This is a genomic window from Vibrio sp. 1180_3, assembly GCF_029478545.1.
GTDB lineage: Bacteria > Pseudomonadota > Gammaproteobacteria > Enterobacterales > Vibrionaceae > Vibrio > Vibrio aestuarianus.
Genome location: NZ_SJFM01000013.1, coordinates 1 through 115,343, shown reverse-complemented (window position 1 = coordinate 115,343; position 115,343 = coordinate 1). Strand labels below are relative to the sequence as shown.

109 protein-coding genes and 2 pseudogenes (1 of these 111 running past the window's edge) are annotated in these 115,343 nt (G+C 41.6%); 60 read left to right on the top strand and 51 right to left on the bottom strand.

Annotated elements, in window-relative coordinates; all coding sequences use genetic code 11:
• Together EYW48_RS10315 and EYW48_RS10310 are read left to right on the top strand one after the other, a co-directional pair.
• Positions 1 to 116: the 3' end of a tyrosine-type recombinase/integrase gene (locus tag EYW48_RS10315; protein ID WP_274683814.1), read on the top strand. 904 nt of this gene lie to the left of the window's left edge; the window shows 116 of its 1,020 coding nt (coding positions 905–1,020); its start codon lies beyond the left edge, outside the window; its stop codon occupies positions 114 to 116.
• A 130-nt stretch (positions 117 to 246) separates the two neighbouring features.
• Positions 247 to 432: pseudogene (locus EYW48_RS10310) on the top strand (transposase domain-containing protein); the annotation flags it as partial.
• Between the two features lie 132 nt (positions 433 to 564).
• Here EYW48_RS10310 and EYW48_RS10305 read toward each other — a convergent pair.
• Together EYW48_RS10305 and EYW48_RS10300 are read right to left on the bottom strand one after the other, a co-directional pair.
• Entirely contained in the window at positions 565 to 1,947 is a 1,383-nt protein-coding gene (locus EYW48_RS10305; protein WP_277432374.1) for a DEAD/DEAH box helicase family protein, read from the bottom strand.
• Positions 1,941 to 2,471 carry a hypothetical protein gene (locus tag EYW48_RS10300; protein WP_277432373.1) on the bottom strand — a complete coding sequence of 177 codons (531 nt, stop codon included), beginning with the start codon at positions 2,469 to 2,471 and terminating at the stop codon, positions 1,941 to 1,943. The genes EYW48_RS10305 and EYW48_RS10300 overlap by 7 nt, the downstream gene beginning before the upstream one ends.
• A 102-nt stretch (positions 2,472 to 2,573) precedes the next feature.
• On the opposite strand from EYW48_RS10300, the gene EYW48_RS10295 reads away from it, so the two are divergent.
• Positions 2,574 to 2,894 (top strand): helix-turn-helix transcriptional regulator, encoded by a 321-nt coding sequence (locus tag EYW48_RS10295; RefSeq protein WP_277432372.1) that lies wholly within the window; start codon positions 2,574 to 2,576, stop codon positions 2,892 to 2,894.
• A gap of 20 nt (positions 2,895 to 2,914) precedes the next feature.
• Here the strand turns inward: EYW48_RS10295 and EYW48_RS10290 are convergent, their stop codons facing one another.
• The 6 genes from EYW48_RS10290 to EYW48_RS10265 form a co-directional block, all read right to left on the bottom strand.
• The gene (locus EYW48_RS10290; protein ID WP_277432371.1) at positions 2,915 to 3,373 is read right to left on the bottom strand and encodes a hypothetical protein; all 459 of its coding nucleotides are present in this window, start codon (positions 3,371 to 3,373) and stop codon (positions 2,915 to 2,917) included.
• On the bottom strand, positions 3,370 to 5,415 hold the full coding sequence (locus EYW48_RS10285) for a hypothetical protein (protein WP_277432370.1): 2,046 nt from the start codon (positions 5,413 to 5,415) through the stop codon (positions 3,370 to 3,372). Before EYW48_RS10285 ends, EYW48_RS10290 begins: the two co-directional genes overlap by 4 nt.
• 1 nt (position 5,416) lies before the next feature.
• Positions 5,417 to 7,159: a hypothetical protein gene (locus tag EYW48_RS10280; protein WP_277432369.1), complete on the bottom strand. Its 1,743-nt coding sequence runs from the start codon at positions 7,157 to 7,159 to the stop codon at positions 5,417 to 5,419.
• Positions 7,152 to 8,471: a tyrosine-type recombinase/integrase gene (locus EYW48_RS10275; protein ID WP_277432368.1), complete on the bottom strand. Its 1,320-nt coding sequence runs from the start codon at positions 8,469 to 8,471 to the stop codon at positions 7,152 to 7,154. Before EYW48_RS10275 ends, EYW48_RS10280 begins: the two co-directional genes overlap by 8 nt.
• 95 nt (positions 8,472 to 8,566) lie before the next feature.
• Positions 8,567 to 9,925, bottom strand: a complete 1,359-nt coding sequence (gorA, locus tag EYW48_RS10270; RefSeq protein WP_274681990.1) for a glutathione-disulfide reductase — start codon at positions 9,923 to 9,925, stop codon at positions 8,567 to 8,569.
• A 50-nt stretch (positions 9,926 to 9,975) separates the two neighbouring features.
• Entirely contained in the window at positions 9,976 to 10,815 is an 840-nt protein-coding gene (locus tag EYW48_RS10265; protein WP_168524754.1) for a 23S rRNA (adenine(2030)-N(6))-methyltransferase RlmJ, read from the bottom strand.
• A 182-nt stretch (positions 10,816 to 10,997) separates the two neighbouring features.
• On the opposite strand from EYW48_RS10265, the gene prlC reads away from it, so the two are divergent.
• The gene (gene prlC, locus EYW48_RS10260) at positions 10,998 to 13,040 is read left to right on the top strand and encodes an oligopeptidase A (protein WP_277432367.1); all 2,043 of its coding nucleotides are present in this window, start codon (positions 10,998 to 11,000) and stop codon (positions 13,038 to 13,040) included.
• Between the two features lie 64 nt (positions 13,041 to 13,104).
• Here the strand turns inward: prlC and EYW48_RS10255 are convergent, their stop codons facing one another.
• The 4 genes from EYW48_RS10255 to EYW48_RS10240 form a co-directional block, all read right to left on the bottom strand.
• Positions 13,105 to 13,560 carry a DoxX family protein gene (locus tag EYW48_RS10255; protein WP_053309740.1) on the bottom strand — a complete coding sequence of 152 codons (456 nt, stop codon included), beginning with the start codon at positions 13,558 to 13,560 and terminating at the stop codon, positions 13,105 to 13,107.
• Positions 13,557 to 14,330 (bottom strand): DNA-binding domain-containing protein, encoded by a 774-nt coding sequence (locus tag EYW48_RS10250; protein WP_277432366.1) that lies wholly within the window; start codon positions 14,328 to 14,330, stop codon positions 13,557 to 13,559. The genes EYW48_RS10255 and EYW48_RS10250 overlap by 4 nt, the downstream gene beginning before the upstream one ends.
• Positions 14,327 to 15,229, bottom strand: coding sequence for a DUF692 domain-containing protein (locus EYW48_RS10245; RefSeq protein WP_277432365.1), 903 nt, complete (start codon positions 15,227 to 15,229; stop codon positions 14,327 to 14,329). Before EYW48_RS10245 ends, EYW48_RS10250 begins: the two co-directional genes overlap by 4 nt.
• 103 nt (positions 15,230 to 15,332) lie before the next feature.
• A complete protein-coding gene (locus tag EYW48_RS10240; RefSeq protein ID WP_053309737.1) occupies positions 15,333 to 15,590 on the bottom strand; it encodes a DUF2282 domain-containing protein in 258 nt (85 codons plus the stop codon).
• A 311-nt stretch (positions 15,591 to 15,901) separates the two neighbouring features.
• Between EYW48_RS10240 and uvrD the strand changes: the two genes are divergently transcribed.
• Positions 15,902 to 18,076 carry a DNA helicase II gene (uvrD, locus tag EYW48_RS10235; protein WP_176246347.1) on the top strand — a complete coding sequence of 725 codons (2,175 nt, stop codon included), beginning with the start codon at positions 15,902 to 15,904 and terminating at the stop codon, positions 18,074 to 18,076.
• Between the two features lie 782 nt (positions 18,077 to 18,858).
• On the opposite strand, the gene EYW48_RS10230 is transcribed toward uvrD, so the two are convergent.
• Complete coding sequence (locus EYW48_RS10230; RefSeq protein WP_053309735.1) at positions 18,859 to 19,518, bottom strand: LysE family translocator; 660 nt, start codon at positions 19,516 to 19,518, stop codon at positions 18,859 to 18,861.
• 14 nt (positions 19,519 to 19,532) lie between these two features.
• The gene (rarD, locus tag EYW48_RS10225; RefSeq protein WP_261916379.1) at positions 19,533 to 20,462 is read right to left on the bottom strand and encodes an EamA family transporter RarD; all 930 of its coding nucleotides are present in this window, start codon (positions 20,460 to 20,462) and stop codon (positions 19,533 to 19,535) included.
• A 268-nt stretch (positions 20,463 to 20,730) separates the two neighbouring features.
• Between rarD and recQ the strand changes: the two genes are divergently transcribed.
• A complete protein-coding gene (gene recQ / locus EYW48_RS10220; RefSeq protein WP_176246349.1) occupies positions 20,731 to 22,569 on the top strand; it encodes an ATP-dependent DNA helicase RecQ in 1,839 nt (612 codons plus the stop codon).
• Complete coding sequence (locus tag EYW48_RS10215) at positions 22,562 to 22,864, top strand: DUF3630 family protein (RefSeq protein WP_053309732.1); 303 nt, start codon at positions 22,562 to 22,564, stop codon at positions 22,862 to 22,864. The genes recQ and EYW48_RS10215 overlap by 8 nt, the downstream gene beginning before the upstream one ends.
• Positions 22,865 to 22,940: 76 nt before the next feature.
• Here the strand turns inward: EYW48_RS10215 and EYW48_RS10210 are convergent, their stop codons facing one another.
• Positions 22,941 to 23,789, bottom strand: a complete 849-nt coding sequence (locus tag EYW48_RS10210) for an SIS domain-containing protein (protein ID WP_277432381.1) — start codon at positions 23,787 to 23,789, stop codon at positions 22,941 to 22,943.
• Between the two features lie 241 nt (positions 23,790 to 24,030).
• Here EYW48_RS10210 and murQ point away from each other — a divergent pair, with 241 nt between their 5' ends.
• Positions 24,031 to 24,933 carry an N-acetylmuramic acid 6-phosphate etherase gene (murQ, locus tag EYW48_RS10205; protein ID WP_274671361.1) on the top strand — a complete coding sequence of 301 codons (903 nt, stop codon included), beginning with the start codon at positions 24,031 to 24,033 and terminating at the stop codon, positions 24,931 to 24,933.
• 35 nt (positions 24,934 to 24,968) lie between these two features.
• Positions 24,969 to 26,420, top strand: coding sequence for a PTS N-acetylmuramic acid transporter subunit IIBC (gene murP, locus EYW48_RS10200; RefSeq protein WP_277432364.1), 1,452 nt, complete (start codon positions 24,969 to 24,971; stop codon positions 26,418 to 26,420).
• 116 nt (positions 26,421 to 26,536) lie between these two features.
• On the opposite strand, the gene EYW48_RS10195 is transcribed toward murP, so the two are convergent.
• The 6 genes from EYW48_RS10195 to EYW48_RS10170 all read right to left on the bottom strand — a co-directional run bounded on the left by EYW48_RS10195 (position 26,537) and on the right by EYW48_RS10170 (position 32,456).
• Complete coding sequence (locus tag EYW48_RS10195) at positions 26,537 to 27,424, bottom strand: hypothetical protein (RefSeq protein ID WP_171980568.1); 888 nt, start codon at positions 27,422 to 27,424, stop codon at positions 26,537 to 26,539.
• Positions 27,414 to 29,882 carry a fimbria/pilus outer membrane usher protein gene (locus EYW48_RS10190; protein ID WP_274681994.1) on the bottom strand — a complete coding sequence of 823 codons (2,469 nt, stop codon included), beginning with the start codon at positions 29,880 to 29,882 and terminating at the stop codon, positions 27,414 to 27,416. Before EYW48_RS10190 ends, EYW48_RS10195 begins: the two co-directional genes overlap by 11 nt.
• Entirely contained in the window at positions 29,879 to 30,586 is a 708-nt protein-coding gene (locus EYW48_RS10185; protein WP_274673468.1) for a molecular chaperone, read from the bottom strand. The genes EYW48_RS10190 and EYW48_RS10185 overlap by 4 nt, the downstream gene beginning before the upstream one ends.
• An 11-nt stretch (positions 30,587 to 30,597) precedes the next feature.
• Complete coding sequence (locus EYW48_RS10180; RefSeq protein ID WP_277432380.1) at positions 30,598 to 31,305, bottom strand: molecular chaperone; 708 nt, start codon at positions 31,303 to 31,305, stop codon at positions 30,598 to 30,600.
• Positions 31,306 to 31,371: 66 nt separating this feature from the next.
• Positions 31,372 to 31,866 carry a hypothetical protein gene (locus EYW48_RS10175; RefSeq protein ID WP_171980566.1) on the bottom strand — a complete coding sequence of 165 codons (495 nt, stop codon included), beginning with the start codon at positions 31,864 to 31,866 and terminating at the stop codon, positions 31,372 to 31,374.
• Positions 31,867 to 31,952: 86 nt separating this feature from the next.
• The gene (locus EYW48_RS10170; RefSeq protein WP_053309726.1) at positions 31,953 to 32,456 is read right to left on the bottom strand and encodes a hypothetical protein; all 504 of its coding nucleotides are present in this window, start codon (positions 32,454 to 32,456) and stop codon (positions 31,953 to 31,955) included.
• 298 nt (positions 32,457 to 32,754) lie between these two features.
• On the opposite strand from EYW48_RS10170, the gene EYW48_RS10165 reads away from it, so the two are divergent.
• From EYW48_RS10165 to EYW48_RS10155, 3 genes are all read left to right on the top strand, one after another.
• Positions 32,755 to 33,423: a response regulator transcription factor gene (locus EYW48_RS10165; protein WP_277432363.1), complete on the top strand. Its 669-nt coding sequence runs from the start codon at positions 32,755 to 32,757 to the stop codon at positions 33,421 to 33,423.
• 147 nt (positions 33,424 to 33,570) lie between these two features.
• Positions 33,571 to 34,575: an SEC-C domain-containing protein gene (locus tag EYW48_RS10160; protein ID WP_171981779.1), complete on the top strand. Its 1,005-nt coding sequence runs from the start codon at positions 33,571 to 33,573 to the stop codon at positions 34,573 to 34,575.
• A 10-nt stretch (positions 34,576 to 34,585) separates the two neighbouring features.
• Entirely contained in the window at positions 34,586 to 35,704 is a 1,119-nt protein-coding gene (locus EYW48_RS10155) for a hypothetical protein (protein ID WP_277432362.1), read from the top strand.
• A 145-nt stretch (positions 35,705 to 35,849) separates the two neighbouring features.
• Here EYW48_RS10155 and EYW48_RS10150 read toward each other — a convergent pair whose 3' ends face one another.
• Positions 35,850 to 37,163: an AAA family ATPase gene (locus tag EYW48_RS10150; protein ID WP_277432361.1), complete on the bottom strand. Its 1,314-nt coding sequence runs from the start codon at positions 37,161 to 37,163 to the stop codon at positions 35,850 to 35,852.
• Between the two features lie 314 nt (positions 37,164 to 37,477).
• On the opposite strand from EYW48_RS10150, the gene EYW48_RS10145 reads away from it, so the two are divergent.
• A complete protein-coding gene (locus tag EYW48_RS10145) occupies positions 37,478 to 38,167 on the top strand; it encodes an IS6 family transposase (protein ID WP_277432360.1) in 690 nt (229 codons plus the stop codon).
• Positions 38,168 to 38,218: 51 nt separating this feature from the next.
• On the opposite strand, the gene EYW48_RS10140 is transcribed toward EYW48_RS10145, so the two are convergent.
• Together EYW48_RS10140 and EYW48_RS10135 are read right to left on the bottom strand one after the other, a co-directional pair.
• Positions 38,219 to 39,568, bottom strand: coding sequence for an adenylosuccinate lyase family protein (locus EYW48_RS10140; protein ID WP_277432359.1), 1,350 nt, complete (start codon positions 39,566 to 39,568; stop codon positions 38,219 to 38,221).
• An 8-nt stretch (positions 39,569 to 39,576) separates the two neighbouring features.
• The gene (locus EYW48_RS10135; RefSeq protein WP_277432358.1) at positions 39,577 to 41,154 is read right to left on the bottom strand and encodes a PTS transporter subunit EIIC; all 1,578 of its coding nucleotides are present in this window, start codon (positions 41,152 to 41,154) and stop codon (positions 39,577 to 39,579) included.
• Positions 41,155 to 41,310: 156 nt separating this feature from the next.
• Here EYW48_RS10135 and EYW48_RS10130 point away from each other — a divergent pair, with 156 nt between their 5' ends.
• On the top strand, positions 41,311 to 42,882 hold the full coding sequence (locus tag EYW48_RS10130) for a helix-turn-helix domain-containing protein (RefSeq protein ID WP_277432357.1): 1,572 nt from the start codon (positions 41,311 to 41,313) through the stop codon (positions 42,880 to 42,882).
• A gap of 77 nt (positions 42,883 to 42,959) precedes the next feature.
• On the opposite strand, the gene EYW48_RS10125 is transcribed toward EYW48_RS10130, so the two are convergent.
• Positions 42,960 to 43,649 carry an IS6 family transposase gene (locus EYW48_RS10125; RefSeq protein WP_277432356.1) on the bottom strand — a complete coding sequence of 230 codons (690 nt, stop codon included), beginning with the start codon at positions 43,647 to 43,649 and terminating at the stop codon, positions 42,960 to 42,962.
• A 108-nt stretch (positions 43,650 to 43,757) separates the two neighbouring features.
• On the opposite strand from EYW48_RS10125, the gene EYW48_RS10120 reads away from it, so the two are divergent.
• On the top strand, positions 43,758 to 44,315 hold the full coding sequence (locus EYW48_RS10120) for a hypothetical protein (protein WP_277432355.1): 558 nt from the start codon (positions 43,758 to 43,760) through the stop codon (positions 44,313 to 44,315).
• A gap of 4 nt (positions 44,316 to 44,319) precedes the next feature.
• Here the strand turns inward: EYW48_RS10120 and EYW48_RS10115 are convergent.
• The 3 genes and pseudogenes from EYW48_RS10115 to EYW48_RS10105 all read right to left on the bottom strand — a co-directional run.
• Positions 44,320 to 44,600, bottom strand: a pseudogene (locus EYW48_RS10115) (integrase); the annotation flags it as partial.
• 49 nt (positions 44,601 to 44,649) lie between these two features.
• Positions 44,650 to 45,870 carry a site-specific integrase gene (locus EYW48_RS10110; RefSeq protein WP_277432354.1) on the bottom strand — a complete coding sequence of 407 codons (1,221 nt, stop codon included), beginning with the start codon at positions 45,868 to 45,870 and terminating at the stop codon, positions 44,650 to 44,652.
• A 234-nt stretch (positions 45,871 to 46,104) separates the two neighbouring features.
• Positions 46,105 to 46,971: a YicC/YloC family endoribonuclease gene (locus tag EYW48_RS10105; protein WP_171980917.1), complete on the bottom strand. Its 867-nt coding sequence runs from the start codon at positions 46,969 to 46,971 to the stop codon at positions 46,105 to 46,107.
• A 179-nt stretch (positions 46,972 to 47,150) separates the two neighbouring features.
• Between EYW48_RS10105 and rph the strand changes: the two genes are divergently transcribed.
• Both rph and pyrE read left to right on the top strand, forming a co-directional pair.
• Positions 47,151 to 47,867, top strand: coding sequence for a ribonuclease PH (gene rph / locus EYW48_RS10100; protein WP_053309718.1), 717 nt, complete (start codon positions 47,151 to 47,153; stop codon positions 47,865 to 47,867).
• Between the two features lie 227 nt (positions 47,868 to 48,094).
• Positions 48,095 to 48,736, top strand: coding sequence for an orotate phosphoribosyltransferase (gene pyrE, locus EYW48_RS10095; protein WP_277432353.1), 642 nt, complete (start codon positions 48,095 to 48,097; stop codon positions 48,734 to 48,736).
• Positions 48,737 to 48,837: 101 nt separating this feature from the next.
• Here pyrE and lpxM read toward each other — a convergent pair whose 3' ends face one another.
• The 4 genes from lpxM to coaBC form a co-directional block, all read right to left on the bottom strand.
• Positions 48,838 to 49,815: a lauroyl-Kdo(2)-lipid IV(A) myristoyltransferase gene (lpxM, locus tag EYW48_RS10090; protein ID WP_053309716.1), complete on the bottom strand. Its 978-nt coding sequence runs from the start codon at positions 49,813 to 49,815 to the stop codon at positions 48,838 to 48,840.
• A gap of 21 nt (positions 49,816 to 49,836) precedes the next feature.
• Positions 49,837 to 50,784: a Kdo(2)-lipid IV(A) acyltransferase gene (locus tag EYW48_RS10085; protein ID WP_171980915.1), complete on the bottom strand. Its 948-nt coding sequence runs from the start codon at positions 50,782 to 50,784 to the stop codon at positions 49,837 to 49,839.
• Positions 50,785 to 50,807: 23 nt separating this feature from the next.
• Positions 50,808 to 51,398, bottom strand: a complete 591-nt coding sequence (slmA, locus tag EYW48_RS10080) for a nucleoid occlusion factor SlmA (RefSeq protein WP_277432352.1) — start codon at positions 51,396 to 51,398, stop codon at positions 50,808 to 50,810.
• 187 nt (positions 51,399 to 51,585) lie between these two features.
• Entirely contained in the window at positions 51,586 to 52,800 is a 1,215-nt protein-coding gene (coaBC, locus tag EYW48_RS10075) for a bifunctional phosphopantothenoylcysteine decarboxylase/phosphopantothenate--cysteine ligase CoaBC (protein WP_277432351.1), read from the bottom strand.
• A gap of 315 nt (positions 52,801 to 53,115) precedes the next feature.
• Between coaBC and radC the strand changes: the two genes are divergently transcribed.
• The 5 genes from radC (at position 53,116) to mutM (ending at position 56,191) form a co-directional block, all read left to right on the top strand.
• Positions 53,116 to 53,790 carry a DNA repair protein RadC gene (gene radC, locus EYW48_RS10070; protein ID WP_274684021.1) on the top strand — a complete coding sequence of 225 codons (675 nt, stop codon included), beginning with the start codon at positions 53,116 to 53,118 and terminating at the stop codon, positions 53,788 to 53,790.
• 277 nt (positions 53,791 to 54,067) lie between these two features.
• Positions 54,068 to 54,304: a 50S ribosomal protein L28 gene (rpmB, locus tag EYW48_RS10065; RefSeq protein WP_004728407.1), complete on the top strand. Its 237-nt coding sequence runs from the start codon at positions 54,068 to 54,070 to the stop codon at positions 54,302 to 54,304.
• A gap of 13 nt (positions 54,305 to 54,317) precedes the next feature.
• Complete coding sequence (gene rpmG / locus EYW48_RS10060; RefSeq protein ID WP_010318992.1) at positions 54,318 to 54,485, top strand: 50S ribosomal protein L33; 168 nt, start codon at positions 54,318 to 54,320, stop codon at positions 54,483 to 54,485.
• 253 nt (positions 54,486 to 54,738) lie between these two features.
• Complete coding sequence (locus tag EYW48_RS10055) at positions 54,739 to 55,206, top strand: hypothetical protein (protein ID WP_277432350.1); 468 nt, start codon at positions 54,739 to 54,741, stop codon at positions 55,204 to 55,206.
• Positions 55,207 to 55,381: 175 nt separating this feature from the next.
• Positions 55,382 to 56,191 (top strand): bifunctional DNA-formamidopyrimidine glycosylase/DNA-(apurinic or apyrimidinic site) lyase, encoded by an 810-nt coding sequence (gene mutM, locus EYW48_RS10050; RefSeq protein ID WP_261916364.1) that lies wholly within the window; start codon positions 55,382 to 55,384, stop codon positions 56,189 to 56,191.
• A 16-nt stretch (positions 56,192 to 56,207) separates the two neighbouring features.
• On the opposite strand, the gene coaD is transcribed toward mutM, so the two are convergent.
• Positions 56,208 to 56,699, bottom strand: a complete 492-nt coding sequence (gene coaD / locus EYW48_RS10045; RefSeq protein ID WP_053309709.1) for a pantetheine-phosphate adenylyltransferase — start codon at positions 56,697 to 56,699, stop codon at positions 56,208 to 56,210.
• Between the two features lie 119 nt (positions 56,700 to 56,818).
• Between coaD and EYW48_RS10040 the strand changes: the two genes are divergently transcribed.
• Positions 56,819 to 57,853 carry a glycosyltransferase family 9 protein gene (locus EYW48_RS10040; RefSeq protein WP_277432349.1) on the top strand — a complete coding sequence of 345 codons (1,035 nt, stop codon included), beginning with the start codon at positions 56,819 to 56,821 and terminating at the stop codon, positions 57,851 to 57,853.
• On the opposite strand, the gene EYW48_RS10035 is transcribed toward EYW48_RS10040, so the two are convergent.
• Together EYW48_RS10035 and EYW48_RS10030 are read right to left on the bottom strand one after the other, a co-directional pair.
• Complete coding sequence (locus EYW48_RS10035; RefSeq protein WP_277432379.1) at positions 57,822 to 58,607, bottom strand: glycosyltransferase family 2 protein; 786 nt, start codon at positions 58,605 to 58,607, stop codon at positions 57,822 to 57,824. The two genes, EYW48_RS10040 and EYW48_RS10035, sit on opposite strands and share 32 nt — an antisense overlap.
• Positions 58,598 to 59,674: a glycosyltransferase family 9 protein gene (locus EYW48_RS10030; protein WP_274684023.1), complete on the bottom strand. Its 1,077-nt coding sequence runs from the start codon at positions 59,672 to 59,674 to the stop codon at positions 58,598 to 58,600. The genes EYW48_RS10035 and EYW48_RS10030 overlap by 10 nt, the downstream gene beginning before the upstream one ends.
• 115 nt (positions 59,675 to 59,789) lie before the next feature.
• On the opposite strand from EYW48_RS10030, the gene EYW48_RS10025 reads away from it, so the two are divergent.
• Complete coding sequence (locus EYW48_RS10025; RefSeq protein ID WP_277432348.1) at positions 59,790 to 60,494, top strand: 3-deoxy-D-manno-octulosonic acid kinase; 705 nt, start codon at positions 59,790 to 59,792, stop codon at positions 60,492 to 60,494.
• Between the two features lie 140 nt (positions 60,495 to 60,634).
• Here EYW48_RS10025 and EYW48_RS10020 read toward each other — a convergent pair whose 3' ends face one another.
• The 8 genes from EYW48_RS10020 to waaF are packed head-to-tail and all read right to left on the bottom strand — an operon-like array spanning position 60,635 to position 68,411.
• Positions 60,635 to 61,564: a WavE lipopolysaccharide synthesis family protein gene (locus EYW48_RS10020; protein ID WP_277432347.1), complete on the bottom strand. Its 930-nt coding sequence runs from the start codon at positions 61,562 to 61,564 to the stop codon at positions 60,635 to 60,637.
• Positions 61,561 to 62,298, bottom strand: coding sequence for a glycosyltransferase family 2 protein (locus tag EYW48_RS10015; RefSeq protein ID WP_261916484.1), 738 nt, complete (start codon positions 62,296 to 62,298; stop codon positions 61,561 to 61,563). Before EYW48_RS10015 ends, EYW48_RS10020 begins: the two co-directional genes overlap by 4 nt.
• Positions 62,295 to 63,878 (bottom strand): capsular biosynthesis protein, encoded by a 1,584-nt coding sequence (locus tag EYW48_RS10010; protein ID WP_277432346.1) that lies wholly within the window; start codon positions 63,876 to 63,878, stop codon positions 62,295 to 62,297. Before EYW48_RS10010 ends, EYW48_RS10015 begins: the two co-directional genes overlap by 4 nt.
• Positions 63,869 to 64,249, bottom strand: coding sequence for an HAD-IIIC family phosphatase (locus EYW48_RS10005; protein ID WP_274677784.1), 381 nt, complete (start codon positions 64,247 to 64,249; stop codon positions 63,869 to 63,871). The genes EYW48_RS10010 and EYW48_RS10005 overlap by 10 nt, the downstream gene beginning before the upstream one ends.
• A 14-nt stretch (positions 64,250 to 64,263) precedes the next feature.
• Positions 64,264 to 65,529: a lipid IV(A) 3-deoxy-D-manno-octulosonic acid transferase gene (waaA, locus tag EYW48_RS10000; protein ID WP_277432345.1), complete on the bottom strand. Its 1,266-nt coding sequence runs from the start codon at positions 65,527 to 65,529 to the stop codon at positions 64,264 to 64,266.
• 1 nt (position 65,530) lies between these two features.
• Positions 65,531 to 66,325 (bottom strand): glycosyltransferase, encoded by a 795-nt coding sequence (locus EYW48_RS09995; RefSeq protein ID WP_274677786.1) that lies wholly within the window; start codon positions 66,323 to 66,325, stop codon positions 65,531 to 65,533.
• A gap of 2 nt (positions 66,326 to 66,327) precedes the next feature.
• Entirely contained in the window at positions 66,328 to 67,377 is a 1,050-nt protein-coding gene (locus tag EYW48_RS09990; RefSeq protein ID WP_261916541.1) for a glycosyltransferase family 9 protein, read from the bottom strand.
• Complete coding sequence (gene waaF / locus EYW48_RS09985; protein WP_277432344.1) at positions 67,377 to 68,411, bottom strand: lipopolysaccharide heptosyltransferase II; 1,035 nt, start codon at positions 68,409 to 68,411, stop codon at positions 67,377 to 67,379. Before waaF ends, EYW48_RS09990 begins: the two co-directional genes overlap by 1 nt.
• 178 nt (positions 68,412 to 68,589) lie before the next feature.
• Here waaF and EYW48_RS09980 point away from each other — a divergent pair, with 178 nt between their 5' ends.
• Together EYW48_RS09980 and EYW48_RS09975 are read left to right on the top strand one after the other, a co-directional pair.
• Positions 68,590 to 69,327 (top strand): glycosyltransferase family 25 protein, encoded by a 738-nt coding sequence (locus tag EYW48_RS09980; protein WP_261917106.1) that lies wholly within the window; start codon positions 68,590 to 68,592, stop codon positions 69,325 to 69,327.
• Entirely contained in the window at positions 69,302 to 70,507 is a 1,206-nt protein-coding gene (locus EYW48_RS09975; protein ID WP_277432343.1) for an O-antigen ligase family protein, read from the top strand. Before EYW48_RS09980 ends, EYW48_RS09975 begins: the two co-directional genes overlap by 26 nt.
• 98 nt (positions 70,508 to 70,605) lie before the next feature.
• Here the strand turns inward: EYW48_RS09975 and EYW48_RS09970 are convergent, their stop codons facing one another.
• From EYW48_RS09970 to rfaD, 3 genes are all read right to left on the bottom strand, one after another.
• Positions 70,606 to 71,166: an acyltransferase gene (locus EYW48_RS09970; protein ID WP_277432342.1), complete on the bottom strand. Its 561-nt coding sequence runs from the start codon at positions 71,164 to 71,166 to the stop codon at positions 70,606 to 70,608.
• Positions 71,167 to 72,945: a polysaccharide deacetylase family protein gene (locus EYW48_RS09965; RefSeq protein ID WP_277432341.1), complete on the bottom strand. Its 1,779-nt coding sequence runs from the start codon at positions 72,943 to 72,945 to the stop codon at positions 71,167 to 71,169.
• A gap of 114 nt (positions 72,946 to 73,059) precedes the next feature.
• Positions 73,060 to 74,001, bottom strand: coding sequence for an ADP-glyceromanno-heptose 6-epimerase (gene rfaD / locus EYW48_RS09960; RefSeq protein WP_261915017.1), 942 nt, complete (start codon positions 73,999 to 74,001; stop codon positions 73,060 to 73,062).
• Positions 74,002 to 74,344: 343 nt separating this feature from the next.
• On the opposite strand from rfaD, the gene EYW48_RS09955 reads away from it, so the two are divergent.
• From EYW48_RS09955 to EYW48_RS09810, 30 genes are all read left to right on the top strand, one after another.
• The gene (locus tag EYW48_RS09955; RefSeq protein WP_346780434.1) at positions 74,345 to 75,499 is read left to right on the top strand and encodes a Wzz/FepE/Etk N-terminal domain-containing protein; all 1,155 of its coding nucleotides are present in this window, start codon (positions 74,345 to 74,347) and stop codon (positions 75,497 to 75,499) included.
• A gap of 166 nt (positions 75,500 to 75,665) precedes the next feature.
• Positions 75,666 to 76,856, top strand: coding sequence for a UDP-N-acetylglucosamine 4,6-dehydratase (locus EYW48_RS09950; protein ID WP_261916472.1), 1,191 nt, complete (start codon positions 75,666 to 75,668; stop codon positions 76,854 to 76,856).
• Between the two features lie 12 nt (positions 76,857 to 76,868).
• Entirely contained in the window at positions 76,869 to 78,017 is a 1,149-nt protein-coding gene (locus EYW48_RS09945) for a LegC family aminotransferase (RefSeq protein WP_277432339.1), read from the top strand.
• A 34-nt stretch (positions 78,018 to 78,051) separates the two neighbouring features.
• A complete protein-coding gene (locus tag EYW48_RS09940; protein ID WP_261916470.1) occupies positions 78,052 to 78,675 on the top strand; it encodes a NeuD/PglB/VioB family sugar acetyltransferase in 624 nt (207 codons plus the stop codon).
• Positions 78,676 to 79,749 carry a 3-oxoacyl-[acyl-carrier-protein] synthase III C-terminal domain-containing protein gene (locus EYW48_RS09935; RefSeq protein ID WP_261916469.1) on the top strand — a complete coding sequence of 358 codons (1,074 nt, stop codon included), beginning with the start codon at positions 78,676 to 78,678 and terminating at the stop codon, positions 79,747 to 79,749.
• Between the two features lie 6 nt (positions 79,750 to 79,755).
• Entirely contained in the window at positions 79,756 to 79,977 is a 222-nt protein-coding gene (locus tag EYW48_RS09930) for a phosphopantetheine-binding protein (RefSeq protein ID WP_261934010.1), read from the top strand.
• 6 nt (positions 79,978 to 79,983) lie between these two features.
• Positions 79,984 to 80,733, top strand: a complete 750-nt coding sequence (locus tag EYW48_RS09925) for an SDR family oxidoreductase (protein WP_261916467.1) — start codon at positions 79,984 to 79,986, stop codon at positions 80,731 to 80,733.
• 17 nt (positions 80,734 to 80,750) lie between these two features.
• On the top strand, positions 80,751 to 81,038 hold the full coding sequence (locus EYW48_RS09920) for a hypothetical protein (protein ID WP_261916466.1): 288 nt from the start codon (positions 80,751 to 80,753) through the stop codon (positions 81,036 to 81,038).
• 6 nt (positions 81,039 to 81,044) lie between these two features.
• Positions 81,045 to 81,746 carry an SDR family oxidoreductase gene (locus tag EYW48_RS09915; protein ID WP_261916465.1) on the top strand — a complete coding sequence of 234 codons (702 nt, stop codon included), beginning with the start codon at positions 81,045 to 81,047 and terminating at the stop codon, positions 81,744 to 81,746.
• A complete protein-coding gene (locus EYW48_RS09910) occupies positions 81,743 to 83,095 on the top strand; it encodes a fatty acid--CoA ligase family protein (protein ID WP_261916464.1) in 1,353 nt (450 codons plus the stop codon). Before EYW48_RS09915 ends, EYW48_RS09910 begins: the two co-directional genes overlap by 4 nt.
• A gap of 117 nt (positions 83,096 to 83,212) precedes the next feature.
• Positions 83,213 to 84,058 carry a glycosyltransferase gene (locus EYW48_RS09905; protein ID WP_261916463.1) on the top strand — a complete coding sequence of 282 codons (846 nt, stop codon included), beginning with the start codon at positions 83,213 to 83,215 and terminating at the stop codon, positions 84,056 to 84,058.
• Positions 84,059 to 84,060: 2 nt separating this feature from the next.
• Positions 84,061 to 85,116 carry an N-acetylneuraminate synthase family protein gene (locus EYW48_RS09900; protein ID WP_261916462.1) on the top strand — a complete coding sequence of 352 codons (1,056 nt, stop codon included), beginning with the start codon at positions 84,061 to 84,063 and terminating at the stop codon, positions 85,114 to 85,116.
• Entirely contained in the window at positions 85,116 to 85,814 is a 699-nt protein-coding gene (locus EYW48_RS09895) for an acylneuraminate cytidylyltransferase family protein (RefSeq protein WP_277432338.1), read from the top strand. The genes EYW48_RS09900 and EYW48_RS09895 overlap by 1 nt, the downstream gene beginning before the upstream one ends.
• Entirely contained in the window at positions 85,792 to 86,823 is a 1,032-nt protein-coding gene (locus EYW48_RS09890) for a nucleotidyltransferase family protein (protein WP_261916460.1), read from the top strand. The genes EYW48_RS09895 and EYW48_RS09890 overlap by 23 nt, the downstream gene beginning before the upstream one ends.
• 40 nt (positions 86,824 to 86,863) lie before the next feature.
• Complete coding sequence (locus EYW48_RS09885; protein ID WP_277432337.1) at positions 86,864 to 88,252, top strand: hypothetical protein; 1,389 nt, start codon at positions 86,864 to 86,866, stop codon at positions 88,250 to 88,252.
• A gap of 2 nt (positions 88,253 to 88,254) precedes the next feature.
• Complete coding sequence (locus EYW48_RS09880) at positions 88,255 to 89,496, top strand: hypothetical protein (protein ID WP_277432336.1); 1,242 nt, start codon at positions 88,255 to 88,257, stop codon at positions 89,494 to 89,496.
• An 8-nt stretch (positions 89,497 to 89,504) separates the two neighbouring features.
• Positions 89,505 to 90,770 carry an O-antigen polymerase gene (locus tag EYW48_RS09875; protein WP_261916457.1) on the top strand — a complete coding sequence of 422 codons (1,266 nt, stop codon included), beginning with the start codon at positions 89,505 to 89,507 and terminating at the stop codon, positions 90,768 to 90,770.
• A 3-nt stretch (positions 90,771 to 90,773) separates the two neighbouring features.
• Entirely contained in the window at positions 90,774 to 91,907 is a 1,134-nt protein-coding gene (locus EYW48_RS09870) for an N-acetyl sugar amidotransferase (protein WP_261916456.1), read from the top strand.
• Positions 91,907 to 92,521 carry an imidazole glycerol phosphate synthase subunit HisH gene (gene hisH, locus EYW48_RS09865; protein WP_261916455.1) on the top strand — a complete coding sequence of 205 codons (615 nt, stop codon included), beginning with the start codon at positions 91,907 to 91,909 and terminating at the stop codon, positions 92,519 to 92,521. Before EYW48_RS09870 ends, hisH begins: the two co-directional genes overlap by 1 nt.
• Before the next feature lie 4 nt (positions 92,522 to 92,525).
• On the top strand, positions 92,526 to 93,308 hold the full coding sequence (locus tag EYW48_RS09860) for an AglZ/HisF2 family acetamidino modification protein (RefSeq protein WP_261916454.1): 783 nt from the start codon (positions 92,526 to 92,528) through the stop codon (positions 93,306 to 93,308).
• 19 nt (positions 93,309 to 93,327) lie between these two features.
• Positions 93,328 to 94,365 (top strand): polysaccharide biosynthesis protein, encoded by a 1,038-nt coding sequence (locus EYW48_RS09855; protein WP_261916453.1) that lies wholly within the window; start codon positions 93,328 to 93,330, stop codon positions 94,363 to 94,365.
• The gene (locus tag EYW48_RS09850) at positions 94,366 to 95,475 is read left to right on the top strand and encodes a capsular polysaccharide biosynthesis protein CapF (protein ID WP_261916452.1); all 1,110 of its coding nucleotides are present in this window, start codon (positions 94,366 to 94,368) and stop codon (positions 95,473 to 95,475) included. It abuts the gene before it with no gap.
• Between the two features lie 14 nt (positions 95,476 to 95,489).
• Positions 95,490 to 96,620 (top strand): UDP-N-acetylglucosamine 2-epimerase (non-hydrolyzing), encoded by a 1,131-nt coding sequence (wecB, locus tag EYW48_RS09845; RefSeq protein WP_261916451.1) that lies wholly within the window; start codon positions 95,490 to 95,492, stop codon positions 96,618 to 96,620.
• 3 nt (positions 96,621 to 96,623) lie between these two features.
• The gene (locus EYW48_RS09840) at positions 96,624 to 97,835 is read left to right on the top strand and encodes a glycosyltransferase family 4 protein (protein ID WP_261916450.1); all 1,212 of its coding nucleotides are present in this window, start codon (positions 96,624 to 96,626) and stop codon (positions 97,833 to 97,835) included.
• Positions 97,832 to 98,794: an SDR family oxidoreductase gene (locus EYW48_RS09835; RefSeq protein WP_274681238.1), complete on the top strand. Its 963-nt coding sequence runs from the start codon at positions 97,832 to 97,834 to the stop codon at positions 98,792 to 98,794. Before EYW48_RS09840 ends, EYW48_RS09835 begins: the two co-directional genes overlap by 4 nt.
• Positions 98,791 to 99,339 (top strand): sugar transferase, encoded by a 549-nt coding sequence (locus tag EYW48_RS09830; RefSeq protein WP_277432335.1) that lies wholly within the window; start codon positions 98,791 to 98,793, stop codon positions 99,337 to 99,339. The genes EYW48_RS09835 and EYW48_RS09830 overlap by 4 nt, the downstream gene beginning before the upstream one ends.
• 81 nt (positions 99,340 to 99,420) lie before the next feature.
• Positions 99,421 to 101,358 (top strand): nucleoside-diphosphate sugar epimerase/dehydratase, encoded by a 1,938-nt coding sequence (locus EYW48_RS09825; RefSeq protein ID WP_277432334.1) that lies wholly within the window; start codon positions 99,421 to 99,423, stop codon positions 101,356 to 101,358.
• Positions 101,359 to 101,539: 181 nt separating this feature from the next.
• Complete coding sequence (locus EYW48_RS09820; RefSeq protein ID WP_277432333.1) at positions 101,540 to 102,856, top strand: MBL fold metallo-hydrolase; 1,317 nt, start codon at positions 101,540 to 101,542, stop codon at positions 102,854 to 102,856.
• A gap of 100 nt (positions 102,857 to 102,956) precedes the next feature.
• Complete coding sequence (locus EYW48_RS09815) at positions 102,957 to 103,382, top strand: HI0074 family nucleotidyltransferase substrate-binding subunit (protein WP_168520693.1); 426 nt, start codon at positions 102,957 to 102,959, stop codon at positions 103,380 to 103,382.
• Positions 103,372 to 103,692: a nucleotidyltransferase domain-containing protein gene (locus tag EYW48_RS09810; protein WP_274677810.1), complete on the top strand. Its 321-nt coding sequence runs from the start codon at positions 103,372 to 103,374 to the stop codon at positions 103,690 to 103,692. The genes EYW48_RS09815 and EYW48_RS09810 overlap by 11 nt, the downstream gene beginning before the upstream one ends.
• A gap of 13 nt (positions 103,693 to 103,705) precedes the next feature.
• On the opposite strand, the gene EYW48_RS09805 is transcribed toward EYW48_RS09810, so the two are convergent.
• Complete coding sequence (locus tag EYW48_RS09805) at positions 103,706 to 104,632, bottom strand: D-2-hydroxyacid dehydrogenase (RefSeq protein ID WP_171980197.1); 927 nt, start codon at positions 104,630 to 104,632, stop codon at positions 103,706 to 103,708.
• A 71-nt stretch (positions 104,633 to 104,703) separates the two neighbouring features.
• Between EYW48_RS09805 and EYW48_RS09800 the strand changes: the two genes are divergently transcribed.
• Positions 104,704 to 105,291 carry a DUF416 family protein gene (locus EYW48_RS09800; protein ID WP_176247133.1) on the top strand — a complete coding sequence of 196 codons (588 nt, stop codon included), beginning with the start codon at positions 104,704 to 104,706 and terminating at the stop codon, positions 105,289 to 105,291.
• Positions 105,292 to 105,756: 465 nt separating this feature from the next.
• Here EYW48_RS09800 and EYW48_RS09790 read toward each other — a convergent pair whose 3' ends face one another.
• The 4 genes from EYW48_RS09790 to EYW48_RS09775 form a co-directional block, all read right to left on the bottom strand.
• Positions 105,757 to 107,982, bottom strand: a complete 2,226-nt coding sequence (locus tag EYW48_RS09790) for a YjbH domain-containing protein (RefSeq protein WP_171980195.1) — start codon at positions 107,980 to 107,982, stop codon at positions 105,757 to 105,759.
• Positions 107,979 to 108,758, bottom strand: a complete 780-nt coding sequence (locus tag EYW48_RS09785; RefSeq protein ID WP_277432332.1) for a capsule biosynthesis GfcC family protein — start codon at positions 108,756 to 108,758, stop codon at positions 107,979 to 107,981. Before EYW48_RS09785 ends, EYW48_RS09790 begins: the two co-directional genes overlap by 4 nt.
• Before the next feature lie 16 nt (positions 108,759 to 108,774).
• Entirely contained in the window at positions 108,775 to 109,455 is a 681-nt protein-coding gene (locus tag EYW48_RS09780; protein WP_168520704.1) for a YjbF family lipoprotein, read from the bottom strand.
• A gap of 93 nt (positions 109,456 to 109,548) precedes the next feature.
• Positions 109,549 to 109,773, bottom strand: a complete 225-nt coding sequence (locus tag EYW48_RS09775) for a hypothetical protein (protein WP_261915028.1) — start codon at positions 109,771 to 109,773, stop codon at positions 109,549 to 109,551.
• Between the two features lie 257 nt (positions 109,774 to 110,030).
• Between EYW48_RS09775 and EYW48_RS09770 the strand changes: the two genes are divergently transcribed.
• The 3 genes from EYW48_RS09770 to EYW48_RS09760 all read left to right on the top strand — a co-directional run bounded on the left by EYW48_RS09770 (position 110,031) and on the right by EYW48_RS09760 (position 115,000).
• Positions 110,031 to 111,290, top strand: coding sequence for a capsule assembly Wzi family protein (locus EYW48_RS09770; protein ID WP_261915029.1), 1,260 nt, complete (start codon positions 110,031 to 110,033; stop codon positions 111,288 to 111,290).
• A gap of 52 nt (positions 111,291 to 111,342) precedes the next feature.
• The gene (locus EYW48_RS09765) at positions 111,343 to 113,979 is read left to right on the top strand and encodes an SLBB domain-containing protein (protein ID WP_277432331.1); all 2,637 of its coding nucleotides are present in this window, start codon (positions 111,343 to 111,345) and stop codon (positions 113,977 to 113,979) included.
• Positions 113,980 to 114,040: 61 nt separating this feature from the next.
• Positions 114,041 to 115,000: a Wzz/FepE/Etk N-terminal domain-containing protein gene (locus EYW48_RS09760; RefSeq protein ID WP_253910121.1), complete on the top strand. Its 960-nt coding sequence runs from the start codon at positions 114,041 to 114,043 to the stop codon at positions 114,998 to 115,000.
• Positions 115,001 to 115,343 lie beyond the last annotated feature (343 nt).

Sequence of the window (115,343 nt, the reverse complement as noted above, 5' to 3'; positions counted from 1 at the left end):
CGAACTTGGAGATGAAAAAAACAGCATTAGCATCACTCGAACCTGTGAGCATAAAAAATGCTGGTAAACCGAAGGCTCTACCTGAGTCAGTCTTAGCGTACCTAGAGAGTCTGTGATTATGTAAACAACAAAGTTTCTGCTTCTGACATAATCCTTTGTTGGAAGCAGCATTACTCTGAATAAACAAAATATGTTTACATAATACCGGAATGAACATAATTGCGCTTATGTGGATGTCCACATAACAGAAAAAATTGGTTATTCTCGACGAATCCGCTTGGTGCTGAAGCGAGTGCTTTGCTGTATAGCATCATCGAGACGGCGAAAGCGAACGGACTGATACTCTACGATTACATGGTCAAATGTATGAAAGAACTGGCAAAGTCAGAGCCTGATATCAACTCACTGCTTCCTTGGAACTTCTCACACTAAAACGCCCCGTGGGATCATGGGGCGCATACAGTGTAGTTACGTTTATATGTTCATTGTGGTTTTGATAAATTAGATGTATCACATCCATGTGAACCAGCAGTGGAGAGTTTCTTCTTTAAAGCCTCGTCATGATTAGTTTTTTGTCAAAAATGCGGAAATAACACGTTGCTTAAAAACTCCTAGTAGCAATTCATCGAAGGTGCTGAGTGAGTAAGCAGGATCGGTACTACTTCTAGTTTTGTTACTCCATAATATTTTTGTACTGAGCTCCTCCTGTTCGTTCAGTATGCTTCCTTCATTTGAATTATGACCTAAATAATCTGATTTCAATTCAACGTGTTTCATCATCTTTGCAAACATACATGAATCAGGAATGTCTCGTTCAACCCGCTCTGCAAACGTTATTAGGCTTTGCTCTGCAAAAGTGAACAACCACGCTTGCTGATTCATAGAATCATTAACTCGAAGAATCCGTCCGAGTACCTGCCTAAAGTACAGCTCTGTTTTAACTGAACTCATGTGGCAACAAACTTGAAGGCGCGGAATATCAGTACCTTCACTGATCATTCCGACACTAACAATCCATTGAGTACTATTTTTGCGATAACGCTCAATTTCATCTAAAGGGTCTTCATGTCGGTAAGTCACGATTGAGACGGTTTGTGAGTACTTTTCAGAGAGTATCTTTTTAATGGTTTGAGCGTGGTAAACAGACGAAGCAACAACTAACCCACCGGCATTAGGGGAGTGGTGGCGTATCTCCGCGAGCTTTTTACAACCAAGATCAATCAAGTATTCCATTGCCTCTTGATTATGAATGATACTTTGGTACGAGGTTTTAGTCCGCTTAATCATCTCAAGTATTGATGAGAAAGATTCAACTTTCTCATCGCTAGTTACTGACAAATGTTCGTTATCAACCAATACGATTTTTGGGTTTCGACAGACATTATCAGCTATTGCCTGCTTTAACGTGTATTGGTAGTCAACCAACAGCTGCCCATCAGGGGTGTTATATTCCGCCATCACGATAGGTAAGGAGTCCGAACGCCAAGGAGTGCCTGACATCGCCAGAGTATAGGTAGCTAACTCTTGAACTTTGGTTAGCACTTGCTGGCCCCAAACATTCGCATTTTCAATCTCTGAACCTGAGCAATGGTGTATCTCATCAAAGACTAGGAACACTCGGTGGTTACGAAGTGTTTTCCAAAATTCATCATTAAGAAATTGAATTGATTGATATGTGAGTGACTGCCCAATAGAGCCTAGCCCACCATTGAACGTACAATTAAGGGCTTGTGAAAAGGTTCTTTTAATGCCATCAGAAACTGTTAATGATGGAGAGAAACACAATACAAGATCGACCAAGCCGTCTTCTAGCAAACTAGATGCAATAGTTGCGGCAAGTACCGTTTTTCCTGCTCCTGGGGTTGCTTGGCAGAAAAAGTGTTTTTGTCTTTCTTGATATTTGCGTAATGCTTTTTCCGAGCACTCTACTTGCCATTGCCTTAACATGGCTGGCAATCTTCTGAGAGTGTTTTGATAACATTCGTTAATCCATTCACCTTTCCAAGTAGGAGCGCTGAACGCTCTTTTGCTTGCTGTAACAATGGGGTTAACCTGCACTCAAGCTCTGGGAAGCGATACCTTAATGACTGGTATTCTTCAATTTCACCAAGCACGATCTCCAATTCACCTTTGTATTCATTACTTTCTCGAAGTAACACGGAATAATCCGGCGTGAGCTCTTTTATTGAAGTCTCACGTGTAGCTTTCTTCCTAGGCGCTACTTGAAGAGCTCTAAATTGTTCGGTTTGAAAGTATCTTTTGTTTCTTCCTTCACCTTCACTTCGCAACCATCCCCTTTGTTGATATTGCCATATTTGGCGATAAACCTTCTTCCGAGCTTCATCAAGGTTTTGCGTGCCACCTTTAATGTTTAATGAAGCGTCCCTCGCTTCCACAACAGAAAAACCATCCATTCTTTTTTCAATCAACAGCTTGTGCATTTCTGCACTGATTTTCGTAGAACGTTTCATGTACTGACTATATCACTCGAATGCTAAGGATTGCTTAGTATACAGAAATCAGTAAAACTAAGAAAATCTTAGTTATATAGAGCTTAGAGATATGAAGTATCAGTGTCGTTCAATAATCCGTTACCAACACGCCTCAAAGAAGCGCGTAAAAAAGCAAACCTCTCCCAGAAGGCTTTGGGAGTGCGTATAGGTATGGATGAAGGTTCTGCTAGTCCAAGAATGAATCAGTATGAGAAAGGGAAGCATACACCGGATGCTCAAACCTTGAAGTTAATTGCTGATGAGCTTGGAGTGCCATTGAGCTACTTTTTTTGTGAGGATGCTGACTCCGCAGAGCTTGCCTGTTTGATAGATAAGTTGAATGAGGTCGACAAGAAAAACCTTATCGACCATATTAAGAAAAAGCTTGATGGTATTGAGTAAGCTTTAGTATTCCTCAACGATTACTTAATCGAAACAACCTTGCTTCGCTTTAGTTGAGCTAACTCTTCACGTAATTGGGAGTTTTCAAACTCCAAATCTTCAATATGAGCCAACGCTTGAACCAGTTTGTCGTTAAGGTGGTGCTGTGCAGCTGCAAACAGTGCCAATTTCTCTCTCTCAGCCTCATATTTGGCCTTAAAGTTCTCCTTGATACGTTTCTGCTCATTCAACTTTGCACGTACTGTCTGGACCTCTGGCTGGATGATTTCGCCTTTGCCTGCTGCAATCTCGGCTTTAGTTTGCTTAACTTTCTCGACAAACTCAGGGTAGTAATAGCCGCTGCCATTACCTAAATTGGCTTCTTCCTCGACAGCCCTTACACTGAGTTTTCGGTGAGTAGGAATACGCTTGGACTTGCCTTGTTTAATACGTTCTAGGGCAGCCTCTAATGCTAGTCGTGTATTTTCGCTCTTACTCATGAGTTCGCTACCTTCAAATCAGCTTCAAAAGAAGTAAAGGGCATATCAAAGTCAGTCATAACATTTTCGGCAGCTCGCACTTGGGTGATGTAATGGCTGCGCTCACTCACCGAAATTTCTTCGCCTGACTCCATGTAAGCAACCAAACTGCTGTGTTTTTTCTGCCACCACTTAGCCTGTTGTTCGTCAATAATGCTGCTGCCAGAGCTGCAATCAACACAAAATTGGGGAGCAACGACACCATCCATATCGCAATCATACCCGCTCTTACAATAACTGTGCAGTGAGCCATGAAGCGTGAGCTTACCATCCTTAACGGCCTTGTATATCACATCCCATGAACTATAGATGGTCGGTACATCACCTCGCATTTTCATGATCGCTTTACCATGGGAACCTGATAGCGTTTCATCTGAGTGCCATTGACTAAAAATCTTATTAGCGGTAGTTTCTGCGTTAACTTCATCAAGTGCTTGCTGGATTTTATTATCAACGACTAAATCACGGAAGCTTGCCAACTTACCACCATTTGTGTACCACTCAGTCATTGCAAGGTAGAGATGTTTAAATTGTTGCTTGAGAGCGACAAGCGTACCTAAGCGATTTTTAATACAATAAAATGCTAAAGTTCTTCTGAATTGGTGGGAGGACATGTGCCAAGGTTGTCCAACGATAACAGTGGTTTTAACACGCTCTAGTGAACGAGGGTTGGACTCTAAACATTCTTGGTAGTCGGCCTCGGAAACTATGATATTAAAATGTCGACAAAATCGACTTAACCTATCTGGCCAATCTTTGATTAATTTAGGTGCTTGAGATCGCCATGTTCGATTTACCCAAAGTGAATCTGCGTATTTTTTATCTGGGTAAATTACTTCTTGCCGCCATTGCTTCGTAAGCGTAGTCATTAACTCTATAGCTTGCTTGGAGGCAGATGCAGTAACCCATGTCTCTCTTTTTTCACCGAGTTTAAAGGTGTGAGATTGCAACATGTGATATTCACGCCCTTCGAAGATATCAATGTAGTAACTGTTAGGAGTGAGTTTATCTAGTTCGGAATCTCTCATTCCACTGAACCCGCCACAAATGATGTAGCAAGAGGAAATCAATTGACCTAAATATCGCTTAAACTCAGTGCTTGTTGTTAATGGAATTGTTGGAAGTGTGTTTGCGAGTGGAGTGATAATGTCTTTGGCCTCATTGGGCTGATTATCTAGTATCGCTAGTGCATGCTTGTGATTATCAACTCGACCATTCTCCTTTTTAAACGTATAGGTATGGCCCTGTTCAAGTTTTTCATTCAGGATTCGCTTACCTTCAAGATAATTGTCCTGAAGAGCTCTTTCTGTATCTGCAATTAGTTGTTTGTGGGGAATAGCATTGTGAACTAATTCAATAGCTTTACCATAAAGATCATCACATAAATGTTCTGGTATAACAAGGAGTTGTTGTTTTTCTTTACCACTAAGTTTTCGTGATAATATGTGTGATTCAAATATGTTTAAGCCTAGATCAAGCTTGTGCCAAGCCCCCAACCTTATAGCTGCATTAATTGATACAAAGGTGAGAGTGATAGTAGTCTCGGCGAGATTTTTATTTTGTAAATATGATTCAAATCTTATGTAGAATCTTGAACTAGCAAGTTCTTTTAAAGATTTTAGATTATTTTTTGCCAGAAAACGATACGTGCGTTTCATGCACTTTAGCTGAGATTCAGCACCAGTGAAACGAAGGGCCCTTCTTCCTTGTGGACTTTTATTAAATAGCCAACCATAGGCAATTAGCTTAAGTTCTCGCTGTAGTTCGGGATGATTATTAAATTCCTCAAAGTTGAATGAGTGCTTTTCTTTACTTCGAGCAAATGGCATCAAGTACCAGTTGTTTTGACCAAATGTAGCAGTGACGTTCCCATCGGTGTCTTTGCACACAACTACTGAATTTAATTCATCAAATAGTCTTTCATGGAATAGCGATACGATATCGACATCTATGATCTTATGTTCTTGAGGGAAGTCAGTTAAATACAATTTTGACGTATCCATACTATTGTTCCTTTTTTGCTATTCGTGGAATTAAACCAATAATTAACTCGCTGTCGTTCCATGAAGGGTGGCTACCATCATTGTTTAATTTGGACTCGGCTTGTCTTAGAATGGTGCTGCTGATATTTGGAAGGATCTTTTTATCGATAAATGATAGAACCGTTTCAAAGTTGTTTCGGTAGTGATGTGCATCTAAGTGAAAATATAAAGATTCTTCGATGCAAGCCTTGAATGATAGTAAGCACCAGATATCACTTATTGATTGGACAATAACTTGTTCTTGGCAACCAAAACACTTGAGTAAATCAGCGCAAGCTAGTTTCTCACCATCTTTCAGCAACCGTTGTTTTTGAGCTTTTCTGGTGTATTTCTTTGATTGCTCACCAAATGGGTGTGCGCAGCTACTACCGTTTGCAGTCCGACTTAATTCGGGAAAGTTCACTTTGTTTTCTGCTTCAATAACCAAAACATCTATACCTAAGTTTCTCTGGGCTTGTTTAGTGTCTGTATTGTTTTGAATTTGCTCTTGTCGTATCGACATCGCATCTTGCAACATCCCATTGTTAGTGTGTTTGTTTCCCTTACTGTAATGTTTGTGACGGGTTCTAGGTGTATTGTTCAGCATTAAGCTAGTAACCATTTCACCTTGGTGGAAAGCGGTTAATTGAGATCCTGTTTCACGGAACCGGCTGATTACAGGGCGTAAACGTCTGCCAGTTTGATCTATGAAAGTAAAGTGTTGCTCTGTCCATTTAAATAGATGGCTCACTACTCCAATATTTAAAGGTTTAGCCTCTTTGTTTACAACTGTTTGAAGTAGCGTTGCACTTTCGCTCTTATTTATGATCCTTGAGGCATTTAGTAACTTGTCAAAAAAAACCATCGCATATTTCGGGACATCAAGCTCATGCTCACCCATTTCAACGTGAATAGTTTTAAACGCTCGACGCTTAAAAGCAGGCATGGTGTACCAAACTTCACCGACCGAGGTAGATGCGTTTTGAGGTTGCTTTAGCTGGAATAAATCGCTTGTATTAGCGTAAGTGTAATAAGCGAGTAGGTAGGTAGCTGCACTCATCATTTTAGATATGCCAGCATATAATGGGTGGCTTTTATCCTTCCATTCAAAAACCATCGTTGGTGCTAGCTTATGAGCATTTAGATGCTTATCTGTATCTGCGATAAACTGCGAATAAGTTTGGTTAAACAAACGTCTCAAGAATGGAAGTAACTTGTTTAGGTCACTTCGAGTATAGGCTTCAAATGGTTCTGCGTCTTTTTTATCCATTACAGTAATGTTGTCAAAGTGTTGGCTTGACATATCAAGGTAATCCTGAAAAATAATCACCATACGTGAGCGAATTAGTCCATAGGTCGTTTGTTTGAGTGCACCGAGTAATACTCGAGTTTGTTGGTGGGTCATATAGCTTTCTAATGATGCTTTAGTAAATGCAATAGCTCTGGATTTATCGCACCACCTTAGATAGCTCGACATATCATTAAAGTATGAATAGAGCGTACTATGGCTGAAGCCTTCTTTAATTTTTTCTTCAAAGCGAGATTTTATTTGCAGGATAAAACTTTCTCGCTGGGCATCTTGAAATGAAATACCGTGCTGAAGCTGCTTAGAGGAAGGTGTACCTTTAAAAAGTAAACGGTTGAAATCTGCACGACAGTTGCCGTTCGCAACCAATTGAATGCATAGCTCTGGCTTCCAATGACTTACAGATATACCGTTACTCATCGTTACCACCTAGCGCTTCGTGCATGATGCTATCTAGAATGCCAAATTTCACTTTAAATGCTTCTTTGCGTTGAAGATAATGTACATACTTCCAAGTAGTGTAGTCGCTTCTATGTCCCATCCAACCCATGAGGAGTCCGATACATTCTGAAGCAGACAGTCCAGCTTCAAGTAAGTCACTTAATCGGTACGTTGCATACGTTGAGCGCAAATCATGGAAGCGATGGGTAAAGGAAGGGCAGGTTTTCTTAATGGACGTTCTAAATTCCGTCCATCTTGCTTCTATAGATTTAGCGGTCACAGGATTACCTTGCTCACTCACAAAAAGAGGTTCATGACGCTCACATAGCCCAAGCCTTTCGACGACCTCTTTCTTGGTAGAGGGCTTATTTTCGGGCAATGATTCAAATTTGGCATTGAGCTTGTTTGCCCGTTTGATTCTACGTTCAGAAGATCGGTATTCATTCAGTGTGCTTAATAGCTCTGATGAGATTTCTACTCGCCTTTGTTTCGCGAATTTAGTCTGAACACCTGTTGATTGAGGTGACAATACTATTTCGTAACGATGTTCACTTTCAGCCAATGGTGTTGCTGTATCAAGGGCATTCAAGGATAGTGTTGCAACTTCTTGAATTCTCATCCCAGTATCAATAGAAATTAACACCTGCAATAGTAATTCTACGGATGCGTTAGGCAAGTGCAGTGTCAGAATGTTTAGCGATTCTCGCGAGAGCGGTGATAAAGGTCGAATGTTTTTACTGCTTGCATCCTTAGGTACTTTTATTCGCAAGTCACTCGTTTCAACGGTAAATGTTGGTGATATGTGAGCCAGCATGCCAGAGCTTTGAACTGAAACAAACTCCATTTTAAAGGGGGCTTCTTTCTCGTTCTTGATTTTTAAGTAACCATCATGCATTAACCACTTGTAGTAGTTAACAATCTGACTCATTCGCACGCTTGCTGTGCTGTGTGCTAATTCACCGCTATTGATTTTCTTTAACAGGTGAGAGCGAAAAAGATAAGTTGGTTTTAGTCTTTTGATAGGAGGGAATGAATCCCATACCAATCCTTTATCTTCAAGGAACTGGTAGTAAGCCTGTAATGCTTGAGCGCAGGGTGAAAGGTCTTTAGCTGCTTTGATGGCTTTCTGATAGAAGAGGTAGCTGTTCGCTTCGTGGTTAAATGAACCATCTTGATTGAATAGTGTAGGCAGTGAGCCAATATTTCCCTTAAGGGGAGAGCATTGGCAGGTGCTATCACTGACTAATAATTCTGTCTGTTTATAGACATTGCTTGATTGTATGAGGTACATAAATTCACCTAGAAAATCACTGACTATACATACAGCGTAGTCAGTGAATGATTATTTTCCAGATTTATTTATATGTGTAAGATGCTTTTCCTACACTAACCTGTCATGGTAACGAATTCTTCACTGCCGGTCGGGTGTATGGCAACCACTGAATCGAAATCCGCTTTAGTTGCGCCCATTTTCATGGCTACACCAAAACCTTGAATCATTTCATCAACGGCAAAGCCAATGCCGTGTAGTCCAACAACAGTCTCTTCTTCACCAGCACATACCAGCTTCATTTTACATGGCTGACGGTGCGAGGTCACAGCGGTGTACATAGCGGTAAAGCCAGAAGTATATACTTTCACATTGTCTTTGCCGTATTGCGCTTGTGCTTCTTCAGTCGTTAGACCGATAGTGCCGATAGGTGGATGGCTGAAGACAACGGTAGGGACCAGCTTGTAGTCCATTTTTGCGTTGGTTTTACCATTGAATAGACGTTCTGAAAGTTGACGACCTGCTTTGACTGCGACAGGTGTCAGCTCGATACCACCTTCCATGATATCGCCCACGCAGTAAATGCCAGGTACGTTGGTTGCTTGGAACTCATCCACTTTAATGTAGCCTTGCGCATTGGTTTCAACACCAGTTGCTGCAAGGTTGATAGCATCCGTTGCTGGATGGCGACCAATTGCCCAAATCAGCGTATCGACATTTTGGCTTTGACCATTTTCAAGGTGCAGAGTCAGGCTACCATCGGCTTCTTTTACCACTTCTTTTGGCACTGAATGAGTGTGTAGTGCTGGGCCTTCTGCCGCCATTACTTCGGTGAGTGTTTCGATGATCATCGGATCAAAGCTGCGCAGTGGGGACTCTTTACGTACATAAAGGTGCGTTTCTGTACCAAGCGCATTCAGTACGCCAGCAATTTCTACTGCTATGTAACCTGCACCAACCACAGCAACGCGTTTTGGTTGCTCTGCTAGGTCAAAGAAACCATTTGAATCAATGCCATGCTCCGCACCTGGAATGTTTGGAATCGATGGGCGGCCACCGACAGCAATCAAGATATGATCTGCAGTGTAATGTTGACCATTAACTTCAACGGTTTTCGCATCAACAAATTTAGCAAATCCACGAATGACTTCGACTTTATTGTTGCCTAACACGCGGTCATAAGATTGGTGAATGCGGCCAATATAAGCTTGGCGGCTTTCAACTAATTTGCTCCAGTTGAAGCCTTTTACATCGACATCAAAGCCGTAATCAGCGGCGTATAAATTCATCGCTTCCGCAACTTGAGCACCATGCCACATCACTTTCTTTGGTACACAACCTACGTTGACACAAGTACCGCCAAGGTCTTTGGCTTCTATCAGTGCGACTTTTGCGCCATACATAGCTGCACGGTTGGCCGAAGCGATACCGCCAGAACCACCACCGATACAGATATAATCAAAATGCGTTGCCATTACTTTCTCCGTTATTCTTTTAGAATTATTGTTTGATACATTGGGTCAGTTTATTCAGGTACAACCCATTCAACTTTAAAATGACCGGTTGCTGGCGCAATTGCTTGCTTAAGGAAAGGTAAAATTTCCTGCATCTGGCTTTCTAATTTCCATGGCGGGTTGATGACTATCATGCCAGAGGCCGTCATGCCACGCTCGTTGGTGTCGGGTGAAACGCCTAATTCAATTTGTAAGATTTTACGAATGCCGAGGCTTTCTAACCCTTCTAGCATGTCGTCGATGGTGTCGCGGTTAACAACTGGGTACCAAATCGCGTACACACCCGTCGCCCAGCGCTTATAACTTTTTGCAATCGCTTTAACCACATCACGGTACTCTGATGCTAATTCGTAAGGTGGGTCTATCAACACTAAGCCACGGCGCTCTTTCGGTGGCAAACTGCCCACGAGGCGTTGAAAGCCATCTTCTTTATAGATTGAAACCTGACGATCACGATGAAACTCTTGCTCAAGCAAAGGGTAGTCGCTTGGGTGTAATTCAGTCAGTACCATGCGATCGTTTACGCGTAAATGGGCTCGCGCTACACGCGGAGATCCTGGGTAATAACGTAGCTCATCACCCTCATTCAGTGCTTTAACAGCATCAAGATAGCTTTGAATATCTTGTGGAATGTCGTTTTGCGCCCATACTCGAGCGATACCTTGTTTGTATTCGCCGGTTTTTTCTGACCATTCGTGGGTTAAATCGTAGCGACCTACACCAGAGTGAGTATCATGGTAGACAAACGGTTTGTCTTTTTGCTGCAAAGCATTGAGGATAAGGCTTTGCACGATATGCTTTAACACATCAGCGTGGTTGCCAGCGTGAAAGCTGTGACGATAACTTAGCAAAATAGGCTCTCAAAACACTCAGCGTCGAGTGTGTTTAGTGGATCAGATTTATTGACTGATTATACGTCACTATTGAAAATTGCTGAACCTACCTATATTTACTATTTTAGACCAATGAAAAACAAAGAAGATGATAACCCCAATTCAGGCGGTTATCGTTTTTAAGCCAAAAGGAATGTTCTATGTCTAATCCACTTCTTACCTTTACGGATCTGCCTCCGTTTTCTGCCATTAAGCCGGAGCACGTAAAGCCAGCGGTTGAGAAAGCGATCAACGATTGTCGAGCAAAAATAGATCAACTGCTTGACGGCAATACTCACCCAACATGGGATAACCTCGTTGCACCAATTGAAGAAGTGGATGATTACTTAAGTCGTATTTGGTCGCCCGTGAGCCATCTCAATTCAGTGATGAACAGCGACGAGCTGCGTGATGCTTACGAAAGTTGCTTGCCACTTTTATCTGAATACGGCACATGGGTAGGGCAACACAAAGGGTTGTTTGAAGCGTATAAAAGCATTAAAGCCAGTGAGGAGTTTGCTTCGCTTTCTCAAGCACAGAAAAAGACCATTAGCGATGCGCTGCGTGACTTTGAACTGTCAGGCATTGGTTTGCCACTTGTCGAGCAAAAGCGCTATGGTGAAATCAGCAAACGTCAGTCTGAATTAGGGTCTAAGTTTTCCAACAACGTACTTGATGCCACCATGGGTTGGACTAAACACGTTACTGACGTCAACGAGTTGGCGGGCATGCCAGAATCTGCATTAGCAGCGGCGCAGGCGGCGGCTGAAGCGAAAGAGCTAGAAGGCTATCTTTTAACACTCGATATCCCGTCTTATCTACCTGTAATGACCTACTGTGATAACCAGGCGCTGCGTAAAGAACTTTACGAAGCCTACGTGACACGAGCTTCAGACCGCGGTCCAAATGCTGGCAAATGGGACAACAGTGAACTGATTGCCGAGAAGCTAAAGCTGCGCCACGAAATTGCCCGTATGCTCGGTTTTAGTACCTATAGCGAAAAATCGTTAGCCACTAAAATGGCGGAAACACCAGCGCAAGTGCTGGGCTTTTTGAATGACCTTGCCAGCAAAGTAAAACCACAAGGCGAGCGTGAAGTCGAAGAGCTGCGTCAGTTTGCGCACAGTGAATTTGGCGTGAGTGAGCTTGAGCTGTGGGATATCGCTTACTACAGCGAAAAACAGAAACAGCATTTGTTCCAAATTTCAGACGAAGAACTGCGCCCTTATTTTCCTGAATCGAAAGTGGTGAGTGGTCTATTTGAAGTGCTGAACCGAGTATTTGGCATGACGGTCAAAGAGCGTGAAGGTGTTGATACCTGGCACAAATCGGTGCGTTTTTTCGATATTTTTGATGCTGAAGGTGCGTTGCGTGGCAGTTTCTATCTCGACCTGTATGCGCGTGAACACAAACGTGGCGGTGCATGGATGGACGACTGTCGTGGCCGCCGTATTACCTTAAGTGGTGAGCTTCAAACGCCAGTCGCTTACCTAACGTGTAACTTTAATCGCCCAGTTGGTGATAAACCGGCACTCTTTACTCATGATGAAGTGGTGACGTTATTCCACGAATTTGGTCACGGCATCCACCACATGTTAACGCAAGTGACGGTTGGCGCTGTATCGGGGATTAATGGTGTGCCTTGGGATGCGGTCGAGCTACCAAGTCAGTTCCTAGAAAACTGGTGTTGGGAAGAAGAGGCGCTGGCGTTTATTTCCGGTCACTACGAAACGGGGGAACCGTTACCCAAAGAGATGCTCGATAAAATGCTCGCGGCGAAAAACTTCCAGTCGGCGATGTTTATTTTGCGTCAGCTTGAATTTGGATTGTTCGATTTCACGTTGCACACCGAGTACGACCCGGAAGTAGGACCACGGATTTTGGAAACGTTAGCGCAAGTGAAAGCAAAAGTGGCGGTGTTACCAAGCCTAGAATGGAATCGTTTCTCGCACAGCTTTAGCCATATTTTTGCTGGTGGTTACAGTGCTGGTTACTACAGCTATTTATGGGCAGAAGTGTTGTCGGCTGACGCATTCTCTCGCTTTGAAGAGGAAGGTATTTTCAATAAAGAGACGGGTAATAGCTTTCTAAAGAATATCTTGGAGATGGGCGGTAGTGAAGAGCCAATGGAGCTATTCAAACGCTTCCGTGGTCGTGAACCTCAAATCGATGCTTTACTGCGTCATGCTGGTATTGCTGCTTAATTAAGCCTAAGTCCGTTGATGGTATGGATGCAGAGTACTGCTATCCATACCATTCATCTTTTATCTACTTTGAGACCTGCTGTCTTAACACTTTATCCAAAGAAATTGGCCCTGCGCCCCATACCACCACAAGCAATAGCATCAGTCCCCATAATTGGTGGTCATAAAAACCTTGTTCCCATAACACGGGGTACGAAATCACTGCCACAATGTTGAAAATGAACAACGCCAGCGCCATCGGTCTGCTCAACAAACCTAATGCCACGAATATGGGTAATGTCAGCTCTGCGGCCGTTCCCAAATAGGCGGCCAGTTCCCAAGGTAGAATCGGTACTTGGTACTCCAATTCGAACAGATACAAGGTGCTGTCCCACGAGGCAATTTTCACCAAGCCTGAATTGAAAAAAGCCCATGCGACCCACAGCCGACAAAACAACAACAGCAAGGGAACGATAGTGTGTTGAATATTTTCAACGCTGTAGTCATAGCGCGTTAGCCAAGTTTTTAATGTCATGTTCATGAGTTTTCCTTTGTGCCAGACAGTGTGAAACCAGCGATAAGATTCAAAGCCAATAGCGTATTGAGATGAGCAAGCAAAGGTGCTTCAATCAAGCCGAGTGGCTGATTTTGTTGCACAAGTAACAGCAACTGATAAGCGCCTAGATCCAGGGTTTGGCACCAGGGTGAGCCATCCTCATTACAAGCGATAACACCGCTTTGTTGACGATGAATATCTAGCCCTGAAAATTGTTCAGTTTGAATGGCCTTTTGCAGCGCAAAAAGTGCGTAAGGGGAATCAAAGGCAATAACGTCTGCCTTGACATGCAAGATGATCTGGCCGTGTTTTTCTTCCTCTATAGCGGCCAGTTGCGTTAAAGGTTGGTAAGTATGGGCAGGGGCGTTTGCGTAACGTTGCTGTACGAGATCATTTGCCCATTCAAAACGTGCGACTTCGCTGGCATAAGGTGCAGCCTCAACGACGGCAGGAAACTGATTAACGGTTTGGTCAAACCCTTGACCATAGTGAGTGACATTTCCTTCCAGTAAAGGGTGAGTCAGTACATGTTGGCGAGCCAAACCGGCAAAGCACTCTTCTCCCACTAAGGCTTCCAGCATTGGATAGGTGGCTTGAAGCACCTCACTTAAACTGATGATGAAATTATTGCGATACACCTGCATCCGTTGTTCGGCAGAAAAATGGTCGCTAACAATATGGCAGTCATCTGCGCTGGCTTGGTAGTGCAATGCTTGCGCAAATTGTGTTTGTACATAGGCAAGAGAAGGGTTCATGAGGCTCTCCTTGCAGCGCTGAGTTCGGTGGCGACTATTCTTTCACTCGCTTTACTCGCTTCAGCTAACAGCACTTGCGGTGGAGGAATATCGAGATCCCATTCAATAAGGGTATGACAAGTACCGTGTTGTGCTATCCACGACTCAAACAGTTGCCATACTTCAGCGCTCACTGGTTGGCTATGGGTGTCTATCCACAGCTCGCCCTGTTCGAAGTGTTTGATGGTAAAACCCGCCAAATGAATTTCATCGACAGCTTGCGCTGGAATATTGGCCAGATATGTTTCGCTGCTAAAACCGTGATTGAAGGCGGAGACATGTACATTATTGAGGTCGAGTAATAAGCGGCAATCGGTGCGTTGATGCACTTCACTTAAAAAATCCCACTCGCTGATGGTTGAGTGTTGGAATTTCAAATAGCTCGACGGGTTTTCAATCAACAATGGACGACCAAGATACTCTTGAACCTCTAGCACATTGCGGCAAAACACTTGTAGGGCTTCTTCTGTGTAGGGAAGCGGTAGCAAATCATTGAAGTAGTGGCCGCCATTTTGGCTCCAACTTAAATGATCTGAAATAAAAATAGGCTCGATTTCACGCACCAATGCATTTAACTGCTGCAAATGTTTGCGGCTTACTCGTTCTACCGAACCGAGAGATAAACCAATACCGTGGCAACTAATAGGGTAGCGCTGAGCTAAGTTTTGCAATTGTTGGCGAGCATTCGAATGTGGTTGGAAATAATTTTCACTGTGGATCTCAAGCCAGCCAGTTAGATTGGGTTGCTCAGTGAAAAAATCGAGATGTGGATGGCGTAAACCAACGCCGACTTTACGGTGTTGTTCTGTGTGAGATTGTGCTGGTGGGCATTGCGTAGTGTGCTGTTGTGTATTGGTCACAATTCACTCTCCAAAACGGATGTGCTGAATATCTGAAAGGTTGTTAACCCTAAAAAGAAGGTGCGCTGGTTGAGCCGTAGCACACCTCTTATAAAGCTGAGGTTTAACCTTCAGTCATGCCGCCAGCCAGTTTGCCGCACAAGCCTTTTGGTAGCACAACAAACGCGTCTTTTTGGTGATCTTCTTTTGCTGTACCAGCGCAAGAGCTTGTTTTAGTTGCGCAATCATTTTTGCCTGCTTTAGCCACGCCATAGCATTTTTCTTTCTCAGCAGCGAAAGCAGGAGCCGCTGTTAACATTGTGCCACCTAGAGCAAGTAGACCAGTAACCGCAGCAGTAACAGCAAGATTAGATTTTTTCATAATAATTTCCTCGAGACTTTGTCCATGTAGTTGAGTTCGCAAGTTAATAATTTGTTAACGTTCAACTTGCTTACTAAAGAAGATGGAAAAAGCACGCAAAAACTTTCACACTCTGAATGAAAAAGCCGAAATGCATTCTCAATTTTTATTGAAGTGGCTGATTTTTAAGTGATTAAATTTTGATAAATATGGAAATAAAATCATGAAGTGGCGGTTTATCCATAACAATAAATTGCGATAGAAACGAGCATCTTTGCGCCATTTGGGGTTATAATCATCGCAATTATGTATAAATAACCAGTAGCTTAGTTATGATGGATCCCTCTCTTTTACTCGATGGTTTGAACGATAAACAGCGTGAAGCTGTTGCTGCACCTTTAGAAAACCTATTAGTACTTGCCGGTGCGGGGAGTGGTAAAACACGCGTATTGGTGCACCGCATTGCGTGGTTGATGTCGGTTGAACAAGCTTCACCGTTTTCTATCATGTCGGTGACCTTTACCAATAAAGCTGCCGCAGAAATGCGCGGTCGAATTGAAGAGTTAATGATGGGCAGCGCATCTGGCATGTGGAACGGGACATTCCACGGAATTTGTCACCGCATTCTGCGTGCACATTATCTTGATGCTAAGTTGCCAGAAGATTTCCAAATTCTAGATTCAGAAGATCAACAGCGTTTGCTACGACGTTTGATTAAAGCGCAGAACCTCGACGAGAAGCAGTGGCCGGCACGACAAGTTTGCTGGTGGATTAACGGCAAGAAAGACGAGGGGTTACGTCCGCAGCATATCGACGCGTATCGCGATCCAGTTACGCAAACCTACTTGCAACTGTATACCGCGTATCAAGACGCGTGTGACCGCGCAGGGTTAGTCGATTTTGCCGAAATATTACTGCGCACGCATGAACTGCTACGCGATAAAAAGCATATTCGCGAGCATTATCAGGCACGCTTCAAACATATTTTGGTGGATGAGTTTCAAGACACCAACAACATCCAATACGCTTGGCTGCGCATGATGGCTGGTCGTGATTGCCACGTGATGATTGTTGGGGATGACGACCAATCTATCTATGGTTGGCGTGGTGCTAAAATTGAGAATATCGAGAAGTTCACGCTAGAATTCCCAAGTGTGAATACGATTCGTCTGGAACAAAACTACCGTTCGACCAAAACCATTTTGGATGCATCTAATGCGCTGATCGCTAACAACACCGAGCGTATGGGTAAAGAATTGTGGACTGACGGCATTGAAGGCGAACCTATTTCCGTTTATTCAGCATATAACGACCTTGATGAAGCGCGTTTTACGGTCAATAAAATCAAAGAGTGGCAAGATAAAGGCGGCTCACTTAACGACTGTGCAATGTTGTATCGCAATAACGCCCAATCACGTGTACTTGAAGAAGCATTAATTCAAGCGGGTTTACCGTACCGAATTTATGGCGGTATGCGCTTCTTCGAACGCCAGGAAATCAAAGACGCGCTAAGCTACCTACGTTTGATGGCAAACCGCAATGATGACTCCGCTTTTGAACGTGTGGTGAATACTCCGACGCGTGGTTTGGGTGATAAAACGCTAGAAACTATTCGTTTTGCAGCGCGCGATCGCGGCTGCACCATGTGGGATGCAAGCTTAGTTCTACTTGATGAGAAAGTACTGACTGGCCGCGCAGCGGGTGCGTTGAGCCGCTTTATTGAACTAGTGAATGCACTGGAAGATGATAGTGCAGAGATGCCATTGCATACCCAGACTGACCATGTGATCAAAACATCAGGCTTATACACCATGTATGAGCAAGAAAAAGGCGAGAAATCAAAGGCACGCATTGAGAACTTAGAAGAACTTGTGACTGCTACACGTCAGTTTGAAAAGCCAGAAGAAGCGGATGAAATGAGCATGCTGACGGCGTTTTTGACGCATGCGGCACTTGAAGCTGGTGATGGCCAAGCCGACGAGTTTGATGATGCGGTACAATTAATGACCCTGCACAGTGCTAAAGGGTTGGAATTCCCACTGGTATTTATGGTCGGTGTTGAAGAGGGCATGTTCCCTAGCCAAATGTCGGCCGAAGAAGCCGGGCGTTTGGAAGAAGAGCGCCGCCTTTGCTACGTTGGCATGACGCGAGCCATGCAAAAACTGTACATCACTTATGCTGAAATTCGCCGTTTGTATGGGCAAGATAAATACCATAAGCCTTCGCGTTTCATTCGTGAACTGCCAGAAGCTTGCTTAGATGAAGTACGCATGAAAGCGCAGGTAAGCCGACCAACCAGTGCCGGACGCTTTAGTCAAAGCGCGGTTAAAGAGACCTTTAACGAAACTGGCTTTAGTTTGGGTGCACGTGTCAAACACCCGATTTTTGGTGAAGGCACCATTATCAACTTTGAAGGTAGTGGACCACAAAGTCGTGTTCAAGTGGCTTTTAACGGGGAAGGCATTAAATGGCTAGTGACGGCTTACGCTAAGTTAGAAAGGCTATGATCACTAAGTCACTGATGAACAATAAGTCACTGATGATCACTAATAGCAGAAATGCTTGCTGTTCGGGCATTAACTCCCTTAAGCATCGGTTATTCATGCTTAAGGTAATGCATTGAATGAAGCAAGAGTCTTTGTAAGACGAGATATTTGCATTTTAGCCCAATAAAGAAAAACCCCGAGGGCAAAAGCCCTGCGGGGTTATAGTCTTACTCGCAGCAATCCAGCTACAAAAGTGCTCCATGCATCAAATCCATGATAGTGTGCTGTATTCCGTCAGCTTATTCCTTACGTCGCCTTCCTAGCGGTGTCCTTTTTTGACCTTCCTGGCCTGCCAACAATCCACGTTAGCGTTCATCACTTGTTCCCTGAGCGGTGTCCTTTACATCATCCTGATGTTCAGTCCTTGCCTCATCCAGAGGTGTCCATTGTCTTTCCTTAGTAGCAACCATCCTAGTTACTATTGCGTCCATTCAATGTCCAATTCGCTTTCCATGCCGACCATTCATCCTGAGTAGTCGTCTCTTCATCCTGAAGATGACCAAATCCTTGGTGCTTTCCTGTTCCGTGTCAGAATCCTTCCGACGAGGTACATATTACCCATCTCTAATTTATCGGCAATGCTAGGAAAACGATTTCGTAATGTTTTTTTTGGGCTTACAGCACTCTATTTGTTATAAATCAAATAGTTATCTTATTTTGTGGGTGTTTTTTCTATGGAAAAAGCGATATTTGCTCACTTGTTTGTAAGAGATCTCGCACAAGAAGGAACGTTGATCACTGCATTAGGCTGCAAAGACCGTGAATGCTTGCAGTACAATAAGCCCGCCAATAGCAGTGAAAATAACCCCACACAGGCCATCAATGTAGGAGCTAAGTGATTGTAAACGCTTTTGTAATCGCTTAGTTGACAGCATCCAAGCAAGGCTGGCAAACCACAGCAATGAAAGCCCCCATAGAACGAGCAGTGCGCTTGCTTTGCCGGATAGCGACATGCCAGCAGGGACTAAACTCGACATCAGGCTGATAAAAAACACCAAAGCTTTGGGATTAAGGATATTAGTCATGAAACCACGAGAGAAAGCTTGGCGTTTATTGCTCAACAATAACGCAGGGTTTTCGATAATCTCGTTACTTGAAGGGCTTTTCCACTGAGAGTATGTGGCTTTTAGTGCTCCTATCCCAAGGTAAAGCAGGTAGCTACCGCCAGCCAACTGTAGAATGGCAAATAACGTTGGATGCTGGTGCACTAGGTAGCTCACCCCCGTCAAACTGAGTAGGGAGTGAAATAAAATGCCGCATGACAACCCAAGTGCAATGAATACACCTGTTTGACGGCCATAGCGCGTGGCGTTTTGTACTACTAACGCGACATCTGGCCCTGGGCTCATTAGCGCCACAAAGTGGACGCTGGCAAGGGTAATTAAAATACTGGTTTCGTTCATGTAACGTGATTTCTCTAGAGTTTTGATGAGGTTGTGGTTATTTCAGGAGTCAGCTTGCGCTTATAAGTCAAACCATCAAAGCTAAACAGCACTAACGCGCCCCAAATAAAGGCAAAAGTGATCGCTTTGTCACTAGTAAAGGCTTCTCCATAAACCAAAACGGCGAGTAAAAGCATCAAACTTGGGCCGATATATTGGAAAAACCCCAGTGTAGATAGTTTTAAACGAGTTGCAGCACCGGTAAAACACAATAGTGGTAGAGTCGTGATAACCCCTGCTGCAACCAGCAAAATGTTAAGACTTGTGGGGTTAGTAGCCATGTTTGAGGTGGCTGAATCGGCAATAAATAGTAAATAAATAGCCGCCGCAGGCAGCATCACTAAGGTTTCAATGAACAAACCAGTTTGTGCATCCAGTGCTACCTTTTTACGCAACAATCCATAAAAACCAAAGGTGGTGGCTAACGCGATGGCCACAACGGGCACTGAACCAAAAACCACCAGCTGAATGGTTACTCCAATCGCAGCCAGTGCAACGGCGACCCATTGCAGTTTACGCAGTCGCTCGCCAAGAAATAGCATCCCAAGCACCACATTCAATAGTGGATTGATATAGTAGCCTAAGCTGGCATCTAGCATATGGTTGGCATTGACTGCCCAGATAAAAATAAGCCAGTTGCTGCCGACCAAAAGCGAGGTTGTGATTAAATAGAGCATTTTGCTTTTATTGGTCATCACATCGCGTACGCTGCGCCAACTACGGCCAAAATGCAATAATGCAGCGAGCAGGAAAAATGACCAGACGACACGGTGGCTGAGGATCTCTAACGCGGAAACCGCGCCGATCGCTTTAAAATAAATGGGAGCAATGCCCCACATGGTATAAGCACCGATGGCTAATAGAACACCCTGTCGTGAGCGTTGCTGTTCTTCTTCTGGAGTCATTTACTATCTTTCTCGGAGGGGTTGACCGCTGTGCAGCGAAACGATTCGACAGTATATACCTATCCGAGTTTTAGTTGCATCTTTGTTAATAAGCTAAAGAGGCTGGCCAGCACAGTTGGTGAGAAAGCATGACAACAGCGATCAATTGTATAGCACACACATTTTGCGGTTTTATTCACCATCGAACACCACTACAATAAGACGCTTTGTTGCTTGGGCTTGAACAAGCTTGGCTGCCGTTGCTTATCACTACCACCTTGGAAACTTCATGACCGCCACTTTAATTGCTCAACAAGCTGATCCCGCGCCTGATAGCTCAAGCAGTATTTTACAGACTGTTTTTGGTTATCAGACTTTTCGCGTTGGCCAGCAAGAGGTCATTGAGGCGGCATTAGCAGGGCAAGATAGCTTGGTAATTATGCCGACGGGTGGGGGTAAATCACTCTGCTATCAGATTCCCGCTTTAGTGAAAGAGGGCATTACGTTGGTCATTTCGCCGCTGATTTCTCTCATGAAAGATCAAGTAGACCAACTCAAAGCTAATGGCGTGGCGGCTGAATGTATCAATTCAACCATGTCGCGAGAGGCGTTGATCTCGGTTTATAACCGGATGAATTCAGGGCAGCTAAAGCTGATTTATGTCTCGCCAGAACGTGTGTTGATGCGTGATTTTATCGAACGTTTACACAGCTTACCGTTAGCCATGATTGCGGTTGATGAAGCGCACTGTATTTCGCAGTGGGGGCATGATTTTCGTCCTGAATATGCCGCCCTTGGTCAGTTGAAGCAGCAATTTTCGCATGTGCCATTTATGGCTTTAACCGCCACCGCTGATGATGCTACTCGCAGCGACATTTTACATCGTCTACAACTGCAAGAACCTCATGTTTACTTGGGCAGTTTTGATCGCCCGAATATTCGCTATACCTTGGTTGAAAAACATAAGCCGGTTTCGCAAATCATCCGTTATCTCGATACTCAAAAAGGTCATTGCGGCATTATTTATTGTGGTAGCCGTAAAAAAGTTGAAATGTTGACTGAAAAACTGTGCAACAACCATATTCGCGCGGCCAGTTACCATGCGGGGATGGATGCGGATGAGCGCGCTTATGTACAAGAAGCTTTTCAACGTGATGATATTCAAATCGTGGTGGCAACGGTGGCGTTTGGTATGGGGATCAATAAACCCAATGTACGCTTTGTTGCCCATTTTGATATCCCACGCAACATTGAATCGTATTACCAAGAAACAGGGCGAGCAGGGCGTGATGGCTTACCGGCTGAAGCGATGATGCTTTATGACCCGGCCGATATTAGCTGGCTTCGTCGTATGTTAGATGAAAAACCAGAAGGGCCGCAAAAACAGGTCGAAAGCCATAAACTGGGGGCAATGAATGCGTTTGCTGAAGCACAAACCTGTCGCCGCCAAGTTCTGCTGAATTATTTTGGTGAGTACCGTGAGAAGCCGTGTGGTAACTGCGATATTTGCTTAGATCCACCCAAACATTTCGATGCCACGCAAGAGGCACAAAAAGCGTTATCGTGTGTTTATCGCGTCAATCAAGGGTTTGGTATTGGCTATGTGGTGGAAGTGATGCGCGGTATGCAAAATATCCGTATTCGTGAAAATGGCCACGATAAGCTCACTACTTATGGCATCGGTCGAGATCACAGCCACGACTACTGGGTCAGTATTTTTCGTCAGTTGATCCACAAAGGATTGCTGCAACAAAACATTACCCGCAACTCGACCTTGCAGCTTACCGAAGAAGCGCGGCCATTATTGCGTGGTGAAATGTCGTTAGAGCTTGCTATCCCAAGACTTGATACTGCTGCTCGTGCTGCGAAATCAGATAAATTGTCCAATAAGAATTACGACAAAGCTCTGTTTGCCAAGTTACGTAAGTTGCGTAAATCGATCGCCGATGAAGATGGTCTGCCTCCTTACGTGGTGTTTAGTGATGCCACCTTGATCGATATGGCAGAAATCTTACCAACTTCTTACGGTGAAATGTTGGCAGTAAATGGGGTGGGGCAACGCAAACTTGAAAAATATGCCGACCCATTTTTAGACTTAATTCAGGAGCATTTAACCCACCATGGCTGAGTTTGGTTTAGCGCATTATCTACAAGAGGAAGGGCGACTAATCCTGAGCGCCCCACGTTTTGATTTTGATACTTTTCCTCAATTTGGGGAGCGTTTGGTTGATTTGCTTTCGGCAAGTGTCATTGAAAAACAGTGGGACGCTGACATTCATTCATGGTTGATTGACTTTGAAGGTTGTCAGCTATTTCTGAAAGCAGAACATTACAGCGAATGTATGTGGTTAGAAGCACTGTCGATAAAAGAGAGCCAACAAGAGATGGATTTCTTGGCGCAGCTTTTTGCTCGTGGTTGTTAGTCGCTTAAGCCAATTTTTATTCTGTTCTATTTTGTCATCACCTAATACGCTATTGAAGAAAGCAAACCCCGCCCCGTTAGAAAATCTGCCGAATATCCGATGAAATATCATCAATCAACTGCCGAGCGGATTCATCTCTTTGTTGAACTAGGGTGATAAATATCAGGTCGGTGAGAACGTTCTGAGCGGTACGCGAAGCGATAGAAGAGCTGCGATGTTGGCTTTCGTCTGCGATGGTATCAAAGGAGAGATCCGCCAGCTCGCGTAATCGATTTTTTGTCGGTGAAGTGAGAGCAATGACCTTTGCACCCTGCTCTTTAGCCGATTCTGCGGCCACCAAAATCTCTTTCCTATTCCCAGAAAATGAAATCACAATTTGGATATCTTGTACCGAAAGGGTGCGAGCAGTGGCGATTTGAACGTGGCTGTCTTGTTCGGTTAATGCAGTGATGCCTAACTTTAACAGCTTGAAGGCTAAATCTTTTGCGGTAAGAGCTGATCCACCGATCCCCACTATTTGTACTCGGCTTGCAAGGTTTATCCATTGAATAGCTTGGTTAAAGTGGCTAAATGAAAGTGCATTGGTGGTGTGAAACATGGCGTCAGTTTTGGCCTGCACCAGTTTTTGTGCGATAACGGCGATGGGGTCATCGACCAAAATATTACTGTGCAAAGGGGTGGTATGCATCGCTTGCTTGCGGCCGAGCTCTTCTGCCAATGCCAACTTGAATTCGCTATATCCCTTAAAACCAATTTTTTGAGTGAATTTTACAATACTAGATTGGCTCACTTGAGCGTGGTCAGCCAATGCTTGGCTAGTGGCCGTGGCGGCTTTTTCTGGATAAGCGATGATCCAATCCGCAATTTTTAAGCCGCTACGAGAGAGCTGCGTACGGCGGCTCATTAGCTTGTTCATCACAGACATCATTTTCCTCTCATTTTTTTGAATAAATTATTCCATTGTGGAAATAATTAAACTAATAGCTAGGTGGCTGTATTTAATGTTTATTTGTTTTATTTTTGTTGTTTTAGTCACGCGATAAGGGGCCATTATTCCACTCATTCACAGCACAAAGAATAACCTTTGATGTGATTTGCGTCACTTAACTGGAATATTTTATTCCATAGAATCGCCTCAGTTTCGAATTCCTATAGAGAAAGATTTGATGAAAATTGATTTAACCCAGTTGGTCACCGAAGGCCGCAATTCAGCCAGTGCTGATATCGACACGCTTCCAACACTCGAAATGCTACAAGTTATCAACCGTGAGGATCAAAAAGTCGCGTTCGCTGTAGAGAAAACGTTACCTCAAGTTGCAGAGGCCGTAGATGCCATTGTATTAGCGTTCCAAACGGGAGGTCGCTTGATTTATATGGGGGCGGGTACCTCTGGTCGTCTTGGTATTTTAGATGCCAGTGAATGTCCGCCGACGTATGGTTCTCACCCAGACTTGGTGGTGGGCTTAATTGCCGGTGGTCATCAGGCAATCCTCAAAGCGGTCGAAAACGCGGAAGACAATGCAGAGCTTGGACAGGATGATCTGAAACATCTTCATCTAACAGATAAAGACGTAGTGGTTGGTATTGCGGCAAGTGGCCGTACACCTTACGTATTGGGCGGTATGGCTTATGCCAAATCGGTAGGGGCTACGGTGGTCGCTATCGCGTGTAACCCACAATGTGCGATGCAACAACAAGCCGACATTGCGATTATCCCGGTAGTTGGTGCTGAAGTTGTTACGGGTTCTTCGCGTATGAAAGCGGGCACTGCGCAAAAACTGATCCTCAACATGCTGACCAGTGGTGCCATGATCCGCTCAGGTAAGGTGTTTGGTAATTTGATGGTTGACGTTGAAGCCACCAATGCCAAGTTAATTCAGCGTCAAAACAACATTGTTGTTGAAGCAACGGGTTGTAATAGTGATCAAGCAGAACAGGCGCTCAATGCTTGTCATCGTCATTGTAAAACCGCCATTTTAATGATTCTTGCCGATATGAATGCTGAGCAAGCGACACAAAAACTCGCTAAACATCATGGGTTTATTCGCGCGGCACTTAACGACCAATAAAATAATAAGACTGGATTTATCCAAAGGATGTCCTCATGGCAAAAATAACTTCAAGCATGATTGTGAAGCTCCTGAGCGCAGTGGGCGGTAGCAATAACATTAGCAAGTGCGGCAACTGTATGACGCGCCTACGTTTAACATTGAACAATAATGCCTTGGCTGATCAAGCGACCATAAAAGCGATTCCCGGTGTAATGGGTGTGGTGGAAAGTGACCAACAGCTACAAATTATTTTAGGCCCTGGTAAAGCGCAAACGGCAGCGGAAATGATGAATGAGATGCTGGCGAATGGTGAAACGGTAGCGGCAGAGATTGATATTGAAAACCAAGATTTATCGACCATCGCTTCTGAACAAAAAAAGCAGATGAAGAGTAAGCAAACCAGTGGTGTTCAACGTTTTCTGAGCAAATTTGCGACCATTTTTACCCCGCTGATCCCCGGTTTTATTGCTGCCGGTTTATTGCTTGGTTTTGCCACATTGCTTGAGCAGATGTTTGTGATTGACCAGTCACCAAGTCAATTTATGCTTGATTTGATTGCTTATATGAAGGTGTTTGGTAAAGGGCTATTTGCTTTCTTGAGCATCTTGATTGGTTATAACGCGCAGCAAGCGTTTGGTGGCTCGGGGGTTAATGGTGCGATTTTAGCTTCTTTATTTGTGCTTGGTTATAACCCTGAAGCCACAACCGGTATCTATTCCGGTATGAATGAGTTCTTTGGTTTCACCATCGACCCGCGTGGCAACATCATCGGTGTTTTATTGGCGTCTATTTTGGGCGCTCAAGTAGAGCGTAAAGTGCGCCAATATATGCCCGATGATCTGGATATGATTTTAACTTCAGTGGTGACCTTGCTCATTATGGGGGTGGTGACTTTCTTGGTGATCATGCCAATTGGTGGCGAACTCTTTAAAGGTATGTCTTGGCTGTTTCTGAACCTGAACGATAACCCGTTTGGTGCAGCGCTGTTATCTGGTCTATTCTTGATTTCGGTGGTGTTTGGTATTCACCAAGGTTTTGTACCGGTTTATTTTGCGTTGATGGACGTGCAAGGTTTTAACTCACTGTTTCCTATTCTGGCGATGGCTGGTGGTGGTCAAGTGGGCGCGTCATTAGCACTTTACTTTAAAGCGAAAAAAGATGCGCTGCTGCGTACTCAAGTAAAAGGTGCCATCATTCCCGGTATTTTGGGTATCGGTGAACCGCTCATTTATGGTGTGACGTTGCCGCGAGTGAAACCCTTTGTGACAGCCTGTATTGGCGGTGCTGCGGGTGGTTTCTTTATTGGTTTAGTCTCTTACCTTGGTTTACCGGTTGGGTTAAATACGGTATTTGGCCCATCGGGTATTGTCGCGGTTCCTCTGATGACTTCAGCCGAAGGTATTTTTGCTGGTATGGCGGTGTTTGTCGGGGGGCTTTTGATTTCATACGTTGTCGGCTTTCTCACCACTTACTTCTTTGGCTGTAAAAATGTTGATTTAAGCTAATTCACCCAACCCCTATAGGTGTGAAGTAGCCGCACCTTTAGTTAACCTTGATGATTCATCGATAAGGGTTCGCTAAAGGTGCTTTTTTATTCTAGTGGCTTTGGTTGAAATACCCATTATGGTTGCTGTGCTAGGTTAGGTTCTATCGATATATGTAAAGTATCGTTATAGGTTCCACCGGGTTTACGGTTTGTATCACCGACAATAAAGGTGATTGGAATTGGCCTGCCTGAGGTAGCTTGATCGGAATGCCATTGAGACGATGTCTTGCTTAATTCGATCGGTTGGTTATCAAGCAACATTTGATAAGCAATATCCCACTGAGCATCCGCTGATTGGTGGCGCATCACACCTCGATACATCGATTCAATCGAAATTGAATAACTAGCAGTACTTTGTACCCACAGCTTGGGCGCGGAATGTATGACTTTATTCGCCGTCAGTTCACCAATATCAAGGTCATAATGTTGTTGCGACAAGCCATAAAACTGGATTTTGGCACTCGGCAGTACAACCGCCTCAATATTGAGTGACAGTTCTTGTTCGCTTTGATTCTGTAGCAACGATGTCCCGCTGAGCGTTGCCTTTAACTCACCAGAAAAGCGACCAGCATCTAGCCACTGTTTTGCAGGGTACTTGATTTGAAAAGTCGTGACAGGCTTACTTTCTGACAAGGTAATATACCAGCGTCCTGCTTTTTGATAGCCATTACTGCCTTGCCACTCGAATTGGATTTGTTGCTGATTGGTGCTGCGTAAAGAGCTAGCACCTTTATCCAGATCAATTTCGACCTCTATGCTGCATTCTTCACCTTGAATATCCGATCTTAGTCGGTAATTTTGTACCAGTGCTGATTGCCCGGTGGCGAAAACGTCATAGGTATTTTGCGAGGAAATGGCATCAAGACTGACAAGGCTTGCTTGGCAGCCAGCGTATAGCGAGTGAGAGGCAATGAGTGCGAATAGGCCCATTGTCCATGTATTGATTAAGCGGCTAATCCACATACAAATCTCCTAATAAGATCAACACATCACTGCCTTCTTCGATGGTGATCTCTAATGATTGTTTCTGTTTTATATTGAGTTCAAGAAGATAGGTGCCAGGGCGCATTCCGGAAACCGCAAAACGTCCTTTACGGTTAGTGAAAAACTCGATTGGTTCTTGTTCTGCATCACCTAAATAGTGAGCAACACCGGCGATCAAAGAGATAGGTTGATTGGTTTGACGATCGATCAAATTACCCATCACGGTCAGTACCGCATCGGATCCAATTTGCAATTGGTAACCTTGGTTGTAGCCAGGGGTAAGTAAGAATGCACCATCACCAAGATCATAGCCGGGCGGTAGGTCTTCCACATCATAGCCCACAAGTTGTGAGTTATAGGCGACCAGATCAGAGACCAAAAAGTTGCGCTTTGATTGACCATAAACGCGTGCGTATTCGCTGTTTCTTTCGGGATCAATCGCTACTTTGTTTTCAGCCAAACTGCTGTGTTTCTTTATGACCGCAAATGCTTCGCCCACTCGGCGACCGACCGCAACAGAGGTTCCAGCAAAGGCAATCGCACTGGAGACTTCTAGGCGTGTATTGTGCGTCCGTTGATCTTGGTTAAAGTCTTGATATCGCGTAGTGTGGTCAGCGATCACTTCAAAGCGGTTGGCGGTATAATTCACCCCCGCATCAAGGTTGGCATCGCTGTCTCTTTCATTGACGAGTGTGGCATAAGCTTGCACGCCACCTGTGTTGCCTTCGCCCTCACGATAAGTAATGTCTGCGGTGGTTTTATCTTGCGAGCTATCGTAGCGACCAACGATGCGAGTCGCTTGGCTTAGCGGCCAACTTAATGTTAGTGATGTATTCACTTCATCATCACTGTATTGATAATCTCGGTAATCAACGCGAGCACTCCAGGTTGCTGGCGTTCCAAAGAGAGGGCCGGATAAACTTGGGCTGACAGACCAATAGTTATCATCTTGGTCTGAGCCTGAACTATACGTTGCTGACATCGCGCCGCGTAAGCGCGGAGTCATATCGAGTGAGCCAAACATGGATACGTAATGTTCCACACTATTGACTGGCGTGTTGGTTATTTCTAGATCTCTAATCCCAACAAAATTATCGGTTTGATAATCATAAATGATGCTCCATTGTGCATTGAGCGAATGGCTATCATCAAATTCGGCATCGAAGGCAACACGAAATGCGTGTCCATTGCCCACATCAGGATGATGGCTCGTTGAGGCGATAAATTCAGTCACCCCGATAGGGCTAGCAAACAGCAACGAGCCACCATATTGATATAATTTATCTCGACTTTGTGCATTGACGCCTAAGGTTAGCCAAGGCGTAACACCGGCATCAAAGTAACCATGCACTACATGCTGCGAGGTTTCATAATCTAATTGCTTATCGTCAAATTCACTTGGCACACCTGCGACCAAGCTATATTCAAACTCGCCACTGTTGAGTAAGTCATTACCGGTCGCAACGGAGAATTGCACTCGCTCTTGCTTACCCGTTGAGTCAGTGATGATAAGTTCAATGTCATTGTTTCCTTGCGCCAAAGGAATGTCATTTAAATTGTAACTACCAGCACTGAGTGTTAAGCGTTGCACGATGACACCGTCAATCACGACATCGACGTTAGATGTGCGCAGTAAGGTAAAAGATTGTGTCGCTTTAGGGCGAACATTTCTGGTCGGGATTAAGGTGAAATCGCGGGTAATGCCAATGCCTAAAATATCCACGCTGTCTTGTAAGTTTTTACCGGCATTAAACATATCACCGATCACTAATCGCGTACCTTGCGAAGGAAAGTCGACATTGAGGCGTGTTCCTTGGCGAGCATAAATAGATGATTCATCATTGGCGTTCTCATAAGTTGATTCATACTCGATATTAGCAGGGCCAATATTTAACGCCGCGTCAAAGCGGTGGCTATAGAGTGTCTCGCGTTGTGAATCATCGTTATCAACAGCTTGGCTTTGCATGCCTGATAGGCTGATATTGAGGTAACCACTGACAAAAGCCGGGGTGAGCTTACTGGCATTTATTTGAGATGAGGATAGCGAAAGTTGTTGAGTTAACAGTTGTTCCGGTGGGACGATAATGACACATTCCAAGCTGGAAAAATCGAAATTTAAGTCAAGACCTGCGGCACGAAAATCTTGCTGAGAAAGCATATCGCCACGACTGGCTTCACTGAGGGTATTAATGGCTTGCTCTGAAACTAGGGTAGCTAAAAGCGCTAGGGTACTGGCTTTGGGCAGTAAAATGTCATCATCAGCGGTGATGGTGATTTGCGCCTCACCGATAACACCATCACTCACTTTCAACAGCGATACTAACTCAATATCTCGCCCTGTCGGGTTCAATTTGACGACTTTTTCTTGCGCCCAAACCAGTTGGCTGCATAGCCCGAACAATATCAGCCAATAAATACCACCTCGTGCCGTTTTCATTGCACTATTCCACGGTAATCCCCAGCCGGAATGGGTTGAACTGGAGTAATCACTATCGATGACATCGGTGGAATGAAATGTTCACCTAACGCTTTATTAAGTGTTGTTTGCCAACGATTTTCAGTATTAAAAAAGTGCAATAGCTCTGTGTAGGTATAACGATTGCCACTGTTTTTCAAGGTGACGGAGCCATCTTCACTAACATGCAGACTGACCTTTGCGTTCTGATTATTAGAAAAAATGTGTACGAGAGCGTTGTAGTTCACTTGTACGGAAATGCCACTGTCATGTTGAGAAACGTTGCTTGTTAGAGCGTTACTATCACTGGCAAATTCAGAGGCTAATAACGGCTGACTGAAACGCAAAAAATAGCTTTCAGATGTGGTGAGTTCTGCGCCCACCCACTGTAAGCGAAAGACTTGTGATTGACCCGGTTGCAAGACAGTTGCTAACGGAAAAAATAGTAACGAGCCGTCTTCAATTTGTTGTGAAATAAATCCACCATCAGGCTGAAAAATAAGGCGACGTAGGCTAGTTTCAAGCGGTACTTTTTGGGTGCTGTTGTTGGTGACAACCACTTGCGCCATGCCGCCGCTTTGCGTATCCATCTCTAGTACCGTTGGTGACATGATAATCGCTTGCGATGAAGCACTGAAGATACAAACAATACACGTCCAAAAAAACCGTAAGCACGCTTTCATCATTCATGCCTCATTCAGTCAATGTTTTCAATTTCAATCGATGTTGATTGTGCGTCAAAGCCTTCTGGTGGTTGCATCACGAAGATGCGTTTTGATTTTGGTAAAATGAGCGTACCAGCAAGAAACTTACTAATATCGCTACCTGGTAGGAAGAGGGATTGATTGTGATCGGTGATTCGCCAATTTGTTTTGGATAGGCGGCCGTAACTCTTACCATCATTGGTTATTTCAACTAACCACTTGCCATCTTTCTGCTCGACTCGCTCAACTTTCATTGCAGGGTTAGTATTTTTAGGTCTGACATTGAGCAAGGTATTAAACTGCATCAGCACACCGATGCTAGCCGTTTCGTCGGTGTCAGCTCGCTCTACTTTTACTTGCTTTACCGCAATCCGATAAGATTGTGATTGTGAAATAGAGGGGTTACCAAGATAGCGGACCATCACCGATTGGGAGCGTCCTGGCGGGATTATCGCGGTAACTGGAATCACTAGCAGGTCATCATCTGCCGGTTTGGTTGTCTCATTACCCATCTCATCCATCGACATCGACAGCGGAATAAACTCGACTGTCAAAGGTTGTTGGCTAGTGTTATCAATCCGCATTGTCATTTGTGATCCCTTACCAACTGGGGTAATTTCGGCCACCATCGGTTGCACTTTATAAGCGTTAGCGACAGAGCTCATTATCAATAATGCAAACAAACCGAGATATTTGGCTATGAACATATGAACCACTCCTTGATTACAAATGGGAGGCTAGCGCCTCCCATCACTACTGCTGTTTTATTATTGCGCGGTAATTTGAACGGTTAGCGTGTCTGAGTAGCCACCAGCCCACAACGCCGTGGCGCTTGTAGTAATCGATAGCGTTGCTGAAACCCCAGTAGCTAAGCTAGTTGAACCGCTGTAGGACTCACTAACGCTCACGTTGTTCAAGCCAGGGCCACCAGGTGCATTAAGGGTAATGGGTGCTAAACCTGATACTGATGGCGTTAAGATAGCGGTATAAGGGATGGCATAGTCTTCGTTATCATCTGATTCGAGACCACCTTCAACACTGGTTAATGTTATCGTTGCACCATCAGAATCGTTACATTTCACCGTAATATCATCTTGAGCGGTTTGCACAGAAGTTACCGCCCCAAAGTTAAGAGCTTGGCTTGATAGGTCAGTAATTTCACAGACAGGCTCAATAAAACCAGTCAATTGAAGAGAAGCAGCGTTTACTTGTGTTCCAAATAGAGCTGATACGGCAACTGCACACATTGTTAGCTTTTTCATACGATAGATTCCTTTAACTTAATGAAAGAGTTACTTGCTATAGCCCCAATCCAAACAGGGCATTGTTCTGCCGTTAGGCAGGTTTTCTAGTTACTGATGTCATGAATTGAGGGATACACATCAATTTCAATGACATCTTCGTAATGGCCCGCATACAGCAGGTTTTCATCTAGTGTTACTCGCATTACCCCTTCTGTGGTAAATGGAATATCACTTGAACCGTAAATAACTGTTGGCGACAGCAGATCCTCACTTGATAGCGATGCATTTAGTCCGATTGAATGAATAGCGATATCTAGCTGGTATTGAGTGAGTAAATTTGTTCTGGATTGTAATAACCGTAAACCACCATTTTTGGAATAAATCGACATCTTTAATGGTTGATTGCAATAAACATCAAACGGCAGGGACTTTATCTTCTCATTCGAAAAGTCCATTTTATTGCCCGTTCTAAAGTTCATTTCACATTGGTTTTTTATATGGCCAGAAATCGTTAATGATAAATTTTCACTATTTACAGCAAGCGCCTGCTCGCCCAAATTCATGAGAGGGATAATAAAAAAAACAATGCTTTTTGTTATAGCCCTCATAATGCAACCTTACCTGCTGTCAACATGCCAGTAACTATAAGGCTGGAAATTTAACGTGGAGTATTAAAGAAGAATGAGTAAATTTAAAAAGTAGTAGTGGAGTAGTATGGGATTTTTTGGTTTTTAATATTTAAAGCTTATATTTCATATCGTTACATGTTTGTTTTATTTGATGGTGACTTGTTTCAATTTAGAGACAGAAAAAAGGTCGATCATGATATACATTATTAGCATTGCTATTTATGTTTGGTTGCTAAATTAATTTTATAGGTCTACTCACTAATTCCGAGGTCTAACCATGGAAGGAAAAGTATTAGATAAGCGAAATTCTGAAAAGAAGGTGTTGTTCTTAGGACGGAAAAATATTCATTCTAGGCTTATCCAAAGAGAGCTATGTAAATGTAATAAATTTTCGATAAAACATCAGGATATAGAAAAATTTAGCCAAGATGAGAGCGTGGATGAAATTGCCGTAGTTCTTATCGGTTATGATTATATTAATGATCAGCTATATAACCATTTGCTCTCAGCGATGACCTTAAATCTAAATCTTGTGATTTATAATGTACCGCTGGATCTGTGCACTGAAGAAATTGCGTCATGGGTATGTTTAAAAGGCATTCTTTATGAAGATGCACCAGTCGAACATCTGATTCGATGTGTGGAGTCTGTGGCGAATGGAAATTTGTGGCTGCCACGTGAATTAATGGCAAGCATGCTCAATCAACTCAAACCTTATGCTTTGTCTTCTCAACACGGCTTAGAAGAATTGACCAAGCGTGAAAAGCAAATTCTCGATCGTTTAGTATGTGGTCGCTCTAACCTACAGATAGCCAATGAACTATTTGTTGCTGAAAGCACAGTCAAAACACACATCTATAAACTGTATAAGAAGATCAACGTCAACTGCCGCCGCGAAGCAATCAGATTTGTCCGCCAGCATGGTGAAGCGGAAGCGCAGCTATGAATATCTCATTTTTTAGTTAACTCTTTTCTATTGCCAATAGATTCATTATGAAGGGCTGTGATTTTCAAGCATGCTGATCTTAGTTTTATTTGTGCGGGTGGGTATAATCATGCAATAGCAAACATAACTAGCTTAGAACCACTAACAATGAAACCAGGTCGAAACGACGCTTGTCCTTGTGGCAGCGGTAAAAAATACAAACGTTGTTGCATGAACCGAGTGTCAAAGCTGCATGCTGAACTCTTTGATGATGTTGAGCAAATGGTTGCGATGAATCCTAATTTATCGCTCGATGAACTCAATGTAGTGATGCAACACAAAGTTCAGGAGCGTAATAACTGCTCACACTCTGATTTTTGTGGTTTATCATCTACGCAAATGGCCAATTGGCTCTATGCGCCTTTTGATGAATTACAATGGGTGACAATGTCCACGCCAGATGATCTCTCATCTAGCCCTGTGATGCGATATTTGGCGCTGATTTTAGACGAAGCTATGCAAAACGAGGGATCGTTTAAGGCCACGAGTAAAGGTAACTTACCGGCCAAGTTAGTCAAACTGGCCAGTGGCTTATTGCCGCAATTTGCTGTTTCTCAATTTGAGCGTGATATTAGCATCAGTGATTTTGCTGGTAGCAATGAAGATAAATTTAATGCCCTACACTATGCTCGTATTTTAGCTGAAATTGCAGGCATCATTTATCGTCGCAGTGGCCGTTATCATGTGAAAAAAGCCGCCCAGAAGCAGTATCAGGTCCATGGTCTTCAAGTCTTTTTTAAACCCATGCTAGAAGCCACGATAACTCAATACAATTGGGGCTATTTTGACGGTTTTGATCATGAAGTGAATTTACAAACCTTCTGGCTCTTTATGTTGTGGCGTTTACAAGGCCATGGAAATGTTGGTCAGTTGATTGATGAGATGGAAACCGCATTTCCTGATTTGTTGCGTGAATTTCCATCGGATGGCTATTTTTCACCAAAACAGAATTTAAGTCTCTTGATTGAGTCGCGCTTTATTGATCGTTTTTTACAGTTTTGGGGATTTGTTATCATTGATCCAAGACGCTACGTTAATGGTGAACCAGTCGCCAGAAAAGTGCAGATCCAACCTTTGTTGACCCAAACGTTCCAATTCACAATAAATACATAGCAAGGTCATCGTGAGCGAATATCAATACTATAAATTCGAGCGTTTGGATGGGTATTTAGATGCTAAAGCGCGTCAAGCACTCAGATCGATTTCAAGCCGTGCCGAGATCAGCGCTACGTCCTTTCAGGTGTATTACACCTACAGTGACTTAAAGGCTGAGCCTTCTGAGTTGATGGTAAAATACTTCGATATCGGTTTTTATTATGCTGATTGGGGCTCAATCGATGTATACATCAAGCTACCAGCTGGAACGCTTCCAGATGTGTTACTCGGCTTTTCAATAGATGGGCTTTATGTGCATCAAAGCGATGAGTGGCAGTTGCTGATTTTTTCCATCGAGGAGTATGACGAATATTTTGACGATGAACATGCTGACGATTTTTTCCAGCATTTAGCTGCTTTACGCAGCGGTTTAATGCAAGGGGATTGGCGCCTTGTGTACTTCATGTGGCTCAAAGCGTTTGATTTTAATGATGACGTTGAGCGAATGCCGTTGATTCAATTCGATTTTGAACACCTCAGTGAAGAGTTGCAGGCCTTTGCGGCACTGTATGATATTCCCTTAGCATTGGTTAAGGCGCTCGCCATGGTGCTGAACGAACAATCAAGTCACCAAGCCAAACAACCCCATTTTCAGTTTGATGCGTGGCTACACAATCTCACGGATGCGGAGAAAAATACGCTACTACGCACGCTGTTTGAGCAAGGCCAGCTAACCCGCCACCAAGCCTTAGCACTGACGCGAAAAGAACCAGCCAGCAAAGACGAAGCCTATCTGTATTGGTTAACGCTCGACCTAATTTCCCCTTTCATCGAGCAAGCGCAAAGCCAATTACAGCAAGAGCAAGCAGAGGAACTCGCAAAAAAATTAGCCATCGAAAAAGCGGAAAAAGAAAAATCGTTGACGGATATCTACAATCAGCGTGAACGCTTCTGGCAGCAAGCACAAGAGCAAGCGAATCGAACTTGCGCCAGTGGTTACGATACGGCATCACGCTATCTGCATCAGCTGTTTGAGGCTTATCAGTTCAAAGCTGATAAAGCGGCGTTTGAACAACGCTTTAAGCGCTTTGTTGTGGCGAATGATAGCCGTAAAGCACTATTAAATCGCTTGAGTGATTTGCTTTAAACGATGGGGCTATAGGCCGACCAAATGACGTGAGCAAAAAACTGATTGAGGGTTGATTGAAAGGTTGTAAGCCCACCAAAAGGTCTACAGATTATTACCTATAAAGTAACGTTGTGTAGACCTAGTGCTTCTAGACAATGCGCTTTTACCATCTCTGAGGTAAATACTGTGTGAAATACAAAGGCATCACGATATTGGTTTGTTCTAACGCTGAAGAGCCTTGTGTACCCGTTAACTTAAAGGTTTTACTTGGAGTACATTTTTCAACGTAGGATGCCAACGATTTTGCTCTTGTACGTTTACCACTTTTGACTTCAACAGGGACGATATCGCCTTCATCGGTTGCCAAAATAAATTCGATTTCGGCGCGGGCGTCATTCCATGAATAGCTTGGGTCAACACCAATAGCAGTGAGCTCTTGTTGCACAAAGTTTTCAGCCACATAGCCTTTGTATTCATAGTTTTGTTGCTTAATCTCTTTATAACTGCTGCCTAGCATATGATTGAGCAGGCCCACATCAAACAGAAACAGTTTAACCATATTTTCTTTTTTATAGGCCGCCAGCGGAGATTTCGGCAATCCTTCAACAGGGTAGTTTGGCAAAGCTAAGCGGCAGCAGTTAAGCCAATGGATCGCGGTTTCAAAGTCGCTATAACGAGATTTCCGCTCATGCACATGCTTAAATTTAAAGCGTTTAACGGACTCATCGCTCACAAGTGATAGCTGCGCTGGAATGCTATTAAACACAGATTCAATTAGTGTGGCATCGACCTTGCCTGCGTACTTACCGAAATCGCGGCGATAACCTTCAACTAAATCGGCATGAATTTTTGTGACTTTTTCAACACGCTCTAGAATGCTTGAATCCTTAAACTGATACCAAGCAGAAACGGCTTCCGGCATACCACCGGTAAAAAAATAGTCGGTTAGTTTATCCATCAATTTAGTGTGCACCGCCGGTGTGCTTGCTTGACTCTCAAATGCTTTGATCAGTGCTTGCTCGTTGGATGCGTAAATAAATTCTTGGAAGGTCAGTGGTCGTAAATTGTATTGTTCTACCTTGCCTACAGGGAAGGTATTGAGCAAACCAATGTTCGAACCGCTGGCTGCGACAAAATAGGACGGTGCTTTTTCGGCAAAATACTTCAGCGAAGTTACGGCTCGTTCACATTCGCCAATTTCATCTAATATCAGCAAGTCGGTTTCTGGATTGAACGCTTGGTTGGTTAACAACTCAATGTTCATTACTAGCTCGTCAGGTGACAGTGAGCCATCGAACGCCTCTTTGTAGGCAGGATTTTCAAGGAAGTCGATACGAAGGATGTTGGCAAAGGTGTTCCCAAACAACTCTTGCAGCAGATAGGTTTTACCTGTTTGTCTTGCGCCATCGATCAATAATGGCTTGCGCACAGGTTGTTTTTTCCATGCAATTAAGGCGTTGAGTAAGTTACGCTGCATAGTCATTTCCCGCCAATAAAGATTGTTAACGGCCTATACTATAACTCGAATTGCACTTTTATGCGCATAAAAGTGTGGAATTTTACATTTTTTTGCGCATAAAAGTGTAATTTGGTGGTCTTTGGCATTCAGGGATTCACATCATCGCCTTGGTCAATGCGCAAACTAAGCCTAAAAGTAGGATATAAATACAATTATATTGAGCAAAATGGGAATATAGTCCCTTGGGTTGGTGATATGGCTAAGCGTGATTTGCACAAGCAACAGCCGCAATGATACTGTCAAGTTAACCAATGCTATGGCAGTATTTCCATATGAGCATATATAAAAGACACAGATTCCCTCCTGAAATTATCCAACACACCGTCTGGTTGTATTACCGTTTTAGCTTGAGTTTTAGGGATGTAGAAGATCTACTAGCAGAACGAGGCATTACCGTAAGTTACGAAACTATTCGGTATTGGTGTAACAAATTCGAGCGTATCTACAGCAAACGTCTCAAGAAAAACGCCGATCGATTTGGTGATACGTGGTTCATGGACGAGGTGTATATTCACATTCGTGGTGAGCGTCATTACCTTTGGCGAGCGGTAGACCAGGATGGTGATGTTATCGATATTCTCGTCCAGAAAAAAAGAGATGGAAAGGCTGCCAAGCGTTTCTTCAACCGCTTGCTAACGAGAAATCAAGGGGTTAGCCCTTGGAAAATAGTGACAGATAAACTTCGCAGTTATAATGTTGCTCACAGAGAGCTTGTTCCAGAATCAATTCACGACAATAGCAAGTATCACAATAATCGGTGTGAAAGTTCTCATGAACCAACAAGGGTGAGGGAGCGGCAAATGCGAAAATTCAAAAGTAGGGCACATGCGCAGCGCTTCCTCAGTATGTTTTCGCTTGTTTATAACGTATTCAATTTGCAAAGACATTTGTGTCGAGCTGAATTTTACAAAAGTCGAAGAACTGATGCTTTTGCCAAATGGTGTGATATTACCGCGAGTTAATCTACTATTCGTCGAATCGTAGAGGCTAAAACCAGTTAACTTGACAGTACCTTACACACGATAAGCAAATGCCTTTTCTGACCAATAAACGGCTGTTTCACGACACTGACCAATATATTCTAATGGATCAAGCAATTGCTGAATCTCTGACTCAGTAAAGTTTTCTTTCATTATTGAGTTATCACCAAGCACTTCACTATATTCTCGACCACTATGAGTACTCTCCATTGCCAACTCATAAACCAGTTCATGAGCAGGATCTTTACCTAGACGTTCAACCAAGCTCATCATGATTTTTTCACTATTAATCAACCCATGAGTGATCATGACATTCTTTTTCATATACTCTGGATTGATAACAATAGTACGAGTCAATTCTTCTGCTCTAATGACCACTTCTGCAATTAACTCTGCGGCTTCTTGTAATGAATTATCATAGACAAAATAGGCGGAGCTGTCCGCTTCAAATGGTCTTGGTGCCACATACATTGTTGTTGTTAATACAGAATAAAGCTTCAGAGAGTTTGCGATAATGCCTTTCGCTAATTTTGGGTTTACTTTTTGAGGCATAGTACTGCTACCAACGGTTCCTTTTTTAAAGGCTTCAGAAAGTTCACCAAACTCTTCACTGGAGGTTTGATATACTTCTTCAGCCATTTTATGAAACGTTGTTGCAAGCAGTGCTAAATTATTAATATATTCCGCTCTGTAAACTCGATTATTACGAGATGGAATATTCATTGAATGCATTCCAAGCTGATTTGCGACATGATCTTGCACTTCTCGCCCAACAGGTCCCATCGCATGAAAAGCACCAACAGCACCGCCCATCATGACTGTAAAAACTCGTTTTTCTGACTCTTTTAATCTCTCAACAGCAGAAATCAACTCCTCAATCCAAACCGATACTTTATACCCATAAGTAATTGGTAGTGCGTGTTTGCCATGCGTTCTTCCTGGCATAACTGAAAGTTGGTGTTTTTCTGCCAGCTTACCTAGGCTATGAATGGACTGCTCAACAAAGCCCAACAACTTATTATGAAACTTCTTGAGTTGATAAAGTTGCGCTGATTGTTGAATATTTTGAGTTGTGATCCCGTAATGAACGTATTTGCCACTTTCTTCATCACAAGCTTTCACTAACACTTTAATTAAAGGCATAAACCCATGTCCGATTTCACGGTAAATTCGATCCATTTCTTCTAAATCGATATTGTCCATATGACATGTTTTCGCAATATTTTTTCCCGCTTTAGCCGGAATAATACCCAACTCACCTTGAGCTAAAGCAAGCGCACCTTCTAAATCTAAATAAGATTGCAGTTTTGCATGATAAGAGAGTTCATCTCGTAACCCTCTATCATCTATTGTTTTACTTTTTGAATCATATAGTGCTTTCATTATTATTCCTAAGCCATTTTTGATGTTAAAATGACACCATTCATATGATCATCAACTGAATTACGCACAAACTCAACATGTGGACCAAATACAATATGAATGTGTTTTCCTGATGGGAAGAATGTACCTGCTGATCCAGCAGCTTTAAATTTATCAACATCAAGAAGATCTTTATCTTTAAAGTCAATACGAAGTCGAGTTACACAGTTTTCAACACGTACTATGTTTCCTTTGCCACCTAAGCCTTCAATAACTAATTCAGCAATTTTATCGTACTCTTTATTTAATAATAATGTGTTGTCACCAACATCTTGTTCACGACCTGGTGTTGCTATCTTGAATTTCACAATGGCATAGCGGAACACACCATAGAAAACGACAAAGTTGACAATACCAACCAGAATTAAAGAAATCCATTGAGTGTTTTCATACATCAATCCAAAGATACCAAAATCAAAGATGGTTCCACGAATATAACCAATAGATACGTCTAAGAAATACAATGGAATAGCTAATAAACCAGATAATACGGCATAGACAACAAATAAAACCGGTGCAATAAATAGGAACGAGAACTCTAGTGGCTCTGTAACATTACCAAGGAATGCCGTTAATACCACCGTTAAGATGATTCCACGAGCAAACTTTTTATTCTTAGTAAACGCAGTGTGATACATAGCTAAACCGATCGCAGGTATACGGAATAGTGTTGTCAACATTTGTCCTGATGCTAAGTAACCACCTAAAGTTGGCATCAACTCTTTCCATGCTGGATGATTAGGACCTAACTCAAATAACACATGATTCATAGCTGGTAAAATACCGACGTATTTCACACCATCGATCATGTAGATACCACCGGCTTCTGTAAATCTCAGCATGGAACTTAATACATGATGCAATCCAAATGGAATAAGCAGTCGATTCAATGTCCAATAAGCCCCCATACCAACCCCTTCATACATAAAGAAGCCAGATAGAGAAATCATTGCGGCTGTAAACCATTCCCAAATAAATGGAATGATCAAACCAACAGGCATCGTCACAGCAATTGAAATAATTGCGACCGATTTTTTACCACTAAAGAAGGCAAAAGCAAGAGGCAGTTGCAATCGATAAAACCTATCGGTCACTTTGGCTGCAATTAGGCCCGCAATAATGCCCCCTAATGCTTCAATTTTTAACGTATGTATACCGAGTATCATTCCCTGCCCAGCGAGAGCCAATTTTCCGGTGGCTAAATCTCCTGTTAATGTCAAACTGACCTTCATTGTGATCAGTAGTGTTAAATAAGCAATTACTGAAGCAAAAACGGCAATACCTTTTTCTTTTTTTGACATACCATAAGCAACACCCATTGCAAATAAAAGAGGGATATTAGAAAAAATAACACCTGCAATGGTTTTTAATGATGTAAATAACGCTTTAAAACCTTCACTACCGAGAAAAGGTAGTTGTTCTACCATGTAAGATTGACCGAGTGCACTTGAAACACCCATCAACATACCTACTGGTGCCAAAACGGCAATAGGCAACAACAGTGACCGCCCAAATGTCTGGATTTCTTGTTTAAAAGAGCTTTTCATTTTTATTATTCCTTAATGACTTTTGTATAATTTTAATTTAAATTTAAATTCATTCAATGACACAAATTGTTATCAATTTTTTTCATATTATGACTTTAAATAACTCTAACTTATTGTTATAAATAGAAGTAACGAATTTGATTAATTGGTTATGTGATGCACTTAAAAAAAATAGATTTACAAATTGTGAAACGGATCACAGAGCTAGAAGAGTTTTCCGTTGACTTTATTGCTGAAGATTTACAACAACATAAAATGACTGTTTATCGTTCAATCCAACGTATTAACGATTTTATATCAAAGCAAGATAAGACATCTTCAGACATCGCTTCATGTCACCCGGAAACGGAGCTCTTAAATTATGAACAATACCTTCAGCTATTTAACGATTTGACAGTAATGAACTACAGACACGATTTAAATGAGCGTTCTGAACATCTACTATTCACTTTATGTCTAAAAAAAGTTCTAAATAAAAAGAAGCATTACGAAGCGATCAAAATCAGTTTAAGCTCGTTGAAAAATGACAGTTTACATTTACAAAATATCATCACTAAATATGGATTTTCTTTAGTGACTCATAAAAGAAAGGGAACTCAACTTGTCGGAAATGAAACAATCATTCGCTCTGTTATTGTTAATCAGTTATCTAAAATCATTCAACTAGACGAACAATTAAACTTCAAAATAAAGAGCACTATCACCCCTTTAAATCGTGTTTTGGCCGAACAGTTCATCGATTTATGTAACACGCTTACAATCAATCCAAATCAACTCTATTTGAAACTTAGAGAAGAGCATGACATCAAGCTGTCCTATAATTCTCGAAAATTCATCTTATTATACGTATCGATTACTTTATTGCGTTTCCATCGATATCAAATAATAGCTAAAAGTGAAATCCCTAGCTTAATTCACTGTCAAGTATTTACATTACCAACACTGAACAAAGAAGAAAGTCTCTTATTTTCAAAAATACTCGCTTGTTTAACTTATAAAAAAGGGCGTTATTTATGTTTTAACTCAAAACTACTTAAATTGGTCCGTCAGTTCTCTGAAGGTATACAATCTCGATTTGTTACAACCATCATTAATCAATATGAGTTTAATACTGACATATATGAGTTAATCGAAAGTACGCTAATCAGACAGCAACTTGGTATTCATTTTATCGATAAAAAGCTTGAAAAGGTCATTGGTATTGAACAAAAGGCATATTTAAATATTGCGCCCTATTTTTACTTATTTGAAGATACTTACGCTCTCATTTTTGATGACAACGTGATCGCAACATTAATACTCATTATCAAAAAACATACAGAAAGAAACAAGTCAACAGATAGACAACGTAAACGACTGTGTTTTATCACCAATTCATCTGAAAATAAACTCGGTTATCTTTTTGAAAAATTAAAGACACTCTTTCATGTGGAGTTAACCGAAATATTAGATATTAATGAAATATCACGATTAAAAGAAATCCAGCCTGATGCTATCGTTTGCTTTACTCACAAGATAGAAATACTGATTAAAAAATCTGGACATCAGCCTGAAAAGCTAAAATTCAATGCAACACATACAGAATTACAAAATTTTGGTAAGAAATTGCAATTATCAAGAGCGTCTCGGAAAATACCAATGGATATATTTTTAAAAGAGATTGAAGGGAAAACAAAAGATGAGATAAAATATTTATTGAATAATCAGTATTCAAGTTATTTCATTTAATATCTCCCTACAGGGTTTAATTGGTTGGTACTGTCAAGTTAACTGGTTTTAACCTCTACTGTTCGACGAAAAATAGATTAACTCACGGTAATATCACGCCATTTGGCAAAAGCATCAGTTCTTCGACTTTTGTAAAATTCAGCTCGACACAAGTGTCTTTGCAAATTGAATACGTTGTAAACAAGCGAAAACATATTGAGGAAGCGCTGCGCATGTGCCCTACTTTTGAATTTTCGCATTTGCCGCTCTCTCACCCTTGTTGGCTCATGGGAACTTTCACATCGATTGTTATAATACTTTTCTTTATCATGAATTGATTCTGGAACGAGTTCCCTGTGACCGACATCATAACTGCGAAGTTTATCTGTCACGATTTTCCATGGTCTAACTCCCTGATTTCTCGTTAACAAACGGTTGAAGAAACGCTTGGCAGCCTTTCCATCTCTTTTTTTCTGGACGAGAATATCGATAACATCACCATCCTGGTCTACCGCTCGCCAAAGGTAGTGGCACTCTCCACGAATGTGAATATACACCTCGTCCATGAACCACGTATCACCAAATCGACCGGCGTTTTTCTTGATACGTTTGCTATAGATACGCCCGAATTTGTTACACCAATACCGAATAGTTTCGTAACTTACGGTAATGCCTCGTTCTGCTAGTAGATCTTCTACATCCCTAAAACTCAAGCTAAAACGGTAGTACAACCAGACGGTATGTCGGATAATTTCAGGAGGAAATCTGTGTCTTTTATATATGCTCATAAGGAAATACTGCCATAGCATTGGTTAACTTGACAGTACCTCCAGAACCAATCGGACACTATCGCTCGCTTAATACATGCTCAGTTGAATAATCATTTTTATGAAAATGTGACTGAGTATGAAGTGCAAGTCACCAGTGGTTTTACACCACTAAAAAACTGTTCTTATACTGTAGCTCGGGATCAAGATGTAGTGCCTTATACTACGACAATCAAAGAAAAGAGCAAGATTAAGCAGTTGATCTTTGGTGGTTTTTCTAAGTGTCTCTATCCATTGCAGAAATTTGACTCAGATACCGAACGCCGATTCTCTTCGCTGTTGGAAAGGCATAGCCTAAAATGGCTGAAGCCTGCCGCTGGGCAGTTTAATCTTTACTATCGTAGCGGTACTGAACACCCGGCGTATTTGCCTGATTTTATTGCTGAAACGGACAAATATGTCTTGATGATTGAGACAAAAAGCGCTCAGCATAAAGAAAAAGAGGGTGGCTGGAGCGAGGAAGTAACTGAGAAGGCAAAGGCAGGCAGTACATGGTGTAAAAATGCATCCCAACACTTGCTCGCCAATGGCGGAAAGGAATGGAAGTACTTGCTGATTCCACATGATGAAGTTAAGGACCACAATACGCTAGATAGCTTTATATCGCGATTTACGTATATTCAGTAAACGCCTAGCCAATAACTTTTAAACTTTTAGTTCCAGTAACAGAGAGGCTGCCTTTGGCGGCCTCTTTTATATACCCACTTCACCAGCACATCATTAGTTTTCGTCGTTCTAAATAATCGGTACGCTTGTAGGCGCTACGAACTTGGTTATCGTCAACGTGGGCAAGTGCAGCTTCTATTCTATCACTTTCGAAGCCTTGTTTGTATAGTGTGTACTTGCAAGAGAGCGTAGCCCATGGCTTACAAGTTCTCCAGCAAAACCGATACACTTAAGTGCGATGCTTGAGTGCGATGCTTGCTGTTTGGTTGTTAGTGAGATTTTTATCTCTTGAACGTTAATAGGTCGCGATATAGTCTTTTACCAGAGCAGTGACTTTTTCTAGTGCTTCTTTACGCTCCTCAAGATAATCATATCGGTCATAGATACCTTCCACACCTTTAAGCTTATGATTTAAACAACGCTCAGCAACATGGCTAGGAACTTTCACAGAAGCGAGTAGGCTACGGCAAGTTCGACGTAAATCGTGGACAGCGAAATGTTTAATGTCACCCATTTTGTTTGGTGGTTGAATCTTGCGCCCTGCTTCGCGTCCAAATAGCTTTGAAATCGCTCTGTTAAGCGTGTCTTTGCCCATGTGTGGGACTTTACTTTCTCTTCGATTAGGGAAAACGTAATCTGACCCGCAAGCTCGCATATGTAGCTCTTGGAACCACTGCACACAAGTATCAGGAAGCGGAATAGTGAACCCATTTCCTGATTTACTTCTTTCTGCTGGTAAATGCCAGAAAGAGTTCTCAAGGTCGAACTCTGTCCATTTCGCTTCGGTTAATTCAGACTTACGAACGCCAAGGCAAAGAAGTAACGCACAGGCTAGGTAATTGTCTCGGTTAAAACTATAAATATTCTCATTGAAGACAGAGAAAACACTTTTAATTTCCTCCAGTTCTAACATGCGATCTCGGCTCTCTTCAATGCCACCAGCATCATAGTTAGAAAAAGCTAGAGCAGGATTCGACTCAATTACGCCAATTTTCATTCCGTGCTTAAAAAGTTGTTTACAGTACATTAAAGTGTCATTTGCTGTCGTTGGACGTCCACTATTAGCAACGATTTGAATAATGTTACGGATATCTAAAGGAGTGACGTGTTTTAATGTGTTCTGCCCGATCTGAGGGGAGATTTCTTTCTGGTAGATACGTTTAGGTATGTTGGGGTGTTTTAATCTTTTTTCTAAATCTATGTACCAGTCTTCGAATAGGTCATCGACTATCTGTATATCGACTTGCTTGCTTTTTTTTCTTTCGGCAATTGGGTTGACGCCTTCACTTATTTGTTTGCGAAGTTCTGAGGCTTTAATCCTTGCGTCAGCAAGTGAAAGTTCATCCACTTTGGCAATAGTCACTTCCTTTCTTTTCTTAAACAGCGTGTATCTCAGCATCCAGTATGGTCGACCAACTTTGGGGATCATAAGATAGAAACCACTCCCATCAGCATGACGACCTATTTCTTTGTCTTTTATTATTTTCTTGACTCGCTTGACGGTGAGATTACTCATCTCTATCTCCTTGAATATAGGCTTAAATGTAGCTGTCTTGATCTACTGTTACAAAGTGTGGGGTGTACTTTCTGTTTTTATACTATTTTGGGGAGTAAATTGCAAAGCTCTACCCATTATACTCCCCGTTAATTTTTGGATTTCAGTAGATCCTTGTGGACGCACATGTACAAAGAAATAAAAAAAGCCCTTTTAATTAAGGGCTTTATGGAAATATGAGGAGCTGGTTGGATGTTACTCTATATTCTGGATCTGCTCACGCATTTGTTCAATTAGAACTTTAAGCTCGACGCCTGATGCGGTGATGTCGGTGCTGATTGACTTCGATGCTAGCGTGTTTGATTCACGGTTGAACTCTTGCATCATAAAGTCGAGTTTACGGCCGCATGCACCACCTTTTTTCATCACATTACGTGCTTCTTTAACGTGAGAATCTAAGCGGTCTAGCTCTTCAGCTACATCAGATTTTTGCGCGAGTAGAATAAGCTCTTGCTCGACGCGTGTGGCATCAAGCTCAATTTTCGCTTCTTCAAATTTAGTAAATAGACGCTCACGTTGCCATTGCAGGATTTCAGGCATGCGCGCGCGTACTTTTACCACTTCATCGCTGATCGCATCAAGGCGCTGTTCAATCAAGGCTTTCATGTTGTCGCCTTCACGGCCACGAGCATCAATAAATTCAGACACGGCTTCATCAAAAGCTGCTAATAATTCTTTGTTGATGGTGTCCATATCTTGTTCTGGCGTTTCCATTACACCCGGCCACTGCATGATTTGGAACGGGTTAATGCGGCTTAATTCACCAGTTAGATGCATGACTTGATTGGCCGCTTTGATCACCTGGTTGGCTAACGCTTCGTTGATATTCAACTCACTTTTAGCCGCAGGGTTGGCTTCATAGCGCAAGTGACATTCGACTTTACCGCGCGCTAAACGTTTACGAAAACGCTCGCGTAGCACAGGCTCAAGACCACGAAATTGTTCCGGTAGGCGGAAGTAGGTTTCAAGATAACGTTGGTTTACCGAGCGAATTTCCCATACCGCAGTGCCCCAGTCACCTTTAACTTCTTTGCGCGCGTACGCGGTCATACTGTAAATCATTGAATTGTCCTTTGCTGACGAAGATGAAATATCAAACGGTAGATATGTTAGCACTAGCCGCTCTTAGGTACTAGGTTCACGATAAATGCAAAGGGTGACTAACCTAGCGCCATGGCGCGTAATCCTATATAATCTTGCCCCAATCGATTCCGTCTCACCCGATAAAAGGTAGATGCACTATGCGTCCAAACGACCGCGCTGCAGATCAAGTTCGCCCAATTAAAATTACTCGCAACTATACCGCTTATGCTGAAGGTTCAGTATTGGTTGAGTTCGGCAATACCAAAGTGTTGTGTAATGCCACTGTTGAAGAAGGGGTTCCTCGCTGGCTAAAAGGTCAGGGTAAAGGTTGGGTTACGGCTGAATACGGCATGTTGCCACGTGCAACACATTCACGTACTCGTCGTGAAGCCGCGAACGGTAAGCAAGGTGGACGTACTATGGAAATCCAACGTCTTATTGCTCGTAGCCTACGTGCTGTGGTTGATTTGGAAGCCATGCCTGAAGTGATGATCACCGTAGACTGTGACGTTATCCAAGCCGATGGCGGTACGCGCACCGCTTCAATCACTGGCGCAAGTGTGGCAATGGCTGACGCTTTTGCTCATTTGGTAGCAAAAGGTAAATTGAAGAAGAACCCAATGAAAGGTCATGTTGCTGCTGTATCGGTTGGTATCTTGGGTGAAAACATCTTATGTGATTTGGAGTACGTGGAAGATTCAGCCGCCGATACCGACATGAATGTGGTGATGACAGAAAACGGTAAGATGATCGAAATTCAAGGTACCGCAGAAGGCGAACCCTTTAGCCACGAAGAGCTGATGGACTTACTCGCCGTTGCCAAGAAAGGCATTGCCGATATTGTTGAGGCGCAGAAAGCGGCTCTGGCAGAATAGTTTATAGCTCCCAATTTGGGGGCTATTTTTTTATTTTCGTCATATATAACACTACACCTACGTTAGCTGCAATTTTTCCCCCTAATCACATAGGTCTCCTATGCTCATAGGGCTGAAAAACCTTGCTGCCTTGTTGTAGCGCTATCTATTTAGAAAATTCATCATTGTTAGCTTCCTGATGTGGCGGAAGTTAGGAACTGGAAAGTAAATTAATTTAGAGGAAGAACATGAAAGCGTACCAGCGTGAATTTATTGAATTTGCACTAGAGAAAGAAGTGTTGAAGTTTGGCGAGTTTACTTTGAAGTCAGGTCGTAAAAGCCCTTATTTCTTTAACGCTGGCTTGTTTAATACTGGGCGTGATTTGGCGCGTTTAGGGCGTTTTTACGCCGCTGCGTTGGTTGACTCTGCTATTGAGTTTGATGTGCTATTTGGCCCTGCGTACAAAGGGATCCCAATTGCGACCACTACCGCAGTGGCGTTAGCTGATCATCATGATGTTGATACGCCATATTGTTTTAACCGTAAAGAAGCGAAAGATCACGGTGAAGGCGGTAACTTAGTGGGTAGCGCATTAGAAGGGCGTATTATGCTGGTGGATGATGTGATCACTGCTGGTACTGCTATTCGTGAGTCAATGGAAATCATTCAAGCTAACGGTGCCGATCTTGCTGGTGTCTTGGTGGCTATTGACCGCCAAGAAAAAGGCAAAGGTGAGCTTTCTGCCATTCAAGAAGTAGAGAGTGATTTTGGTTGCGCGATTATATCGATTGTAAGCTTGACTGATCTTGTGACTTACCTTGAAGAGAAGGGCACTGATGCCGTGCACCTTGACGCAGTAAAAGCGTATCGTGCGCAGTACGGAATTTAAGCATTAAAATATTCGCTAATCGCAGAGCAACTTATTGAAAAATGAAAGCCCCGAGTTTGTCGCTCGGGGCTTATTTGTTATTAGCTTAGTTATTCTATTGATTAACTTTGATCGCCATGGTGCGAGTTGTCGTAAATTTCCGAGCCATCACGCTGCGTTTTCAACAGTGATAAATTCCACATGTATTGTTCAGGGCGTGGTGTGACTAAATCTTCGATCGCTTTATTCATCGCGCGCGCATCTTGCTCTTCATCACCAGTAGGGAAGTTTTCTAAGGCAGGGAGAATATGCACCTCATACTTACAGGTTTTATCATTGTACGCGGGCAAAATAGGCACCACTTTCGCTTTTGATAAGCGTGCCATTTTACCAAAGCCTTTTAAGGTCGCCTTTTCGGTGGCAAAGAAAGGGACGAATACAGAGTTGGCTGCGCCAAAATCTTCATCGGGTAGCCAGTAGCCCAAATAACCATCTTTAATTGAACGTACAAACGGTTTGACTCCAGCATCACGCGCAAAAATGCGGCCACCATATTGCATGCGTTGGACGTGCATTAACCAATCACCGATAGGGTTGCGCTGTGGCTTCATGATGGTTGTCACTTTGTAACCTTTTGCCGCGAGCATTACGGCAGGGTAATCAACTGCCCAAGCGTGAGGCGCGAGAATAATCACGTTCTCGCCAGCATCTAACAATGGCAATAAGTTTTCTTCACCAATCATGATGCCGCGTTTTTGGTTGTGTTTGGTTGAGCGCACCAAAAACTCCGAATAACCGAGCATGTATTGTGCTGCTTTGACAAACGTTTCTTCCAAAATAGCTTGGCGTTCTTGCGCGGATTTTTCTGGAAAACATTTCTCCAGATTGACTCGAGCTCGGCGTACCACACGGCCATTTTTACGTACTGCAAATGTTGATAATTTTCGTGCTAAACCATCTCGCCATGCTGGGGGCATGAAAGCGAACAGGGCGGCAAAGACAATCCCAAGCCAAGTCCCCCAATGCTTTGGGTGTAAAAAAGACCATTGGAATGTGGGGTTGTGTAGATATTTATCAGTGCTGTTTTCGTTGTTGCTCATTGAAAGCAAAACCTTTTCTAGTTACAAATAGCGAGAGTTAGTTAACGTTTCGTCTGGTAAAGATTTGAAACGCTTATGGAGCCACATCCACTGTTCTGGCGCACGTAGAATAACCTCTTCCACGTATTTATTCATGTAGGCCGCAGCAGCGGTCATATCATCTTTAGGGTAGTCTGCATCAATCGATTTGTCGGCGATGATTTCATATTTTCCTTGAGCATTCCTAAAACCAGAGCCAGGAACAATGGCACATTTGCTGGTGTAAGCAAGAATACTGGTCCCTGTTGTGGTACAGGCTTCTTCTACCGCAAAGAAAGGCACAAATACCGATTTGTTGTGGCCATAATCTTGGTCAGGTAAGTAGAAAAGACGCTCGCCTTGTTTTAGAACGCGGATCATCTGTTTTAGATCAGTACGATAAATAAGCTTATTGCCATTGCGTGTGCGCCCACGATATTGAATGAATTCATAAGCGGGATTGCTATGAGGACGATACGCACCGTAGCCTGGTAAACCAATCACGCCAAAGGCGCGAGCTGTGATTTCTAGGTTAAGCGCATGTACGCAGCACAGCAATACACCTTTGTTTTCAGCCTGTTTACGTTTTAATTCCTCGACATCTTTGATGTCTAAAATTCGTGCAAAACGCCATGTCGGCCAAAACCAAGTGATGCCAGTTTCAATCAGTGCCATGCCAGTATTTTTGAAATTCTCACTAACGATATGATTGATTTCATCGGTGTTTTTCTGTGGAAAAGCGAGTTCCAAATTACGCTGTGCGATGAATACCCGTTTTTTACCAAAACGCATGCCCAACGCACCAAGTTTACGCCCTATTTTGAGTAAAACAGAATAAGGTAGCACGTTCACTAGCAGCGCAAGCAGGCCAAAACTAAACCACACAACCCAATACTTGGGATGTAATAAGGAGAAGCTAAATTCAGGTTTACCGTACTTTTCTTTACTCATAACTTTCTTTCGTTGTTAAACCGCTACTGAATTTGAGCACTAAGCAGTGCCCAGTATTCTTCAAAGTTAGCGGTAGGTTGATATTTAAAATCAGATCGAACAAAGCGATTCAAACTCCCCTCAACTTGACCAAGCAGCTGAGCGGCCAAGATGGTTTCATCAACGGGAAATGACTTTCCTTCACGCAGTTTACGTTCACGCAGTATCTGACGTAGTGAGGTTTCAATGCGTTCAAATAACTGGTTAATGCGCTCGCGCAGCCGCTCGTTTTCAAACATTAAAGCATGGCCAGATAAAATGCGTGTTAGGCCGGGGTTGCGTTCTGAAAAGGCTAAGATCAGTTGCAGTACTAAGCGAATGCGGCTGAGGGTATCTTTTTCTTCATCCAAAATGCGATTAATACGCGACATTAATGACTCTTCAATAAACTCAATCAAGCCCTCAAACATACGAGCTTTACTTGGGAAGTGGCGATATAAAGCGGCTTCTGACACCCCCACTTGTTTAGCCAGTTTTGCCGTGGTGATACGAGATGCACCTTCGCTTGATTCGAGCATTTCAGCAAGAGCTTGCAGAATCTCTTCACGACGATTGTTTTTTTTATTGACGGCCATGACCCGATTTCCTTTTAGTTACCACGTGCTTTTTTCAGCGAAGTTATTGTTCGTTAAGCTAGTTAGTTTAACGGACAGCCTTCGGACTGCGTAGCGTAAAAATGAAAATGATTGAACTTGATGATGATTTTAGCACCCAACGTTCTTAAACCGCGACAGTAAGCACGCAAAGAACGTTGGGATACATTTACATTTTGTCGTTGATTAATAGCATCAGAGCGCGCGCTAATTCCGCTTTTGAACTTAAAGGTAAAGCTTGTTCGCCACCTTGCCAGTAAACGGTCAACGCATTATCGTTACTGTTGAAACCTTGTCCTGCAACAGAAACATCGTTGGCACAGATCATATCTAATTTCTTGTTAATCAGCTTATTGCGTGCGTATTTTTCGACATCTTGTGTTTCTGCGGCAAAGCCAACAGTAAGCGGTCTATGTTCTGTCATTGCTGCAACGCTGGCGACGATATCTGGGTTTTTAACCATCGTCAGCGTCATTTGGTCGCTGTCGTCGGTTTTCTTGATCTTTTGATCGGCAACTATCTGTGGTCTGTAGTCTGCCACTGCCGCGCAACTGATAAACACGTCATGAGATTGAGCATGCTGCATTACCGTTTGATACATGTCGCTCGCGCTTTCTACATCAATACGTTGTACCTGCTGTGGTGTCGCTAAATTGACTGGGCCACTAATTAAGGTCACATCAGCACCAAGTTTGGCAGCTGCTTGGGCAATGGCGTAACCCATTTTTCCTGAACTGTGATTGGTGATATAGCGTACCGGGTCTATCGCCTCTCGGGTTGGACCTGCGGTAATTAATATGGATTTACCTTGTAAAGGTGAAGTCTGTAGAGAATCGGCTTGGAAAAAGGTTTCGCAATGGTTAACCAACTGCATGGGTTCTAGCATACGACCTGGGCCAATATCACCACACGCTTGTTCACCCGCTGCGGGCCCCCAAATTGTCATACCACGACGTGCAAGTGTTGCAATGTTCTCTTGCGTAGCAATATTGCGATACATTTGCTGATTCATTGCTGGAGATACCGCAACAGGGGCATCGGTTGCAAGGATCAAAGTGGTGAGCAAATCATTGCCCATTCCCGCCGCCATGCGTGCAATTAAATCAGCCGTTGCGGGTGCGAGCAGCACTAAATCTGCCCATTTGGCGAGCTCAATATGGCCCATCGACGCTTCTGCTGCTGGGTCAAGCAAGCTATCGGAAACCGGGCGGCCCGACACAGCCTGCATAGTGAGAGGGGTAATGAATTCTTTGGCGGCGTGAGTCATCACTACTTGAACCTGAGCGCCGCGTTCAATCAGACGGCGCGTTAGCTCTGCGCATTTATAGGCAGCGATACCGCCACTAATGCCGAGCAGAATCTTCTTTCCAGCGAGTGTTTGCATGGTCTATCTCCAATATTTCTGCTGGCATATTACCACAACTGACTGACACTGTTAGGTTGTAGAACAAGCATTCAAAATGACGAAAATCAAAATTCAACGTATTGCTATAGTTAAAGTCGCCCAAGAACGTGGTGAGTAAATGGTGTTTGAGTCGGTATAAGTAAAAGAGGCGCATACTAGTGGGGAATTTTAAGCTTTAATAGTTTTATCAATTTCAGCAAACACGATGGTGAATCGCAAATCAAAGAACACCAATTGCGGTTTTCATTTTTTATTGGCTTGAATGGGCCTTGTTTGTTAAACGGAAATTGAACAATGAGCCTTAAACTATTGCCATTGGAATCTATGCCACGTGAAAAATTGCTGGTTCGAGGCCCACAAGCATTGTCCGATGCGGAACTATTAGCCATTTTCTTACGCACTGGCACTCAAGGAATGAATGTTTTAGAGCTTGCAGATTTTTTATTGCGAGAGTTTGGATCACTACGAGCGCTTTTTTCTGCTAATCAGGATCAGTTTTGTCGTCATAAAGGGTTAGGGGAAGCAAAGTTCGTTCAATTACAGGCCGTTTTGGAAATGACCAAGCGTTATTTAGCGGAAACTTTAAAAAGAGGAGACGCATTAACCAGCCCAGAACAAACCAAATTGTATTTGTCGAGCGTATTGCGAGATCGCCAGCGTGAAGCCTTCTATATATTATTTTTAGATAATCAGCATCGCGTGATTAGTGATGAAGTGCTATTTGAAGGCACAATTGATGCGGCCAACGTTTACCCGCGCGAAGTCGTAAAAAGAGCGCTACAGCATAATGCCGCGGCATTAATTTTAGCGCACAATCATCCGTCAGGCGTTGCTGAGCCTAGCCAAGCCGATCGCAGAATAACGTGCCGCTTAACCGATGCTCTGGCCGTTGTAGACATCCGTGTCCTCGATCATTTTGTGGTTGGGGATGGAGAGGTGGTTTCTTTTGCAGAAAGAGGGTGGATTTGAATCACATTTTATGTTGTGAGTTAAGATTATTCTGGTATGATTCGCCCACTAAATTATCAACCTAAATCAGCTCTGCTTAAAAAAAGATCACCAAATCCGTAAAAAGGATCTGTTCGGGTCTTGAGCAATGCATGTCAAGTTAGTATAATACGCGACCTTTGATAGCCTTGTATGGATTTTCCATAACGGTTTTTAACCTCAAACTTCTTAATTCATCGAGAAAGAGGTTCGGCCACCAAGGTTGATATCGAGCTGAAACGATTTGGAGAAGACATTCATGTCCCGAGTATGCCAAGTAACTGGTAAGCGTCCAGTAACGGGTAACAACCGTTCACACGCACGAAATGCTACTAAGCGTCGTTTTCTGCCGAACCTACAAACTCATCGTTTCTGGGTAGAGAGCGAAAAACGTTTTGTTAAACTACGTCTAACTGCTAAAGGCATGCGTATTATTGATAAGAAAGGCATCGATGCTGTTCTTGTTGATATCCGTGCACGTGGCGAAAACGTTTAAGAGGAATTGAACAATGGCTAAAGGCATTCGTGAGAAAATTCGACTAATATCTTCTGCAGGTACTGGTCACTTCTACACAACTGACAAGAACAAACGTAACATGCCAGGCAAATTTGAGATCAAGAAATTTGATCCAGTAGTTCGCCAGCACGTTCTTTACAAAGAAGGCAAAATCAAGTAATTGATTTCCCTCTTTGGAAGTATTGAAAGACCCAGCTTAGGCTGGGTTTTTTATTGCCTGTTATTTAGGATATATAACCTTCCTACCTGCAACTTTAAGTGGCTTGGGTATAACTTCGGGCGTGATATTGACCACAAACCTCGCCCGCTAGGGAGGGGATAAGAATTTCCGCAGTGGTGAGAATGTGCTAAGTTATCGACAGAACAACCTTCGCTCGTGGGATTGAGAAGACAAACTCTTAAGGATAGCCGTCATGCGTATTAATCGCCGTCGTTGGAATAACATTCTTATATTGGCCATCATCGCCTTTATTGCCATTCTTAACTTACCAACCGTGATCAAAACCTATCTTATTGACCAGCCTGTTAACCCATATCCTCATCTATTGAACCCAACAGCGCAGTTACAAGCTTTGCATTTTCCTGATTGGTCGCTTGAATTGAACCAAAGCCGTTGGCGTTCCAGCCAACCAGTCTCGGTAGCACCTGAAATATTGGCTCAACGTTGGCAAAATTTAGTGGGAACGGAAGTCGATGATGCGACTTATGATTCGTTATCTCCTATTTTGCGTAATCCACAAACGGTCGAAGTTTGGTATACCGATCAGGAAGAGCCACAAAGGATCACCTATTATCAAACACCGCAATTTTGGTTATTAAAAAATTGGCAAGACAAATGGATAGCCGTCTCTGCAGGTAGGAATTTTCTTTTTCCACAATAAACTTTCGATATTCAAACCGCTTGAAATTGTAGGCAGGCGGCAAGTGAGTTCATCACCATGAGAAAAGATAAACGATGTGATTGGGTGAGCAAACCTAGCCAACACCGCTGCCGCTTCAAGTAGGAAGGAGATATTTTTTATCGTCCGTTGAATCAACACACAGCCGAGAAGTACTATGCCTGAATTACCAGAAGTTGAAGTCAGTAAAATGGGAATTACCCCTCATTTGGTTGGGCAAACTATCCAATTAATGACTTTTCGCACTCCTAAATTGCGTTGGGATATTCCGCAAGAATTGAAACAGTTAGAAGGGCAAGTGATTCGCACCATCTCGCGACGAGCTAAATATTTGTTAATAGAAACGGACATTGGCAGTGCAATTGTTCATTTGGGCATGTCGGGTTCATTGCGTGTACTCGATTGCGATTTTACTGCGGGTAAGCATGATCACGTTGATCTCAAGCTGACCAATGGTAAAGTTTTGCGCTACAACGATCCGCGTCGATTCGGTGCGTGGTTATGGTGTGAAAAAGGGCAAAGTCACTCGGTGCTCAGTAATATTGGGCCTGAACCATTAACCGAAGAATTCAGCGCCGATTATATGCTTCATAAAGCGAAGAATAAGCGTATTGCCGTTAAACAATTTATTATGGAAAACAAAGTTGTGGTGGGGGTCGGTAATATTTATGCGAGTGAATCACTGTTTAATGCGCGAATCCACCCGACAAGACCTGCCAATTCAATCTCAGAGGGTGAGTGGGTTCGCCTCGTGAGCAAGATAAAATCAGTACTGGCGAGCGCGATACAACAAGGTGGTACCACCTTAAAAGACTTTGCTCAAGCGGATGGTAAACCGGGCTATTTTGCTCAAGAACTCAATGTGTACGGCAAAGCAAAGCAGCCTTGCCCTGTGTGTGGTGAAGCAATTGAAGAGCAAAAAATAGCTCAACGAAATACATTTTTTTGCTCTTCTTGCCAAAAGTAGGTTGGACCAATAAGTGTTAGATTTTTTTGCTATGTAGCGCTTTAGCGACGATCTCAGGGACAAATTGATCCACCTCGCCGCCATGAATAGCCACTTCACGCACAATAGTTGAAGAGATAAACGCATACTCTTCAGATGGCGTTAGGAATACGCTTTCTAGCCCTGGCATTAGGCGGCGATACATATTGGTTAAACCAAATTCATACTCGAAATCGACCGTAGTACGCAAACCTCGGATCAGCACATTGGCTTTTTCATTGCGTGCGAAATCGACCATTAACCCTGAAAACCCCTTAGCAGTAACGCTGCCTAGGTGTTGGGTCACTTGACTGGCAAACGCGACCCGTTCTTCTAAAGTAAACATGGTATTTTTGCTTGGGCTGGCGGCAACCGCGATGATCACCTCATCAAACATGCTGGCGGCACGCTCAATAAGATCTAAATGACCATTGGTAATGGGATCAAAAGTGCCTGGGTAAATAACGCGAGAGATTTTTTTTTGACTCACAACGGAAGACTCATAACAGTTAGCTCGCATTGATAGTAACAAAAAGACTCAAAATAACCTATTGAACTCGGTATGATGTAACCCGCAATAGACAGCGAGACAAAACGAGAGAAGAGACGATGAAGAAGTTGTTGGTGATCCGTAACGACAAAATTGGTGACTTTATGCTGGCATGGCCAAGTTTTGCGATGTTGAAAGCATCGCTGCCTGATTGTCATATTACCGCATTAGTGCCCAATTATACGGTAGCTTTGGCGAAGCTTTGCCCATGGATTGATGCGGTGATGGTCGACCCAACAGATAACGCGTCCTCTGCGCAGAAAAAGCAATGCATTCAAGCGATTAAACAGCAACGCTTTGATGCTTCTATCAACCTATTCTCGACCACTTACAATGCACTATTAGTTTGGAAATCTCGTATTCCTTATCGTTTAGCGCCAGCGACTAAATTCGCTCAAATTTTTTACAACAAACGAATTAAGCAAAAACGTTCTCAATCTGCAAAACCGGAATATGAATATAACTTGGATTTGGTGCGCGCTTTTTTACATGATATTGGTAAAGAGGTTGTCGAGCCGAGCGCACCTTATTTGCAATTTGACCAAGTGATGCTTGCTGAACAAAAAAGCAAGCTGGCAGCGCAACTTCATCTCGATACCAGTAAACCGTGGGTGTTTGTACACGCCGGAAGCGGAGGTTCGGCGAATAATTTGTCGCTAGAGCAATACACGCAGTTAGTGATGGGGCTTGATGGCGAGAAAGAAATTATCCTCACGGCAGGGCCTGGTGAAGAGGTGAAAGCGGCGCAATTAAACGCATTAATTGCAGAAAAAGGTGGAAGAGCGGCACTGTATGATAAAAATGAAGGGCTTGTTGATTTCTCACGCTCGATTGCTTGCGCTGATATTTTTATAGCAGGCTCAACTGGGCCTTTACATATTGCTGCAGCGATTGATGTACCAACCGTTGGATTTTTCCCCGCCAAACGTTCAGCCACACCACTTCGTTGGCGGCCATTGAACTCACAAGGCCGCCACATTGCATTTTGTCCACCGCAAGCAGCGGACAAAGAAACTCAGACTGATATGAGCCGCATTGATATTAATGCCGTGTTAGCTGAGCTTAATCCTTGGGTGGCTCAGTACTGGTTCTAACCCATAAATCGGCGTATTTAACAAAGGTTGAGTGCGCCGATAATAAAGAGAGCAAGAAGCCTTGCTTACCATCTAAAAAGCCTGCTTTTACAACATACATTTTCAAAAAACAGCCAATAGCATGCAAAAGACCTTGGCTAATACTGCTTTTTTTACCGCGTTTTTCTCGTTGTTCCGCCCAAGCTTTAGCATAACCAGCAGATTTTACTAAGTAGTGATGAATATCGTTGTAGGTATAGTGAATCGCGTCGCCAGAAAGCTTAGCGATTTTCATTCCATCAGCCACTTCGACTTTTTCGTGTACTAAGGCATCATTGTATTGAGTTAATTGAGTCGGATAGAGGCGCAATACCCGATCCGGATACCAGCCACAATGACGAATATAGCGGCCAAAAACCCAACTTAAACGGGCAAATTGATACAGTGTATTGGGTTTATTAGCAGCGACCGCTTGTTGAATACTATCTTTTAACTCCTTGGTCACGCGTTCATCTGCATCTAACCACAACACATAATCAGACTCGACATATGACTGCGCTAAGCGGCGCTGTGGGCCAAACCCTGGCCACTGCGAGTTGACAAAAAACTTGTCAGTATAACGGCGCGCAATCTCTTCGGTATTATCACTGCTACCTGAATCTAAGATGACGATTTCATCTACCCATTGATGAACAGTTTCCAAGCAAGCTTGCAGATGTTGCGCTTCATTTTTAACGATCAGCGCAACGGCTAAAGTAGGTTTGCTCACAATAATTCCTCTGAAATGGGGGCTAGCTGAAAATCAGTGACCATTTTATCGAACATTTGGATCACATTGCGCGGTTGAATGCGTTGCATCGCTTGTTTGTCTTTTACGCGGGTACGCCAACTTACTTGGTCTTTCGTTTTGCCCGTTTCTGCAAACAGTGCTTCTTCGTAGGCCGACACCACATAATCGCGGTATTGATAAGGCCCAGTACGCAGTGGATTATGGTGTGCATACAACCCCAATACAGGTGTATTCATCGCATTGGCCATGTGCGTTGGACCTGTATCTGGGGCTATCACTAAATCGGCTAAGTCGAGTAGGGCCAACATTTCTTTAAGCTGGCTTTTACCGACTAGATTAAATATCGGCTGAGTAAGTTTACTCGTTATTTCGGCCGCTAGATCAATTTCAATTTGCGCAGGGCTACCCGCCAAAATGACATGCCAACCGAGTTGTTGAGCATGAGTTATCACTTCTACATAACCTTCAGCGGTCCAATTTTTATAGGCTTTACTTGCGGCAGGAACCACGACTAAATTACGCTTTGAATCTGAAAGTTGCAGCTTAGCCCATTGATGATCAGAATCCGAGTAAGTTAGTGACCACTTAGGTTCTTGCTTTTTGACTCCAAGGCACTCTGCAAACGCGAGTAAGCCATCTAATACATGAGGTGCTTGAGGCGATGTCACTTTTACATTGGTAAATAGGTGTTGGAAATCTTGGCTGCGGGCTACATCAAAACCGAGTTTATATTTAGCCTTAATGCCAAGCGTGGCAATACTGGCGCGAAACGCATATTGCATATGCAATAGGGCATCGAATGATTGCCCTTTGAGTTCTGCCCACAGTTTTTTATACGCTTTCCACCCTTGTTTTTTGTCGAATACAATCACGCTCACATTCGGCAAGTCATTAATCAATTGTGCTTCTAGCTTTCCGGTGATCCATGTGATTTGGGTTTCAGGCCACTGATGTTGAATCGCCTGCACAGCGGCTACTGCATTGCAAACATCACCAATAGCTGACAGTCGTAATACACAAATAGAGCAAGGAGCGGAAGAAAAAAGAGCCATAAGTGACATCGGTATAGAGAAAGTTAGTAAGAATTATGCAGACAGCGCTGATAAATGTAAAATACCAAGAGAGGTGGTTGGGTTAAGTTGATACCGTTATGGCAAAAGTGGAACAATGAAAACGCTGAAAAAAGAGAATCAAACGATTTGGTATGATGAGCATTTGTTGGCGGAAAATCCTCTGCATTGTTTCAGTCCCGAATTTTGGCAACAAGCCGGTAAAGTGATTGGGAGTGCTACTGGACGTGGCACAACATGGTTTGTACAAGCTGAAAAGGTAGAGGCTGCACTACGCCATTATAAGCGTGGTGGATTGTTCGGTAAGTTAGTGAGTGACCACTACCTTTTTTCAGGTTGGCAGAAAACTCGCAGTTTTCAAGAATTCGAATTACTCAATACCCTGAGAGAGGCTGGGGTGAATGTTCCACGTCCGATTGCAGCGCGAGCAGTGAAGCGCACTTTTTGCTATCAGGCAGATTTACTCAGCGAAAAAATCCCGAACGCCCGCGATCTGGTGTCTATTTTACAAGAACGCCCATTACCGACCGAAATGTATGAAAAAATAGGTCGAGAAATCCGAAAAATGCACGATGCACAAGTCAATCACACCGATCTCAATATTCATAACATCTTAATTGATGACCAAGAGAAGATATGGATTATTGATTTTGATAAATGTTATCAGCAGGGCGGGAATAGCTGGAAACAAGGAAATCTGGAACGATTGAAGCGATCGTTTGAAAAAGAAGTGGGTAAGCGAGGGATTCATTGGAGTACTGAAGCGTTTATTATTATTTCTAATTGTAAAACTGAAGAATAAAAATTACTCCATGATCAAAGTGTTGAACAAACTTGTAGGGCTAGGTATGCCTGAAACTCGTTATGCTGTTTAAAAGGTATGCACTCTGGGCTGATTTACCTTTATTTAAATTAGGCAACACAGCCGTTAGAGAGTGATATTTAACTCAAAGAATGGAGCTTTTTAAGTATACGGCCAACTTTATTTTTATAGTAACGGTACAGACGTTTCTTATCACGTGGTATTGATGTTATTTGGTTAAGATACAACCAATCTTTAAGATCATACTCAAGTGCAAGATTACCTCGTTTATAGAAGCGGTCAGTTACGTCCAATCCGATTTTTTCTGGGCTATCCATGAGTAAGTTATTGGCCATAAATTGTGGCCAAAAGTCTTCACCTAAGCCAGCATGATCGCCGGTTTTACTCTCGATATGATGCTCTTCACCGAGTAGCGCTGAGATCCAATTCAGACATAAAACTTGCTCTGTTGCTGGATGGCGTGCTTTGTAGCTTGGTTTAAGCGTGAAGTGAAGTTCTGGTATCCAGCGATCAGACCAAATGGTCAGGAGATCTTGAGTCAGGCCAAAGTCAAACAGATCGCTTTTATGAAAATGAACCGGATGCCCATAGTGGCTCGAAATAAAAAACGTGCTGCTGGTGAGCACTCGCTGAGTCAAAAATTGATAATTCTGCGCTCTGGGGATATCGGCATATTGTTCATACAGCTCAACAAATTGGCGACCAGTAAGCAGGTTATCGGTACGTAGCTTAACCGCATAAGGCGTTTTTACCGCTTTCAGCCCCATATGGGTACTGTACATTTGACGGTTATTATTAAGTTTGATCGGCTGACCGTCATAAAAAACGGAATTTGAGCCGGGATCATCCAATTCCAACACTTGGTCGTAATCGAGCCCATCAAGCGGCTGCCCTTTCCAAGTCGACAGAATGATGGTCGATTTAGGAAAAAAGCGCCGTATAGAGTTCAAACACTGCTCTGTGATGCCGGCTATTTGCTGACGACCGGCACCGGCTTGCACCGGTCCCTGCACAACAAAGGTGATCGCTTCATCATCAATCTTGATCATGGTTGTCTCAAAAAGTCCGTGTACTCATCAGGCACGCCACAAAAAATGACCTCATGGTGTGCGATCAAGTGGTAGTGAATATTCAACCCTTTTTGAATGAGCAAATTGTAGAGTGGCGCAATGTATAGTTCGCCTCGCTCCCATTCTTGGCTCGGTCTGGCAACGTATTCGTGATACGCTTCCAAGTAATCCTCTTTACGATTGAAGTGATAAAGCCCTGTACTACAGAGATCGGAAATCGGATTTTTCTCGGCGGTCTGGATCACTTTGGTGCTGCCAGCATGTTCTGGTTTGGCGAAAGACCAGTTGTCACCGCTGCCCTGAAACACTTCTAAGTAGCCATCACTGTTCTGGCTAATGTCAGGGAATACAAAATTCGGACGGAATGTGTCGATGTTAAACACTGTGATCGAGCCTTGATGGTCTACGCCCTGTTTTGCAAGTTCTTCTAAGCCTAAAGTCACCGTTTCGGCTTGGCCGCGAGTTTCTGTATGCAATTCAGCAATGTAAAACTGTTTAATGCCAAGCTGGGTGGCTTTTTCGCGCACAAACGTTGCGGTGTCGTAAACATTACGCACAATAAACAGAAACGGAGTGCTAGCAAAGTAGGCAGCAAAGCTGTTGACCGAGTGTTCAAACAGGGTTTGACCGTGGGCTTCAAGCATATATTTGGGCTGGGTATAACCGGCTTTAAAGAAGCGAGAACTCATTCCCGCCATTGGGATCACAATCATTGATCAAGCCTCAATAAAATTTGATGGAGACGGAACGCATTGGCAAACAAGGCATCTTGGCGACGGCGATCATCGGCATGCAAAGGCAACATGGAAAGGAATAGTTGAATTTGCATCGCGTAGAGATTTTTGGCTGTTAGTCCGAAAGTCTGTTCAATTAGTTCGATAAAACCTTGTTGTATCTCTTTATGATGACTCTGTTCGGCAATCTTTAATTCGATCGCTTTGTCGCCAATCTCAACATGGTAGTAACCGGCAATAATCCAATCATACAAACCAAGAATTGAATGACTCAGCTTGGCTAAATCGTAGCGGATATCACCATACAGTGTTTTCTGCCCGTCAGGCGTCATCCCTCTAGGGTCAATCGTCTTAATTTTGTTGGCTCGGAAGTCATACAAAATGTTGCTAAAGCAGAAATCACCGTGTAAGACCCCTAACAAGGGTTTGCCATCAGGCAGATGTTTTTGGCTATCACGCAGAATTTGCGCGAGCGAAACCTCTTGTTCTGCAAACTGCCATTTATCGTCTAAAGAGATGTGCCGCGATGCACAGAATTCGTTAAGGCGTAGAGTGGTTTTATCGGCAAACAGTATGTCGAGAGTATTGATGGGATCATCCGGCTTGGTAGGTTGCTCAAGGCACAGGCTTAAAAACTCCACCGCGCTGACTAAGATTTTTTGCCAGATTTGACTCGGCAGCTTGGAAAAAACGAATAACTCATTCAGCGCCGTTAGATAGAGATACTCTAAACGATAGGAAATTTTCCCCTCGCTGTTTTGGCTGCCTAAATATTGTGGAATGAAGCCACGCATCGCCATCGGCAGATTGTCAAACCAGTGAGCTTCAGCTGCGATTTTTTGGCTTTTGATGCTCGATTTTTCAATCCATTTGGCGGTTATAGTGAGCTCATTAAAGGCACGCTGAGTTGTGAATTCAGCTTTGGAATGGTAGTAAGTATTCACATGACCAAAATCGAGCCAGCCAATCGAGTTGACGGCACTTAAGCCTACGTTTTTATGATAGCGGTTAAGACCAGCAATAAATTGCCACTCACTCTGTGTAATACTGCGAACCAGTTCACGTGGGCGGCTGAATTTAAAGTAGCCATCGATAATCCGCTGACTTTCGTGATTCATTGGAGTGTTGGTATCTTGTAGCCAATCAACTTCATCATTAGTCAATACGGCCCAGTTATAACTGTCTTTCGCGGTGGAAACGCTGACAATATCATCTCCAACAGGAAGTTGATTAAAAAGCGTATCACCGTAGAGGATGTGCAGTGGTGCATTAAGTGAGTGGCCACTAATATTGAGTGCAGCAACCAAAGAAGCGCCAAGGCTCAGTCCATCAGGCGTAGCGATAATCGTCACCTGATGCTGCTCAAGCCACTGACTGTCGATTTCTGAGATGGTAAACGACTCGGGCAAGGAGAGATAGATCTGCACCCCCTGCGGCGCTAAAGCGACTTGATGTTGGAAAAGAGGTCGATTGCCTAAAGGTAGAAAGCTAGGTGGAATACGCCCAAATTCAGATTCCAATTCTTGCCCGACATAGGCACCAGACATTATCAGGAACATGATTTTTCCTTCTCGAGGAGTTGGTGGATCTCTTCCAAACTCATTGAGGCAAATTCGGTAGGGCGTACGGCGCGATCATCAATATAAAAGCCGGTGTGCCCACACCAAGGTTTGCCCACTAAAATTTCATCATACGGAACTTGGTGTTTATCTAGCCACTCAATAATGATAGGAAGAGTGTGGATATTGATTTTGCCGACGTTACCTTCATAAGTGCGCATATTACGCGCCGTTGAAATCACAATCTCAAACCCTTTTTGCTTATAATTCCGCAGTTGTTCAATCACATCCATTCTCGGTAGGACGTTTTTATAATCGGAAGTATTGGCTTGAGTTAGTGTCCCATCAAGATCAACAATTAGTCGTTTCATTAAGAGTTTTCTCTTTATAAATCTAAATATTCAAGTGTTTTGGCAAGAGCGCCACGGTTTTGTTCTACGATTTGATAACCTTGCTTGCCTCGATGAATACGCTGTTTGTTATCAGTGAACCATTCACAAAGGCTTTGTGCAATTTGCTCTGCATCTTGTGTGATCACACAAGCATCGGCTTGATTGAGGGCTTGAGTGATTTCACTGAAGTTGTAATAGCTTGGGCCAGTCAATATGGGTAAACCAAGCGCAGCTGGCTCGAGTAAATTATGCCCACCGACTTTGTCACCCAGTAAGCTTCCACCCATAAAACAAATGTCAGCAGATCCCATGAGTACTAGCATTTCTCCCATTGTATCACTCAGATAGACCTGTACTTCTGGATCAAGTTCAGTCTCTGTTTCAGTTCGTCGCACACTAATAAATTGTGTTTTACACAACTCAAAAACAGCATTAAATCGCTCAGGGTGGCGCGGGACAAGAATAAGCAATGCGTTAGATTGTTTTTTCAGCACTTTTGCATGGGCTGCTAACACTTGCTCATCTTCACCTTGGTGAGTGCTGGCGGCAATCCAAATTGGTCGTTCTTTACCTAGTTGATGCCTTAACTGCTGGCCTTTTTCTATGGTTTGTTGATCGATATTGATATCGAACTTCATCGAACCGGTGACTGTTACTTTGTCCGCAGGTAATCCGAGTCGCATGAAGCGCTGTGCATCATCTGGATATTGGCAAAGTACACGCGTTAAGTTAGATGCTAGTAAATTAAAAATCGGCTGACATTTAGCATACTGTCGACATGAGCGCTCAGATAAGCGAGCATTAATAACAGTAATAGGAATACCTGCTTTTGAAACCGTATGTAATGTGTTTGGCCACAATTCCGTTTCCATGATCAGCATTTGACTCGGTTTTATACGTTTGATGAAAGCGCGCACGGCAAAAGAAAAGTCAAATGGCATATAACGATGTTCGGCGATGCCTCGTAATTTAGCCGCTTGTTCTGCACCTGTTGGGGTTGTGGTGGTAATCACAATCGGTTGATCGGGATATTGTGATTTGAGTTTTTTTATCAGTGGAGAAACGGCAAGCGTTTCTCCAACCGATACTGCGTGGATCCAAATAGGGGATTGATTAGTTTTAAGCGGTGGTGTGAAGCCAAAATGCTCCTTCCAGCGAGCACCAACGCACGGCTTGCCCGGCCGCTTTTTGTACAAGCCCCACATTAAAAAAGGAGAAGCTACACAGAGAAGTAAGGTATAGAGAGTACGAATCACCACTCTACTGTTCCTTTTTCTTTACCAAATCATCTGGATTAATGTGAGTCCATTTCGAACGAGGGCGATCTATATATTGAAAATGTTCATTGGTAAAACTACCTTGAATACAAACGTATTTTCTATCTTTTGTGCAAAGGTCTTCTCTGCCTTTTAGTAATTCATCAAATACGCCAGGCCCGGTTGAATAATAAACGCCCATTTTGGGGTCATAGTTCTCAATGTTATGTAGTACTTTTTCAATTGCTTGGCTGAGGTCGTTATTATTAGGTGCTGAGGCGATAAAGTAGTTGGTAAAACGGGTATTATTATCAATTTTTATGTAAACCGCTTCTTGTTCATCGCCAATCAGTTTATCGAGAGACCATACCAAAGTTGCGTCAATGTCCATATAGACGCCCCCTTCGTTATTGAGTACGACTAAACGCCATAAATCGGCTTGAGCAGCGCCGTTGGTTAGCCGCATGTAAGCGTCATAGATTTCAGTTGATGCGTGGGTTCGTAAATACTCACCACGGGCTTCAGTACTTACATAACGATAGTCACAATTGAGCGACATTAATCGATTAAATAAGTAGTTAATATAAACGGGTAGGGAGGCTTGATCGGTAAAGTTGGTTTGCCAAATTGTACGTGGAATAGCGCTGCGATTGGAGCGTGCCCATTTTGCTGATGAATAAGCCGGAATGGTAAAACGCAATTTTGGAAACACCCAATGAAATGGGTAAGCGAGCATTTTAAAAATATTCCCGGTCAAGCGGATTAGTCGGTTGGCGATTAATACGGTTACTTGGCTCATATTTATTGGTCCTGTCTGCTTTTTACGGTTATCGAGCGTAGTTTCAATGTGGCAGTAATCGCTGCAGTAATTTGCTCAGTAGAAGGCTTTTCACCATTGGCATTCATCACGATCGTATGTGTTTCATACAATGGTGTATAACGAAAAGGGACGGTAGCGTAAAAAATACCAACAGTTGGTGTGTGGGTCGATATGGCCACATTGCGTATGCCAGTGTCTGGAGCAATCACTAACGTTGCTTTCGCAATAAACGTGACTAATTCATCTAAAGGTAAGCATGGCTGAATCGTTAATTTTCCAGCCTCTGCAAGATCCTGTAGATACTCACCTTTTTCAAACTCATTTTTTCCCTCAAGGAAGATATGTTTTACATTGGGCTGCTGCTCAATAGTTTGCTCGATGACAGCACGCATTTCAGGCTTAGATAAGATTTTTCTCAGCTGTGAAGCACCACTGAAATAGACAAGGTAAGGTGTTTCAAAATCACAAAGTTGCCTGTTGTCTGGGTAGGCAAAATCGAGAGGATAGCTTGGGTTGTGGCCAAGGATTTTAAGCATGTCGAGCATGCATTCTACTTCTGGTTGGAAGTCAGAGCGAAATACTGCCAAGTTATACAGGGTGCCACATAAAAATGGCGTGTAAGGAAAGCCAACTTTGAGTTTTGCTTTAGTCAGTAATGTCATCCAGTAAGAGCGATTTGTCCCAGCGACATCAAATATAATATCTTGCTCTTCCAGTTGGCTGTAGTCTTGCCATTTTTGCTTGAGTGATAAGTGTTTTGAATCCTCACGGCTTTTCATTACCACTGTTTTATCCGCTAACTCTGTTGGTGTTCCATAGAGGTAGTTTGAAACGGTGACCAATGTTATTTCTGCATGAGGGAAGAACTTCCGAGCTTCAATCAAAAATGGGCGCACAATGACTTGATCACCGAGCGCAGCATGGCGAATGACGGCAATTTTCTTGATTGCTAAAGGATTAAAATAACCATTCAAGTATTGGCGGGCGGCCTTCGAGGCATAAGCCCCTTTTTCAAACCAGAGGTGTTTCATTAATCTTTCCCAATAAATCTATTTAAAGCTTGAATAACTTGCACCGGTTGCAGCTGATTTAAGCAATTTAAGTGCCCTAATGGGCAGGTTCGCTTAAAGCATGGGCGGCACTCAATATCGGTATACACCATTTCTAAGCGCTCAGTTAGCGGTGGCGTGTATTGCGGTGAACTTGAACCATAAATTGCGACGATATTACAACCTACGGCGGCGGAGACATGCATTAATCCTGAATCATTACTGATGACGGTATGGCAAGCCGCCAACAGATCCACGGCTTCAATAAGTGAGGTTTGTCCTGCTAGATTAAAGGCATATTTTTGTTGTTCGGTGCTAAGCGCAGAACGAATGAGGTCGCAGACTTTGCTATCCTTGGTCGAGCCAAAAAGCCAGACTTGGTAGCCGCTTTCAATAGCGTGTTGTGCAACTTGAGCATAATAGTGATCAGGCCATCTTTTAGCCGGGCCAAATTCAGCCCCTGGGCATAAACCGATAATCGGTTTGGTGTTCGATAAGCCTAATCTTGAAATGGCATATTGTTGAGCTTTGGTATCAATTGAGAGGGAAGGGCGAGGGCAAGTTTCTAGCTGCACTTTATCGAGCATACTTTCTTTTGAATAAGCAAGAGCCACATAGCGTTCAACCATATACTGGAACACTTTACGATTAGGGCGAAGATCGGTAAGTAAGCCGTAGCGAAATTCACCCTTCCATCCAGTACGAGAAGGAATACCTGCAAATAGCGGTATGAGCGCTGATTTTGCCGAATTTGGTAAGACATAGGCATGAGTGTAATTGTTGCGTTTTAGCTCTTGGGCGAGAGCCCATCGACCTGCAAGATTAAAAGCACCATGTCCAATCGACATTTCAATCGCGCAATTAACTTCAGGCATGCGCTCCAAAATAGGTTTGCACCAAGCAGGGGCTAGAACGTCAATTTGTACATCAGGGTGCTGTTGCTTAAGGCGCTGATATAAACTTTGTGACATCACCATATCACCCACCCATGAAGGACCCACAATCAGTAACTTCATTTTTCACCGTCATTCTTATTTTACGACCATTCTAGCACAGCACTCGTTTGATAAAACTCAATTTCTGTTAACAAATGCATTCAAATATTAGGTAAAATATGCTCTAATCCCCCTCAATCTGAGAATAAGTATTGCGCAGCATATTGGCGAGCATATTATAGAAATTCGAGTTTTTGTGATGAAAATTTACGTCATTAGCCTTAAAAACAGCCTAGAAAGACGAGCATCAATTGAGCAACAAATGGCTAATTATGGCTTGGACTTTGAGTTCTTTGATGCGATTGATGGTCGAGTTGATCCTCCACATCCTTTGTTTGCCAATTATCACTACACAAAGCGATTATGGTTTACCAGTGGCAAAATGCCCTCAAAAGGGGAGATGGGTTGCTATGCGAGCCATTATTTGCTCTGGCAAAAGAGTGTTGACTTGAATGAGCCTATCATTATTTTAGAGGATGATGCAGAGCTATTACCTTGCTTTATACAGTTTATTGATCTAATCAAAATTAAAACTCAAGAATATGGATTTTTGAGATTGGAGGAAGCTTGTGATCGTAGTCGGCTGTTCTTGAAGGAACAGGCAGATAACTACGATATTTATTTTCTAAGTAATAATTTTGGTGGCGCTAGAGCTTATGCACTTTCTCCTGATGCAGCAACGAAATTACTTAAGTTTTCACAGCGCTGGTCGATGCCTGTTGATAACTATATGGGGTCACTATATTTACATCAGATGCCTTCATTCTTATTTTCACCAAGTGTAGTTGCAAATCCTCAATACTTTGAGACAACATTTCAAAATGAACGGCAACCCAGTGCTCCATTATACAGAAAACCTACCCGTGAATTTTACTCACTGTATCGCAAAATAAAAATGGCTTTAGCAAATAATGCTTATAAAAAACAAAATAATTAATCATATCGAAAAGTTATTTTTATTATCACCTTTATTGGTTATTTTAATAATGATGTTTAACTTCTCTGATACTAAATTTATTCTTTCAAGGTTGATACCAATAGTTTCTATTTATTGTCTGTTGAAATATCGTGAGGCAATCAGGGCAAACTGGAATTCAGTATTAAGAAGCTTTTTTATCTCTGGGTTGTTGATAATAGTTATTTTTTCTGGGTATCATTTTTTTCGCGGTGATGAATTCTCTTTACCTAGAACGTTGATTGTGAGTTTGGTTTATTTGCTTTTTGTGCCATGGAATAAAATATCAAGTCAGTGGGTTTATTACATTGCTGCATTAGCTTCAGTTATTTGTGGGTTGAATGCTTTGTATGAGCATTTTGTAATGAATATTGCGCGTGTTGGCATTGCGACAAACCCGATACCTTATGCGTTATACGCCTCTTTTCTTTTGTTGTGTTGTGTTTATCTACTTTTAAATCAATCAGATAAAATATTGAAGGCGATTGCTGCTATGGGCGGCTTGCTTTCGTTGACGGCAATCATCATGACCGATGTGCGAGGCGTAATTCTCTTTTTACCTGTGGTCATTCTTTATTTGATGATTGCTACAGTAAAGCCAACAGTGAAACATTATATTGTTTTGTGTTTTTCAATATGTACTATCTCCGTGCTATTTTATGCGATTTTTGATCAAGAGATTGATGCTCGAATCGAACAGACGCGATACGAATTTTCGATGATAGAGAAAGGAAAACATCACACCTCCATCGGTGTTCGGTTGGACTTATGGAAACATGGTTTGGATGTGATTGCTCATGACCCTATTTTTGGCCTTGGGGATGATGCCCTTGAAAAGAGCATTGCAAGTATCAATAATCGAGGAGCGGCAGTTCAGCCTCATTTACATAATCAATATTTAGATTCTTTAGCCCGCTATGGAGTAGTGGGAACTCTAGTAATACTTTTATTTTGTTTTGCTTTAATCATTAATTTTACTCGTTCGGGTGTTAAATATATTGGTAATCCACTAGTTAATAGCATACTCATTATGCTTATGTTTGCCGGTTTAACTGATGTTCCCTTGCACCATACACATCTTATTTATTTACTAACGATCTTGTGTGGCTTGTTGATCCTTTTTTCAGAGATAGGAAAGGATAAAAAGTTGCCATCTATTTAAATAATATTAATTATTATCTACTTATGCGTGAGAATAAAATGGGCCTTTGTGATAAGGCCCATTTTAAATATTTATTGAATAATGAGTAAACGGTTAGTTTAAAAAGTTAACTCTTCCTGCCAGGTTACAGAATCAGCGATAACTCGAGCAGGATTACCAGCTGCTGCTGAGTTATCGGCAACGGAATGTGTTACTGTTGAGTTAATACCTACTATAGAACCACTTCCAATAGATACACCTTTTAAGACGGTAACATTATCCGCTAACCATACATGCGATCCGATATAAATACTTTTAGCGGGATTAATCCGTTTTCCATCACGTAAAATATTATGTCCGTCACTGGTCATTATCTTTACATTACGCGAAAACATACATTCCTTACCAATAACTAATTTTGTTTCAGACTCTCGACATGAGAAGAAACAATTTTCACCAATAACGCAGTTTTCACCAATTTCTAAAAGGCAATTATTACCATTGAGCTCGATAGATACACCTTTTAAGTTGGCATCATCATGAATAATCAGTTGATTATTTTTGCCATTAACATAAATATCACAATAGCGAATGCGAGTATTTTTACCTATTTGAATACTATTGTTGGATTTTACCCGGATTTTATTACGCAACTTTGCAACCAAACCAAAACCAGCCATCTACAACCTCTTATTATTCATTTTTCTAAATAGATAGTTCCCTTTCACTTTTCGCCACAGGCCAAACACATCGGTTTTAGGGAATATAGCAATACGTCGAATTTGATATGGGTCTTGATGCATTAACAATGGGCCGCTGTTGGTCGCAACCGCAAATTGATAGCCACATTGATGTACGATCTGTTTTGAGAGCGCATCATGATCGCCATAGGGATATGCAAAAGAAACCAGTTGTTCACCTAGTAGCTCTTCGAGTTCAAGTTTATTACGTGAGATCTCTTTACGCTGTTCAGATTCACTGAGTTTGCTGAGAAATGGGTGAGTCATCGTATGGCCGCCAATTTCAACTAAGCCAGATGCATGTAATTTCTTTAATTGGCTTTCATCCATTAAAGCTACCGCTTTTTCTGGGTTGTTAGGCACTTCAACATCCCAACGGTTAAACTTTTCACCAGTGACAACATAGACAACGGCTTTGAAGTTATATTTTTTTAATAAAGGGAGCAGAAGTTCGTAATTGTCTTGATACCCATCATCAACCGTTAACATGATATAGCGCTTACTTGGTTCAAGGCGGTGTATCAGCCTTTTATCTACCAAGTCTTTAAACGTCAGAGTCTCAAAGCCCATGCGCTTGAGTAACTTGAAGTGTTTTTCAAGCATATTGATATGAAGATAAGTTCCATGCACACCTTTTTCACTATCATTTTTGATAAAGCGGTGATACATGATGATTGGCATCTCTTTACGCAGTTTTTCAACGTAAACCGTTTGGTAAATATCTTCTATTTGATCGACTATATTCGATAAGCTATAGCTATGCTTGATGATCTCGCTGACCTGTGGTGAGCAGTGCTTCATTTTCAACCCTTGCTCTACGTGTCGGCTAATTTGCGTAAAGTCAATATCGAGATCTTTAGGGCCGATGTCACCGAAGTTGCTTGCCATGGCTGCAGCGATATTATTGTCATCGACAATACCAACTGCGCTCGCTTCACCTATCGCTAGTGTGGGTCTTCCACATAACAAAGATTCCATTGCAACCCTACCGGCACCTATGACTAAGTCTGACTGGGCTAATATTGAGACAACATCTTGTGAATAACCAAGAAAATGAACGTCAGAAGTAAACTTATCAAAACGCGCTTCAATTTTAGAGCCTGATATGACCTGAATATGGTATTTCGCTGAGTCTAAACATTCATCGATCAACCGATAGCAAAGCTCCCCTTTGGGGCCAGTTAACCTGCCAATAATACTGATAACAGGTTTGCTATTTTGAGGAGCGTTTTGCCAAGCGAACTCTTGAGTTTCAATACCATTTCGACTAACGATTAGCGAACTTTGTGGAACATCCAATTCAGTAATGAGTTGTTGTTCAATGGCTTCACAAACCGGTAGGGCTTTGTCGCCCATCGCGTGAAATTTCTTGCGAGATGCGTGCACTGGTTGGCGACCATGTACTGTTGTAACCATAGGTGTTCCGGTTATTTTACACGCAATATGACAACTCCAACTCGATGCTCTTGAGTGAGCATGCACTAACTGGATGTTATGCTTTTGTATCAGATAAATAAGATAGCCAACGTGCCAAAAACGGCGAGGAATACTACGCTTATTAAAGCGGAGTTTGTAGAATAACCCTTGATGTGACTTGGTTAGGGTGTCTGAAACGTAAAATACACGATGTCCTCTATTTGTCAGTTCATCGCCAACAGTTGTTGCATAGACTTCAGCCCCTGTGACTTCCAACTGGGACAAGGCCATCAAAATATTCATACATTCTCTTTATAGCTTGGTGAACTCTAAAAATGTCCCGCAGCCTTTCCTCTGGAAAAGCGACATTTGGTAAAGAGGGAGAAATATAACGTTAATTTCTCCCTCTTAAAATCACTAAGCGTTAATAATGCTCATATATTCAGCGACACCTTCAGCGACAGTTTTAAATTTGTGATCACAACCAGCGCTTCTGAGCTTACTCAAGTCGGCTTGAGTAAACTCTTGATACGCACCTTTTAAGTGTTCAGGGAATGGAATGGTTTCCACTTCACCTTTGCCATGGTGTTTGATAACGGCTTTTGCAACTTCCTGGAAAGATTCGGCATTACCCGTACCTAGGTTATAAATACCGGATACACCATTGTCCATAAACCATAAGTTCACCGCAGCAACGTCACCAACGTAAACAAAATCACGTTGGAAGGTTTCGCTGCCTGCAAACAGTTTAGGGTTTTCCCCTGCATTCATTTGGTTGTTAAGGTGGAAAGCAACAGAAGCCATAGAGCCTTTATGCTGTTCACGCGGACCATAAACATTGAAATAACGAAAACCAGTGACTTGAGAAAGCTTTTCGCCATGTTGCTGCGCATCTTGCCAAACGCGGCGTACATAGTTATCAAACTGCTGTTTTGAATAACCGTAAACGTTTAATGCACCTTCGTATTGTTTTTCCTCGACAAATGTGTCGGTATCACCGTAGGTCGCAGCAGAAGAGGCATATAAAAATGGAATCTCACGCTCTAAGCAGTAATGAAGCAATTCTTTAGAGTATTCATAGTTGTTGAGCATGATGTATTTACCATCCCACTCGGTGGTCGCAGAACAAGCACCTTCATGGAATACCGCTTCAATAGGGCCGAAATCATCACCAGCCATAACCTGAGCAAGAAAGTCATCACGGTCCATATAGTCAGCAATATCAAGGTCGACCAAGTTTTGAAACTTACGACCATTTTTAAGGTTGTCGACAACAAGAATGTCGCTAATGCCTTTTTCATTAAGTGCTTTGATGATGTTGCTGCCAATCATGCCAGCGCCGCCAGTTACGATGATCATAGATTTGTCCTGAATAAATGTTAGCTGCATGAAAGTATAACATTTCAAGAAGTATTAGGAAGAGTGGCATAGATGATGTACCAGCTGGTTATAGAGTGAGCAATTGCTGCTGTTGATATGTCGGTTTCATCACAGTTATTTCGAGTAGTTAAAAAAAGGAGTTCAAATTGGATTAAGATAACGGGCCGTAAAAATGACTTCATTCTGAGTGATTTAAGAGCTCGCTATCTGACTATCGCCACTTTGGCTCGATTAAGGTACAATTTCGCCAATTAATGCAGTGACTAACTGCTACACCAAATGAAGTATTATCGTATTGGGGGCTATACCCAAGGGCGGTAGCGTGCCTAAATGTCAGAAAAAAGGGAAATTTGTGAATAACCATTACCAGTCATCCAACCTAAATCCTTCTCACCCACAAATCCCAAGCTTTTACGAGCAGACTGATGAAATTGATCTCAAAGAGCTTTTTATTGCTCTTTGGCAAGGGAAGTTGACCATTATTTTTACCACCTTGGTGTTTGCGGTTGGTGCGATTACATACGCGTTAACGGCACAAGAGTGGTGGAGCAGTAGCGCGAAGATTGCTGTGCCGCAAGTTCAAAATTTCACGGAATACCAGTCTCAAGTTAAGCAATATCAACCAATTTTTGATGTTTATCAAGAGGATGGGACGATTTTGGTTAATGATTTTCTTGATGGTTTAATAGATTCAGAAATTCTTTTTCAGTCATTCATTATGGCTTTTGAGTCGAATAAAAATAAACGCAATTTTTTAGACAGCAATGCGGTTTTTCAAGATTTCAAGAATAAGTTGGATGCCGATGTCGATGCCGATGAAGCTACACGTCGTTTGTATAATGAATGGTTTAGTAAACTAACTGCGTCACAACCAGATAAAAGCAATAAAAATATTATTGGACTAAAGGTTCAGGCAACGACAAAACTTGATAGTTATAATATGTTACAAAACTATATTGCTTATGTTGGTGATATTGTGCGTCGTGATGCTTTGCAAAACTTAAATGCAGTTATTACAAGTAAAATAAATGAGCTGCTGCAGCAAAAAACAGCGCTTTCTTTACAAGCGAAACAAAACCTTGAAGTTGAAATTCAACGTGCTGAGTACGCACTGCAAATAGCAACAGCAGCAAAGGTAAATACACCTGTACAAAACTTAGGCGAGAAAGAGATTTTTTCAATTAACTTAGGAAGTGCAGCTATTGAAGCAAAAATAAATGCGTTAAAAACCATATCAAACTTGAGTGTTATTGAACCGCGTTTACAGCAGATAGACTCAAAACTAACGCTAATTAACAACACAAAAATAAATTCTGATATAGAGTTTGCTACCTTTCAATATCTTGATGATGTCCAAATGCCACTGAATAGAGATAAACCTAAACGAGCACTAATTGCCGTGTTAGGGGCGTTGTTGGGTGGAATGTTAGGTGTAGCGATTGTATTGGTTAGATTTGCATTTAGGAAACAGTTCTAGTAAATGATTTTTTGAGGACTTATTGGCGGTGCTTTAAGAAAAACGGCAAAACCAAGGTATTACAAGAGATAGTAAGATAAACTGTCTCAAAATGAATTAAAGGTGTCTCGGCAACTTTCATTCGTTGAGGTGAAAAATTGAAAAAATATAAGCTAGGAATCAAATAATGAGCAGTATATTGCCTATTATCGGTCGAGAGAAAGATCTCTTCAGCGCCGATATTTCCAATCATGAATCCGAACTAAAACGTATTGTATCGGAATCACGATTCTTAGTTCTTGGTGGAGCGGGCTCAATAGGCCAAGCTGTAACTAAAGAAATTTTTAAACGTAATCCTAAGAAGCTGCATGTTGTAGATATTAGTGAAAACAACATGGTAGAGCTTGTGCGAGATATCCGTAGCTCATTTGGTTACATTGATGGTGACTTTCAAACCTTTGCTTTGGACATAGGATCTTTGGAGTATGACGCATTTATCAAAGCCGATGGGCAGTTCGATTATGTGTTGAACCTTTCAGCTCTTAAACATGTGAGAAGTGAAAAAGACCCTTATACATTGATGCGTATGATCGATGTCAACGTGTTTAATACAGATAAGACTATTCAACAATCTATTGATGCTGGCGCGAAAAAGTACTTCTGTGTTTCGACGGATAAAGCAGCCAACCCAGTCAATATGATGGGAGCTTCCAAACGCATTATGGAAATGTTCCTAATGCGTAAAAGTGAGCAGATAGCCATTTCGACGGCACGCTTTGCCAATGTGGCCTTCTCCGATGGTTCATTGCTACACGGATTTAATCAACGTATTCAAAAGCGCCAGCCTATCGTGGCACCAAACGACATCAAACGTTACTTTGTTACTCCTCAAGAGTCGGGTGAACTATGTTTAATGTCTTGTATCTTTGGTGAAAACCGTGACATTTTATTCCCGAAACTGAGTGAAGCTTTGCATCTTATTTCATTTGCAGATATTGCGGTGAAATACCTAGAGCAACTTGGTTTCGAACCTCACCTATGCGAAACAGAAGAAGAAGCCCGCAAACTAGCACATACGCTTCCAGAGCAAAGTAAATGGCCCTGTTTATTTACTGCAAGTGATACAACAGGTGAAAAAGACTTCGAAGAGTTTTTTACAGATAAAGAAGAGTTGAATATGTCTCGATTCGAAAATTTAGGCATCATCAAAAATGCGCCTCTTTATGAGCAAGAGCTTCTTACTTTGTTTGAGAACAGTATTTCTGCAATGAAAGGTGAGCGAGCTTGGACTAAAGAACAAATTGTAGAATTGTTCTTTACCATGATCCCTGATTTTGGGCATAAAGAAACGGGCAAATACCTCGATAGCAAGATGTGAGTGGAGTATTCAATGAAAGCGGCATCTATTGTTGAATTTGTGAGAGATACTTACAAAACTGACGAATTTATCCCCTTGCACGCGCCAAAGTTTGATGGCAATGAAAAAGCGTATGTAATGGAAACTATTGAAAGTACATTTGTTTCTAGCGTCGGTAAGTTTGTTGATGATTTTGAGCGAAAAATCGAAGCTTATACTGGCTCGGCCAGAGCGGTAGCGACAGTTAATGGCACAGCAGCATTGCATGCTGCATTATACATGGCTGATGTTCAAAGAGGCGAACTGGTCATCACACAAGCTTTGACCTTTGTTGCAACCTGCAATGCTCTTTATCATATGGGTGCAGAGCCTATTTTTTTGGATGTGTCTCCAGTGAGTTTAGGGTTGTGCCCTAAGGCTGTGGATGCATTTTTAGAAGAGAGTGCTGAAGTCACAGACGCGGGGTGTATACATAAAAAAACAGGCAAAAGAATCAAAGCAGTTGTACCAATGCATACGTTTGGTCACCCTGTAGAACTTGATGAACTGGGTGCCGTTTGCTTGAAATGGAACCTTACGTTGGTTGAAGATGCTGCAGAAAGCCTCGGTTCGTTTTATAAGGGCAAACACACTGGCACTATTGGTGATTTTGGTGCGGTCAGCTTTAATGGTAATAAAATTATTACTACTGGTGGTGGTGGTATTGTGTTATGTAAGACTCAAGAATTAGGCATGCGTACTAAGCATGTCACCACGACAGCGAAAGTTCCTCATCCGTATGAGTTCTTCCATGATGAACCTGGTTTTAACTACCGTATGCCTAACCTTAATGCAGCTCTAGGTTGTGCTCAGATGGAAGTCATCGAGCAGTACTTGAAACAAAAAAGACTACTTGCAGAAAGCTATAAACACTTCTTCAATGGAACGGACTTTAAATTTATCTCTGAGCCGGAATATGCTCAGTCAAACTACTGGCTGAATGCTATTATTTGCCCTGATGTAGAATCAAGAGAGCAAATCCTAAATGAGACGAATAATGCTGGTGTAATGACTAGGCCAATTTGGCAACTGCTACATAGATTGCCAATGTTTAAAGGTGCTTTGAGGGGGGACCTTAGTTATTCTGAGTTTATAGAAGCGCGTTTAATCAATTTGCCAAGTACGCCCATTGATTTTACTTAAGCTGATTAATTTAGATTTTTAGAGTAGATTATAAATGAAAAAAAAAGTTTATATTGTAGGAACTGGTGGCTTAGGTAGAGAGTTATATTCGTGGCTATCTTGTCCTGAGTCAGAGTATGAACCAGTGGGGTTTGTTTCGGATGATCTAAGTTCATTGGATGATTATGATTATCCTATCTCAATTGTACAAACTATAGAAAACTTTCAACCCGTAGACTCAATCTCACTCATTATGGGGATTATGAACCCTAAAGGTAAGCAAAACGTTTTTGAGCAACTAGTTAACAAGGGAGCCAGTTTCTCTACATTCGTGCACCCATCGTCAATTGTTGGCCACAACGTTAAGTTGGGCACAGGAGTAGTCATTTGCCCTATGTGCATTCTTACTTGTGATATCACCCTGGAAGATGGTGTTTTCTTTAATACTTCCTCTACAATGGGGCATGATGGTCTTGTGGGTAAATATTCCTCAATCAATGGAAAAGTTGAGATTGGTGGAGGAACAGAAATTGGTTCGAGTGTCTTAATTGGGTCACGGGCTCTGATTCTTCCTCAAAGAAAAATTAGTGATAATGCAGTAATCGGTGCAGGCAGTGCTGTAGTTGGAAACGTAAAGTCTGGCATCACAGTATTTGGAAATCCTGCGAGAAAAATTTAAATGGCAAATTCTAGTTTTAGAGCAGCTCAAATAGCTGGTGTAGTGACAGTTGTGCCGCCGACAGTCAAGTGTATTGATGATGAAGTGCAATTGTATGGCGGAAATGAAAACCAAATAAAGCGAATTAAGAAAGCGATAGGGTTAGACAAGCGGCATGTTGTAGGGGATGATAATATCACGGCTTTAGATCTATCCGTCTCAGCAGCGACATCACTGATCAAGATGCTTGATTTGGATAAATCACAAATAGACGGCTTGATCTTTGTGACACAAACACCAGACCACTTTCAACCGTCTAATGCTGCAATAGCTCATGGTCGATTGGAGCTTACTACAGATGTCGCCTCATTTGATGTTTCATTGGGTTGCTCTGGGTATGTATACGGACTTTGGCTGGCACATATGATGGTAGAAACGGGAGCCTGCTCCAACATTTTGCTCTTGGCTGGTGATACGTTAAGCGTATGTGTTAATAAACGAGATCGTTCAACGGCACCTCTGTTTGGCGATGCTGGTTCAGCGACACTAATTAAACGAGGCTCGCAAGTAAATAACAGTTTTTTCAGTTTGCATACAGATGGCTCTGGCTATGAAAACATTATTCAACCCGCAGGAGCTTTTCGACTTCCTGTATCTGAGAAGACTCAGCAAACTACGGTTGATGAAGATGGAAATCATCGTTCAGATAATAACTTAAAGATGAATGGTGCTGAAGTTTTTAACTTTTCAATAAAACGTGAGCCAGAATCGATTAAAGAAATATTGGAATACAGTAGCAAAAGTCTTGAGGCGATAGACTACGTGTTCTTCCACCAGGCAAATCAGTATATTATTTCTAATATTGTTCGTCGTGTGAAATTAGATAAAAATAAAGCACCGAGTGATATCGTGAAGAAATATGGGAACCAAAGTAGCGCTTCTATACCATGTGCAATTTGCCATACACTTGGAGATAAAGAAGAGAAGGCAGTAGAAGTATTGCTTTCAGGGTTTGGAGTGGGGCTTTCATGGGCTAGTGCTATTGTAGATATTTCCCATTCGATGATTTCAGACGTACAAATTTACCAGATGTAAGGAAAAATGATGGACGCACAGCAATTTTGTGAAGAAGTAGCAGATATTCTTCAACTAGACGATGAGCTTAACTTAGAAACTAGATTAGTTGATATGGAAGAGTGGGACTCTATGGCACATCTAGGCGTTATTTCTATGTTTGATATGGAGTTTTCAAAACTAATTACTAACTCCGATCTTAAAGCACTAGAAACGGTTCAGCAGTTATATGATTTGAGCCAAGGTTAAGTATCTATGTCAGATACGCAACTCTACTTGGTCACAGGAGCAAGTTCTGGGATAGGCTTGGCCACGACGGAACTGCTGCTGTCTAATGGGTTTAGAGTCATCGCAGTGGCGAGAAAAGAGCGGGAAGAACTGAAGACATTGGCTTGCAGTTACCCAGACACACTATATTTCCAGGTTAGAGATTTATCTATTGATATAGATCTAATTCCTAATTGGATAAAAAGCTTAGCGAAGCAGTATGGGAAGATCTCAGGTGTAGTATGTGCGGCGGGGATCTCTACTGTTTTACCTAATCGCTTTAACAGCTATGATAAGATGTTAGAGATGTTTAATTTGAATTTGTTTTCAGCACTTTCAATTGCCAAAGGGTTTTCAAACAAAAGTGTAATGTCTCTTGGCAATGTAAGCGTAGTTTTCATTGCTTCAGTTGCTGCGTCTATTGGCACGACCGGCTTGGTTAACTATGGCGCATCAAAGGCTGGTATTATTGGCGCCGCTAAATCATTGGCTAAAGAACTTGCTCCTTTGGGTGTAAGGGTAAACTCTATATCCCCTGGCCTTATAAAAACAGATCTAACCGAGAGCCTATATCCCGAAGAAATGTTTGAACGATTGAATGATTTGTACCCGTTAGGTTTGGGTAAAAGTCGCTATATCGCAGATGCTGCATATTTTCTTCTCTCTGATAGAGCCAGTTGGATTACTGGTACGAATATGGTCGTTGATGGCGGAATAAGTTTGGGCGTTAACGAGTAAATTTTTAGGAAGTAATAATGGATAAATATATTGATCTAGTAATATCTGCTCTTGTTGAAATGGGAGAAGACGAAGATAATCAGGAATTAGTGAATGCAAATTCAAAAACTAAACTATTCGGCACCAATGGCATACTTGATAGTGTAGGTATTGTGTTCCTTATGACTGAACTTGAAGAGAAGATCAGTGATGACTTTGGTGTCGACTTAACGCTTGCTGATGAAAAAGCGATGAGTCAAGTTACTTCTCCATTTAGAAACGTGGAAACACTGGCTAAATATCTGTCTGTACTTCTAGAGGAATAGGAGCCGATGCAAAGAAACATACTAATTACCGGTACTAGAAAAGGTCTTGGTAAAGCACTTGCTGAACATTATTTGGCGCAGGGCAACACGGTTATTGGTTGTAGCCGTCAGGCTGGCACAATTGAGCATGAGAAATATATGCATTTCGAGCTTGATGTCTCAGATGAGAGTGCCGTAATCAAGATGGTTCGTTCTTTGCGAAAGACATTAGGCCAGGTTGATGTGCTAATCAATAACGCCGGCATAGCTGCGATGAACCATTTTATTACTACGCCTTTAGCCAGTGCAGAAAAGGTGATGTCGACAAATGTATTGGGTACGTTTCTTTTTTCTCGAGAAGTGGCAAAACTAATGATGAAGCGACGAAGTGGATGTATTGTTAACTACTCTACCGTTGCAGTTCCTCTCGACCTAGAGGGAGAGGCGATTTACGCCGCTAGTAAAGCTGCCGTTGAATCCATGACTCGAATATCTGCTAAGGAGCTGTCTCCCTATGGCCTTCGTGTTAATGCAATTGGTCCCACTCCCATCCCAACGGATCTAATAAAGGCTATCCCAAAAAACAAAATAGAAGATCTGGTGAGTTCTCAGGCGATTAAGCGTTTGGGTAAAGAGGAAGATGTGATCAACGTAATAGACTTCTTTATCTCTCCACGAAGTGAGTTTATTACTGGCCAAGTTATTTATTTAGGTGGGGTATTTAAATGATAGAATACTTAGATAAGTTAAGCAGCTACTCAAGTCAGACTGCTCTTTGTTTTGGTCGTGAAAGCTATACGTATTTACAGCTTAATTCGAGAATAAGTTCTCATGCACAAGAGCTAAGCGATATTAAGCAAGGGAACATTGTGGTTTTGGTTAGCGATTACTCATTTGAAGCTATTTGCCTATTTTTAGCTCTGGCATCAAAAAAATGTATTGTTGTTCCTGTCGTTTCTGATAATGAGGAAGAAATTCAGAAACGTATTGCTGTTTCCGAACCAGATGTAGTAATTAATCTGCGAGGTGAAGGTAATATTAAAATAGATTATCAACGAATTCGTGTCCAGCGACATGACCTGATTTTGACTATGCGACAAAAGAAGAGGGCGGGACTGATTCTTTTTAGTAGTGGTAGTACTGGACAACCGAAAGCGATGATACACGACTTAGATAATCTGTTGGAAACCTATGTATCAAAGCGTGTAAAATCACTATCGATAATGGTTTTCTTAATGTTTGATCATATAGGGGGGCTAAACACACTGTTAAATTCTTTGTCTATGGGCGCAAAAATAGTTATTCCGGACAAGAGAGAGCCAGAGCATGTTGCTGAGCTGATCGAAAGAGAAAAAGTGCATCTTCTGCCTGCGTCTCCTACTTTCCTTAATATGATGCTGATTGCAAGAGTCCATACCCGTTTTAACTTAAGCTCGCTGCGTATGGTGACGTACGGCACTGAACCTATGCCAGAAAGCTTACTTATTAGGCTTAAAGAAGCGTTTCCTCGTGTTAAACTTCTACAAACCTTTGGGACGAGTGAAACTGGAATTGCGAAAACTTCAAGCCGATCTTCTAAAAGTTTAGAGATCAGAATTGATGATCCCAACCAAGAGTATAAGGTAGTTAATGGTGAGTTATGGCTACGTAGTAAAACTCAAATATTGGGTTATTTGAACCACGATATGAGCAGTTTTTCTGATGATGGTTGGTTTGAAACAGGAGATCTTGTTGAAGAAAGCTCTGATGGTTTCTTAAAAATAATTGGGCGAGCGAAAGAAGTTATCAATGTCGGTGGAGAAAAAGTTCTACCAAGTGAAGTAGAGTCAGTTGTACTAGAAGTTGATGGAGTTTTAGATTGTGTTGCATATGCCTCAGCTAACTCGATAACTGGACAAACAGTCGCTATCAACGTTAGCTTCGATCTAGCACATGATGCAAAACTGCTAAAAAAGGCCATACGAAAACATTGTAAGTCAGTATTAGATAGTTACAAAGTGCCAACTAAAGTTAATTTTAGTTCTGATACTGGCGTCGGTGCCCGTATGAAAAAAATACGTATCGATAAATATAACTAGGTATATTTTTAGGACTTTAAATAACTGATTAAGTTTACATGGGCACTGATACTTAGATCTTAAAAAGAATATTTAAGTAAAAGTGTCCTACTTTTTAAGATTTGAGGCTATTTCAAAATGGGAAGAGTACAAAATAGTGTATGTGTGCTTGCAACAGCATTTCCTGTGCCTAAAAATTATCTAGTAGACTTTTTTGATTCGTTTTTAAATCAAGATTATACCCATTTCGATATTATCATGGTAAATGATGGGAATAATGATTTAGATGAATTTTTAGGTAAGTATAATAAGTTAAGTATTGCTACTATCACCCCTGGAGAGACCCCTCTAGTAAATAGAATTCGATTGATTAAAGAAGCAATTAACCGGAACTATAAATACGTTGTATTCTCTGACATAGATGACAAGTTTAGTTATAACAGAGTTTTTGAATGTGTTCGATATCTAGAAGAAAATGATATTGTCGTTAATGATATAACGACATTTAACTCAAAAGGTATATTGCAAAGGAAATACCTTTCAAAAAGAATAGTAAATGGCCAAAGAATAAGCTTTAAAGATATTGAAACCTCTAACATCATGGGCCTGTCTAATACAGCTGTTAAAGTGGATTTACTTAAAGAGTTAGATCTTGATTTTCCAGAGGATGTAATAGCTTTAGATTGGTTAATATACTCTTTGCTGATGTTAAAAGGTTATAAAGCAAAGTTTATTTCATCATGCGAAACGTTTTATCGACAACATGAGAATAATACAGTAGGAATGGGAATAGTTACTAAAGAATCAATAGCCTCAACAGTTAAAGTAAAAGAAATCCATTTCAGAACTTTATGTGATCACTATGAAAAAGCTAGTTCTTTAAAAAACGAGATGATAGCAATAAGTAAAGATCCTAAAAAAATTCGTGAATTATATTCAAATTTGAAAAACAAAACCATATACCCTTTATGGTGGGAGCTATAAATATGAAAATTACAAAAAATCGCGCAATCGAAAACTTCAAAAAGCCTTATGTCATAGCAGAGCTAGGTGCGAACCACAATGGTGATATGGAATTAGCAAAAAAGCTCATAATTGAAGCGAAAGAAGCAGGGGCAGATTGTGTTAAATTCCAGAGTTGGACGAAAAACTCTGTATTTGCCCAAGTAAAGTATGAAGATAACTTCTTTATTGCTGATGATTATAGAGACCGAACTGACTACACTTTGGAAGAAATCGTTGAAAAGTACTCCATTTCTGAGGCTGAATTGTTGGAAATGAAGTCGTTTGCAGAAGAGGTAGGGATTGATTGTTCATCGACTCCTTTTACCAAGGAAGAAGTGGATTTTTTAGTAGAAAAGTTAGAGTCACCTTTTATTAAGGTAGCATCGATGGATCTTAATAATCATCCGTTTTTGTCCTATATTGCTAAGAAAAACTTGCCTATTATCATATCTACGGGGTTAAGTGAGCTACATGAAATAGATAAGGCAATTCGAGTTATTGAAGGAGCTGGCAATACGCAAATATGTATTCTTCATTGTGTATCAACTTATCCACCTGTCGATTCAGACGTAAACTTAAACAATATGAAAACACTCATGGAGACTTATCCAGATTACTGTGTTGGTTTTTCTGATCATACAATAGGAATTGAGATTCCATTAGCTTCTGCAGCTATGGGAGCAAGCCTCATTGAGAAACACTTTACTCTAGATAAAAATATGGAAGGTTGGGATCATAAAGTATCAGCAACTAAAGAGGAACTGGAAGCTATTGTCAAAGGTGCCTCTAGAATCAATGATGCTTTGGGAAGTTTCCGCATTCAGGCAACTGAATCTGATGAGAAAAAAGCCGAATTTCGCAGAAGCATTGCCATTAATCGTGCAATGAAGAAAGGTGAAGTAATCACTGAGCAAGATCTTGACTATAAACGTCCTGGTACTGGAATCAAGCCAGAAATGTCTGATTTTATTGTAGGAATGAAGGTCAATAAAGACTTAAAGCTTGACCATATTTTAACTAAAGAGGACTTGGTTTAATGATCGCTATTGTACCAGCGAGGGGGGGGTCAAAAGGTTTACCAGGGAAAAACATTAAATCTCTTAATGGCAAACCTATGATAGCATATACAATACAAGCTGCCTTAGAGTCGAGGTATATAACGGATGTAGTAATATCAACTGATGACGAGCAAATCTATGATGTCGCAGCTTCGTTAGGCGCAACAAAAACCTTTCTGCGGCCTAAAGAGCTGGCGAGAGATGATTCTCTCGCGGTTGATAACTATATATATACCACTAATCGTTTAAGTGACGAGTTTGGTTATGATGTTGACAATTTTGTCGTATTACAACCAACATCCCCGCTTAGAGAAAGCCAAGATATTGATGGTGCAATCGATCTGTTTTATAAAAACTCAGCGGACTCTGTTGTCAGCTATTGTTTAGAGTATCATCCAGTCATGTGGCACAAGTACATTGAAGCAGATTCAAGTTTAACGAGCATTTTCTCTGATGACTCCTTAAACAATAGGCAACAATTTAGAGAATCTTACTTTCCTAACGGTGCGATCTTTGTTTTTAAGAAATCTCTAATTGACAACAGACAATATTTTTCGGAAAAGACTTTTGCTTATAAAATGCCTAGATCGAGGTCTATAGATATCGATACGCAAGAAGATTTTGATTATGCGCAATTTTTAATGGGGAATAATAATGAAACACACGCTTCTTTATGACGAAAGCTTGACGATAAAGAAGGTGGTCAAAGCCTTGGATAACGGGGGAATAGGCTTTGTCGCATTTGTTGACAAAGATGATCATTTGTTAGGTATATTAACTGACGGAGACCTTCGTAGAGGAATCCTAAACAACTTAACTAATGTTGAAGAACTCGTTAACTTTAAACCAGTAAAAATGGACTCGGCTTCTACTAAGTCAGAAGTCATCGCAAATCTTAAAAGTCTTCATAGAAGGCATATGCCGATAGTGGACGAAAACAATAAGTTAGTATCAATATCCTCACTAGATGATGTCGATTTTATCTCTAGACCTAATACCGTAGTCATTATGGCTGGAGGATTAGGTTCTAGGTTAGGTGAACTAACGAAAAATACCCCTAAACCTATGTTGCATGTTGGTGATCAACCGATGTTACAGAATCTAATAGAGCAGTTTAGAGAGCAAGGTTTTAGGAAGTTTATATTCTGTCTGAACTATAAAAAAGAACTTATTCAAGACTATTTTGGTAACGGAAGTAAATTTTCTGTACACATAGACTATGTTGTTGAAAATAAAAGAATGGGAACTGCCGGGGCATTAAGTCTGATTGATAAGCCTTTTTTACACCCTTTCTTTGTAGTAAACGCAGATGTGTTAACCAACATGAACTTTGACGGACTGTTGGATTATCATCTGTCTAAAAGTGCATCTGCAACAATGGCTGTAAGAGAGTATTGCCATGAAATACCATTTGGTGTTATCAAAGAGCAAGGTGGTAAAATTATAGGAATCGAAGAAAAACCTAGTATTTCTTGGGATGTTAATGCTGGAATCTATGTGTTGAGTCCACCTGTACTAGAAACTATTCCTAAAAATCAGTTTTATGACATGCCGAGTTTATTTAAAACTTTGGCCGATAATAATGGTGGTTGTCATTGCTACAAAATTAATGGCTATTGGATTGATATTGGACGTAAAGAAGAGTTAATAAAAGCAAACTCGGATATTAAAAAAGGTATCGAATAGGATTTTTAGAAAGTTTTAGTGCTTTAATTAAAGTTTAAACTTGCTAAACAAGCTATTCATAAAAATATATAATTTAATTGGTATAATGATGAAGTTTTTTTCTCATGCAGGTCCTTGGTCCGATGATTATTTAGATAATATTGTAAAAGAAATATCAGAAGAAAATGAAAATATTACAATAAGCGCTCATAAAAAAGTTGATAATTCAGGGCTTTGGAATGCTTACTATAAGCAGTTGTCTAAGTTGAAAAACGTGAATTTTGAAGCAAGCGATTTAGATGAAGATATAATTATTAGGTGCAGATTGTTAAGGAGCATCGATAAAAATGATGCTCTTTTACATTTGAATGCTATGAGGGAAGCAACAAGAGAGGTGTTTGAAAGACATGACCCTGATATCGTGCTTTCTGAAACAATTGATTCATATATCATGGATATTCTCTACTTTGAGAGTAAAGAGAGAGGAATACCATTTATTGGGTTAGTCACTGTTTTTGTGAATGGATATTTTAGAATTTCAGCGAGAGGTGAATACAACTATGTTAGGGAAGTTACAGACAGTGAGGTGCAAGAAGTAATTACAGTCTTAGAAGATAAAGCTTATTTACCAGGATTTGTACAAAAAGATAAAAAAAATACAATAAAAACAATTTTAAGAAAATGGGCAAGGAATTTAATTAAAATTCCCTATTTCTCTTTTAAAAGGGTATCGTCAGGCGACTATTTTAACTATCATTATTGGCAATCGGTAATTATATCCAAACAATGGGCGCATTTTCTTCCTAAACTTGAAATTGGTGACGTAAATTGGAAAGAATCCATAGCACGTGAAAAGTCGAAAATCATCTATATTCCTTTACAGATGATTCCTGAAGCTACAGTGGATTACTGGTGTGATTCTGTAGAAGTAATTAATTATGACAAAGTTTTAATTGAATTTATTGAATCTCACAAAGAACTACATTTTCTAATCAAAGAGCATCCTAATGTAATTGGGTATAGAAACCCCAAGTTATACGACATGCTAAGTTCCATGGGTAATGTAACCCTATGCCCAACACAGACCCCATCAAATGATCTTGTTGATCATTATGACGCGACTTTGGTTTGGACAGGCACGGTAGGTTTTGAAGTGGCGTTAAGGAGCAAGCCAGTATTGTGTCTTTCATCTACCTATTACTTCCCTGACGAGCGTTTTTATAAAAAAATCAACAAAGATACTTGCTCTCAAGATATTGCGGAATATATCGAAAACTATGTTGACTTGAGTGAAGTTGATAAAAAGCGACTGGTTCATCATCTACTATCTGGTGTAGATAAAGGGCAACTAATTGTTGATGGAAGTTGGAACGGTAATAACGAGAAAGATCTCCATGATATGAAAGTCCTAGCCGCCTCGTTAGCTAGATATATTGAAAAAATTAAATAGCAATGAAGATTAACTACTTAATTTATCTTTTCTTTTCTATTGGAGGAGCCGCCCTATCTTTTTTTAAGTTAGGCTATATGGCTAGTGCGCTGCAACCAGAGAGCTTTGGATTATACTCTTTAGTAATGATTACGTTTATCTATGTTGGGTATATTGGTAGTTTTGGCTCAAACGAGTACATGTTAAAAATTGGCTCTGCAGCGCAAAATCAAATGGAAAGAGTCAGCATTAGAAATACAGCCCTCAACTATAGTATTTCTGGTGTTTTATTACTTTCAACTATCGTATTCTTAATTTCAACCATATTTATCGGTGTTAAAGTATCTGACTTTGTAGCGAGCCTAGTAATTCTGGCTATTTTTTCACAACCTTATAATATATTTGAGTCCTATTACCGTTCTAGTCAGTATGTTATAAGTTTTTCTTCTATGCTTTTTTCTAAGTCATTATTATCGCTAATTATTGCCATCTTATTTGTAGAGTCTTATGGTTATTGGGCCGCTATTTTTGCTGAGGCAATAGCATTACTTACAATCTCTGTTGTTTGCTTTTTTGTTAATTCAAGTAGCATTGTTTTTTTCGAGTTTGGGAATTATAGAAGTAAAATATGTTTGATATTTAAAGAAGGTTTTCCTTTCTGTTTAATGACGATGCTAAGAAATGTTTCCGTCAGTTTAGAGAGGTATATCGTATCAATTCTATTCGGTTTGATTAACCTTGGGTTGTATTCATTTTTAATGATTTCATATCAAGCAAGTGTGTTGGGCTGTGGAATACTAATGAATGTTATAGGTCCCAAGTTTATTAAAATGGCCTCCAATAAGAAAGATTCAAGGAAGTTTCTTAATTCGGTTATAGCATTGTTTAGTGTAGTTACATTTTTAAGTGTTATCCTGTATCCAAGCTTCAAGTTTTTGTCACCAATACTCGTTGAGAAGTACTTTATATCTTATTATTCGGAGCAAACCTTCTCTATATTGTCTTATGTTTATTGGTTATGCCTTGTTTCGGTATTACTTTTTATTAGTGATTGGATTTTATTGAGCCTTTCCGCAGAAAAAATAGCTAGGAATCTTACTTTTTTATCTCTCATTCTTGTCAGTATATTATTTCCAATTGGAATGTATACACAATTTGGATTGTCTGCATTTATTGAAGGGATATTATTTATTAGATTGGCAGTGCTTTTTTTTACTATTATCGCTTTATATAGGGCTTTCGAAAAAAAAAAGGGGGGGTGGTGATAAGGAATATGTTTGAAAATAAGGTGAATGCTTTTACTTTGGGAACTGTGGTTATTCTTTTTCCTTGGTTGATCGTTACGCTGATGAGAGTGTTTGGTCCTGTTACTCATGTAATTGTTAGTGTTGATTTAATTATATATTTGATGTGTTTTGTTTTAATAACTTATGCTTCATACTTCGTAGGTTTTTTCTCAATTAATAAAAAAAGTAAACTTTTAAAAGTTGGTGGAAAACTTGGTGCGTCAACTGGTCTAGTTATTCAGATAAGAAATTTGTTTTTTATTTTACTTACTATTTATGTAATACTTGCCTACATAGACTTTTTGATAATAAAGAATGGGTCTTTTAGTGGCATTGTTGAGCAAAGAGAGTCCGAGCACTTGTCCGGTCCTAGAAACTCAATTATTGGTCTGCTAATATTTTTTCTTTCTGGTACTCCCCCTATTTTTGCATCAATACTGTTTTATACGAAATGTGAAAATAGAAAAGCTAAACTTTTTTACTACACACTAGTTTTTCTTGGGTTTGCTGCGATGTTTTTGTCTGGTGGTCGTAATGCATTTTTTATAAGCACGATTTACTGTCTTTCATTTATAATGGTTTATAAAGTACGCAATAAGAATAATGGAATTAATCTAAAGAAACTTTGTGTCTTTATAACTATCTTCATAGGTGTTCTCTATTCTTTGAGTATGTTTCTTACAAGATTTGAGGTGCAGGGTTTAGACGTTCACATTATGCTTGACTATTTAGAGCGAGAGTATAATCTTTTAATCTATCGGATACCAGGATTACCAATTGAATTGCAACCAATATATTCGGTTTTTGTTTATTTGTCGTTTTATGTAACACATCCTTTTACTTATTTAAATGACTATTTTGAGTTGGCTTACTCTCCTTATCTTATGGGAGGGTATAATTTCTATATTATAGTTAGAATGATTGACGTTCTCTTTGGAACTCAATTCTATCAAACTGGTAGCGAACTAATTTTACAAAGTGGTGTGTACTTAACTTTTCCGGGTACGCTTTTCTTAGATTTTGGGTATATCGGCGGGTTATTAGTCGGAGCTCTATTTGGTTTTTCTTATGGCTTCTTAACAAGGCGTCTAGGAAGTAGTGTGATTAGCAGCAAATTGTGGTTCGCATTTATCACTGTTATAATGATTTTTTCGCCAATATACAGTGTTATAGGGATGGCTAATGGTTGGTCATTGCTATTTTTAATAACCTGCACCACTTTTCTGTCGCTCAGAGTTAGACAAAGAGATTGAATAATGAGCTATCAAATATGTAGTAAATGCATCATGGATACGAGTGATCCTAGTATTTCCTTTAATGAGCACGGCGTGTGCAATCACTGCTTGAACTTTGAAAACACTATTAAGCCGAGCTGGAACACTGATAGTCAAGGCCATCAGAAGTTGATGGAAATGGCTGAGTTAATCAAGAAAGATGGTGTGGGCAAGGATTTTGATTGCATCATCGGTTTGTCTGGTGGTTTGGATAGTTCATATGTAGCTTACGTCGCGAAAGAAGTGATGGGCTTGAGGCCGCTTTTATTTCATGTAGATGCTGGGTGGAACACCGATCAGGCAGTAGGCAACATAGAGAAATTAATCGAAGGACTAGAAGTCGACTTGTACACCGAAGTTGTAAACTGGCAAGAAATTAAAGACCTTCAAGTTGCTTTCCTGAAATCTGGTATTCCAGACCAAGACTTAGTTCAAGACGCTGCATTCTTTTCTGGGCTTTATCGTTTTGCTCGGAAACATGGCGTTAAACATATTCTTACTGGTTCAAATTTCTCTACAGAATGTTGTCGCGAACCAGAAGAGTGGGGTGGGTATTTAGGTGTTGATTCTACGCTATTTAAAGACATCCACAGCAAGTTTGGCAGTAAGAACAAGCTAAATGACTTCCCACTTGTAGACATTTTGTTCTACAAGATTTTATACAAGATTTATCCAGGGTTGAAAGTCCATTATCCTCTGAACCTTGTTCCATTTACTAAAAGAGAAGCAGAAGAGGAGCTTAATGATAAGTTTGGATGGGAGAAGTTCCAACATAAGCATCATGAATCTCGCTTTACTCGCTTTTATGAAGATTACTGGTTACCAAGACGCTTTGGTTTTCAAAAGCGTCGTGCTCATTTTTCGAGTTTGATACATACTGAGCAAATGAGTCGTGAAGCTGCCTTAGAGAGAATTTCAAAGCCTGAGATGGACGAACACTTTTTGACACGCGAGTTTGAATATGTGGCACATAAGTTAGATCTCACAGTTGACGAGCTGCAGGCACTGTTTGATGCACCAAAGAAAACATATCGAGACTACAAAAATAAGCGTTGGCTTATTCAATTCGGTGCATCATTATTGCGGAAGTTTGGTAAAGAAAAGAGGAATGTCTAGTGCTTCACATTATTGATTATGGTGTTGGGAATATTCAGGCATTTTTAAATGTATTCAAAAGATTAGGCATACCTTGCAAGCGCTCTACTTCCCCTCTTGAACTTAGCGAAGCGACGCACCTTATCTTACCAGGTGTTGGGTCGTTTGATCATGCTATGACTGAGTTTTCGAAGTCAGGGTTGCGAGATAAAGTAGAAGAGCTAGTGCAAGTAAGAAAAATACCTGTACTGGGAATATGTGTTGGCATGCAAATGCTTGCGACTAGTAGCGAAGAAGGTGAGTTACCGGGTTTAAACTGGATTCCAGGCCGGGTTCGCTCATTCCGAAGTTGCCCGCAAAGTGAAGCACTCCCTATGCCTCATATGGGTTGGAATGAGGTAGTGCTTTCTAAGTTGTCGCCACTTTTCAATGAGTTTCAAGAAGAGCCGGAATTCTATTTTTTACATTCATACTTCTTTGATTGTGATGATGAAGAGAATGGCCTGGCTAAGGCAGATTATGGGTTGAAGTTTGACTGTATCGTAAATTCTGGAAATGTTTACGGTATACAGTGTCATCCAGAGAAAAGCCATCAATTTGGTGAGACTATCCTAAAGAATTTTGCGGAGCTATAAGGCGATGTTACGACCAAGAGTTATTCCTTGTCTTTTAATCCACCAAGGTGGGCTTGTAAAAACTCAAAAATTTGGCTCTCCAAAATATGTTGGCGATCCAATCAATGCAGTTAAGATTTTTAATGAAAAAGAGTCTGATGAATTAATGGTGATTGATATCGATGCCACTGTTAATGGAGCAGAACCCGACTATGATCTCATTGCTAAGTTAGCTGCTGAGTGTAGGATGCCACTATGTTATGGTGGCGGAATTAAAACGGCTGCTCAAGCTTCTCGCATAATCGACCTTGGTGTCGAGAAAGTGGCATTGAGCTCTGCTGCTATTGCAGATCCAAATCTGATTGGTGAAATTTCGAGTAGCATTGGTAGCCAAAGTGTTGTGGTCGTGGTCGATGTACAAAAGAAAAAAGGTCTTTTTTCTAATAGTTATCAAGTTCTTACACATAATGCTACTCAAGCTCATAAAATTGACTTATTTGCGTTGGCAAAAACCGTAGAAGAGCATGGAGCTGGTGAGCTAGTGATTAATTCCGTCGATTTAGATGGCATGATGACAGGGTATGATCTAGAACTGTCAAAGAAAATAAAAGAACAAATGCATATTCCTGTTACTTTCCTTGGGGGAGCTGGCAACATGTCTGACCTAGAGAAGCTGGTTCAAGAATGTGGTGTTGTCGGTGTAGCGGCAGGCAGTTTGTTTGTCTTTAAAGGTAAATATAGAGCGGTTCTGATTAGTTACCCAACTAAACAAGAGAAGACCGATTTAAGCAAACAAGTTTCAATTTAGAGCGATAACGGGGTTAATGGTGTTTAACAACAAAGTATTATTAATCACAGGTGGGACCGGCTCATTTGGTAACGCTGTATTAAAACGATTTTTAGATACAGATATTAAAGAAATTCGCATTTTTTCTCGCGATGAGAAAAAGCAAGATGATATGCGTAAGCAATATCAGCACACTAAACTTAAGTTTTATATTGGTGACGTGCGAGATTATAATTCTATTTTATCTGCCACTCGTGGTGTCGATTTTGTCTATCATGCAGCCGCTCTAAAACAAGTTCCTTCCTGTGAATTCCATCCAATGGAAGCTGTAAAAACTAACGTTCTTGGTACAGAAAACGTGTTAGAAGCTTGCATTGCAAACGAAGTATCTAGAGTTGTTTGTTTAAGTACAGACAAAGCGGTTTACCCGATTAATGCAATGGGAATTTCTAAAGCGATGATGGAAAAAGTTATCGTTGCAAAATCACGTAACGTTGACCCAGAAAAAACTGTTATATCTGCAACCCGTTATGGCAATGTTATGGCCTCTCGCGGTTCTGTGATCCCACTGTTTTTGCGCCAAATTATGAATGGCGATCCAATCACAATCACAGACCCGAATATGACGCGTTTCATGATGACTTTGGATGATGCGGTAGACCTTGTATTGCATGCATTCACTCATGGTGTTAATGGTGATATTTTCGTCCAAAAAGCACCAGCGGCAACCATAGATGTATTAGTAAAAGCACTTTTAAAAATCACCAAGAAACCAGATCATCAAGTTAACATTATTGGTACTCGTCATGGTGAGAAGCTTTATGAAGCTCTTTGTAGTCGTGAAGAGATGTTTGTGGCTGAAGATCAAGGCGGTTATTACCGTGTACCTTCTGACAACCGTGATTTGAACTACACAAAGTACAATGAAGAAGGTGAAAAAGATCTGTCGATTATCGAAGACTACAACTCACATAACACTGAACGTTTAGATGTTGACGGTATGGTGAAGCTTCTTCATAAGCTCGACTTTATTGCTGATATCGAAGCTGGTAGCTTGGTTGTACCAGAGGGAGTATAAATGAATATTTTAGTCACCGGTGCTGCTGGTTTTATAGGCCGTAATTTGTGTGTTTTTTTGCAAGAAGCGAGCTTTACTAATATTGTAAAAATTACTCTTGATGATGACGAAGCAAGTATTAGCGATAAAGTTAAATCTGCTGATTTTATCTATCACTTAGCGGGTGTGAACCGTCCTAAGAATGAAGACGAATTCAAAAAAGGCAATACAGATTTAACTCAAAATATCATAGACACATTGATTGAGTCAGGGCGTAAAACGCCTATTGTATTAACCTCTTCGATTCAAGCAGAATTAGATAATCCTTATGGCCTCAGTAAGGCGGGTGCAGAAGAGGCTGTAGCGGAGTATAAGAAACAAACTGGTGCTGCTACTCATATTTATCGCTTACCTAACGTGTTCGGCAAATGGTGTCTACCAAATTATAATTCAGCAGTTGCTACTTTTTGTTACAACACCATAAATGATTTACCAATCACTATTCATAACCCTGATGCAGCGATCAGCCTCGTATACATTGATGATGTATGTCAGTCGTTTGTTAAGCTACTGTCTGATTCACCAGCTCCATCTGAGCAATATCGTTTTGTAGAACCGGTTTATCAAACCACTGTGGGCGAAGTTGCCTCATTGGTTGCTGAGTTTAAAGAGAGCCGAGAAAGTATGATTTCGGCTAAAGTAGGTGAAGGCTTTGTTCGAGCTCTTTATTCTACCTATGTAAGCTATCTAGCACCTGATCAATTTGATTATTCCGTTACTCGTCATAGCGATGAGAGAGGGACTTTCGTGGAAATGCTTAAAACCAAAGACTCGGGTCAGTTTTCATTTTTTACAGCACACCCTGGTATCACTCGCGGTGGACATTATCACCATACTAAAACAGAAAAGTTCCTTGTAATAAATGGGAAAGCCCTATTTAAGTTTAGGCACATTGTGACGGGTGAGTATCATGAACTAACCGTTGAGGGGGAGGAGTCCCGTATAGTTGAAACCGCTCCAGGGTGGACACATGATGTGACTAATATTGGGTCGAATGAGTTAGTCGTTATGCTGTGGGCGAATGAAATATTTGATAGAGATGCTCCAGATACCATTGCCAACCCACTGTAAGTAGAGAAAAAGAAATGAAAAAATTAAAAGTAATGTCAGTGGTAGGAACTCGCCCTGAAATTATCCGCCTTTCTAGAGTGTTAGCCAAGTTAGACGAGCATTGTGAACACATTTTGGTTCATACTGGTCAAAATTACGATTTTGAATTAAATGAAGTCTTTTTTAATGATTTAGGTGTACGTAAGCCTGATTATTTTTTAGAAGCTGCGGGTAAGAATGCCGCAGAAACAATTGGCCAAGTTATCATTAAAGTCGATCAAGCATTAGAGGAAATTAAACCTGACTCAATGCTTGTGCTCGGTGACACTAACTCATGTTTGTCTGCAATTCCGGCTAAGCGTCGCAAAGTGCCAATTTTCCATATGGAAGCAGGCAACCGTTGTTTTGATCAGCGCGTACCAGAAGAAACCAACCGTCGTATCGTTGATCACACATCAGATATAAATCTCACGTACAGTACGATCGCTCGTGAATATTTATTAGCCGAAGGGTTACCTGCTGATCGTGTTATAAAAACGGGTAGTCCGATGTTTGAGGTGTTAAATCACTATATGCCTCAAATAGATGCTTCTGATGTTTTATCTCGTTTAGGGTTAGAAAAAGGCCAGTTCTTTGTAGTTAGTGCCCACCGTGAAGAAAATGTAGATTCACCGAAGCAATTGGCAAAGTTAGCGCAGACGTTAAATGCGGTTGCAGAATATTATGATATGCCGGTAATTGTTTCGACTCACCCGAGGACACGCAATCGAATAGAAGCGCAGGGTATTGAATTCCACTCAAATATCCAATTGCTTAAACCACTTGGTTTCCATGATTACAACCAGTTACAGAAAAATGCCAAAGTAGTGCTTTCTGATAGCGGTACGATCAATGAAGAATCGTCCATTATGAACTTTCCTGCACTTAATATGCGAGAGGCGCATGAGCGTCCAGAAGGAATGGAAGAGGCATCAGTGATGATGGTCGGCCTTGGGGCTGAGCGAGTGATGCAAGCTTTACAAGTACTGGAATCACAGCCATCAGGTGATGAACGTCTATTGCGTCAAGTCTATGATTACAGTATGCCAAACGTCTCTGATAAGGTAGTGCGAATTATTCATTCTTATACCGATTACGTAAAACGTGTGGTATGGAAGGAATACTAAGCTGTGAAAATTGCTTTATTTCCAGATGATTACCTACCGAAAAGTACTCTAGTGCATGCTAAAATGTTCCATGAGCTTGCACTAGAGCTTAAAAAGCTGGGCTATGAGCCTGTGATCATCACTCCTAGTCACGGTAAACAGGCTACCCGTTTGGTAAAGGAAACTTTTGGTGGTGTAGAGGTTTGGCGTTTTCGTAACCCTGCGATGAGAGGAAGAGGAAAGCTTCAAAGGGTGATTAGTGAGTCGTTACTATCATTTAACGCTTACCTAGCACTAAAAAGTGATGAGAGTATCAAGTCTTTTGATGCTTGCATCAATTACTCTCCGACTATCTTCTTTGGTCCACTGATGCACTGGTTTAAGCGTTATTGTGGCACGTATAACTATCTCGTATTACGGGATATGTTTCCGCAATGGGTTATTGATGAGGGACTCATCTCTGTAAAGTCTCCTATAGCGAGTTATTTTCGTTTCTTCGAAAAAGTGAATTATAACGCATCGGATACTATTGGCTTAATGTCACCTGCAAATGTTACGTATTTTTCAAAGCTGCACCCTAATTATCGCAATCTTCAAGTTCTTCGAAATTGGGCTGATGTAAGTTCAAAGAGTTATAGCACCTCGCTGATTGATGTCAGAAAACATTGTAAACTAGATGATAAAGTTATCTATTTTTATGGTGGTAACATCGGCCGTGCGCAAGATATGGGTAACTTGCTACGACTAGTCGAAAGTATGCAAAGTCATCCTGAGGCGCATTTTCTCTTTATCGGGCAAGGTGATGAGTTTGAATTAGTCGAGAGTGCTAAAGTAAAGAAGGGGCTCGATAATTTAACGCTTCTTTCTTCAATCAGCCAAGACGAGTACAAAGAAGTCTTAACTCAAGTCGATGTGGGATTGTTTTCACTTGCCAAAACCCATAAAGCACATAATTTCCCAGGTAAGCTGCTTGGTTATATGGTGCAGTCTCTACCGATTTTGGGCAGTGTGAACCAAGGTAATGATGTCATAGAGTTTATCAATGGTGAGGGGGCGGGTAAGGCTTATATAAATGGTGAAGACCAATCATTGTATGAAGCTGCGTTGATGCTACTTCAAGATCAAGCTTCGCGTAAAGCAATGGGCGCTAAAGCGTACGAGGTGCTTAAAACCAGCTTTTCAGTCGAGGCCGCTGCCAGTCAGATCATAGACACAATTGAGAAAGCAAACCAATGAAAATAATGTTAACCGGTGCTTCAGGCTTCATTGGCAGCAAACTATTAGAGCAATTGCCTGCTGATGATACATTGTCATTAGGGCGAGATAAACCTGAAGGGCAGCCTTCTGAAAAATTCTTTAGACTTGAAATCAACAATGATACTGATTACTCAGTGGCGTTAAGTCGTGTGGGCGTTATTGTTCATCTAGCGGCTCGTGTTCATGTCATGAATGATGCAGTGAGCAACCCACTTGAAGAGTATCGAGAGGTTAATACTCACGGTGCGACCAATCTGGCCCGCCAAGCAGCAAAGGCAGGCGTAAAGCGATTTATTTTTATCAGTAGTATCAAAGTAAATGGGGAAGAAACGAAGTTGGATAACCCCTTTACTGCGTGTGATCCCCATGCACCAGAAGATGATTATGGTGTTTCTAAATCGGAAGCTGAGCAAGCACTGTTTGCAATTGGCAAAGAGACAGGTATGGAAATTGTGGTTATCCGGCCAACCTTAGTTTATGGACCAGGCGTTAAAGCCAATTTCGCTTCTCTGATGAACTTAGTTTCAAAAGGTATTCCATTACCGTTTGGTTGCATCACCAACAATAAGCGTAGTTTGGTATCTGTCGATAATTTGGTTGATCTTATCGTTACTTGTATTGAGCATCCTAAAGCAGCTAATCAAGTTTTTTTAGTTTCTGATGATCATGATGTTTCTACCTCTGAGATGGTTAGACAGATGGCTTTGTCCCTAGGCAAATCGACATGGCAGCTGCCGGTTCCAAAGTGGTGTTATAAACTTGCCGGAAAAGTATTTGGTAAGCAAGATGTTGTGGATAGACTGCTTGGTTCATTACAGGTGGATATTACTCATACGAAAAAAACATTAGGTTGGACACCTCCTCAAACGTTAGAGGAAGGCTTTAAAAAAACGGCAGAAGCCTTTCTTCAGTCAAAAAATAACAGTGGTAATATATGATTCGTCTTTTGGATTTCCTCGCAGCCTTCTTTGGCTTGCTTTTTTTATGGCCGGTGTTACTCGTTGTCACAATCATTGGTCTGTTCGATACAGGCTCGCCGATTTTTATTCAAGAACGCGTAGGTCGTAACAAAAAGCCGTTTAAGCTTATTAAGTTTCGTACCATGTCGGTAGAAACAAAATCTGTAGCTAGCCACTTAGCGAGCAATGCATCTATTACAAAACTCGGTGCTTTTCTTCGTAAAACTAAAATCGATGAATTACCTCAGTTGATTAACGTGGTGAAAGGTGAAATGAGCTTGGTGGGGCCGCGTCCAAATTTGTTCAACCAAGAAGAACTGATTAAAGAACGTGATGCATTAGGGGTATATGATGTTCTACCCGGTATCACTGGCCTTGCTCAGGTGCAAAATATTGATATGTCTACACCGCAGCTATTGGCAAAAACAGATAAGCAGATGATTGATACCTTGACGCTAAAAGATTACTTCAAGTACATATTAATGACAGCAACGGGCAGTGGTAGTGGTGATGCTGTGAAGTAACACTGCTTTCAATTTATCTACAAAGACTTTTTAAACCAACGCCAGTACAATACTGGCGTTGGTTTATATTAGAGAAATAACATGGCTAGGCTTAATTTTATCTGGAACCTCTCAAGGTTTAACAAACGCATTATCAGCGTATGTATAGACACATTTTTTATTATTGCTTCTTTTTATGCCGCGTATTGGACTCGTATTGGTCATATCCAGTCATTTGATGATGTCTCAACTCGCTATGTAGTTCTAGGTACGTTAGCGGTGACGCTTTTTGTCTATACGCGACTTGGGCTATATCGTGCTGTGCTTCGCTATTTGACCTTTCATGCGTTAGCGGTGGTGAGTGCTGGTACGGCAATCTCGGCGGCAACGGTTGCGATACTTGCATTTTATTTTGATGCGTCAATACCGCGTTCAGTGCCTATTATCTATGGCACCTTTCTTTGTTTGTTATGTGGTGGTTCGCGGCTCATTGTTCGTGTGCTGGTCGCGCAGGTTAATGGCAAAGGGAAGAAAAACGTTCTTATCTATGGTGCCGGTTCTGCTGGTAGGCAATTGGCTTGGGCGTTGCGTTCATCTGAAACTCATAAAGTAGTGGGTTTTATTGATGAAGATTCGACTCTTGAAAATACCGTGATCATGGGGTTATCGGTAAGGAATCTCAAAGAGGCCTCTGCTGCCGTTGATAAACACAATGTACATCAAATTCTGTTAGCGGTACCGAGTGCGTCACGTGCGCGTCGTAAGCAAATTTTGGATGCTCTAGTGCCGATTTCAGCTGAAGTACTCACGGTGCCGGATATGAAAGATATTGTAGAAGGCAAGGCGACAATTGATGAATTGAAAGATGTTGCGATAGAAGATTTGCTCGGTAGGGATGCAGTCACACCACAGCAGTCACTGATGGAAGCCAATATAAAAAATAAAATCGTGATGGTGACCGGTGCTGGTGGTTCGATCGGTTCTGAATTGTGTCGTCAAATTCTTTCATGTAAACCGAAAACCCTCATCCTGTTCGAATTGTCTGAATTTGGCTTGTACCAAATAGATCGTGAGCTACATCTGCTTGCAAAAGAAAAAGGACTCGATGTTGAAATTATCCCACTGTTAGGGTCTGTTCAACGCATCAACCGCTTGTCCGTGGTGATGAAAAGTTTTGCAGTCCAAACCATTTATCATGCCGCTGCCTATAAGCATGTACCCTTGGTAGAATACAATGTGGTTGAAGGGGTACGTAACAATGTGTTTGGTACTTACTACACTGCAAAAGCGGCGATTGAAGCTAAAATTGAATCATTTGTGTTGATTTCGACCGATAAAGCCGTCAGACCAACCAATGTGATGGGTACGACAAAACGTATGGCAGAATTAGGCCTTCAAGCCTTAGCTGAACAAGAGAAAATGAAAAGTGATGGCACTCGTTTTTGCATGGTGCGCTTTGGTAATGTTCTTGGTTCATCAGGTTCTGTTGTCCCGTTATTTAAGAAGCAAATCTTGAAAGGTGGCCCATTAACGGTAACTCACCCTGATATTATTCGCTATTTTATGACGATTCCTGAGGCGGCCCAATTGGTAATTCAAGCTGGAGCAATGGGCAAAGGGGGCGATGTATTTGTCTTGGATATGGGTGAACCAGTCAAGATTATTGATCTTGCGGAAAATCTAATCCGATTATCTGGCCTTGAAGTTAAAAATGAAGAAAACCCTTATGGTGATATCTCAATTGAATTCTCAGGCCTACGTCCAGGTGAAAAGTTATTCGAAGAGCTTCTTATTGGCGATAATGTCGAGCAAACGGCTCATGAAAGGATCATGACCGCGAGTGAGCGGTTTTTACCCCTGTCGGACTATACATGTTTGTTAGAGCAATTAGATTCTGCTTGTCATAATTTTGACCATGAAAAAATTCGCGAATTATTGATCTCAGCACCGACTGACTTTAATCCTTCTGATGGTATTTGCGATCTAGTTTGGCATCGGTTGCATGATGGTGGTGAGCCACCTTGCGAGATACTACATTAATTTTAAAGAGCCCCATTGTTGGGGCTCTTTTGGTTTATGGGGTTTGATCTGAACAGGATGCGCTTTTGACGATAAAGCAGGCAGATTATTTTTCGATATAACTCGAAGAATAATAGTGATGAGCTTACTTATTGCTCGTGTGGTTTCATAATTGTGAGTCGATATTTAAGGGGTGTAATTTATGAACATCATTCATCATGGCGGAAAACATACGGTCACTGGCTCTTGCCATGAACTCAATCTTAATGGTGTTGGCGTGCTCATTGATTGTGGTTTAGTGCAGGGAAAAAGTCCAAAGTCGCTCAACATCGAATTTGCGGTTCGTCATATCAAAGCGTTGGTGTTAACGCATTCGCACATTGATCATATCGGGCGTATTCCATGGTTATTGGCCGCCGGCTTTAACCAACCGATTTACTGCACTCCTGCAACCGCAGAGCTTGTGCCACTTATGCTCGAAGATGGCTTAAAGCTTCAACTGGGGCTTAACCATGGGCAGCGCCATCGAGTATTGGATCGCGTCAAGTCACTGATTAAGCCTATTGAATACGGCGTGTGGCAGCCAATTTCTCGTGATCTCCCTCATTGCTATTTTCGCTTCAACCCAGCAGGTCATATATTGGGTTCGGCATTTGTCGAGTTTAAATTACCAAATAACGAGATTGTGGTTTTTTCTGGTGATCTCGGTCCAAGCAATACGCCACTGCTGCCAGACCCTGTTTCGCCACCACGTGCGGACTACCTCTACATTGAAACGACCTATGGCGATAAAGTTCACGAAAGTGTCGAGCAAAGGTCGCAGCGCCTGAAGACCATTATCAACCGTTCACTGCAAGATGGCGGCACGATCTTGATTCCTGCGTTTAGTGTTGGTCGAACTCAGGAATTACTGTTTGATATCGAGCAATTGATTTTCGAACATGGCATTGCTGACAATATTCCGATTATTTTAGACTCGCCGATGGCGCAAAAAGTAACCAAGTCTTATCGCCGTTTTAAAAAACTGTGGGGCAAAGAAGCGAAAGTGCGTTTAGACGCAAAGCGGCATCCATTGGCTTTCGAGCAGTGCATAACGGTTGAAGATAATCGCTCACATCATGCCTTAGTGAACCGCTTAGCCTCAACGGGCGAGCCCGCAATTGTTGTTGCTGCTTCTGGTATGTGTGAGGGTGGGCGAGTGATGGACTACCTAAAAGCATTATTGCCAGATCAGCGCACCGACGTCATTTTTGCTGGTTACCAAGCTGAAGGAACGCTAGGTCGCGCAATACAGCAAGGTGATAACCAGGTGTGGATTGATGGTCAACAAACGCAGGTTAACGCGTTCATTCATACCATGTCTGGCTATTCAGCCCATGCAGATCAAGCAGACCTGTTGCGTTTTATTGAAGGTATTGCTGAAAAACCAAAACAGATCCATCTAATTCACGGAGAGCCGGAAACAAAGCAAGCTTTTGCTGTAAAGCTCAGAAGTGCGGGGTATAAGGTTGTGAGTTGAGGTGAGTCAGCGAACGAAGGTTTGCGTTTCTCTTTCCTTGGTGGGAAGGTATCATACTTCATCCGTTAGAATTCGAGCATCCCGTGCTAAGGTGAATACGATGACTTTAAATCCTCAACGTTGGAAACAGCGTCTACAAAACTTATCCAAAGCGCAGCATCGTCTTGAAAAAGCTTGTTCTCAAAAAACTTACAATGAACTAGAGCTTGCTGGGTTAGTGCAAACGTTCGAGTTTTCATTTGAGTTAACTTGGAAAACGCTAAAAGATTTACTTGAATTTGAAGGTTTTGATGTTGCTTCACCACGAAGTGTTATTCGTACCGCATTAGAGGCGAGACATCTTTCTTCTGATCAATGTGAGGTGCTACTTGAAGCATTGATGAAGCGAAATCTGCTATCACATACCTACGATGAAAAAAATGTCCTTGAAGCACAACAGCTTATTGTGGAACGTTTTTCTCCGGTAATCGGTGAGATTACCGACTATTTAGAAGTGAAAAGTTTAGAGGCAAAAAGTGGTCAGTAAAGCCCTTGTCTCAATAAAAATTGGTTTAAAACTTCATCAATATCAGCTATTGAACGACGTAATATTGTCCAACCCTTTGGTTGAGCGTGCGTGGGTTTTTGGCTCTCGGGCGCTGGGTACATTTAAAGAGAGTTCAGATATCGACATTGCGTTAGAAGGGAAAGCGCTCACCTTAAATGAGATTGCGCTGATGCTTGATACCTTGGATCAATCATCTTTACCATACAAGGTCGATTTGTTGATTAAGCATAAAATCACTTCACCTGAATTGTTGGCCCATATCGAACAGCATGGCTTGCAGATCAAGTGAAAGTCGCAAACCCTTAATACCCTTTATCAAAATCAATACGGTTTTCCAGTTGGAAACCTTCACGCCATAACTGGTAGTTGCGTGTAAAAATCTCTACCACCTGCTCAGGAAAACTGACAGCGGCAATGTGCGGAGTTAACGTGATGCCCGGGTGTTGCCAAAACGGATGTTCCCTATCGAGCGGTTCTTGCTCAAATACATCCAGATAGGCGTGTTGAATGTGGCCCAGTTCAATCGCGGTAATGAGATCACTCTCGACGAGGTTTTTGCCGCGTCCGACATTAAACAATAACGCCTGTTGGCAATGACTCAGCGTATTCTGGTTTAACAGACCGAGCGTTTGAGGCGTATTGGGTAAGGTACTGACCACAATATCGGCTTGGGCAAAGGCCGCAGCAAGTTCATTGACATGATAGGTCTGATCAAATTGGCCACTTCTAGCAGGGATCCCAGTACTATTAACCCCAACAACCGTTAAACCAAACGCTTTTGCTACCAGTGCTAAGTGGCTACCAATTGCACCAGTGCCGAGTATAACCATGGTTTTGCCATTAATTGACTGGTAAGCATGCGGCAGCCATTGTTTGTGTTGCTGTTGAACTTGGTAGCGTGGAAAGTGCCTGAAATGTGCAATAGTGTAGCCAAGTACATATTCAGCAATTTGTTGGCCGAAGATGCCTTTCACATTGGTCAATTGGTAATCTTGACGCAAATTAGGATCAATTAAAGTATCCACACCGGCATAGGCTGATTGTAACCACTCTAGATTAGGGAAGTCTTGCAGACACTTTGCGGCCATTGGGGGAGCTGCTAGCAGAATAGTTGCTTGGTGGCGATCGGTAGTGATAACCAAGTCTGTCAAACCCGCTTTCTCTAGAGCTTGGCGGTAAATATCATCATGCTCGGTAAGAATATACACTTTATCGGTGAAATTGTTCATCAGCTTTGCTTTTTTCCCTGTTGTTTATCAAGTACACTTCCGCTGTCTTTTTCTGCAACGATTGAGTGATTATGCTACAAAACCCTCTACAGGTTCGTCTTGAGAAATTTGAACCTTGGCAACAAATTACTTTTATGGCGTGTTTGTGTGAACGTATGTACCCGAACTATGCCATGTTTTGCGATAATGTTGAATTTGCTCATGCGCGAGTATATCGCGATATTCTAGACAGTGTTTGGGAATTGCTCACGGTAAAAAGTGCCAAAATTAATTTCGAGAATCAGTTAGAGAAGTTGGAAGAGATCATTCCAAGCTTGGAAGATTTTGATGTTTACGCTGTTTATCCTGCAATCGATGCGTGCGTAGCGTTATCTAACTTGCTGCATGGCTTGCTTGACCGTGATTATTTGTATGAAAACATGCAAAAAATCAGTCAAATTTCAGTGCTGACAGTCGCTCAATTAGAAGAAGCGCAAACCGGCGAAGCTATCAATAACGAAAACCAAAAGCAGAATGAAGCGGTTTGCGAAGAGTGGGATATCCAGTGGGCTATTTTCCGTCCACTTCGTGAAGCGGTTGAACGCGACATTGATTTAATTAAAGATCTACGTCAAGAGCTGCGTGATGAAGGCGTGAGCAACATTGGTGTAAGTCTTTAGCTCCATTGAAATAGCGAACATTTATCACGATGAAAACTAACTGGCGAGATCGATGGCTTAAATTCAAACATACGATTTTAGAGGCGATGGATTTTCGTTCTAGGATTTGGGTGGTGAGAATTTCAGAAACTCGTTTGAAAGATGAATCTTTTATCATCAATGAAGATAGCTTTAACGAGCCTTTGCAATGGATGAAAAGAAGATCCTATTCATCGGTTATGCTGGCGCAAGTCGAGCATATGAAATGTTCCCAAGTTCATATCTTTACGGTTGGCAATCAAACACACCAACTGTTAAGGGTTAAATAGATGCTCTTTTATTTTAAATCACCAATCTCTTGGTTTGATGCGTTGGGTTAGCACGCCGACTAGAAGATTGTTATCCAATAATGGTGAGATGTAAAAGCTTGAGTTAAGTATAAGTGCCGGGCATAAAAACGGCACTTATACTTATTGGGTTACATGATTACTGTGAGGTGTTAGGTCTTTGTGACCAAGGGGAGCGAGCATCCGTTCTATCGTATAATTGATGTTTCTTCCTCAACATTTGCCCACCATCGCGAGTGATTGGCTCCCAGTTAAGTATTGCTCTGTTCGTGGACGGTTTTACGGTCATGATGTCAAAAGGAATTGATACATAAAATCCCTTATTATAGCTTCCTTCCCCATACTCATCGGCCGTTAAGTCTGTAAATACCGCATAAACGCCGGCAATCACACCTGACTTGAATTGTTTAGAAAAATCAACTCGAGCACCAATGTCTCCACCTAAAAATTTTCCTGCACTGATTTTAAATAATGTACTTTCAAGAAATGCCCAATCAGGTGTGTAGTAAGTGGTTAGATGACCTGTTGTTCCTTGGTTTAATACATAAGCTCGGCAACTTGTTGGATTATTAATACAAGTAGTAGAGTTCGGATTTGCACCATCGTAGTAGAAATAATCGTCTGAATAAATTCCAAACCAAGAATCAGCCTCTCGTTGACTTAGGTAATTCATATCAACTCCTACTGCCCAATTTGATCTCATCGGACGATATAATATTTCACCACCCACACCAGCAAACATCGACTCTAGATAACCCCCGTAAACTTGTGTGTAAATGTTTTCTGTTGGTTGTTCAAACCAAGTTAACTGTAATTGACTCAGGCGTACTGGATCTTGTACATAACTACGGAACATGGTACGAACTCGAGGCGTTGCCTCATTGCGGACGTGTGGTGATTGTGGGCTATCAACACCGTAGTTGAATTTGTCGTAGTTATCGACAATATTGATATAGATTGCACCGCCAAGCTCAAGCTTAGGCGTGATCCAATAATTGGAGTGTGCACTTAGACCTAGGCTGAATAAATAGAAAGCTTCTGGTCCACCAAGAGATTGTTGTAATGAGGGCGATAAACCGTAATCCCAACGTTTGATAGACTGAGCTACTATCGGTGAAGATAATGGGGTTGGTTCTTGGTATTTATCGAAGGTCGACGAAGGCGTAACCCCAAGTTGGTCATAATTGGCTGCCGAGATATAGTCATCCCGGTTAATGATGGTTTCAGTCAATACCATGCTATTGTTTTGTTCAATAATATGAAATTCCGTAATGTCATCATTACCGTATCGAGTTAAAACCGCTGCCGCCCGTTCAAGTGCTTCATCTCTATCGCGATATTTTACTTGTTCACCGGTGACGATGATCTTGTTGTCTGACACGGCGATAGTGTTTTGCTGATAGCCAGCATTATGCTGAAGTTCAGCCGATGCTTGTTGCCAATCGTTGGATGTAGGAGAGGCTTGAACCTTGGTTTTAGGGGTATCCAACCAACTTGCTTTCATGTGATTAAAATTGGTATAAAAATTAAAGCCTAACGTGAGTGTATCGCCTCGTTGATAACTGACTTTAGCATCTCCCCAGTCACCTAGTCGGTAATTAATACCGATATTCCATGGTGTATGCTGAGTCATATCTGAGTTGGCTCTTATTTGTGGCCAATCTTCAGAGTAATCGTTGCCATCGTATTCAATTTTAATTCGCAGTGGTTCGTAAGGTGTTTGATATTCTATACCGCCAAACAATGCCGCAGGGCCTTTAAACCAACGTCCATAGTCAACCATGCCACCTTTGTCTTTAAAATCACTCGGGCGGTTACAGAATCGGTCGCTTATCTTACAGACTGGATTACTGACATTACCGCTTTGACCAATGTATCCCCAGCCGAGTCCCAGGGTGAAATCAAGGTTACCAAAACGTTTGGTAGCAGCAATAAATTCACCATCAAACATGCCGGTACCACCGAAATCTCGTAGGCCAATTGACGTTTCTGGCAACCAATAACTTTCTTCAATGAGGCGAACTTTAAAATCCATACCTTTGTCTGTATACAGGTTATCGCCGCTGTAGTCAGGATTAGAATTATAGAGAACATTGGGTAAGCGGGTATAACGAATGGTCGCATCAAGCCATGGCATCACTTGCATGGAAGCAACGTAATGGTGGTAGTCGTTATTAACGCTGATCCCGACATTAAATTCACCTTCTTCAGCCATGCGACCGGAAGGCATTTGCATTAAACCAGTACCACCAAAGTCCATTTGTGACGGTTTCCAATCATTTGTGCTGCTCATGACAACCGATGCATAACTAACAGAGAACAGGCTTAGAGATGAAATAAAAAATGAAGAATATTGAAGTTTCATAGAAAGCCTTTTCTTGACTGAAGCAGCGAAACAATCTCGCTTTCGAAATCTAATAACTGAGCATTTGGTCTGTTAAATCCCACAAAAATAATACTGCCTGGCGCTAGGATAGTTTGTTCATCATTCCAGTGGGCATATCCCACTTTTTTTGTATGGCCATCTGGGTAAATCACCCAAACATTGCTGCTATTTGCACTTGATAGCAATGTTGTTTGCTTAAGATAATCGGCGACAGTTAATCCACCGATAAATGGTTTAGTAACAGGCACAAAAAGTAACCCTTCAATATGAATTGTTTTTGGTCTTTTCGGTGTTATTAACTCAAAATTGCCCTTAAGTTGCGGGTTATTCTTGGGGGTGATCCGTATCGCATCATAATCGAGATTGATGAATTCACGATAACCAACATCCCAGCGGTTTATCTGTTGCTCCAATAAAGCCATACTTGCTTTAGATTTAGGATGAACGTGTGTGTATGCGCTCAAGCGTTGGAGTAAGGTTTGTTTTCTTTTTTCTACCTCGCTCTCTTTATCTTGATTAAAAAGCATATTGTTTAATGGATAACCAAGCAACGCAGTTAGTGGTCCGTTTTGGCCGTCATAAGCTATTTCTGCGTTTTTTTGCTGGTTAATGATGTCGGTGAATATTTTTTCAAGTCGTTCTGGTTGGTTGTATTCAAGTACTTTCTTTTCATTGGGTAAATGTATTGTTAGTACGGAAGCAAAGCTGCTGGCCGAAAAGGCAGCCATAATTAGTGCTAAAAGACAATGATTCATAAATGACAACCTATGATTACTGAGATTTATAAGGTTTTAATATTTCCATGTCGACTTTTAAGGCATCAGGAATTAACCATTGTGATGACTTGACGACATTGCCGTCACTATCAACCCAGAAGGTATTGTTCATGCTTTTACCACTGTTATTGAATTGAACATTTTCTTGCCACACAGTGGTGTTTTTTTGCCACAGTACTGATTCAATGTATTCGGTGGTAACTTGACGGGTTGAGATTGTAGCGAGTTGGCCGAATTGATATCCAGGCTGCCAATCGTATTGAGCTTGCCACTTATCATTGCTGGTTAAAGATGGAAAGTTTTTTAGAGGCAATAGATTATCAAGGTTTGCGCTAGGCATATTGACAGTTTTGATGATTCTGCCATTTTCAGTGACAATCATTGCGCGGTCAGAAGAGAGCCACTTATACTGTTTTGCATTGGAAACTGGATTTATGTCAATGAATGCCAACACCATAAAAATTTGTGCTTTATCGTTGAGAGTCACATAGCTGCTTAAATAGGGGATCTGCTCGATTTGCTGCTTGGTTAATGTCACATCATCGACACCGAATGCCGCAAATTTAATAGAGTCATTAATACTAGAAAACTTAGTTGAACAGCCACTAGCAGTCATTAATCCCAAAGATAGCAGAGTAAGGACCAGGGGCTTAGCTGTTTTTATTTTTCTCGACATCGATATTATCCGTTTACATCAGTAAGTTGTTGTTTATGCTAGGCATAAAAAAACATCCTTAACAAAGTATTAAGGATGTTTGTAGGCTCAAACTTAGTTTGTTGTGCCGTCAGTACCTGTTGTTCCATCGCTGTCTGATGCAGCAGCAACTGCTACAACGGTAACAGCAAGAGCACCAGCTACAATACTAGATGTAGCAGCAGCGCCAGCTGCTGTAGCCGATGCGCCTTCAGCACCAGCTGCAACAACAGCTTCTTCAGCAAACACCGTGCTTGATAAACCTAAAGCAACTAATGCTGCTAATGCAATTTTTTTCATAATATATCCTTGTAAATTTACAAATAAAAACATCGATGTCGGTAATGCATAAGCACACCTATCGACATAGTATTCAAAATAAGTGCCAAAGTAAAAAATTATCAACATTCATTGAGCTTTTTAAAGAGTTCTATCTCATTTAATCTCTTTGTTTTTAAAGTATAAATACGGTCACTATTAATTAGTTGAGTAGGTATAAGGTATTTAGTATGCTATGTGTCGATATTCATTTGAGTTGGCAACATTAGGATTTTGCAGTGATTAATTATGGACGAGCGATGAAATCACTGGTTGTACTGCTAGGGTTGGGTGCTATTTGCCGTCAAGCTTTTGCTTCTCCTTGGTTAGAAGCATCTGATCCTTTTGTGCGTTCAGATCTCACCGCCTTGTCAGATTCGGGCGCCATCAATAGTCCTATCAACCACTTTCCAATGCTCTGGTCGATGTTAGATGGTTCTATTTCTCAGTTTAATATTCGCTCTCCCTCCTTACGCTCTGAATATTCTCATATCAAATACCTTTATCAAGCTGCTCAGTTGGAGCGTGGAAATCGCAAGTTTGAAGTAGCCATGAATAGCGAACCGTTGATAAAGAATGCTTTTGGCCAAGTGAATAATGATCACTGGGGTGTTTATGCCAGCTATGAAATGCTTAAGCCACATTACGCCTTCCGTTTATCGACTGGCTATTCTGATGATGGTGAAGATCGAGATATACGTTGGAAAGACAGTTATTTAGCGCTCAATGCTGGTGGGTGGGTTTTTAGCATTGGTACTTTGCCTCGCTGGTGGGGACAAGGTTGGCAGCATAATTTGGTATTGAATACACACGAGTCGGTACCTGAGATTAGCCTTAGCTATACGAGCGAAAATAACTGGTTGGGTGTTTGGAGTTTAGAAACATTAGTCAGTAATGTTGACGATATTTACCAATATCAATGGTCTTCTCGATTAATAAGTAAGCCATTTTCTATACTGGAATATGGCCTTACTTACCATCAGTGGTTGAAACCTATTGATGACAGTGATTATCTAGATGAGCAAGTAACCTTCGATGCTAAGTTATCGCTACCTAGCGTTCGTGATTTTTATCATAGCGTTTATGTTGAAGTTGCTTCGGATCTTAGAGCCTCTCAGCTTGGGGCATTATTGTTTGGTTGGTCTGGTTTTATACCCTTCGATAAACATTCTTTTCGTTTGGTTATTGAACGACAACAAGGTCGTGATGATGATTTACATGTCTTGACAGACATGAAGTTATTTAATGATAAGTTAATGAGAAATAGCTATTTAGTGGAAGATGGTTGGTCTGTGTCTGGTTACGTGCAGCTAGCGAATGACCATCAAATAGAAGCGACATATCAAGAGCAAACACAGTACCAACAGCAGGGCAAAGAATTGTATCAGGTAAGTTATCGACTCCCAGCGTTGAGTGGAAGACTTACCTTTGGTGTGGACAGAGAGCAAAGTGAAAGTAATCAGACGAATTATTGGTCGAACTACGAATTTCGATTTTAACGTAGCTCTTTTAGATAAAAAATAACTAATTAAAGATGATGGCTAGCATAAAATGATGAAGTGTAATTTTTTCTTTAACTCTTTCCTGCTGGTGTTTGTGGCTATTTTGCCAAGCACTGCGTTAAGTTTTACTCCAACAGCAGCGCAAATATCTCAATTTAAATCGCTTCCAAAGGCCCAGCAAGAGCAGTTAGCAAAGCAGTATGGGGTTGATTTAAATACTATCTCTTCAGCATCTGCATCAAACGGAGAAAATGAAAAAGAAAAAATTGCTGAGCCGAAAAGAGCAACTTCCATTCAAGACAATTCGAATGTTGAGTCGTTAAACTTAAAAGAATCTGATGAATCTGAACTTCCGCTATTTGGTTACGATTTATTTGTTGGTACTCCAATGGATTTTACACCAGTGGATAATCTTCCAATCCCTTTAGATTATGTAATGGCACCTGGTGATGAAATACTGGTTCAGCTTTATGGTAAATCCAATCAGCGTTATTCAGTGACTATCGATCGTGATGGTAAAGTGGATTTTCCAGAGTTAGGTGCCGAATACATTGCAGGACAAACATTTGGAGAAATTAAGCAATACATCGTGAGTTTGGTTGAAAGAAAGCTTATTGGTGTTGAAGCCATTGTTTCTTTAGGAAGCATGAGAACAACCCAAATATATGTTGCGGGTGAGGTGATTCAACCAGGGGCTTATAATGTCAATGGGCTTACTACGCTAACTCAAGCTATTGTGGCAAGTGGTGGTGTCAAAAATAACGGAAGCTTACGCAACATTCAGCTAAAGCGTAAAGGGAAGGTAGTTCAATATTTTGATGCTTATAATTTATTGCTTAATGGTGATAATTCACAAGATGTGCGGTTGCAAGCGGGCGATACTTTATTCATTCCCACCAGACAAGCCAGCGTTTCAGTTAAAGGTGAGATTACTCGTCCGGCAAAGTATGAGCTTAAAGGAAAGACAACTCTTGAGTCTATGCTAAAAATGGCTGGTGGTGCTTTGCCTGATGCGTATCTTTCATTGGTTAATGTCCGCCGAGTAAGTACTAGTGGTGTGGAACTCATAACCTTAGACTTTTTAAATAACTCTCACCGTTCATTTGTTCTCCAGCCAGGGGATGAAGTGTCTCTTGCTCCTGTTAACCAAAGTTTTAGTAATGTTATTGCTGTTCGTGGTGAAGCCATTAGGCAAGGTGTCTATTCTTTTGTTCCTGGAATGAAAGTTAATGATGTGATTAAAAACATCGAACAAGATTTAAAAGAAACGGCCGATCTTCGTTATGCACTCTTAGTGAGAGAGAGCATAGCTCCTCGTAAGCTTCGAGTTAAACAATTCAGTTTGCTTAATGCGATCTCTCATCCTTCATCTGAGGATAATTTAGTTCTTCAAGCCCGTGATCAAATTTTCATATTCGATAATGGTATTGATTTGGAATATTGGTATCGCAAAGATAAAAATAAAAAGGTCGATGTAGCGGTTAGTGAGCAAGCTAAATTTGTTGAGGTCGTTGACCAAACGACTGGCGCGTTGGTGGAGGTCGACACCACTACTCAACTTGAGTCTTCAGGAGTAGAAAAGGTTTCTAAGAGTGATCGTCTTAAAAAAAGCAGTCGGGAATTATTACTTGAACCTATCATTGAGCGTCTGAAAGCACAGGCAACGTTTGATTCTCCTGCACAACTTATTGAGATCACGGGTGCAGTTAAATACCCAGGTATTTATCCCTTACCTGATCAAGCGAACTTTAACGCATTGATTGATGCGGCTGGTGGATTTGCGGAACATGCTTACCTTACTCTGGCGGAAGTAACACGTTCTCAGCGTATTAATGATAGTTTTGATGTTGAGCACTATACGATTTCCCCTCGCAAACTAATCGATGGCGATATGTCGTTTGATTTTGTTGCTCAAGATTCGATTATGGTAAAACGTCAACCCAATTGGCAGCGTGACCTATCTATTGAACTGCAAGGTGAGGTTAAATTTCCTGGAACATATGCCTTTGCTCGCGGTGAAACGCTCTCTGATATTATTGAACGAGCAGGAGGTTTTACTCGATTTGCCTATCCGAAAGGTGCGGTATTTAGCCGTGAAAGTTTAAAGCGCCAAGAGCAAGAGCGATTAAAGTTACTTAATGCTCAATTAAAGCAGGAAATCGGTAGTTTAGCGCTGCGCCGTCAAAGTTCTTCGGCTAGCTATACCACTAGCCCTAATGATGCTATGGCCATTACAGAAGAGTTAGCCAAAACAGAAGCCCTTGGTCGGTTAGTTATCGATTTAAAGCAAGCTGTGGCAGGTGATAGCGTCAACAATATTATGCTAGAGAACGGTGATAAGCTATACGTTCCAGCTCTTCAACCAATACTCAGTGTGATGGGGGAGGTTCAATTTGCTTCGAATCATACTTATCGCCCAGGAATGAGTATAGAAGATTATATATCTGCAGCTGGTGGAACGAAAAAGCAAGCTGATACTGATCGAGTCTATGTGATTCGTGCCGATGGTTCGGTGATGTTGCCAAATAGTTCTTTCTGGTTTAGTCGAAAATCAAAACCGCTAGAGCCTGGTGATACGGTTGTGGTGCCAATTGATACTGATTACTTGGATGGGTTAAGTACTTTAACGTCTGCAACTCAGATACTGTACCAAATTGGTGTTGCTTGGAGTGCCATCAAAGATTAATAGGCCTTTGTCATTTATATGTTGGCGCAGTGAGTGCGCCACTGGTTGATAGTGTGTGATTATGAATAAACCAATGTTACAACAACCTATATTTAGTCATGTTGATAGACTGAATGTTTCAGATGATGAGATTGACTTACGAGAGCTTTTTGGGGCGTTATGGAAGGGAAAACTTGTCATCGCATTATGTACAGCTGTCTTTGCTATTGGCGGTGTTATCGTTGCGCTATCAAAACCCAATACCTACCAAGCGCAAGCAAGCCTAGTTGCCGCTAACGAAGAGAGTGGCGGAGGGTTAGCTGCGATGGCTGGACAGTTGGGTGGTTTAGCTTCTTTGGCGGGTATTAATCTAGGCAGTGGCCGTTCTGGAGATAAAGCGATGTCTTTGGCTGTATTACAGTCTCGCCAGTTTATCAATGCTTTTATCAATCGCCATCAATTATTAGTTCCTTTGATGGCCGCTGACTCTTGGGATAGCGTGTCTGGTAATATGATTATCGACCCGACTCTTTATGATATAGAAACACAACAATGGGTTCGAGAAACTTCCCCCCCATTTTCTACTATTCCTAGTGATTGGGAGGCTCATAAAGCATTCAAAAAAATCTTTTCGGTCTCTGAAGCTAAGGATAATGGATTGGTAACAATATCAATTACTCACCTTTCCCCACTTATAGCCCAGCAGTGGGTTGAGTTGCTCGTTAAAGACCTAAATGATTGGATTAAAAATGAAACATTGACGGAAACCCGTCAGAATATTGCTTATCTTGAGCAGCAATTAGAAAAAACCAAATTAGTCGATATGCAGTCGGTCTTTTATCAGTTGATTGAAGAGCAGATGAAAAGCTTAATGTTAGCAGAAGTTAAAGATGAGTTTGCCTTTAAAACCATTGATCCAGCCGTTGTCCCTGAAGAAAAAGCGGGGCCTAAACGGGCCTTGATTTGTGTTTTGGCTACGCTACTTGGTGGAATGCTTGGTGTTGCGATTGTGTTAGTTAGATTTGCCTTTAGAAGGTCGTAGATTGCTTGCTATTTCGATTAAGAGAAATTGAACAACCCTTATTACTGCTTTTCATAACAGCAGCAAGTTGCCTGCCTTGATTATGTAAAAACAAAAAATCCGATATCTTTGTTTCGATATCGGATTTTTGATATTCAGTTTAACGTGAATTAAGCGTGCGTTTGTAAATACGCTTCCAACTCTTCCATTGAAGTTTGGGTCACTAGCTCACCGTCAGTAAGCGCGTCATAAACACCGCATTCTAATCAACTTCAGCACGCTATACGATCAAACCTCCAACCTCAAGGAGATTTGAAATGGTAAAACGACGCACCAACCAAGAATGGCAAACCTTGTTCGAGCA

Excerpts from the sequence above, each read along its gene's own strand:
- EYW48_RS09915 (WP_261916465.1), top strand. The coding sequence starts at position 81,045 with ATGCAAAGAAACATACTAATTACCGGTACTAGAAAAGGTCTTGGTAAA.
- EYW48_RS09800 (WP_176247133.1), top strand. The coding sequence starts at position 104,704 with ATGCTACAAAACCCTCTACAGGTTCGTCTTGAGAAATTTGAACCTTGG.
- EYW48_RS10275 (WP_277432368.1), bottom strand. The coding sequence starts at position 8,471 with ATGTACCTCATACAATCAAGCAATGTCTATAAACAGACAGAATTATTA.
- EYW48_RS09945 (WP_277432339.1), top strand. The coding sequence starts at position 76,869 with ATGAAAGCGGCATCTATTGTTGAATTTGTGAGAGATACTTACAAAACT.
- EYW48_RS10110 (WP_277432354.1), bottom strand. The coding sequence starts at position 45,870 with ATGAGTAATCTCACCGTCAAGCGAGTCAAGAAAATAATAAAAGACAAA.
- EYW48_RS09780 (WP_168520704.1), bottom strand. The coding sequence starts at position 109,455 with ATGTCGAGAAAAATAAAAACAGCTAAGCCCCTGGTCCTTACTCTGCTA.
- EYW48_RS09895 (WP_277432338.1), top strand. The coding sequence starts at position 85,116 with ATGATCGCTATTGTACCAGCGAGGGGGGGGTCAAAAGGTTTACCAGGG.
- EYW48_RS10230 (WP_053309735.1), bottom strand. The coding sequence starts at position 19,518 with ATGAACGAAACCAGTATTTTAATTACCCTTGCCAGCGTCCACTTTGTG.
- EYW48_RS09860 (WP_261916454.1), top strand. The coding sequence starts at position 92,526 with ATGTTACGACCAAGAGTTATTCCTTGTCTTTTAATCCACCAAGGTGGG.
- EYW48_RS10195 (WP_171980568.1), bottom strand. The coding sequence starts at position 27,424 with ATGTGGATTAGCCGCTTAATCAATACATGGACAATGGGCCTATTCGCA.
- murQ (WP_274671361.1), top strand. The coding sequence starts at position 24,031 with ATGAAAATTGATTTAACCCAGTTGGTCACCGAAGGCCGCAATTCAGCC.
- EYW48_RS10185 (WP_274673468.1), bottom strand. The coding sequence starts at position 30,586 with ATGATGAAAGCGTGCTTACGGTTTTTTTGGACGTGTATTGTTTGTATC.
- EYW48_RS09950 (WP_261916472.1), top strand. The coding sequence starts at position 75,666 with ATGAGCAGTATATTGCCTATTATCGGTCGAGAGAAAGATCTCTTCAGC.
- EYW48_RS10285 (WP_277432370.1), bottom strand. The coding sequence starts at position 5,415 with ATGGATACGTCAAAATTGTATTTAACTGACTTCCCTCAAGAACATAAG.
- EYW48_RS09825 (WP_277432334.1), top strand. The coding sequence starts at position 99,421 with ATGGCTAGGCTTAATTTTATCTGGAACCTCTCAAGGTTTAACAAACGC.
- wecB (WP_261916451.1), top strand. The coding sequence starts at position 95,490 with ATGAAAAAATTAAAAGTAATGTCAGTGGTAGGAACTCGCCCTGAAATT.
- rpmB (WP_004728407.1), top strand. The coding sequence starts at position 54,068 with ATGTCCCGAGTATGCCAAGTAACTGGTAAGCGTCCAGTAACGGGTAAC.
- EYW48_RS09760 (WP_253910121.1), top strand. The coding sequence starts at position 114,041 with ATGAATAAACCAATGTTACAACAACCTATATTTAGTCATGTTGATAGA.
- EYW48_RS09805 (WP_171980197.1), bottom strand. The coding sequence starts at position 104,632 with ATGAACAATTTCACCGATAAAGTGTATATTCTTACCGAGCATGATGAT.
- EYW48_RS10280 (WP_277432369.1), bottom strand. The coding sequence starts at position 7,159 with ATGAGTAACGGTATATCTGTAAGTCATTGGAAGCCAGAGCTATGCATT.
- EYW48_RS09815 (WP_168520693.1), top strand. The coding sequence starts at position 102,957 with ATGACTTTAAATCCTCAACGTTGGAAACAGCGTCTACAAAACTTATCC.
- pyrE (WP_277432353.1), top strand. The coding sequence starts at position 48,095 with ATGAAAGCGTACCAGCGTGAATTTATTGAATTTGCACTAGAGAAAGAA.
- EYW48_RS09930 (WP_261934010.1), top strand. The coding sequence starts at position 79,756 with ATGATGGACGCACAGCAATTTTGTGAAGAAGTAGCAGATATTCTTCAA.
- EYW48_RS10170 (WP_053309726.1), bottom strand. The coding sequence starts at position 32,456 with ATGAGGGCTATAACAAAAAGCATTGTTTTTTTTATTATCCCTCTCATG.
- EYW48_RS10085 (WP_171980915.1), bottom strand. The coding sequence starts at position 50,784 with ATGAGTAAAGAAAAGTACGGTAAACCTGAATTTAGCTTCTCCTTATTA.
- EYW48_RS10305 (WP_277432374.1), bottom strand. The coding sequence starts at position 1,947 with ATGTTAAGGCAATGGCAAGTAGAGTGCTCGGAAAAAGCATTACGCAAA.
- EYW48_RS10150 (WP_277432361.1), bottom strand. The coding sequence starts at position 37,163 with ATGCAGCGTAACTTACTCAACGCCTTAATTGCATGGAAAAAACAACCT.
- EYW48_RS10135 (WP_277432358.1), bottom strand. The coding sequence starts at position 41,154 with ATGAAAAGCTCTTTTAAACAAGAAATCCAGACATTTGGGCGGTCACTG.
- EYW48_RS09935 (WP_261916469.1), top strand. The coding sequence starts at position 78,676 with ATGGCAAATTCTAGTTTTAGAGCAGCTCAAATAGCTGGTGTAGTGACA.
- rph (WP_053309718.1), top strand. The coding sequence starts at position 47,151 with ATGCGTCCAAACGACCGCGCTGCAGATCAAGTTCGCCCAATTAAAATT.
- EYW48_RS09925 (WP_261916467.1), top strand. The coding sequence starts at position 79,984 with ATGTCAGATACGCAACTCTACTTGGTCACAGGAGCAAGTTCTGGGATA.
- waaF (WP_277432344.1), bottom strand. The coding sequence starts at position 68,411 with ATGAAGTTACTGATTGTGGGTCCTTCATGGGTGGGTGATATGGTGATG.
- murP (WP_277432364.1), top strand. The coding sequence starts at position 24,969 with ATGGCAAAAATAACTTCAAGCATGATTGTGAAGCTCCTGAGCGCAGTG.
- EYW48_RS10015 (WP_261916484.1), bottom strand. The coding sequence starts at position 62,298 with ATGATTGTGATCCCAATGGCGGGAATGAGTTCTCGCTTCTTTAAAGCC.
- coaBC (WP_277432351.1), bottom strand. The coding sequence starts at position 52,800 with ATGCAAACACTCGCTGGAAAGAAGATTCTGCTCGGCATTAGTGGCGGT.
- EYW48_RS09835 (WP_274681238.1), top strand. The coding sequence starts at position 97,832 with ATGAAAATAATGTTAACCGGTGCTTCAGGCTTCATTGGCAGCAAACTA.
- EYW48_RS10300 (WP_277432373.1), bottom strand. The coding sequence starts at position 2,471 with ATGAAACGTTCTACGAAAATCAGTGCAGAAATGCACAAGCTGTTGATT.
- EYW48_RS10140 (WP_277432359.1), bottom strand. The coding sequence starts at position 39,568 with ATGAAAGCACTATATGATTCAAAAAGTAAAACAATAGATGATAGAGGG.
- EYW48_RS09850 (WP_261916452.1), top strand. The coding sequence starts at position 94,366 with ATGAATATTTTAGTCACCGGTGCTGCTGGTTTTATAGGCCGTAATTTG.
- EYW48_RS10215 (WP_053309732.1), top strand. The coding sequence starts at position 22,562 with ATGGCTGAGTTTGGTTTAGCGCATTATCTACAAGAGGAAGGGCGACTA.
- EYW48_RS09940 (WP_261916470.1), top strand. The coding sequence starts at position 78,052 with ATGAAAAAAAAAGTTTATATTGTAGGAACTGGTGGCTTAGGTAGAGAG.
- EYW48_RS10255 (WP_053309740.1), bottom strand. The coding sequence starts at position 13,560 with ATGAACATGACATTAAAAACTTGGCTAACGCGCTATGACTACAGCGTT.
- EYW48_RS09965 (WP_277432341.1), bottom strand. The coding sequence starts at position 72,945 with ATGAATATTTTGATGGCCTTGTCCCAGTTGGAAGTCACAGGGGCTGAA.
- EYW48_RS09775 (WP_261915028.1), bottom strand. The coding sequence starts at position 109,773 with ATGAAAAAAATTGCATTAGCAGCATTAGTTGCTTTAGGTTTATCAAGC.
- EYW48_RS09765 (WP_277432331.1), top strand. The coding sequence starts at position 111,343 with ATGATGAAGTGTAATTTTTTCTTTAACTCTTTCCTGCTGGTGTTTGTG.
- EYW48_RS09995 (WP_274677786.1), bottom strand. The coding sequence starts at position 66,325 with ATGAGCCAAGTAACCGTATTAATCGCCAACCGACTAATCCGCTTGACC.
- EYW48_RS10145 (WP_277432360.1), top strand. The coding sequence starts at position 37,478 with ATGAGCATATATAAAAGACACAGATTCCCTCCTGAAATTATCCAACAC.
- EYW48_RS10240 (WP_053309737.1), bottom strand. The coding sequence starts at position 15,590 with ATGAAAAAATCTAATCTTGCTGTTACTGCTGCGGTTACTGGTCTACTT.
- EYW48_RS10190 (WP_274681994.1), bottom strand. The coding sequence starts at position 29,882 with ATGAAAACGGCACGAGGTGGTATTTATTGGCTGATATTGTTCGGGCTA.
- recQ (WP_176246349.1), top strand. The coding sequence starts at position 20,731 with ATGACCGCCACTTTAATTGCTCAACAAGCTGATCCCGCGCCTGATAGC.
- EYW48_RS09920 (WP_261916466.1), top strand. The coding sequence starts at position 80,751 with ATGGATAAATATATTGATCTAGTAATATCTGCTCTTGTTGAAATGGGA.
- mutM (WP_261916364.1), top strand. The coding sequence starts at position 55,382 with ATGCCTGAATTACCAGAAGTTGAAGTCAGTAAAATGGGAATTACCCCT.
- EYW48_RS10025 (WP_277432348.1), top strand. The coding sequence starts at position 59,790 with ATGAAAACGCTGAAAAAAGAGAATCAAACGATTTGGTATGATGAGCAT.
- uvrD (WP_176246347.1), top strand. The coding sequence starts at position 15,902 with ATGATGGATCCCTCTCTTTTACTCGATGGTTTGAACGATAAACAGCGT.
- rarD (WP_261916379.1), bottom strand. The coding sequence starts at position 20,462 with ATGACTCCAGAAGAAGAACAGCAACGCTCACGACAGGGTGTTCTATTA.
- EYW48_RS09990 (WP_261916541.1), bottom strand. The coding sequence starts at position 67,377 with ATGAAACACCTCTGGTTTGAAAAAGGGGCTTATGCCTCGAAGGCCGCC.
- EYW48_RS09970 (WP_277432342.1), bottom strand. The coding sequence starts at position 71,166 with ATGGCTGGTTTTGGTTTGGTTGCAAAGTTGCGTAATAAAATCCGGGTA.
- EYW48_RS10040 (WP_277432349.1), top strand. The coding sequence starts at position 56,819 with ATGAAGAAGTTGTTGGTGATCCGTAACGACAAAATTGGTGACTTTATG.
- EYW48_RS09900 (WP_261916462.1), top strand. The coding sequence starts at position 84,061 with ATGAAAATTACAAAAAATCGCGCAATCGAAAACTTCAAAAAGCCTTAT.
- EYW48_RS10290 (WP_277432371.1), bottom strand. The coding sequence starts at position 3,373 with ATGAGTAAGAGCGAAAATACACGACTAGCATTAGAGGCTGCCCTAGAA.
- EYW48_RS09830 (WP_277432335.1), top strand. The coding sequence starts at position 98,791 with ATGATTCGTCTTTTGGATTTCCTCGCAGCCTTCTTTGGCTTGCTTTTT.
- lpxM (WP_053309716.1), bottom strand. The coding sequence starts at position 49,815 with ATGAGCAACAACGAAAACAGCACTGATAAATATCTACACAACCCCACA.
- EYW48_RS10105 (WP_171980917.1), bottom strand. The coding sequence starts at position 46,971 with ATGATTTACAGTATGACCGCGTACGCGCGCAAAGAAGTTAAAGGTGAC.
- EYW48_RS10210 (WP_277432381.1), bottom strand. The coding sequence starts at position 23,789 with ATGTCTGTGATGAACAAGCTAATGAGCCGCCGTACGCAGCTCTCTCGT.
- prlC (WP_277432367.1), top strand. The coding sequence starts at position 10,998 with ATGTCTAATCCACTTCTTACCTTTACGGATCTGCCTCCGTTTTCTGCC.
- gorA (WP_274681990.1), bottom strand. The coding sequence starts at position 9,925 with ATGGCAACGCATTTTGATTATATCTGTATCGGTGGTGGTTCTGGCGGT.
- EYW48_RS09785 (WP_277432332.1), bottom strand. The coding sequence starts at position 108,758 with ATGAATCATTGTCTTTTAGCACTAATTATGGCTGCCTTTTCGGCCAGC.
- EYW48_RS10005 (WP_274677784.1), bottom strand. The coding sequence starts at position 64,249 with ATGAAACGACTAATTGTTGATCTTGATGGGACACTAACTCAAGCCAAT.
- EYW48_RS09890 (WP_261916460.1), top strand. The coding sequence starts at position 85,792 with ATGAAACACACGCTTCTTTATGACGAAAGCTTGACGATAAAGAAGGTG.
- EYW48_RS10165 (WP_277432363.1), top strand. The coding sequence starts at position 32,755 with ATGGAAGGAAAAGTATTAGATAAGCGAAATTCTGAAAAGAAGGTGTTG.
- EYW48_RS10010 (WP_277432346.1), bottom strand. The coding sequence starts at position 63,878 with ATGTTCCTGATAATGTCTGGTGCCTATGTCGGGCAAGAATTGGAATCT.
- EYW48_RS10160 (WP_171981779.1), top strand. The coding sequence starts at position 33,571 with ATGAAACCAGGTCGAAACGACGCTTGTCCTTGTGGCAGCGGTAAAAAA.
- EYW48_RS09980 (WP_261917106.1), top strand. The coding sequence starts at position 68,590 with ATGAAAATTTACGTCATTAGCCTTAAAAACAGCCTAGAAAGACGAGCA.
- radC (WP_274684021.1), top strand. The coding sequence starts at position 53,116 with ATGAGCCTTAAACTATTGCCATTGGAATCTATGCCACGTGAAAAATTG.
- EYW48_RS10055 (WP_277432350.1), top strand. The coding sequence starts at position 54,739 with ATGCGTATTAATCGCCGTCGTTGGAATAACATTCTTATATTGGCCATC.
- EYW48_RS10130 (WP_277432357.1), top strand. The coding sequence starts at position 41,311 with ATGCACTTAAAAAAAATAGATTTACAAATTGTGAAACGGATCACAGAG.
- EYW48_RS09880 (WP_277432336.1), top strand. The coding sequence starts at position 88,255 with ATGAAGATTAACTACTTAATTTATCTTTTCTTTTCTATTGGAGGAGCC.
- slmA (WP_277432352.1), bottom strand. The coding sequence starts at position 51,398 with ATGGCCGTCAATAAAAAAAACAATCGTCGTGAAGAGATTCTGCAAGCT.
- EYW48_RS10030 (WP_274684023.1), bottom strand. The coding sequence starts at position 59,674 with ATGGCTCTTTTTTCTTCCGCTCCTTGCTCTATTTGTGTATTACGACTG.
- EYW48_RS10125 (WP_277432356.1), bottom strand. The coding sequence starts at position 43,649 with ATGAGCATATATAAAAGACACAGATTTCCTCCTGAAATTATCCGACAT.
- EYW48_RS09875 (WP_261916457.1), top strand. The coding sequence starts at position 89,505 with ATGTTTGAAAATAAGGTGAATGCTTTTACTTTGGGAACTGTGGTTATT.
- EYW48_RS09870 (WP_261916456.1), top strand. The coding sequence starts at position 90,774 with ATGAGCTATCAAATATGTAGTAAATGCATCATGGATACGAGTGATCCT.
- EYW48_RS09910 (WP_261916464.1), top strand. The coding sequence starts at position 81,743 with ATGATAGAATACTTAGATAAGTTAAGCAGCTACTCAAGTCAGACTGCT.
- EYW48_RS09790 (WP_171980195.1), bottom strand. The coding sequence starts at position 107,982 with ATGAAACTTCAATATTCTTCATTTTTTATTTCATCTCTAAGCCTGTTC.
- EYW48_RS09905 (WP_261916463.1), top strand. The coding sequence starts at position 83,213 with ATGGGAAGAGTACAAAATAGTGTATGTGTGCTTGCAACAGCATTTCCT.
- EYW48_RS10175 (WP_171980566.1), bottom strand. The coding sequence starts at position 31,866 with ATGAAAAAGCTAACAATGTGTGCAGTTGCCGTATCAGCTCTATTTGGA.
- EYW48_RS10250 (WP_277432366.1), bottom strand. The coding sequence starts at position 14,330 with ATGAACCCTTCTCTTGCCTATGTACAAACACAATTTGCGCAAGCATTG.
- EYW48_RS10020 (WP_277432347.1), bottom strand. The coding sequence starts at position 61,564 with ATGATCAAGATTGATGATGAAGCGATCACCTTTGTTGTGCAGGGACCG.
- EYW48_RS09820 (WP_277432333.1), top strand. The coding sequence starts at position 101,540 with ATGAACATCATTCATCATGGCGGAAAACATACGGTCACTGGCTCTTGC.
- rpmG (WP_010318992.1), top strand. The coding sequence starts at position 54,318 with ATGGCTAAAGGCATTCGTGAGAAAATTCGACTAATATCTTCTGCAGGT.
- rfaD (WP_261915017.1), bottom strand. The coding sequence starts at position 74,001 with ATGATCATCGTAACTGGCGGCGCTGGCATGATTGGCAGCAACATCATC.
- EYW48_RS09975 (WP_277432343.1), top strand. The coding sequence starts at position 69,302 with ATGCTTATAAAAAACAAAATAATTAATCATATCGAAAAGTTATTTTTA.